Source organism: Enterococcus sp. AMC1157, from assembly GCF_058216555.1.
Genome location: NZ_CM177099.1, coordinates 1,178,185 through 1,293,527 on the forward strand (window position 1 = coordinate 1,178,185; position 115,343 = coordinate 1,293,527).

96 protein-coding genes, 2 pseudogenes and 1 riboswitch (1 of these 99 running past the window's edge) are annotated in these 115,343 nt (G+C 35.6%); of the genes and pseudogenes, 31 read left to right on the forward strand and 67 right to left on the reverse strand.

The genetic code is table 11. The annotated features are described in order from the left end of the window. Window positions 1–600: 600 nt before the first annotated feature. The 3 genes from AC4BBX_RS05805 to AC4BBX_RS05815 form a co-directional block, all read right to left on the reverse strand. Window positions 601–1,401 (reverse strand): DUF1828 domain-containing protein, encoded by an 801-nt coding sequence (locus tag AC4BBX_RS05805; RefSeq protein ID WP_490455497.1) that lies wholly within the window; start codon window positions 1,399–1,401, stop codon window positions 601–603. Window positions 1,402–1,415: 14 nt separating this feature from the next. Continuing rightward, entirely contained in the window at window positions 1,416–1,865 is a 450-nt protein-coding gene (locus tag AC4BBX_RS05810; RefSeq protein WP_490455498.1) for a DUF6978 family protein, read from the reverse strand. Between the two features lie 195 nt (window positions 1,866–2,060). Continuing rightward, window positions 2,061–2,372, reverse strand: coding sequence for a hypothetical protein (locus AC4BBX_RS05815; protein WP_490455499.1), 312 nt, complete (start codon window positions 2,370–2,372; stop codon window positions 2,061–2,063). Between AC4BBX_RS05815 and AC4BBX_RS05820 the strand changes: the two genes are divergently transcribed. The 12 genes and pseudogenes from AC4BBX_RS05820 to tnpC (AC4BBX_RS05875) all read left to right on the forward strand — a co-directional run bounded on the left by AC4BBX_RS05820 (window position 2,362) and on the right by tnpC (AC4BBX_RS05875) (window position 12,570). Next, window positions 2,362–2,649, forward strand: coding sequence for a hypothetical protein (locus AC4BBX_RS05820; protein WP_490455500.1), 288 nt, complete (start codon window positions 2,362–2,364; stop codon window positions 2,647–2,649). The genes AC4BBX_RS05815 and AC4BBX_RS05820 overlap by 11 nt on opposite strands. Next, window positions 2,646–3,392 carry an IS21-like element helper ATPase IstB gene (gene istB, locus AC4BBX_RS05825; protein ID WP_490455501.1) on the forward strand — a complete coding sequence of 249 codons (747 nt, stop codon included), beginning with the start codon at window positions 2,646–2,648 and terminating at the stop codon, window positions 3,390–3,392. The genes AC4BBX_RS05820 and istB overlap by 4 nt, the downstream gene beginning before the upstream one ends. 28 nt (window positions 3,393–3,420) lie before the next feature. After that, a complete protein-coding gene (locus AC4BBX_RS05830; RefSeq protein ID WP_490455502.1) occupies window positions 3,421–3,606 on the forward strand; it encodes a hypothetical protein in 186 nt (61 codons plus the stop codon). A 766-nt stretch (window positions 3,607–4,372) separates the two neighbouring features. After that, on the forward strand, window positions 4,373–4,789 hold the full coding sequence (locus AC4BBX_RS05835; protein WP_490455503.1) for an HTH domain-containing protein: 417 nt from the start codon (window positions 4,373–4,375) through the stop codon (window positions 4,787–4,789). A gap of 154 nt (window positions 4,790–4,943) precedes the next feature. Continuing rightward, window positions 4,944–5,168: a helix-turn-helix domain-containing protein gene (locus AC4BBX_RS05840; RefSeq protein ID WP_490455504.1), complete on the forward strand. Its 225-nt coding sequence runs from the start codon at window positions 4,944–4,946 to the stop codon at window positions 5,166–5,168. A 268-nt stretch (window positions 5,169–5,436) separates the two neighbouring features. After that, window positions 5,437–6,543, forward strand: a complete 1,107-nt coding sequence (locus AC4BBX_RS05845; RefSeq protein ID WP_490454590.1) for an IS4 family transposase — start codon at window positions 5,437–5,439, stop codon at window positions 6,541–6,543. A 171-nt stretch (window positions 6,544–6,714) separates the two neighbouring features. Continuing rightward, window positions 6,715–7,533 (forward strand): annotated as a pseudogene (gene tnpC, locus AC4BBX_RS05850) (IS66 family transposase); the annotation flags it as partial. Window positions 7,534–8,014: 481 nt separating this feature from the next. Then, window positions 8,015–9,556, forward strand: coding sequence for an IS21 family transposase (istA, locus tag AC4BBX_RS05855; RefSeq protein ID WP_490455505.1), 1,542 nt, complete (start codon window positions 8,015–8,017; stop codon window positions 9,554–9,556). Next, window positions 9,553–10,251, forward strand: coding sequence for an ATP-binding protein (locus AC4BBX_RS05860; protein ID WP_490455506.1), 699 nt, complete (start codon window positions 9,553–9,555; stop codon window positions 10,249–10,251). Before istA ends, AC4BBX_RS05860 begins: the two co-directional genes overlap by 4 nt. Window positions 10,252–10,334: 83 nt before the next feature. Continuing rightward, window positions 10,335–10,517 carry a hypothetical protein gene (locus tag AC4BBX_RS05865; RefSeq protein WP_490454436.1) on the forward strand — a complete coding sequence of 61 codons (183 nt, stop codon included), beginning with the start codon at window positions 10,335–10,337 and terminating at the stop codon, window positions 10,515–10,517. After that, the gene (gene tnpB / locus AC4BBX_RS05870) at window positions 10,507–10,860 is read left to right on the forward strand and encodes an IS66 family insertion sequence element accessory protein TnpB (protein ID WP_490454437.1); all 354 of its coding nucleotides are present in this window, start codon (window positions 10,507–10,509) and stop codon (window positions 10,858–10,860) included. The genes AC4BBX_RS05865 and tnpB overlap by 11 nt, the downstream gene beginning before the upstream one ends. Before the next feature lie 120 nt (window positions 10,861–10,980). Beyond that, window positions 10,981–12,570, forward strand: coding sequence for an IS66 family transposase (gene tnpC / locus AC4BBX_RS05875; protein ID WP_490454438.1), 1,590 nt, complete (start codon window positions 10,981–10,983; stop codon window positions 12,568–12,570). Window positions 12,571–13,620: 1,050 nt separating this feature from the next. On the opposite strand, the gene AC4BBX_RS05880 is transcribed toward tnpC (AC4BBX_RS05875), so the two are convergent. The 13 genes from AC4BBX_RS05880 to AC4BBX_RS05940 all read right to left on the reverse strand — a co-directional run bounded on the left by AC4BBX_RS05880 (window position 13,621) and on the right by AC4BBX_RS05940 (window position 29,869). Next, entirely contained in the window at window positions 13,621–14,817 is a 1,197-nt protein-coding gene (locus AC4BBX_RS05880) for a glycosyltransferase family 4 protein (RefSeq protein WP_490455507.1), read from the reverse strand. A gap of 35 nt (window positions 14,818–14,852) precedes the next feature. After that, the gene (locus AC4BBX_RS05885; RefSeq protein ID WP_490455508.1) at window positions 14,853–16,265 is read right to left on the reverse strand and encodes a lipopolysaccharide biosynthesis protein; all 1,413 of its coding nucleotides are present in this window, start codon (window positions 16,263–16,265) and stop codon (window positions 14,853–14,855) included. After that, window positions 16,246–17,451, reverse strand: coding sequence for an O-antigen ligase family protein (locus AC4BBX_RS05890; RefSeq protein ID WP_490455509.1), 1,206 nt, complete (start codon window positions 17,449–17,451; stop codon window positions 16,246–16,248). Before AC4BBX_RS05890 ends, AC4BBX_RS05885 begins: the two co-directional genes overlap by 20 nt. 92 nt (window positions 17,452–17,543) lie before the next feature. Then, on the reverse strand, window positions 17,544–18,662 hold the full coding sequence (locus tag AC4BBX_RS05895) for a glycosyltransferase family 4 protein (RefSeq protein WP_490455510.1): 1,119 nt from the start codon (window positions 18,660–18,662) through the stop codon (window positions 17,544–17,546). 5 nt (window positions 18,663–18,667) lie between these two features. Further along, the gene (locus AC4BBX_RS05900; protein ID WP_490455511.1) at window positions 18,668–19,594 is read right to left on the reverse strand and encodes an NAD-dependent epimerase/dehydratase family protein; all 927 of its coding nucleotides are present in this window, start codon (window positions 19,592–19,594) and stop codon (window positions 18,668–18,670) included. Then, the gene (locus AC4BBX_RS05905; protein ID WP_490455512.1) at window positions 19,587–21,899 is read right to left on the reverse strand and encodes a GNAT family N-acetyltransferase; all 2,313 of its coding nucleotides are present in this window, start codon (window positions 21,897–21,899) and stop codon (window positions 19,587–19,589) included. The genes AC4BBX_RS05900 and AC4BBX_RS05905 overlap by 8 nt, the downstream gene beginning before the upstream one ends. Continuing rightward, window positions 21,887–23,641, reverse strand: coding sequence for a sugar transferase (locus tag AC4BBX_RS05910; protein ID WP_490455513.1), 1,755 nt, complete (start codon window positions 23,639–23,641; stop codon window positions 21,887–21,889). The genes AC4BBX_RS05905 and AC4BBX_RS05910 overlap by 13 nt, the downstream gene beginning before the upstream one ends. A gap of 14 nt (window positions 23,642–23,655) precedes the next feature. Continuing rightward, window positions 23,656–24,909 (reverse strand): DegT/DnrJ/EryC1/StrS family aminotransferase, encoded by a 1,254-nt coding sequence (locus AC4BBX_RS05915; protein ID WP_490455514.1) that lies wholly within the window; start codon window positions 24,907–24,909, stop codon window positions 23,656–23,658. A 114-nt stretch (window positions 24,910–25,023) separates the two neighbouring features. After that, a complete protein-coding gene (locus tag AC4BBX_RS05920) occupies window positions 25,024–26,844 on the reverse strand; it encodes a polysaccharide biosynthesis protein (RefSeq protein ID WP_490455515.1) in 1,821 nt (606 codons plus the stop codon). A gap of 12 nt (window positions 26,845–26,856) precedes the next feature. Continuing rightward, on the reverse strand, window positions 26,857–27,621 hold the full coding sequence (locus tag AC4BBX_RS05925; RefSeq protein ID WP_490455516.1) for a tyrosine-protein phosphatase: 765 nt from the start codon (window positions 27,619–27,621) through the stop codon (window positions 26,857–26,859). Between the two features lie 16 nt (window positions 27,622–27,637). Further along, window positions 27,638–28,336 (reverse strand): CpsD/CapB family tyrosine-protein kinase, encoded by a 699-nt coding sequence (locus AC4BBX_RS05930; RefSeq protein WP_490455517.1) that lies wholly within the window; start codon window positions 28,334–28,336, stop codon window positions 27,638–27,640. 9 nt (window positions 28,337–28,345) lie between these two features. Next, a complete protein-coding gene (locus AC4BBX_RS05935) occupies window positions 28,346–29,131 on the reverse strand; it encodes a YveK family protein (protein ID WP_490455518.1) in 786 nt (261 codons plus the stop codon). A gap of 33 nt (window positions 29,132–29,164) precedes the next feature. Beyond that, the gene (locus AC4BBX_RS05940) at window positions 29,165–29,869 is read right to left on the reverse strand and encodes a cell division site-positioning protein MapZ family protein (RefSeq protein ID WP_490455519.1); all 705 of its coding nucleotides are present in this window, start codon (window positions 29,867–29,869) and stop codon (window positions 29,165–29,167) included. Window positions 29,870–30,100: 231 nt separating this feature from the next. Here AC4BBX_RS05940 and AC4BBX_RS05945 point away from each other — a divergent pair, with 231 nt between their 5' ends. Both AC4BBX_RS05945 and galU read left to right on the forward strand, forming a co-directional pair. Further along, complete coding sequence (locus AC4BBX_RS05945; RefSeq protein ID WP_490455520.1) at window positions 30,101–30,679, forward strand: VanZ family protein; 579 nt, start codon at window positions 30,101–30,103, stop codon at window positions 30,677–30,679. A 70-nt stretch (window positions 30,680–30,749) separates the two neighbouring features. Further along, window positions 30,750–31,622, forward strand: coding sequence for a UTP--glucose-1-phosphate uridylyltransferase GalU (gene galU / locus AC4BBX_RS05950; RefSeq protein ID WP_490455521.1), 873 nt, complete (start codon window positions 30,750–30,752; stop codon window positions 31,620–31,622). Window positions 31,623–31,766: 144 nt separating this feature from the next. Here the strand turns inward: galU and AC4BBX_RS05955 are convergent, their stop codons facing one another. From AC4BBX_RS05955 to AC4BBX_RS06010, 12 genes are all read right to left on the reverse strand, one after another. Continuing rightward, entirely contained in the window at window positions 31,767–33,146 is a 1,380-nt protein-coding gene (locus tag AC4BBX_RS05955) for a Coenzyme F420 hydrogenase/dehydrogenase, beta subunit C-terminal domain (protein WP_490455522.1), read from the reverse strand. A gap of 27 nt (window positions 33,147–33,173) precedes the next feature. After that, window positions 33,174–34,688 carry a lipopolysaccharide biosynthesis protein gene (locus AC4BBX_RS05960; RefSeq protein ID WP_490455523.1) on the reverse strand — a complete coding sequence of 505 codons (1,515 nt, stop codon included), beginning with the start codon at window positions 34,686–34,688 and terminating at the stop codon, window positions 33,174–33,176. Window positions 34,689–34,706: 18 nt separating this feature from the next. After that, on the reverse strand, window positions 34,707–35,837 hold the full coding sequence (locus tag AC4BBX_RS05965) for a polysaccharide pyruvyl transferase family protein (protein WP_490455524.1): 1,131 nt from the start codon (window positions 35,835–35,837) through the stop codon (window positions 34,707–34,709). Next, complete coding sequence (locus tag AC4BBX_RS05970) at window positions 35,821–36,822, reverse strand: glycosyltransferase family 2 protein (RefSeq protein ID WP_490455525.1); 1,002 nt, start codon at window positions 36,820–36,822, stop codon at window positions 35,821–35,823. The genes AC4BBX_RS05965 and AC4BBX_RS05970 overlap by 17 nt, the downstream gene beginning before the upstream one ends. A 2-nt stretch (window positions 36,823–36,824) precedes the next feature. After that, on the reverse strand, window positions 36,825–38,012 hold the full coding sequence (locus AC4BBX_RS05975; RefSeq protein ID WP_490455526.1) for a hypothetical protein: 1,188 nt from the start codon (window positions 38,010–38,012) through the stop codon (window positions 36,825–36,827). Between the two features lie 31 nt (window positions 38,013–38,043). Next, window positions 38,044–39,147, reverse strand: a complete 1,104-nt coding sequence (gene glf / locus AC4BBX_RS05980) for a UDP-galactopyranose mutase (protein WP_490455771.1) — start codon at window positions 39,145–39,147, stop codon at window positions 38,044–38,046. Beyond that, the gene (locus AC4BBX_RS05985; protein ID WP_490455527.1) at window positions 39,144–40,094 is read right to left on the reverse strand and encodes a glycosyltransferase family 8 protein; all 951 of its coding nucleotides are present in this window, start codon (window positions 40,092–40,094) and stop codon (window positions 39,144–39,146) included. The genes glf and AC4BBX_RS05985 overlap by 4 nt, the downstream gene beginning before the upstream one ends. A 19-nt stretch (window positions 40,095–40,113) precedes the next feature. Further along, complete coding sequence (locus AC4BBX_RS05990; protein ID WP_490455528.1) at window positions 40,114–41,196, reverse strand: glycosyltransferase; 1,083 nt, start codon at window positions 41,194–41,196, stop codon at window positions 40,114–40,116. Between the two features lie 6 nt (window positions 41,197–41,202). Then, complete coding sequence (locus AC4BBX_RS05995) at window positions 41,203–41,961, reverse strand: DUF4422 domain-containing protein (RefSeq protein ID WP_490455529.1); 759 nt, start codon at window positions 41,959–41,961, stop codon at window positions 41,203–41,205. Between the two features lie 2 nt (window positions 41,962–41,963). Continuing rightward, window positions 41,964–42,626: a sugar transferase gene (locus AC4BBX_RS06000; RefSeq protein WP_490455530.1), complete on the reverse strand. Its 663-nt coding sequence runs from the start codon at window positions 42,624–42,626 to the stop codon at window positions 41,964–41,966. A 107-nt stretch (window positions 42,627–42,733) separates the two neighbouring features. Next, a complete protein-coding gene (locus tag AC4BBX_RS06005) occupies window positions 42,734–43,738 on the reverse strand; it encodes an LCP family glycopolymer transferase (RefSeq protein WP_490455772.1) in 1,005 nt (334 codons plus the stop codon). Between the two features lie 237 nt (window positions 43,739–43,975). Continuing rightward, entirely contained in the window at window positions 43,976–45,169 is a 1,194-nt protein-coding gene (locus AC4BBX_RS06010) for a 3D domain-containing protein (protein ID WP_490455531.1), read from the reverse strand. Window positions 45,170–45,517: 348 nt separating this feature from the next. Between AC4BBX_RS06010 and AC4BBX_RS06015 the strand changes: the two genes are divergently transcribed. Then, the gene (locus tag AC4BBX_RS06015) at window positions 45,518–47,233 is read left to right on the forward strand and encodes an ABC transporter ATP-binding protein (RefSeq protein ID WP_490455532.1); all 1,716 of its coding nucleotides are present in this window, start codon (window positions 45,518–45,520) and stop codon (window positions 47,231–47,233) included. Then, window positions 47,233–48,984, forward strand: coding sequence for an ABC transporter ATP-binding protein (locus tag AC4BBX_RS06020; protein WP_490455533.1), 1,752 nt, complete (start codon window positions 47,233–47,235; stop codon window positions 48,982–48,984). The genes AC4BBX_RS06015 and AC4BBX_RS06020 overlap by 1 nt, the downstream gene beginning before the upstream one ends. A 290-nt stretch (window positions 48,985–49,274) precedes the next feature. Here AC4BBX_RS06020 and AC4BBX_RS06025 read toward each other — a convergent pair whose 3' ends face one another. The 5 genes from AC4BBX_RS06025 to AC4BBX_RS06045 form a co-directional block, all read right to left on the reverse strand. Continuing rightward, window positions 49,275–50,483 (reverse strand): carbohydrate-binding domain-containing protein, encoded by a 1,209-nt coding sequence (locus AC4BBX_RS06025; RefSeq protein WP_490455534.1) that lies wholly within the window; start codon window positions 50,481–50,483, stop codon window positions 49,275–49,277. A 174-nt stretch (window positions 50,484–50,657) separates the two neighbouring features. Continuing rightward, window positions 50,658–50,870 carry a helix-turn-helix domain-containing protein gene (locus AC4BBX_RS06030; protein WP_490455535.1) on the reverse strand — a complete coding sequence of 71 codons (213 nt, stop codon included), beginning with the start codon at window positions 50,868–50,870 and terminating at the stop codon, window positions 50,658–50,660. A 9-nt stretch (window positions 50,871–50,879) separates the two neighbouring features. Continuing rightward, on the reverse strand, window positions 50,880–51,173 hold the full coding sequence (locus AC4BBX_RS06035) for a DUF2975 domain-containing protein (RefSeq protein WP_490455536.1): 294 nt from the start codon (window positions 51,171–51,173) through the stop codon (window positions 50,880–50,882). Further along, window positions 51,139–51,357, reverse strand: coding sequence for a hypothetical protein (locus AC4BBX_RS06040; protein WP_490455537.1), 219 nt, complete (start codon window positions 51,355–51,357; stop codon window positions 51,139–51,141). Before AC4BBX_RS06040 ends, AC4BBX_RS06035 begins: the two co-directional genes overlap by 35 nt. Window positions 51,358–52,053: 696 nt before the next feature. Continuing rightward, on the reverse strand, window positions 52,054–53,460 hold the full coding sequence (locus AC4BBX_RS06045; protein ID WP_490455538.1) for an aldehyde dehydrogenase family protein: 1,407 nt from the start codon (window positions 53,458–53,460) through the stop codon (window positions 52,054–52,056). Between the two features lie 181 nt (window positions 53,461–53,641). Between AC4BBX_RS06045 and AC4BBX_RS06050 the strand changes: the two genes are divergently transcribed. Both AC4BBX_RS06050 and AC4BBX_RS06055 read left to right on the forward strand, forming a co-directional pair. Then, entirely contained in the window at window positions 53,642–54,403 is a 762-nt protein-coding gene (locus AC4BBX_RS06050; RefSeq protein WP_490455539.1) for an ABC transporter ATP-binding protein, read from the forward strand. 1 nt (window position 54,404) lies between these two features. Next, window positions 54,405–56,453, forward strand: a complete 2,049-nt coding sequence (locus tag AC4BBX_RS06055) for an FtsX-like permease family protein (RefSeq protein WP_490455540.1) — start codon at window positions 54,405–54,407, stop codon at window positions 56,451–56,453. A 556-nt stretch (window positions 56,454–57,009) separates the two neighbouring features. Here AC4BBX_RS06055 and AC4BBX_RS06060 read toward each other — a convergent pair. Genes AC4BBX_RS06060 through AC4BBX_RS06070 form a run of 3 tightly spaced genes read right to left on the reverse strand, consistent with a single transcriptional unit; the run spans window position 57,010 to window position 60,188 of the window. Continuing rightward, window positions 57,010–58,197 (reverse strand): glycoside hydrolase family 3 N-terminal domain-containing protein, encoded by a 1,188-nt coding sequence (locus tag AC4BBX_RS06060; protein ID WP_490455541.1) that lies wholly within the window; start codon window positions 58,195–58,197, stop codon window positions 57,010–57,012. A 16-nt stretch (window positions 58,198–58,213) separates the two neighbouring features. Beyond that, window positions 58,214–59,515 (reverse strand): sensor histidine kinase, encoded by a 1,302-nt coding sequence (locus AC4BBX_RS06065; protein WP_490455542.1) that lies wholly within the window; start codon window positions 59,513–59,515, stop codon window positions 58,214–58,216. Continuing rightward, window positions 59,508–60,188, reverse strand: a complete 681-nt coding sequence (locus AC4BBX_RS06070; RefSeq protein ID WP_490455543.1) for a response regulator transcription factor — start codon at window positions 60,186–60,188, stop codon at window positions 59,508–59,510. Before AC4BBX_RS06070 ends, AC4BBX_RS06065 begins: the two co-directional genes overlap by 8 nt. A 186-nt stretch (window positions 60,189–60,374) precedes the next feature. On the opposite strand from AC4BBX_RS06070, the gene AC4BBX_RS06075 reads away from it, so the two are divergent. Beyond that, window positions 60,375–61,085: a polyphosphate polymerase domain-containing protein gene (locus tag AC4BBX_RS06075; RefSeq protein ID WP_490455544.1), complete on the forward strand. Its 711-nt coding sequence runs from the start codon at window positions 60,375–60,377 to the stop codon at window positions 61,083–61,085. Further along, window positions 61,075–61,749: a DUF4956 domain-containing protein gene (locus AC4BBX_RS06080; RefSeq protein WP_490455545.1), complete on the forward strand. Its 675-nt coding sequence runs from the start codon at window positions 61,075–61,077 to the stop codon at window positions 61,747–61,749. Before AC4BBX_RS06075 ends, AC4BBX_RS06080 begins: the two co-directional genes overlap by 11 nt. A 748-nt stretch (window positions 61,750–62,497) precedes the next feature. Here the strand turns inward: AC4BBX_RS06080 and AC4BBX_RS06085 are convergent. The 11 genes from AC4BBX_RS06085 to AC4BBX_RS06135 all read right to left on the reverse strand — a co-directional run bounded on the left by AC4BBX_RS06085 (window position 62,498) and on the right by AC4BBX_RS06135 (window position 72,863). Beyond that, window positions 62,498–63,037 carry a folate family ECF transporter S component gene (locus AC4BBX_RS06085; protein WP_490455546.1) on the reverse strand — a complete coding sequence of 180 codons (540 nt, stop codon included), beginning with the start codon at window positions 63,035–63,037 and terminating at the stop codon, window positions 62,498–62,500. A 30-nt stretch (window positions 63,038–63,067) separates the two neighbouring features. Then, a riboswitch (THF riboswitch) is annotated at window positions 63,068–63,165 on the reverse strand. A gap of 76 nt (window positions 63,166–63,241) precedes the next feature. Next, entirely contained in the window at window positions 63,242–63,811 is a 570-nt protein-coding gene (locus AC4BBX_RS06090) for a hypothetical protein (RefSeq protein WP_490455547.1), read from the reverse strand. A 257-nt stretch (window positions 63,812–64,068) separates the two neighbouring features. After that, complete coding sequence (locus AC4BBX_RS06095; protein WP_490455548.1) at window positions 64,069–65,001, reverse strand: DUF1177 domain-containing protein; 933 nt, start codon at window positions 64,999–65,001, stop codon at window positions 64,069–64,071. A 20-nt stretch (window positions 65,002–65,021) separates the two neighbouring features. Beyond that, on the reverse strand, window positions 65,022–65,702 hold the full coding sequence (locus AC4BBX_RS06100) for an AroM family protein (protein WP_490455549.1): 681 nt from the start codon (window positions 65,700–65,702) through the stop codon (window positions 65,022–65,024). Between the two features lie 9 nt (window positions 65,703–65,711). Further along, window positions 65,712–66,806, reverse strand: a complete 1,095-nt coding sequence (locus AC4BBX_RS06105; RefSeq protein ID WP_490455550.1) for an S-methyl thiohydantoin desulfurase family protein — start codon at window positions 66,804–66,806, stop codon at window positions 65,712–65,714. A gap of 50 nt (window positions 66,807–66,856) precedes the next feature. Beyond that, the gene (locus tag AC4BBX_RS06110) at window positions 66,857–67,687 is read right to left on the reverse strand and encodes an ATP-binding cassette domain-containing protein (protein WP_490455551.1); all 831 of its coding nucleotides are present in this window, start codon (window positions 67,685–67,687) and stop codon (window positions 66,857–66,859) included. 15 nt (window positions 67,688–67,702) lie between these two features. Continuing rightward, a complete protein-coding gene (locus tag AC4BBX_RS06115) occupies window positions 67,703–68,539 on the reverse strand; it encodes an ABC transporter ATP-binding protein (RefSeq protein ID WP_490455552.1) in 837 nt (278 codons plus the stop codon). A gap of 13 nt (window positions 68,540–68,552) precedes the next feature. Continuing rightward, entirely contained in the window at window positions 68,553–69,416 is an 864-nt protein-coding gene (locus AC4BBX_RS06120) for an ABC transporter permease (protein WP_490455553.1), read from the reverse strand. Window positions 69,417–69,433: 17 nt separating this feature from the next. Then, window positions 69,434–70,435, reverse strand: a complete 1,002-nt coding sequence (locus tag AC4BBX_RS06125; protein ID WP_490455554.1) for an ABC transporter permease — start codon at window positions 70,433–70,435, stop codon at window positions 69,434–69,436. Between the two features lie 90 nt (window positions 70,436–70,525). After that, complete coding sequence (locus AC4BBX_RS06130) at window positions 70,526–72,124, reverse strand: ABC transporter substrate-binding protein (RefSeq protein ID WP_490455555.1); 1,599 nt, start codon at window positions 72,122–72,124, stop codon at window positions 70,526–70,528. Between the two features lie 13 nt (window positions 72,125–72,137). Beyond that, entirely contained in the window at window positions 72,138–72,863 is a 726-nt protein-coding gene (locus tag AC4BBX_RS06135) for an IclR family transcriptional regulator (protein ID WP_490455773.1), read from the reverse strand. 372 nt (window positions 72,864–73,235) lie between these two features. Here AC4BBX_RS06135 and AC4BBX_RS06140 point away from each other — a divergent pair, with 372 nt between their 5' ends. Continuing rightward, complete coding sequence (locus tag AC4BBX_RS06140; protein WP_490455556.1) at window positions 73,236–73,898, forward strand: SDR family oxidoreductase; 663 nt, start codon at window positions 73,236–73,238, stop codon at window positions 73,896–73,898. 46 nt (window positions 73,899–73,944) lie between these two features. On the opposite strand, the gene AC4BBX_RS06145 is transcribed toward AC4BBX_RS06140, so the two are convergent. Both AC4BBX_RS06145 and AC4BBX_RS06150 read right to left on the reverse strand, forming a co-directional pair. Continuing rightward, on the reverse strand, window positions 73,945–75,504 hold the full coding sequence (locus tag AC4BBX_RS06145; protein WP_490455557.1) for a chitinase: 1,560 nt from the start codon (window positions 75,502–75,504) through the stop codon (window positions 73,945–73,947). Then, window positions 75,467–77,794 (reverse strand): glycosyltransferase family 2 protein, encoded by a 2,328-nt coding sequence (locus AC4BBX_RS06150; RefSeq protein WP_490455558.1) that lies wholly within the window; start codon window positions 77,792–77,794, stop codon window positions 75,467–75,469. The genes AC4BBX_RS06145 and AC4BBX_RS06150 overlap by 38 nt, the downstream gene beginning before the upstream one ends. Before the next feature lie 422 nt (window positions 77,795–78,216). Between AC4BBX_RS06150 and AC4BBX_RS06155 the strand changes: the two genes are divergently transcribed. Beyond that, window positions 78,217–79,614, forward strand: coding sequence for a helix-turn-helix domain-containing protein (locus tag AC4BBX_RS06155; RefSeq protein WP_490455559.1), 1,398 nt, complete (start codon window positions 78,217–78,219; stop codon window positions 79,612–79,614). Here AC4BBX_RS06155 and AC4BBX_RS06160 read toward each other — a convergent pair. The 4 genes from AC4BBX_RS06160 to AC4BBX_RS06175 form a co-directional block, all read right to left on the reverse strand. After that, a complete protein-coding gene (locus AC4BBX_RS06160; RefSeq protein WP_490455560.1) occupies window positions 79,611–80,384 on the reverse strand; it encodes a hypothetical protein in 774 nt (257 codons plus the stop codon). The genes AC4BBX_RS06155 and AC4BBX_RS06160 overlap by 4 nt on opposite strands. 67 nt (window positions 80,385–80,451) lie before the next feature. After that, complete coding sequence (gene rsmA, locus AC4BBX_RS06165) at window positions 80,452–81,339, reverse strand: 16S rRNA (adenine(1518)-N(6)/adenine(1519)-N(6))-dimethyltransferase RsmA (RefSeq protein ID WP_490455561.1); 888 nt, start codon at window positions 81,337–81,339, stop codon at window positions 80,452–80,454. Then, window positions 81,336–81,902, reverse strand: a complete 567-nt coding sequence (gene rnmV / locus AC4BBX_RS06170; protein WP_490455562.1) for a ribonuclease M5 — start codon at window positions 81,900–81,902, stop codon at window positions 81,336–81,338. The genes rsmA and rnmV overlap by 4 nt, the downstream gene beginning before the upstream one ends. Next, on the reverse strand, window positions 81,895–82,668 hold the full coding sequence (locus AC4BBX_RS06175) for a TatD family hydrolase (protein WP_490455563.1): 774 nt from the start codon (window positions 82,666–82,668) through the stop codon (window positions 81,895–81,897). Before AC4BBX_RS06175 ends, rnmV begins: the two co-directional genes overlap by 8 nt. A gap of 396 nt (window positions 82,669–83,064) precedes the next feature. Between AC4BBX_RS06175 and AC4BBX_RS06180 the strand changes: the two genes are divergently transcribed. Continuing rightward, window positions 83,065–83,694, forward strand: a complete 630-nt coding sequence (locus AC4BBX_RS06180) for a hypothetical protein (protein WP_490455564.1) — start codon at window positions 83,065–83,067, stop codon at window positions 83,692–83,694. Between the two features lie 147 nt (window positions 83,695–83,841). Continuing rightward, on the forward strand, window positions 83,842–84,705 hold the full coding sequence (locus AC4BBX_RS06185; RefSeq protein WP_490455774.1) for a metallophosphoesterase: 864 nt from the start codon (window positions 83,842–83,844) through the stop codon (window positions 84,703–84,705). A 27-nt stretch (window positions 84,706–84,732) separates the two neighbouring features. Here AC4BBX_RS06185 and AC4BBX_RS06190 read toward each other — a convergent pair whose 3' ends face one another. Continuing rightward, window positions 84,733–86,484, reverse strand: coding sequence for a metal ABC transporter permease subunit (locus AC4BBX_RS06190; RefSeq protein ID WP_490455565.1), 1,752 nt, complete (start codon window positions 86,482–86,484; stop codon window positions 84,733–84,735). Next, window positions 86,474–87,205, reverse strand: coding sequence for a metal ABC transporter ATP-binding protein (locus tag AC4BBX_RS06195; RefSeq protein ID WP_490455566.1), 732 nt, complete (start codon window positions 87,203–87,205; stop codon window positions 86,474–86,476). The genes AC4BBX_RS06190 and AC4BBX_RS06195 overlap by 11 nt, the downstream gene beginning before the upstream one ends. Before the next feature lie 328 nt (window positions 87,206–87,533). On the opposite strand from AC4BBX_RS06195, the gene AC4BBX_RS06200 reads away from it, so the two are divergent. Then, window positions 87,534–89,603 carry a methyl-accepting chemotaxis protein gene (locus AC4BBX_RS06200; RefSeq protein WP_490455567.1) on the forward strand — a complete coding sequence of 690 codons (2,070 nt, stop codon included), beginning with the start codon at window positions 87,534–87,536 and terminating at the stop codon, window positions 89,601–89,603. 119 nt (window positions 89,604–89,722) lie between these two features. Here AC4BBX_RS06200 and AC4BBX_RS06205 read toward each other — a convergent pair whose 3' ends face one another. Beyond that, complete coding sequence (locus tag AC4BBX_RS06205) at window positions 89,723–91,033, reverse strand: APC family permease (RefSeq protein ID WP_490455568.1); 1,311 nt, start codon at window positions 91,031–91,033, stop codon at window positions 89,723–89,725. Between the two features lie 545 nt (window positions 91,034–91,578). Next, window positions 91,579–92,412 carry an aldo/keto reductase gene (locus tag AC4BBX_RS06210; protein ID WP_490455569.1) on the reverse strand — a complete coding sequence of 278 codons (834 nt, stop codon included), beginning with the start codon at window positions 92,410–92,412 and terminating at the stop codon, window positions 91,579–91,581. Window positions 92,413–92,524: 112 nt separating this feature from the next. On the opposite strand from AC4BBX_RS06210, the gene AC4BBX_RS06215 reads away from it, so the two are divergent. Beyond that, a complete protein-coding gene (locus AC4BBX_RS06215) occupies window positions 92,525–93,307 on the forward strand; it encodes a PHP domain-containing protein (protein ID WP_490455570.1) in 783 nt (260 codons plus the stop codon). A 518-nt stretch (window positions 93,308–93,825) separates the two neighbouring features. Here the strand turns inward: AC4BBX_RS06215 and AC4BBX_RS06220 are convergent. After that, on the reverse strand, window positions 93,826–93,966 hold the full coding sequence (locus AC4BBX_RS06220; protein WP_490455571.1) for a hypothetical protein: 141 nt from the start codon (window positions 93,964–93,966) through the stop codon (window positions 93,826–93,828). A gap of 477 nt (window positions 93,967–94,443) precedes the next feature. Between AC4BBX_RS06220 and AC4BBX_RS06225 the strand changes: the two genes are divergently transcribed. Together AC4BBX_RS06225 and AC4BBX_RS06230 are read left to right on the forward strand one after the other, a co-directional pair. Beyond that, the gene (locus AC4BBX_RS06225) at window positions 94,444–95,622 is read left to right on the forward strand and encodes an ATP-grasp domain-containing protein (RefSeq protein ID WP_490455572.1); all 1,179 of its coding nucleotides are present in this window, start codon (window positions 94,444–94,446) and stop codon (window positions 95,620–95,622) included. A 57-nt stretch (window positions 95,623–95,679) separates the two neighbouring features. Further along, a complete protein-coding gene (locus tag AC4BBX_RS06230) occupies window positions 95,680–96,432 on the forward strand; it encodes an esterase family protein (RefSeq protein ID WP_490455573.1) in 753 nt (250 codons plus the stop codon). 113 nt (window positions 96,433–96,545) lie between these two features. Here the strand turns inward: AC4BBX_RS06230 and AC4BBX_RS06235 are convergent, their stop codons facing one another. Then, entirely contained in the window at window positions 96,546–97,376 is an 831-nt protein-coding gene (locus tag AC4BBX_RS06235) for an alpha/beta hydrolase (RefSeq protein WP_490455574.1), read from the reverse strand. A 189-nt stretch (window positions 97,377–97,565) separates the two neighbouring features. Between AC4BBX_RS06235 and AC4BBX_RS06240 the strand changes: the two genes are divergently transcribed. Beyond that, window positions 97,566–98,039: a YehS family protein gene (locus AC4BBX_RS06240; protein ID WP_490455575.1), complete on the forward strand. Its 474-nt coding sequence runs from the start codon at window positions 97,566–97,568 to the stop codon at window positions 98,037–98,039. 79 nt (window positions 98,040–98,118) lie between these two features. Here AC4BBX_RS06240 and AC4BBX_RS06245 read toward each other — a convergent pair whose 3' ends face one another. Continuing rightward, complete coding sequence (locus AC4BBX_RS06245) at window positions 98,119–98,751, reverse strand: YczE/YyaS/YitT family protein (protein WP_490455576.1); 633 nt, start codon at window positions 98,749–98,751, stop codon at window positions 98,119–98,121. A 39-nt stretch (window positions 98,752–98,790) separates the two neighbouring features. Further along, window positions 98,791–100,245, reverse strand: coding sequence for a glucose-6-phosphate dehydrogenase (gene zwf / locus AC4BBX_RS06250; protein ID WP_490455577.1), 1,455 nt, complete (start codon window positions 100,243–100,245; stop codon window positions 98,791–98,793). Between the two features lie 318 nt (window positions 100,246–100,563). Between zwf and AC4BBX_RS06255 the strand changes: the two genes are divergently transcribed. Continuing rightward, complete coding sequence (locus AC4BBX_RS06255) at window positions 100,564–101,658, forward strand: IS4 family transposase (protein WP_490455578.1); 1,095 nt, start codon at window positions 100,564–100,566, stop codon at window positions 101,656–101,658. Between the two features lie 451 nt (window positions 101,659–102,109). Here the strand turns inward: AC4BBX_RS06255 and AC4BBX_RS06260 are convergent, their stop codons facing one another. The 3 genes from AC4BBX_RS06260 to AC4BBX_RS06270 all read right to left on the reverse strand — a co-directional run bounded on the left by AC4BBX_RS06260 (window position 102,110) and on the right by AC4BBX_RS06270 (window position 112,512). Further along, complete coding sequence (locus AC4BBX_RS06260; RefSeq protein WP_490455579.1) at window positions 102,110–109,825, reverse strand: pullulanase; 7,716 nt, start codon at window positions 109,823–109,825, stop codon at window positions 102,110–102,112. A gap of 225 nt (window positions 109,826–110,050) precedes the next feature. After that, entirely contained in the window at window positions 110,051–111,001 is a 951-nt protein-coding gene (locus AC4BBX_RS06265; protein WP_490455580.1) for an IS30 family transposase, read from the reverse strand. 317 nt (window positions 111,002–111,318) lie between these two features. Continuing rightward, complete coding sequence (locus tag AC4BBX_RS06270; protein WP_490455581.1) at window positions 111,319–112,512, reverse strand: ATP-binding protein; 1,194 nt, start codon at window positions 112,510–112,512, stop codon at window positions 111,319–111,321. A 441-nt stretch (window positions 112,513–112,953) separates the two neighbouring features. Here AC4BBX_RS06270 and AC4BBX_RS06275 point away from each other — a divergent pair. Then, a pseudogene (locus tag AC4BBX_RS06275) lies at window positions 112,954–113,177 on the forward strand (site-specific integrase); the annotation flags it as partial. A 96-nt stretch (window positions 113,178–113,273) separates the two neighbouring features. On the opposite strand, the gene sufB reads toward AC4BBX_RS06275, so the two are convergent. The 3 genes in view from sufB to AC4BBX_RS06290 are tightly spaced (at most 13 nt apart) and all read right to left on the reverse strand, a layout consistent with a single transcriptional unit that may run on beyond the window. Continuing rightward, a complete protein-coding gene (gene sufB, locus AC4BBX_RS06280) occupies window positions 113,274–114,665 on the reverse strand; it encodes a Fe-S cluster assembly protein SufB (RefSeq protein WP_490455582.1) in 1,392 nt (463 codons plus the stop codon). Between the two features lie 13 nt (window positions 114,666–114,678). Then, window positions 114,679–115,152, reverse strand: a complete 474-nt coding sequence (gene sufU, locus AC4BBX_RS06285; RefSeq protein WP_490455583.1) for a Fe-S cluster assembly sulfur transfer protein SufU — start codon at window positions 115,150–115,152, stop codon at window positions 114,679–114,681. Continuing rightward, window positions 115,139–115,343: the final stretch of a cysteine desulfurase gene (locus AC4BBX_RS06290; protein ID WP_490455584.1), read on the reverse strand. It continues 1,031 nt past the right edge of the window; only the last 205 of its 1,236 coding nucleotides appear in the window; its start codon lies off the right edge, out of view; the stop codon is at window positions 115,139–115,141. The genes sufU and AC4BBX_RS06290 overlap by 14 nt, the downstream gene beginning before the upstream one ends.

Here is a 115,343-nt window from a genome sequence, read left to right on the forward strand (position 1 = left end):
TTCAGATTGTTCTGTTTCAATCGCTGCTGAGTATTTGCTAAAATCTATTTCTACATTGCCGGAATCCCCATCATTACACTTGTTCTCATGACTTAATTCCCTGAGCTAAGTATAAGCAAAAGCAAGACTCTATCATAAAATTTGGATGTACTATCGAAAATCATAATAAGAGACTTAAGCATGAATCTTTAAATGTGAACTATCGATCATCAAACTATTCGAAAGGTCAACAAAACCACCACCGCTATTTCACAGTAGAGTCTCTCACTAATTCAATCAATCATACACTTCCTTCGACAGTTCTGAAATCGTGAGTTAATCCACTGATTCTTTCAAGTCGGCAATAATATAAGGATGTTTGGCACATACAATCGCCACATCATAAAAATAATCCTCTAATTCACCAATCTTTTTATTTTTTACTTTCAAAAATAGTGAAAATTCAAAAAAACCGTTAAACCTCTTTGATACCAAGAAGTCTAGCGGTTTTCACACTTATTTAACTGTCAAACTCAAGATAAATAAAATAGACATACACAATACATCAATTTACCCTACTATAATTCACTTCTGTCTCTATTATCTAGCAGTAATCTAGTTTTAATTACTCAACAAATGTATCTTTTCTTCAAGCTCTGAAATCAGGATTGGAGAAATATTGACATGATAGCGTTCATTTACTTCACTATAAATAGACTCAATTTCAGAATAATTTTTTAAATCATAATTGACATCATCTAATATAGCAAAATAATCTGCTTTTTTTGTAGTGGATAGTAAACTTGCATCCATTCCCAATACCTTAGAATAATTTAAATCATTGGGTGAATTAATCACTCGGATCAATTTATCCTTCTTTTTTCTAGTTGGAATTGAAAAATCAAATATAAATGTAATTCCACTTTTGCCAATAGCAGGATATTTTGTCGAGTACAATATCTTATTTGTATCAAGAATTTTAGAAACCGTTTCATAAGATGCATTCGGTTCATAGTTAGGTCTTAACAAAAACATGTCATTTATCTTAAGAATCGCTTGTAATAGTCTATGTTTTGAAACAGCATAGTTTTCAAAACTTGTTTTTATAAATAGTTCTTTTGAATCCTCGTGAAAATCAATCCCGTAATCATTTGTAATATCCTCTAAAATTATTTTTCTTTTCCAAGTTTTATTATTAATTGAGTAACCTAAACTTTGAAGATTTGCCAAAGTAAATCCATCATCAGTAATAAGTAATTGATTTTTTTCTCGAAGTTCGACATACAAAACAATTTCGTCAAAGTCATTGTCGATGAATGGCGTATCAATTCTCAATATACCATCTTCTAGCTTAGAATAAATCGTATTATCAGAAATCCAATCAATATATTGTTTTTTTAAATCTTGAGTCGATAAATCCATTCTAGACGCCTCCTTCAACTATTTTGTATATTAGTATACTTGCTAAACTTGGAAAATGCATCCATTATATTCTCTACATTTGGAAAATCACTCTTATTTAGTGGATATGCAATACGATCTCTTTTTGGAAACTCTTTACTATAAAAATGAATGTGATCGCCTTTAATTCTCGTTCCATCTGGATTAATATGTCCACTTCCAATATCTAGTCTAACTAATTGATGATGTTTATTAGCAAATCTTAAATTAAGAGTATAACGGTTTATTTCTCTTTGACCTCTATAAATATAAAGTATGTACTCAATACCATCAATACTTCCAATGATTGATTCAGAAATACTTAAAGTACCAAACATAGCAGATATTTTTTCATTTATTTCATCTAATGCAAACAATCTCGATGGATGCTTTAAAGAGTTTATTAATTCTCTGACTTCAATATCTTCTAAATTATCAATATCCATAGCTGCTCCTCTCTCACTGGTGTTGCGTTATCTTATTTTTTCTTTGAAAAAAAAATAACAACTTGGGCCTTGTGCATCGTTATCCACCTTCCTCAAATCACTCTTATTATAGCAATTAGAGAGAAAAAAAGCATTGAAATTACTGCAACACCTCAAACATTCAAGAACATTCGAAATCACATCTACTTAAAGCACCTATCCATCCCAACCTCCGACAATACCCACATACCACTCAACTGTCTGCTTCAATCCCTCATCAAATGATACTTGCGGTCGCCATCCCAACCTCCGAATCTTCTCGCTATCCACACTATACCGAAAATCATGCCCTTTCCGATCTTCGACATAATCAATATTTATCAATGGATAATCCATCAAGTCACACAATGTTTCTACCACATAATTATTCGAATACTCCTCGTCCCCACCGATATTGTATATCGAGCAAACACCGGAAAATGCCTTACAATGGGCAGAAACGATCGGAGAGAACACTTTGCGCCTCATTCAATATCTATTAGACACCTATCAGGTTGAGCGCAAGGCACTCTCGTCTATTTTTTCTTTAAAAAATAGTTCCCGCCGTTATACCAAGTACGAAATCGAAAGAGCGTGCAAGGAAATCTTGAATGTCACTCAGCGACCGACGGTCAAATTAGTTCAAAATCAACTGAAAGCAAATAAGAAAAAAGATGCCGAGAAAGCACTGGAAAAACCATCCAAGTCTCAGGATGATTTCGGATTTACACGCGGCGCAGATTATTGGGGAGGAAAAGGACAATGAACGAACAAACAATAAGCAAAATGATTTCAATGAAATTATCAGGGATGGTAGAAGGATATCAGCACCAAGAGAGTTCGCCGGAGTTCAAAAAAATGAGTTTTGAAGAAAGATTCCAGCTGTTGATCGATCATGAGTACGACAGACGCAAATCGAACACGTTGAAAAGATTGATCAAGAGCGCTAACTTTCAAGATTCACAGGCTTGCATTGAAGACATCGAATACTACGAAGACCGGAAATTAGAGAAGATGCGTATCTTGGAACTGTCCAGCTGCAATTACATTCGCCAAACAAACAACATTATCGTCAAAGGTCCAACTGGAGCTGGAAAAAGCTATATCGCACAAGCTTTCGGCATATCAGCTTGCCGTCAACACCATACTGTGAAGTATGTGCGCCTTCCGGAGTTACTGGATGAACTGATGGTGGAGCAATATCGAAATGACGATTCTTACCGCAAAAGTATTAAAAAACTTTCCAAAGTAGACCTACTGATTCTTGATGAATGGCTTTTAATCGATATTTCGCCAGAGCAGGCAGCGCTCGTTCTTGAAATTGTGGAAATGAGATACAAGCTCAAATCGACTATTTTCTGTTCCCAGATAGATCCGCAAGGATGGCCTCAAAAGCTTGGGAATGGCACTGTAGCTGAAGCAATTATGGATCGAATCGTGCATAACTCGATCCAATTATTGATAGATGGAGAAATATCTATGCGTGAACGACATGGCATCCGCAACTAAATTTCAATGTAAGGAGGTTGAAACGAATATGTGTTATGAAGATGAAACCGAAGATTATTATAAAATGTTAGATAAGCAATCTGAGGAGGACGCTCTTGTTTCTTTTATCGTGGCCCTGATTGAATATTCTACTGAATTGGAAGAACAAGTTGTCGACCTAAGCGCACTGTCAATCAATTATCAGATGAGGAACGTCTTGCGTTCCCTGATTTAGAGGGAGATATTTATCAAGTGTTTGATAATTATTCCGCGTACAGAAAGTACCAAAGTCTCATTGAGGAGCGTATCGAATGGAATAAAAATCACCCTGTTTCCGAGATAATGAAAGGGCTATAGCAGCATCAACCAATACTAACTTTAAATTTTACAGGTAGAAAACATACTTGAAATCACCTAAGAGCCGTTCCTGGATTATATGGAATGGCTCTTAGGTGACCTTAAGGTCAGTATAGTTGGTGTTAAACTCTCTGCACACTTACTGGTAAAGTATATTCACCGATGGTGCATTTTGACCTTATTCACGAAAAGCTGTCCACTTCCTTTATTTAAAGGATTAGGGCAGCTTTTCTCGATTGTTTTTCTCACTGGTAACTTGTCTGGCACTCACTGGTAATATCGGTGTCACTAGGTGGTAATAACTATGTCACTGCTGGTAATTTCCTGTGGCGGATATCATTTGAAGAATTGCCCAATCTACCGGTGTTAACAGCAGATCACTTAGACGACTATCTCCCTTGGTCGAAAACGGTCCAAGAAAAATGTAAATAATAAAAAAGACGACTTCGACTGATTGTATAATAACAATCGGGCTAAAAGTCGTCTAGGTACTCCGCTATTCGGCGCTTACTATTGAAACATAATAAAAAACCTCCATATAATTAAAATGGACCCATAGATAAGGACAGTTTGAAAAAAACACCTTACCTATAGGTCTGTTTTTGTGTACACTTAAAATAATAAATGACAGGAGGAATGACTAGATGACTGTAAAGTATTTTACACCAGAACAACTTGAAATCTTACTTGCCAATCCAAATGTAGTCACTGCGAGTTCAAAAGCAATTACCTATTCTGTTGATTTTAAAATGAAATTTATTGAAGAATATGAATTGGGAAAATCACCTTCACGTATTTTTGAAGAAGCAGGATTTGATGTTCAAGTACTCGGTACAGAGCGTATCAAAACAGCCACTTTTCGTTGGAAGAAAGCTGTAAAAAATGATGGGACTTTAGGATTACGAGATACTAGAAAAGTAAAGAGCGGACGTCCATTAAAACGAACATTAACTACTGAAGAACAAATTGCAAAATTAGAAGCAGAAAATCTTTGTTTTAAAGGGAGAATTAGATTTCATAAAAAAGTTAGAGCTGAGCGAAAAAGGAAATCGAACCAATAAGTTAACAGCAGAACTTACCTTTTCGCTCATCGAAGAACTTTCTAAGAAATCTAGTCGCTCCATCAGTTTATTTTGTCGCTTAGCAGGTGTCTCTCGTAGTGGTTACTATGCCTATAAGAAGCGTAGTCTTAACGTACAGAAACAGCATCGAGAATTGGTACTCAAAAAAACAATTGAACAAGCACTTGCCTTTCGTTCGAAAGACAAAGGCACGCGATCCATTGTGATGACACTCAAAAACACATTTGGAATTATCATGAATCGAAAGTGTGTTCAACGAATCTGTCGTAAGTTTGGGCTACTTTCATCTGTTAGAAAAGCAAATCCTTATCGAAGACTAGCCAAAGCTACGAAAGAGCACAGTATTGTAGAAAATTAACTTAAACGAGCTTTCAAACCTGGTATAGCAGGAAAAGTTTTACTGACAGATATCACCTACCTTCCCTATGGAAATCAAGCTATGGCTTATTTGTCGACCGTTAAAGATGCACAAACAAATGAAATCTTGGCTTACCAACTTTCAAATAACTTAAAAATAGATTTTGTCACTAGTGTTGCATAAAAAATTGTACTGTTCCATGAAACAAAAAAATCCTTTATACTAGTACTCGGATGACTTATCCAAGACCAATAAAAAGGACTAACTCATGGATAAGTATAAAACAAATTCGGCATTTAATAAATGGTTTTCTGCCATAAATGTAGAAAATCTTTCTGTTTCTGCTAAACAATTCATTGTCAATTACAATTCATATCGGAAAAAACTCTCTTTTGAAGCGGTGTTGAAGCTTTTTCTCTACGCAATTAATGAAGAAAAAGAGAGTTTGCGTGACTTGAGTACGTCTCTCATCAACGAATCACTTCAACTAGAAACCGACGTGACCACCATCAGTCATACGCAATTATCACGTGCGTTCAATGCACTTGATTCCAGCGTGTTAGAAGAAATCTTCCAACAGCTTTTAGAAAAAATCCACTCTCAGACAAGACCAACTAAGCGAAATAGTCTGTATCTGATTGATTCCAGTACGTTTTCTCTGAGTCTCAATCGCCACAAATGGGCGACTTTTCGCCAAACAAAATCAGGCGTTAAGTTACACTTAAACTACTGTTATATGAACGATGCCACGATGTATCCCACTGATTTTACCTTAACCAATGCCCGTGAACATGATGTCAATCAACTGCCCTTGCTGGTGAATAAACCTGAAGCGACCTACGTGTTTGATCGTGGCTACTTGGACTTTGAAAAGATGGATCAGATGCATGGGGACGGCTACTTCTTCGTTACACGTATCAAAAAGAACACCCATGTTCACTTGATAGAAACACTGGAAACATCACCAGAAAAAGAAATTCTACGAGATGAACTGGTTCGTTTGGGTTCTAAGACTTATCTGACTGCCAATTTCCGACTCGTTACTGTTCAAGATAAAAGTAGACGTGAATTTCAATTTATTACCAATCGAATGGACGTCTCTTCAAAAGAAATCTCTGATATGTATCACGCGCGTTGGCAAATTGAATTGTTTTTCAAACATATCAAACAACACATGACCAGTAAAACGTTTTTTTCTCAAAGTGAACAGGGCGTGCATAATCAGTTGATTTTAACCATGATTTCCGCACTGTTAACCTTTCTTATTAAAGTAGAAACCAACACAAAACAATCTGTGTTTCAAATCAAACGATTCTTTCGTTATTTACTGTTTCTTCCGTTTGAGTGTTGGTTAGAGAAGTTGATTCCAACATGAGAACAAGAAAATGGCGTGTCACTTTTGGTTTTCAGCTAAATAACAGGTAAAAAATTTTCTGGAAAAAGTCATCCTCTGCGTCAGCACAGTTTTTTTGGCTTATTTCCAGAGAAAGTAGTTTTCAGAATATTCTAAAATACTTTTATGCAACACTAGTGGCAACAATTACGTCTAGATATTTCTCGAGACAATATCACTAACTGGCATATACGCGTAGGACAAGATTTTCTGTCAGTACTAGTGGAACGTTTGCATCAAGAACTGGTGAAGCGAACCATCGCTTACGCAGATGAAACGACCTACCGAGTGCTAGAGAGTCAAAAACAGAACAATTATTACTGGGTGTTCAGTACCTCGAAACAAGAGGAAGATCCAATCGTTCTGTATCATCATAGTGAATCACGAGGAAATGATGTTCCAAAAAAATTTTTGAAGAACTTTCAGGGATATCTCCACTGTGATGGCTATTCTGTTTACGATGGTTTAGCAAATGTCCTCCCTGTTCGCTGCTTGGCGCATGTCCGTAGGAAATTCCACGAAGCATTACCAAAAGAACTTGGAGAAACCATCCATCCAGCTGCCTATGTTTTAGATGCATTCAAAGAATGCTTTAAAAAAGAGAAAGCTTGGAAAGATCTTTTACCAGCGGAGCGATTGGAAAAACGACAGAAAGAATTACGGCCGTTATTCGATCAACTCTATGCTTATGTGGAGACGATTCCTGCCGTTCCTAAATCAAAGTTGGAAAAAGCAATTGAATACATGTGCAAACATCGAGAATCGGTGGAACACGTCTTTGAGGATGGGCGCTTAGAATTAACAAACAACCAAAGTGAACGTTTCGTCAAAGAACTGGTCATCGGTCGAAAAAATTACCTATTTTCATCGAGTTTAGCCGGTGCTCAAACTTCAGGTTATATTCTAAGTGTGATGAAAACAGCAGAATGGAACAAGTTAAATCCAACCCGATACCTTCAATACTTAATTTGAAGAATTGCCCAATCTGCCGTTGTTAACAGCGGATCACTTAGACGACTATTTGCCTTGGTCAAAAACGGTCCAAGAAAAATGTAAATAATAAAAAAGACGACTTAGCCTGATTGTATGATAACAATCGGGCTAAAAGTCGTCTAGGTACTCCGCTATTCGGCGCTTACATTACTATAATAATGATCGTGGACAATGGAATTTGAAAAAGCTGGCACCGATTGATTACCGGTACCAGCTAATAGCTGCCTAAAAATTATTGGTTTCTTTTTGAAGTGTCCTTGACTTAGGGTCCACTTTATAATAAAGTCACGAATTAGGCATGATTATTTCGTCATGGCGAAGCCAGTCTTTTTGGAATGTAGTGAGCCAGTGATTCGCTTAAATAGAGCCACTATTTCGGAACAAGAGAGCCACTCTTCTTTTGTATAATTGAGAGGTAGGATTTCCTACAAAATCAATTATATGGAAGGAGTTTTTTTGTATGGATAAATGCAAAGAGATTTTGCGTTATCAACAGGTGAAATTGTCGCAGAGGCAAACGGCAGAAATTTTAGGTATTTCAAGAAACACGGTCGCTAAAGTTTTGAACGCCTCAAAAGCAGCTGGGTTAGAGTGGGAAAACATTCGATCACTGACAGAACGTGAGCTGGAGGAAAAGCTGTTCCCAAAAAGCAAACAAGAAGGCTTTCAAGTCATGCCAAACTATGAAGACTTAGTCGCAGAATTAGCTAAGCCGGGCGTTACAAGAAAGTTACTTTGGGAAGAATATTTAAAGGATTGTCAGCTAACCGGAGGCATTCCCTTCGGTTATACACAATTTTGTCACTACTTTAACCAGTTCATCGAGACGAACAAAGCCACAATGTATTTTAAACACCAACCTGGCCAAAAAATAGAAGTCGATTGGGCCGGACAAACGTTAGTTATCATGGACACTGATTCAAGCGCACTCAAAAAAGGCTATCTATTTGTTGGGACATTACCCTATAGCCAATATAGTTATGTCGAAGTTACTTCAGATATGAAACAAGAGAACTGGATTACCGCTCATGTGAATATGTTTGAATTTTTTGGTGGAGTCACTCCGATGATTATCTGTGATAACTTAAAAACAGGTGTCGTGAAACATCCTCGTCATGGAGAAGTCATTCTAAACACACAGTATCGAGAGTTGTCTGACTACTATAATATAGCTATTCTTCCGGCTAAGCCTCGAAAACCTAAGATGAAAGCAAGTGTAGAAGGCACAGTGGGGAAAGTTTCGACAACTATTTTAGCAAAGTTACGTCATCAAACGTTTAACAGTGTCTATGAAGCAAATCAAGCCGTTCAAGAGTTACTGATTGTCTTTAATGCGTCTCCTTTTCAAAAGAGAGAAGGCTCACGAGAAGAGGTCTTTTTCTCAGAAGAGAAGCCTCACTTGCGGGAATTACCTAGGATTAAATATGAATACGGCAACTGGAAAATAGCTACGGTACAGTACAATTATCATATCGCTGTGGACAAAATGTATTACTCTGTTCCTTACGAATATATCAAACACAAAGTAAATGTTCGCATCACGCATCATCTAATTGAAATCTTTTACAAACAAACACGTATTTGTTCTCATCGTCGTTTGTTAGGACATCCAGGACAGTATGCCACAAATGACGATCATATGCCTAGCAATCACAGACAGGTAACGGAATGGAATGCCCAGCGTTTCATCGACTGGGGTCAAAAAATAGGCGAGAATACGCAGACAGTGATTGAACGTCTTTTAGAAAGCTATCGTGTCGAACAACAAGCCTACAACGGTTGTCGTTCTATCCTAAAACTCTCCGACCAGTACTCTCCTCAGCAGCTGGAAGACGCTTGCCAAACCGCATTATCCCTTATCCACGCACCTCGTTATAAAAATATTAAGCGAATTATTCAAGTAAATCAATCAAAAACTGATGCGGAACAACCTCTACAAACCCATTCGACCCATACGATTTTAAGAGGCAGTAGCTACTATGGAAAGGATGAAGAAAAATGAATCAACACACCTATGAAAAAATGATCGCTATGCGTATGTCAGGAATGGCTAAAGCGTACAAAGACCAATATGAGCAAGAAGAGCTTCTTCAGTGGAGTTTTGATGAACGTTTTTCTCTTTTAATCGATACTGAGTTTGATTATCGTCACAGAAACAAGATTGAACGTCTCACAAAACAAGCACAGTTTTCAGATACACAGGCACGATTGGAAGACATTAAATATTTCAACGATCGTGGGTTAAACCGAGAAGTGTTTCTCCAATTAGCCACAAATAAATATATTCAAGAACCACGAAATATTTTATTGACGGGTGCCACAGGCTCTGGGAAAAGCTATATTGCTTGTGCGTTAGGAAATAATGCCTGTCAGTCAAGCTTTAAAGTTCGCTATATTCGCATGCCAGATCTTTTAACGGAGTTCGCGTTAGCCAAAGTGCAAGGAACTTATAAGAAAGTATTAAAGCAGTATCAAAACTGTGAGTTGCTTATTATTGATGAGTGGCTACTTATTCCGGCAGATACGATTGCCCAACAAGATATTTTAGAGGTCTTAGAAAGACGATATCGGCTACATGCGACGATTTTTTGTTCACAATTCACCAAAGAAGGATGGCATGATCGACTTGGTGGTGGTGCGTTAGCCGATGCGATAATGGATCGTGCATTAGCACGTTCTCAATCAATTACAATGTAAGCGCCGAATACTGGAGTACCTAAAAATAGAAACCATCTTCGATTATACTTTGAGTACAAAGAAAAATCGGAGGTGGTTTCTTTATGAAGGAAAACCGAGAAGTGGTTCAAATCGCTTTAGAAAAACAAGCGTCCAACAAACGAACGACACCTGCAAAAATTGCGGTGAGAATTAAGTCTGACTCACAAGATATTTTTGTGTACAATGGTGCAAGTCAATATCTTGTACAAACCGTCTTGAAAGAGTTGATGTCTCATGTTTCTTGATTACAAACAAGTCAACCATCTGTTCATCGTTTGTGGAAAGACAGACTTACGTAAAGGAATTGATGGACTCGCGTCCATTGTTCAATATGAATACAATTTGGATGTATATGATAATGCCCTTTTTCTTTTTTGTGGTGGTCGACAAGATCGTTTCAAAATGTTGTATTACGACAAAGATGGTTTTCTTCTTTTGTACAAGCGTTTGGATCAAGGAAAATTACGATGGCCAAGGACAAAAAAAGAAGTCCGCTGTCTCACACACCAACAGATTCGCTGGCTATTAGAGGGATTGAGTATTGATCAGCCACGAGCGATTCGTGCAGGAAAACAAGGTGTATTCTAGTCTAAAAAAGAAGATGGGAATTGCAAGAAACGTTGATTTCATGCGATTTACATCTTCTTTTTTTAGTATATTCATGGTATAATAATAACATGAAAAACAAACAGAAAGTGGTGTGTATCGTTGTCAAAACAATCAAATGGAACTGATAAAAATAACGAAACAACCACACAATTAGTCATAATGCTTCAAGAACAAATGACCATCAATCAAGCACAAATTTTAGCCCATCAAAAGCAACTTCAAGTAAACGAAGCACTCACACAAGAAGTGAAATTACTTCGAGAACAAATTGCTTACTTAACCAATAAACTGTATGGAAAATCCAAAGAATCGTTGCCGGAATCATTGCCAGGGCAATTAAGTTTGGAGTTGTTTGGCGAGCCTGTAGTTCCACCTGCCATTCAAGAAGAGGAAATTTCTGTCCAACCACATAAACGGAAAAAAGGAACAAAGGCAAAAAAGTTGAATGACTTCCCAACAAGGGAAGTCCATTGCGAACTAACTGAAGAAGAACGACACTGTCAACAATGCGGAACAACCATGAGCGACATGGGTATAAAAAAAGCCCGCGAAGAAATTGCTTTTCATCAAGCCCGCATTGAGACACTACAATATGTGCAACATAGTTATTGTTGTAAAGTATGTGAACGTGTCGGAGACACTTCCTTGAAAAAAGCACCTGTTCCAAAACCGCTTCTTTCCAATAGTCTAGCCTCTCCGAGTCTTGTCGCAGAAACCATGTTTTTGAAATTTATTCAAAAAGTACCTGCTTATCGCCAAGAAAAGTATTGGCAACAATTACGTCTAGATATTTCTCGAGACAATATCACTAACTGGCATATACGCGTAGGACAAGATTTTCTGTCAGTACTAGTGGAACGTTTGCATCAAGAACTGGTGAAGCGAACCATCGCTTACGCCGATGAAACGACCTACCGAGTGCTAGAGAGTCAAAAACAGAACAATTATTACTGGGTGTTCAGTACCTCGAAACAAGAGGAAGATCCGATCGTTCTGTATCATCATAGTGAATCACGAGGAAATGATGTTCCCAAAAAATTTTTAAAGAACTTTCAGGGGTATCTCCACTGTGATGGTTATTCTGTTTATGATGGTTTAGCAAACGTCCTCCCTGTTCGCTGCTTAGCGCATGTCCGTAGGAAATTTCACGAAGCATTACCAAAAGAACTTGGAGAAACCATCCATCCAGCTGCCTATGTTTTAGATACATTCAAAGAATGCTTTAAAAAAGAGAAAGCTTGGAAAGATCTTTTACCAACGGAGCGATTGGAAAAACGCAGGAAAGAATTACGGCCGTTACTCGATCAACTCTATGCTTATGTGGAGACGATTCCTGCCGTTCCTAAATCGAAGTTGGAAAAAGCGATTGAATATATGTGTAACCATCGAGAATCGGTGGAATATGTCTTTGAGGATGGACGCTTAGAGTTAACAAACAACCAAAGTGAACGTTTCGTCAAAGAACTGGTCATCGGTCGAAAAAATTACCTATTTTCATCGAGTTTAGCGGGTGCCCAAACTTCAGGTTATATTCTAAGTGTGATGAAAACAGCAGAATGGAACGAGTTAAATCCGACTAGATATCTTCAATACTTATTTGAAGAATTACCCAATCTCCCTGTTTTAACACCGGATCACTTAGACGACTATCTTCCCTGGTCGAAAACGGTCCAAGAAAAATGTAAATAATTGAAAAAGACGACTCCGCCTGATTGTATAATAACAATCGGGCTAAAAGTCGTCTAGGTACTCCGCTATTCGGCGCTTACGGATCACTTAGACGACTATTTGCCTTGGTCAAAAACGGTCCAAGAAAAATGTAAATAATAAAAAAGACGACTTAGCCTGATTGTATGATAACAATCGGGCTAAAAGTCGTCTAGGTACTCCGCTATTCGGCGCTTACATTACAATAGACGGGAACCGTTCTATGAGAAGTCGTTAACAACATAAGGTCGGTTCCTTTCTGGGAATCGACCTTATGTTATGTATAAATGGCTCTCTGTTCCGAAACAGTGGCTCTGACCTCCGAAATATGGACGAACCTCCAACTGGCTCACACCTTCCGAACGGGCGGCTCCCATTATCCGAAACGATGGCTCAGTTTCGTCCGAAATAATCAAGGCAATCAAAGCCTTCATCGTGCGCCTTTTATTATACAGAAGTTCATTAGTGGTAAACAGGTTGGCAAACGGTGGTACATTTGGTGGCAATCACTGGTACAAAACTTGGCAAGCTTGGTACGTTTCATTGGCAGTAGCCAAATGTTTCTTCTTCATACTGTATAGAATAGTATTTATTCTTTATGAGTTTAAAACGACTATCGTCTATCATCTTATCATACACATGATTTAAAGTACTTGTCTTGCCAATGTTGCTTCTGCCAGCTAAAGTTATTACATTCATCATTTACCTCCCGAATTATTGGTATAAACAAAAAGGTTCTACCCGTCCACTCTTTATTATTCCGATTTTAATTCGTTTCAAAAATATCTCTCGTACAAAATTTCTCCGCTAAAACTTTCAAGACCTCTTCTAATCGGTTAGGCAGGATTGCATCAGAAATATCTTTAAATTCATCAAAATATGGATATTTATTTTTTTGATTATTCAAATAGACAAGAAAGTGGCTCTCCAACTTCAAACTATATTGGCTCAATAAAACGCAATTTGACTGGCTCAGTAAATCTCGTTTTTTTTCTTTCTATAAACGCCATATGCACAAATATTATAGAACCATCATTTAGAGATATTGTATATATAATCTAAAATTTTCTGATAAGTAACTTCTCTATCAAAAAAAGTTTCTGCTAAAATTCTGTGATTTCTACCAAATTTTTCCCTTAATTTAGGGTTTTCAACAAAGAATGAAATTGCTTTAGCAAAATCCTCTACATTATCATTTTCGACATTAATTCCCACTTCAAAATTTTCGACTAAATTACGATATTCTGAATTTTCTTGAGAGTTTATCACAGGTAAACCTGAAGCAGCATAATCACTATGTTTATTAATAATGCTTTGAGCAGCTCCTTTAGATATTGCATTTATTGCTATATCACATTTTGTCAGTGTTGAAACCATTTCTTCATATGGTAATTTCCCAGTGAAAACTACATCAATATTCTCTTTTTCACTTTCAGAAATAAATTTCTCTTTTAATGGTCCATCCCCCATGATAACAAAACAAAGGTTATATTTATCCTTTAACAATCCTATCGCTTTTATAACAGTTATTAGATCATAACTATGTCCTAGCGTTCCAACATACGCTAAATATACTTTATCTTTGACGAACGATATTGGCGGATTTAATAGTTTTCCTTTATCAAATCTCTTTAAGTTAGTTCCCAAATAAACTGTTAGGCCTTTATTTATCTTATGATTAACTGACATACCTCTATTTTTATACGTATCTGAAACACCAATTATACCATCAGCTTTTTTATAAATCGAGTTTGCTTGAATATCCATTGGTTTAAACAATATATTTCCCAACAGTTTATTTGGAAAAACCATTTTAAATGCCTCTGGCCAAAGGTCTTGTATATCAACAACACACTTAATACCATTTTCATTGGCGTATTCAACACCGGCTTTTGCAACACTAAGAGAAGGAGATGCAATATACATAAAGTCAGGTTTCATAATATTTCTCAAATGCTTTTTTAAATTCTTACCAAGCACGTAGTGACTGTATAGTCGTCTGATAGACACATTTTTTTTATATCCTGGTTCATTTAATAAAGTGACTTTATAGGATAGAGCATGTGTATTAACAGGATCTTTTAGCATTTTTTTTCCATGAGAAAAATTTGAAGTAATCAGAGTTACGTCCATTCCGTGTTGAGTAAAGAGATTGGCGAGATAGTTAAATCTATTGTTTCCACTCTGATCAAAGTTTCCAGCAAAATTTGCAAGTATTAATATATTCATATGCTCACCTCTAAATAATTATCTTTCATTAAATATTAATCAAAATTCCAATTATCAGGGTTTTTGATTGTATCTAACAGTAGTTTGATTGTCTTTTCTTGAATAAAAATAACCACTAAGAACATTATAAAATTGAATACTTGTATTCCTTTAAAAGTAAAAGCATTAACGATAGAAATAATATAAATCAATATTATTACAATACTTTGCATCTTAAATTCAATCATAAAATTACACTTTCTCGAGTAATAAGTACGCAAAAAGCAAAAAAACATATATGACGTAGCAGTTGCAATGCTTGCTCCTATAGTTCCAAAATTTGGTACAAGAATAATGTTAAGTACTATTGCTGGAATGATTGATATAAAACTAACCATTAAATTATAAAAACTTTTACCTGAAAATACTATTCCAAGAGTAGTTGTTTCACTTAACGTATATAATATTGGGGTTAAAGATAATAAAGACGCCACATACTCTGCTTGTTTATAATCGGATGACAAGATTAATACAATATACTTTTTAAAAAAAACTACAAAGAAAAATACGATAGTCATCAATAGCAAAGTAAATCTACTTATAAAGTTAAAATATTTCATTTCTTTTTTTTCCTGGTTCCATCTATATGCTACTGGAACCCAAAAACTTGTAAATGTTGCCTGAATAATAGAAAGGATAGCTGCAATCTTTAATGCTGCTGTATAGATTCCTAATTCATGAAATGTACTATATCCTCTTAAAAAAAAACGTCCCATAGTATTCAAAAGGTTATTTAATGATGCAGCGATTATTATTGGAAACCCAAAATAAAACATCTTTTTTATTAATTGAAAATCAAAATCCGATTTTTTAAAATAAAGTAGCTTCCTATATTTAATAAAAAGGATTAAATCACCTAAAAATTGACCAAATATAGTTGAATATATTACTACTAAAAAGTCTCTTCTACCTATATATAATAAAAATACCGTAAAAACGAATACTGAAAGTTTTATTAAGACCGAGTAGGCAGAATACTCTAGAGCTCTTTCTCCCATTCTTATCGATAAAAGAATAAACCTTTCAAGTACTGTACTGATTATAATACATCCAAATAATACCGATACATTAAAATATCCTTTATCTTCAAATAACAAATATGAAAAATCTTTATGGAAAATTATAAAAAAAACAGTCATTATCAACGAAAGTAATAAGGGTACCACACTCGCATTTTGAAATAATTTTTTCTTATCTTCATGTTTATTGTATTCTCTGGTATAAGCCTGATCCATACCTAAGTAAACGAAGGTAACTACAAAAGATTGAAGCACGGTAAACATACTGGCTCTCCCAAATTCTTCAGGAATGATAAAGTAAGTTGTTACCGGTACCGTAATAAATGAAATTAGTGCCGCTACTAATGGACCTATTGAAAAGCCTAAAAGTTTACTTATTAATTTCTTCACTATTATCCCTCTTTTCCAATAATGAAATACAACTAATGGTTAAACCAGTATAAATTGGCAACCACTTCATCAATAAAATACTACTTGGACTTGAACTCGCTAGTGCGAATATTAATATTCCGACCCCTACGGTTTGACTCACTTTTTTATTCATGGAATTTTTACTTATTGATGTTAGAAATAAATTTATCCAAGAGCAAACATACCCACCAAATATAATAACCCCATAGTTTACTAAAGTTTCTACCCACCAATTATGGATATATAGAAAATTGAATGTTTTATAATATTGGAAATTCGGCAACCAATATTCTAAGTTCCCTGCACCAACTCCCAAATAATTACTATTTTTTAAATAGATCATACCGTTTCTAATTAAATTCATTCTTAATTGATCGGAAGATTTATCGCTTTCTATAAATCTAATTAGGATTCTATCTCCAAGACTTGAAGAAAATACTCCAATAATAACAAGGGATAGGAAAAATGCAGAAAAAATCAAAATTACTAATTTTTCTAACTTACCATCTAGATTTCTTAGTAACCATAGAAATGCTACCCCAAAAATAATTGCTAAAATATTAGCTCGAGAACCTGCTTGAACCATTAATAACAGCGAAGAAAATAACGTTAATATAATTATGCTTTTATACCATATATTCTTTTTATAAATCAAATAAGCAAAAACAAAAGGTAAGGAGATTGATAGGTAGGTACAGAAATCATTTGTGTTTAAAAATGAAGCTACTGGCCATCTATTTATCTTATACATTCCAACATATTCAGTAATAGTAAATAAATAATTTTTAGTAAATACTTCAAACCAACCAATTAAGTTGTTTGCTACAACAGTATAAAAAATTATTTTCAAATAAAACTTAATATCATCTTCATTATTAATTAGCTGCAGGAAAATGAAAACGGAAGAACAATTGATTAACAATATAACACACGATCTGAACCAAAGTAATTTATCAACAGACCAAACAAACGAAAACAAACCAAATATTAACCATATTAAGTATAAAAATACATATCTATTGAGCTTAAATCTATTTTTATTTTTGAAAAAAACACAAAGAAGAACTATCAGATAGATAGCGGCATATATCACTATACTACTAATAAAAAATGGGGTACTTTGTAATGAAGTAAGTATTATTAACAAACACCCTAGTAATCTCATAAAACTATCCACCTTATTTTATTCGTTATCAAGTGAATAAACAGCCAAATTATTCACTTGATAGCTTCATGATTAAAAGTATTAATTAAAATTTATTTTAAATAAATAGAATTCAATTCATTAATTATTGACTCTTTGGAAAAATATTGCTTAGCTTTTTTACTAATTTTTTTTGCATCGTATTCCTTATCCATACATTCCAACATTTTTAGTGATAATTCGTTCTGCTCAGAAAATATCATCCCATTCTCATCATTAATAAAACTTCTTAATGGATGATTATTCCTAATAATTGTTGGACGACCCGAAAACCATGATTCAACAACAGGAACACCAAAAGTCTCTATCTCACTTGCAGATATATACACATCAACTTTTTTAAAAAGTGTACTAATTTGCTTTGAATTTAAAAATCCTGTAAATACAACGTTTTTTTCCAGTTTCTCAGATTCGACAAACTCAATTAGATTTCCTTTTTCTTCTCCTTCCCCAACTATATACAACATAGTATTAGCATTTATTTTATGCACTTTGGAGAAAGCTTGGAGTACTTCGATATTTCTTTTAACCTTAGCAAGTCTTCCTATTGTTATAAATGAAAAAAATTGATTATTGGGCTCTTGAATTGTATATTCACTATCAATTATATTCGGTAAAATTATTAATTTCCTAGAAAAACTAGGAAAATACGATAATATACTTTCTCGTAAATCTTGACTAACAACGATAAATTTACTTGAAACTTTATAAGAATCCTTAAGAATAGATATTTCGCGTAATGTTAATTTTTTATTTTGAACTTTTGTCCAATGCTCCGTACAGATTAATTTAATTCCAGTTTCTTGTAAATACGTTAAAATTTCTCTATTTAAGAGCATCGTTGGATAGTGCATATGGATGGCATCTACTGGACCATGATATTTTCCAATTTTTTTTAATATTTTTTTGAATAGAATAAATCTTACTTTATCATAAAATTTTTTATACAATCCACCAATTGGTAAAAAAACACCATACACCGGTATTTCATTAATGTTTTTTTTATACATCCCAACTTTACGCAATACTTTAATTGATCTGCTATCTAAGAAACCATAAATTATCTCATGATTTCTTTGTTCATGCAAAGCTACTGCTTGGCCAAACTCAAATAAACCAATCAATCCGGTTTTTTCATCAGGAATAGATCTTCCAATTACTAGAATACGCACTTAATTTACCTCTCATTTTCACAAAATTTACTAACCCAAATTTCATCAATCATCATCTTCATAGTATACTTTGGTTTCCAATCTATTAGTGCATATAATGCATCACTACAAATAACATTATTGTAATTTGATTCTCTCTGAGTTACTTCTATCGTACTAGACGATATTTGAGTTTTCGAAGAAATCCTCAGCACCTCCTTTGCAATTTCATGAACAGTCATATAATCATTATTTCCTAAGTTTAAAGTCAAATGTGATCTATCGACAAATATCTCTGGATAAACAAGAATTTTATTAATCAACGTTTTTAAAGCCACTGCTGCATCATGAATATGCAAATAAGAAACCTTAGGGTGCCCAATATCTATTGTAATTGATTTATTATCTAAAACATTCTCAATAAATCTATTAATCATTCTTTGATCGAACTTTTCGCTGACAAGACTTCCTAAACGAATATTAATCAATTTCATATTTTTTTCTTGACATTTTAATTCACATATTTTTTCTAAAGCATATTTAGTCATTCCGTAAAGATTTTCAGGACATACAAAAGTCTCTTCGGTCGGAAAAACATCTCCTTTTTGACTATATACACTTTGAGACGAAATATTAATCATGTAATGGCAATTAGCTTCTTTCATAAAATTAATCATATCTATTGTAAAATCAAAAGCTTTCGCTAATTCTTCTCCGTTGGAAGATCTAGGAAAAGAACAGTTAATCCAAATCCCATTTTCAACTTTAATATTTTTAATCTCTGAATTATCTAGCACTAGTATATTATTAAAACCTAAATACCTCTGACTAACTTGACTTTTTTTTGATGTTAAAGCAATAATCTCAAAATCACTGTAAGAAAATACTTTTAATAATTCATTTCCAAGCATACCATTACTTCCGGTGATAATAATAGTATTTTTTTTAGTCATCGAGATTAACCAGCTTTCCATCAATATCTTGTACATTGAGTCCATCTAAAATAATATTTTCATTATTTATAGACTCTACTGTTAACAATTGATAAATATTATTCATGCTATCTTTTAGCTCTTCAATGGAATCTGCATATCCAAATACTCTTAGACAAATCTGTTTTAACGTTCCTTTTGACGCCAAATGGACAGTTTCACCTTCCTCATGCGCTAAAACAGCGTCGATTACTTTTGGATAATTAAGAATTTCATTTACTCCTTTAATACTTTTAATTTCTTCCTCAGTTTTAATCAGAAATGAAATATTATATCCATATTTATTCCATATCGGACTAATATTCCCCCTATTTTCATTTTGATTTAACATATGTCCTGTAAACGAGTAATCAATTAGCATATCCAATGGATTATAGCCACAAATTTTTTCTTGCAAAATATACTCTAGAGAACCCGTTAATCGATATCCCATATCATATATGATGCACTCATTTTCTTCTACCATACATTGAACGAACATAATACCATCTTTAATTCCTACATGTTCGAACATTTTTTCAATTTTTGGCATAATCTTATTTATATATTCAGGTATGACATAAGAAGAGAAGGTATAACCTACTGGTAATGCAATCGTATCTTCCCCTTGATTCTTTTTAATATGTCTATTTCCAATACCCGTTAAATACACCTGCCCTTTATCAAATAAGAAAAAGACTGTAGCTTCTTCTCCTTCCAAAAATCGTTCAACAAGAACAGTTCTTGAGTCTGAAAATTTCAAAGCTTTACCATATGCATGATTTAACTCTTTTAAGTTTCTACAAATTGAAACCCCTCTTCCACCGCTACTATCAGAAGGTTTTACAAGTAATGGGAATTTGATATTATCAGGCAAATTATTTTTTTCAATTTGTTCGTAAGTCACATTGTACTCTTCAATAACCGGTACATCAAATTTTCTACAGAGTTCTTTATATTTATCCTTATTTATAAACATGTTGAATAATTCTTCCGTTCCATAACAAGGCAACCCTGCAGCTTCACAAATTTTGGCATATGGGATTAAAGCAGAATCTGTATATCCTGTTATAATCCCATTAATTTTTTCACTACGGATTATATCTAAAAGTCCATTTATGTCCGTGGTGCTTACATTATAATGTGTATCCGCAATTTGCTTGGCTGGGGATTGTTCATAAGGATACCAATCAGTAACAACTGTATATATATTCTTTTTCTTTGCTGCTTTAACGATTTGTGTTGATATTTTAGATCCACCCAATATAAGCAATTTTTTCTTCGTTTCCGAATTATTAGTTCTATATTGTGGGAAAAACTTACTATTGCTACAATCCTTTTTTTCAACTAATGATTTATACACAGATTCATCCCACACTTTCTTCCCTATATAAAATTCTAAATCTTCCTCTTTTGAAAATCTTTTCTTAAATAGATATAATGAATTATCTTTGGAGTTCGAAGTACCACCTCCATGATGAATAAATCTCACATGATTCTTTTCCGCCCACAGAGTCCCTGCATATCTTATTAGATAGGCTGGAGATAACCATAAATATTCTGTTAAAGTACCTGATAAATGAGTCTGTAAAATGCCATTATATACAAAATAAAGACCTGCCGCTATAATCGTATTATCATAAAAGATTTCAATTAATAATAAATTATCTTTATAGAGATTTATAAGTTTTTCGAAGTAATTGTCATTAAAGTAATAATAATTATCGGCGGTATTTCTTCCCATAGTTGAAAAGTATACTTTTTTGAATGATTCTAAATTCTCAGGTGACTCAGTCACTTTAAATTCAGCACCTTTCTTTAAAGCTTGTTTTATATTTTTTTTTGCTGATTTTGAAAATTGTTTAGCAAAAGTATCATAATCACTTACTGGCGTACAAATTGTACTTCCACTATGTTCAATAGAATAAACTTTTTCAAAATCTTTATGGTTGGAGATAATTGGATGAAATCTGACAAATTCACTTACAATCTTATTATCTTTTACGAATTTATTCATATAATTAACATAATCTTGTAATAATACTTCTTTACTACCTATAAGTTTAGTTATTAATGGTCCACCATAACCATATGGAGTTGTCATATCAAAATACTTTTCATTTTCTACTGTTTCATTTATTTCACGTAGAATAACGTTGTTTTCAATAGTTCCATTATCAGTATCTACAACAATGTGAACACTCTTTCCATTTTCTACTTCTTCATAAACCTCACCAAATTTTGGATCAAAATAGATATCAGGATACATTGGTTTCACTTCTTCCATTCATTTATTAAATCAATTATTTTACTTAAACTATTTGGTGTATATCTTTGATCACAGACTATTGATAACTCTTTTCTTTTGATACTAGAATTAGCTCCAAATTCCTCTGGCCAATGTATCGGTAAATAAATCTGATTATTGATTAAATATTTTCTAACGTCATCTCTATCTGTATTAGTGAAAATTATTGGAACAAATAATGGAATGACAGTTTTCAGATTATCTGTGTCAAAAGGAAAGAAAAATAATTTGCAAGTTTTCAATTGGTTACAAATATAGACTGCATTTTCTTTTCTAGGATAAGTTATACTTGAAACACTTGTTTTCTTAAGGTAGTTCAAACTATACTCATCTATTTTTAAATTCTTATCTAATCTAATAAGGCTATTACTGAAATCCGCATTTAATTTTAAAAATTCATTTTTATCTTTTAAATTACCATCTAAATACTCTTTTTTTAATTCCATAGCAAAAATTTTACTTTTTACGGCTAAATCACTTTTTTTATGAGTTTTAAATTTAAATTTTCCACTTCCTTTATAAGCAATCCCTCCTGAAGGTATTGCACACCATTTTCTTATTGATGCAACTTGATAATCCCAAAATATAGTAGGTTGATTATCGTTAAATAGAGAGTGCGTTACATCTTGAATTAGGATAGTTCCTTTATTTTTCATCAATTCTAAAAAATTGATAACATTTTTATCAATAGTATGGAAACCAAAATATTCCATATACAAAACTAAATCACATTCTATTGTATTATCAAATTTATATTCAAATTTTTCATTTTCAATAACAACATCATAAAATTCCACTTTAATGTTTTTATCTAAAAACGGTTGTATCATTGAAATACAGCAATATGACGGTACATACGCCACCTTAATTTCTTTTTCAACTGCAATATCTTCAAGTACCTGTGCAATTGCACTTCGACCAGAAAATGTATATTGGTAGTCATCAAAATCCTTATTTAATAGGTATTCATGTATTGATTCTGATTTATCTATTGTGGGATTAGCCATTTCAAAATCACTACCTATTTCATTACTATTTTTAGCCAAAACAGTCATATTTGATTCTTCCTTTACTTTTTTCCAAACATTAAAATTCTTCAATGAATCATCAGTTCTAACTGTAATGTTACTCTGCTTCAATACTTTAGTGAATGTTTTTAATAAAATTTTCATATCATTAAAAAAGGTAACATTATTAACATACTCTAAATCATGTTTTAACTTTTCATTCCAGCTACTCATATTTCTTCCATTAATTTGTGCTAATCCTGTCAATCCAGGTCGTACTAGATGTCTCTTCCGTTCCTCAGTTGAGTAGTATGGTAAATAGAATATGGACAGTGGACGTGGACCAATAAAACTCATTTCTCCTTTTAAAATATTAATTAATTCTGGTAGTTCATCTATGGAACTTTTCCTTAAAAATTTACCGAATTTTGTTAATCTTAAATTGTCAGGTAATAAATCCCCATTTTCATTTCTAAAATCATTCATACTCCTATATTTTATTAAGTAAAATATTTTTTCATTTTTCCCTGGTCTAGGTTGTCTAAAAAATATTGGCGATCCAAGTTTCCATTTTACTAATAAAGAAGTAATTACCAAAAATGGTAATAAAAAAGTTATAGCAATTAATGCAAGAGTAATATCGAATAGTCGCTTACAATACTTTTCGTAAAGTCCCTTATTATATTGTGATTTCATTCTGTTATTATTTTCCATCAACACTCACCATTTTATTCAAAACATTTTTTTATGATTTCAATAACCATATCTTGTTGTTCGACAGTCATTTTATTATCACTTGGTAAACACAACCCTCTATCGAATATATCCATTCCGATATCCAAAGGAAAGTTATCCACACCACTTGTTCCACCACTTAAATATGCATTAGTCTTCGCTCTTCCATCACCTTCACGGTTAATAAATGAGTTCATTCTAAATATAGGTTGCATATGCATTGGTTTCCAAATCGGGCGTCCCTCTATATTGTACTTCAGTAACTCAGCTAATATTTCCTCAGGGCAACTTTTACCTGTTTCCGAAATATATAACGAATCATGTTCAGATCTAACTTGATTAGCCATATATTTCGAGTCTATAATCATACAGGATAACCAATAATTGGGTTCTGAATTATCACCATCGTATGGATTCATTTTAATTGGCAGATCTTTCATACCTTCTTTGTATCGATTATAAATAGCTTTCTTTTGTTGAATATGTTCATCCAAATGTGGTATTTGACCTCTAACAACCCCAGCAATTAAATTACTCATTCTATAATTATAACCAATTTCTTCATGTTGATACCACGAAGCATTCTCACGGGATTGTGTGGACCATTTTTTAACTTTATTTGCTGCATTTTCATCATCAGTTAAAAACATACCTCCTGAAGATCCAGTAATAATTTTATTCCCATTAAAAGAAATTGCATTGAATTCACCAAATGTTCCTGTTTGCTTTCCTTTATATGAAGCTCCTAACGATTCCGCAGCATCTTCAATAATTATTGCATTATTTTTTTTACAAATATTTCGTAATTCATCAATTTTTGCAGGAACACCATATAAGTGTGCTACTATTACCACTCTTACTTCTGGATATATTTCAAAAGCTTTTTCTAAAGCGATCGGGTCCATATTCCATGTATCGTACTCCGTATCAATAAAAACTGGAATTCCACCTTCGTAGACAATCGGATTTACTGTAGCACTAAAAGTCAAATCTGAACAAAATACCATTTCACCTGTTTTAATTTCGGCAAGTTTAACAGCAAGATGAATTGCTGAAGTGCCCGATGAAAGAGCTACACCATGCTTAACACCAGTTTTTTGACAAATTAATTTTTCAACTTCAGTAATATTCTTACCTACTGTCGACATCCAATTTGTATCATAAGCTTCTTTAATATATTTAAATTCCTCTCCATGCATTGTTGGAGAGCTAAGATATAACTTATTTTCTAATTTTCTTAAATCCATATTTTTCTCCTCTTTCACTTAAGATTAAATATAAGGTACAAAAAATCACAGCAGATTATTCTTCATTTTTCGACTATTTTCCAGAGAAATAGTATAAAATATTCAAACATTCGTTTACTTATTAGATCTATTTGCAAATTCAACAATTTCTCTAGCCAAGAAACTCTCATTATCAGGTAAATTATTTACGAATTCCATAATTATATCTAATGAATAACCTTTAATATTCCCTATAAAAATCTTATCATGAACTTGTTCCTCACTACGTTCTTTCTCTAATAGTAACTCTTCATAAAGTTTTTCACCTGGTCTAATCCCTGTTTCAATAATTTGAATATCATCTTCAGAGTAGCCACTTAAACGAATCATATTTTTTGCTAAATCTACAATCCGAACAGGTTCACCCATATCAAGAACAAAAATTTCTCCACCATTGGCTAGAGCACCCGCTTGAATAACTAAACGACTTGCTTCAGGAATTGTCATAAAGAAACGAGTCATTCTAAAATCCGTAACAGTAACTGGTCCACCTTTAGCAATTTGATCTCTAAAGACAGGAATGACACTTCCTCGTGAACCTAAGACGTTTCCAAATCTGACAGCAGAAAAATTAGTACAATTTTCTTCATTTAATGCTGTGACAATCATTTCTGCTATACGTTTCGTTGCGCCCATAACGTTTGGTGGATTATTTGCCTTGTCTGTCGAAACCATTACGAAATGTCCGACATTACTAGCTTTGGCTGCTTCAGCGACATTTTTTGTTCCATAAACATTATTCTTAATTGCCTCTCTAGGGTTGTATTCCATTAAAGGAACATGTTTATGGGCTGCCGCATGATACACAATATCTGGTCGGTATTCTGCCATAATTTCAAATATTCTGCTTCGATCTTGAATATCTGCAATAATTGGAATTATCTCAGTTGCATGTTCTCTATACTTTTCAACTAATTCGCGATTGATTAAATAAATCGAGTTTTCTCCATGTCCCAGTAGCAGTAGTCTCTTAGGATTAAACTTCATTATCTGACGACAGATTTCAGAGCCAATAGAACCTCCTGCTCCTGTAACTAGAATCGTTTTATTCGTTATTTGGTCTTGAATTGCTTCAATATCTAATTTAACTTCATCTCTACCTAACAAATCAACCACATCAATTTGTTTTAACTTTTCAACACTCAATCTACCTGAAGCTAACTCCTCTAACGAAGGCATACTCGTTACCTTGACTTCAATATCTTCTAATAAGCTGAATATTTCACGTAAACGTTTATTAGGTAAAGAAGGAATAGCTATGGTTACCATGTCAATATTATGTGTTTTAATTATATCTGGTAAATCTTGAATTGTTCCCAAAACTTTAACATTAGACAGGTAAATATTTTTTTTATTAGGATCATCATCTACAAAACCTATGACTTGGATTTCTCCATTATTTTTGATGGAATTAAAGGAGTTTAAAATAATTCTTCCTCCTGCTCCCGCTCCAATCAGAATAGTTCTTTTAGCTTCTCTATCTTTAGGTGCTGTATGTTTAATCTTCTGTTCAATTAACAATCTCCACGCTAATCGACTCAAAATAATTAAAAAGCTGGACAGAATATACACGAAAAATACTAACCGTTTACTAAAATGGCCTGTGATGAGTAAAATCATAAGGATACTAGTGATTGCTGTCATTGTAGTTGCTGTTAAAATGGCGATAATTTCATTTAAATTTGTATAGCGATTAATCCGAGTGAATACTTTGAATAGTACACCGAATATAATATATAATCCTAATTCGATTCCCACCAAAACAAACATATAGGAACGATTAATAAAGAGAAATGGATTGATAAACAAATACGCTAGGATACAAGATACAACAATCATCGAAATATCAGTGACTAGTATGATTCCTATTTTCTTTTTTCTTGTTAATTCAAACATTCTGAACATCCCCTAAAACAAACCAAATTTTTTCTTTTTCATTTCTATATAACTCGGATAACTAACTGGATCTCCATTAATCATATCTCTCGTCACTTGTTTCATTAAAGAAGTTTTTTCTGTACCAAATTCTTTTTCAATCAGTTCATACGCTTCTTTTAAATAAAAAGTACGTTTTTTAACTCCATGGGCATCAGAAGCAATCATTTGCACATAATTATGTTTAACCATTTCTTTAGCTGTTTTTTGAATCGCTTTACCAAATACACCAACGATGCTAGGAGCTGTTAGTTGAGCTAAACAATCCATATCCAAAAAAGTTGTCAATAAACTAGGATTTTCTCTGAATTTGGCATTTCTTTCTGGATGAGCAATTACAGGAATCTTGCCCATACTCCTTAGCTCAAACAAAACTTTTTCAGTGTATGCTGGAATGTCCATTGTTGGTAGTTCAATTAAAATATATGTATCATCTAAATCAGTAAATAGAATTTGATCCTGTTTTATCTCTGTTATCAATTCACCGGTTATTCTGACTTCTTGTCCTTCTAAAAGAGTCAAAGCTAGATTTCTTTGATCTAGTTCTTCTTGTAATTGAGAAACCGAATGAATCACAGATTCTTTCGGATTCTCATAGCGACCATTGTTATGATGAGGCGTACATAAGATATGAGTGATTCCTTGACTAATTGCTTTTTCTACCATATCTATACTTTCTTGTAAGGTTTCAGGACCATCATCAAGCCCTGGGAGAATATGACAATGTAAATCAATCATTTATAGACACCCCTTTTTAATTAGAGTAATAGTAATATCCACTATCTTTACTTTGCTCAGCACCGTTGTAAACTACACCTAAAACCTTCGCTTTAACCATTTGTAATAAGTCCTTCGCTTTGGTTACAGCTTCTTTTTTGGTGACATTTTCTCGAACAACCAGTAAAGTTCCATCGGCTTTTGAAGCCATGATTTGTGCATCGGTTACCGCAACTACTGGTGGCATATCAAAAATAATGATATCAAAAAACTTACGGGCTTCCTCAATCACCTTATCCATTCTTGCTGACCCTAATAATTCAGATGGATTCGGTGGTTTTGGACCACTCGTTAAAACTGAAAGATTCGTAATGGTTGTTTCTTGAGCTGCACTTTCAATGCTTAAGCCAGTACTTAAGACAGAGCTTAGTCCCGTTGCGTTTCCTAATTGGAATGTTTGATAGACGGTTGGTTTTCTCATATCTGCATCCACTAATAAGACACGTTGACCTGAAGTTGCAAAAACAACCGCTAAATTAGCAGAAGTTGTCGATTTCCCTTCTCCTGGACCAGATGAAGTAACAACAAATGTTTGCATACGATTATCTACAGATGACGCAAATTGAATATTAGTACGAATTGTTCGATACTGCTCAGATATAGGTGACGAAGGATTAACCAAAGTAATCAAACTTACTGGATGTGTTTTATTGTCTTTCTGTTCTCTTTTAGCCATAATATCCTCCTAAACCTTACTCCGGCTTCGTCTTGATACTACCGGTCTTTCTTCCTTTTTAGTCTTTACTTGTTTTGGTAACTTTTGTGTGGTTGCACTAATTTCTTTTGGTGTCATTTGCGGAACAGTCCCCAAAACGATATAGTCTAAATTATCCGCTACAAAACGACTGTCCTTGACTGTTCGATCCAATAATTGCATTAGAAATGCTAATCCTACACCAACCATTGTTCCTAAAACTAGCCCAATCGCTAGATTCAATTTATTATTCGGTGAAATTGGTCTAGCACTTGGTGTTGCTTCTGATACAATCGTTACTTGATCAACGTTGGTTAAAATTGTTTTCACTGTCTCTTGAAATACTTGTGCTGCTGTATTTGCAATATGAGCAGCATCTGTACCATTATCACTTGTCGCCGAGATAGAAAACATTTGTGAGTTTTGAGACTGTGTTACATTTAAGATACTTTTTATTTCTGAAGGGGTTAAGTCAATGCTATAGTTCTCCTCCAAGCGTTCGTTAACCGCCAATGCTAAAGCATCACCTTCTTTGATAATGTCTTTATAAGTGTTCAGCATTTGTAAATTATAATTAATATCACTTACATTGCCCGGAGTTCCATCTCCACTCGGTAAGGCAACAATTAACTGTGCACGAGCACTATATTGAGGGGTTATCACAAAGAATGTGATCGCTCCAGCAATTCCTAAACCAACAAACATACTAATTAAAATTGTCGTGATATGATTTCTCAAAATATCAAATATTTCTTTTAAACTAATCGTTTCTTCCATTTTTTCTCCACTTTCCATTAAAATTTTCTGTTATTAATTAGATACTTGATTAGCTAACTCCAATAACTCTGCTCTCATTTCTTCGTTACGGACATACGAGATATCATTCACAGCGCTTTGATAGTTGTCGTAGCTAACCTCTGATGATCCATTTGCATATTGCTCGATAGTTTCTCTTAGGCTTTCTATTAACAATATTTGCTCACGTCCATGTCCCACAAATTCTAATACAGAATCTTTCCATTCACCATCTGGAAGATTCTCTATGCGATTTTCTATATCTGTAAAATCAGATTCTTCCACACCTGTTCTGATAGGCTGCCTTTCTTCCTTATCTTGCCAATCATTTTTCGGTTGCTCATAAAGAGCATTTGCCTCTTCTTGGATAGTGATTTTGGTAGCTAAATTGTTAAAGCTTTCTGAAAGAGTCGTTTGTTCTTCTTCTAGCTCTGCTCCGACATTCATCTCATCAATTTCAGTGGCTATTTGATGGACTTCTTCATAAGTCGTTCCTTCTACAATAAATTGCTCATTACCATCTGTGTAGAATTCTTCTAGCGCATCTTTTAGCTCTTCTAATCTCGGTTGCATATCTTGTACAGATACTTCTTCAGTACTCATTATAGTTTGTTGCTCTTGTTGACTTTGTCTACTACGTTGAAAGCCAACAACGCAAACACCTATAGACACTACTGCAATAATTATAACTCCTACTCCTTTTAAAAAGGGGGTCTTCATTTGTTCTCTAACACTCCTTGCTTAATAGTCAAAATTTAACTTATAATAAGTCGTATTCTAATATTACCTTAAAATAGCATTTTTTGGAATACAATTCCACTAATTTACCAAAGGAATCAAGCTATTTTTGAGATTTACCTAATTTGTTATATTTTTTCTTCTATTTATCAAAAAATATTTTTAAAAGGATATTTTTGATATAATTAATCAACTATATTTGGAGGTGTTCTTATGTTTCGTTTTATTCGATTGATAGTAGCTTTATTTGTTTCAGTTATTCTTAGTGTAGGTATTATTCAATTTATCGCCTACCCAGTTTTATTAAACTATCCACGATTTGAAAGTGTTATTGAGCGTTTCGCCTACACAAAAGAAACGTTGATTCTATTTTTATTTCTTAGTTTATGGTTGTTTTATCTTCAACTAGAGTTTAGATATTTCTCGGCCGTTTATCTCTACTTGTTTTATAGCGTCTATATGTTTCTTCTTTTCGTCGTTTTATTTACTAAAGCAGAAGAATATCGTTCCTTTGATTCTAATTTGTGGGGATTTTTAGTCCGTGATAAAGAGATTTTATTGCAAGCAATTTTAAACGTTTTATACTTTATTCCACTAGGTGCACTTTTTTCTATAAAAGCCAACTGGATTGAATTTCCAATTGTCAGTCTTTTAATTATTTTAGGTATTGAGACGATTCAATATGTATTTTATGTAGGAACTTTTTCTTATAGTGATATTATGTTGAATTTTATTGGTTGTAGTATCGGATATTTGACTGCACTAGGGTTAAAGAAATACGTTTTAGATTAAAGCTATCATAGATATTTAGCTATATTTATAGTAATATTAGTTGGTATAAAACTTTTATGGAGGGTTACATATGTCTAAAGTAAGAAAAGCTGTCATACCGGCAGCTGGATTAGGAACACGTTTTTTACCGGCAACAAAAGCAATCGCAAAGGAGATGTTGCCGATTGTAGATAAACCAAGTATCCAATTTATCGTAGAAGAAGCCATTGCATCTGGGATTGAAGATATCTTAGTGATTACTGGTAAGGCTAAACGTCCAATTGAAGATCACTTCGATTCAAATTTTGAGTTAGAATACAATTTGGAAAAATCTGGCAAACATGAACTGTTGGCATTGGTTGAAGAGACCACTGGTATTCGTCTACACTTTATCCGTCAAAAAAGACCAAAAGGCTTAGGTGATGCAGTACTTCAAGCAAAAGCCTTCGTTGGAGACGAACCATTTGTTGTGATGTTAGGCGATGATATCATGGTGGATGAAGTACCATTGACTAAACAATTAATCAATGACTACGAAGCGACAAAAGCATCTACATTAGCAGTAATGCCTATTCCGCATGAAGATACATCTAAATATGGTGTGATTGATCCAATTTCAGAAGTTTCTAAAGGTTTATATGATGTAAAAGCATTTGTAGAAAAACCAAAACCAGAAGTTGCACCAAGTGATTTAGCTATCATTGGTCGTTATCTACTGACACCAGAAATATTTGGTATTTTAGAAAATCAAAAACCTGGTTTAGGTGGAGAAGTTCAATTAACAGATGCAATTGACACTCTTAATAAAACACAAAGAGTTTTCGCCCATGAATTTGTTGGCAAACGTTATGATGTAGGTAATAAACTTGGAATGTTAGAAGCCAATATTGAATATGGGTTGAAGCATCCTGAAATTAAAGATGGATTGAAAGAATATTTGAAAGAGTTAGTTGAAACATTGTAATCAAAAGAAGTCACATGAATTTCTCTGTTCGCAGAAATTCATGTGACTTCTTTAATGTCTCTATAATATATGGGTCTGATGAATCAGAAATGTGTAAGTTTATAAATAAATAGTTGAGCAATTTTTTTCTTCAGAGAAAACGTATCATTTGAAAAACAATTTTTTTATTTTCTTATTTAAACCTATAAATTTATAAACTACTTTATAGGACAACGTAATAGGTTTCATTTTTTTAAAAAAGTAGTCTATATCATCTCTTTTAACAGCTTCTACATAATAGACTGGAGCTTTTTTTGCAATTATCTCTCGCAAATCTTGAACTCTTTTTCTATAAAATGAGTAATTTTTACTTGCTTCGATACGTGTTTTAGGTTTCCATTCTTTCTTTGAATTCTTTTTATATAGTCTATATCCTAATTCTTCTGAGGTATGTGTAAAATGTGACGATTGAGAACGAATCATCATTTCTTCATTTAAGATATCAAGTTTAATCATATCATTTTTTATCCCTTTATTAATTATATCTTGAATTACAGGATTTCTAACTATTAATATATTATTTCCTTTATTATCCGTAGTGTACTCTGGTAACCAAGCATCTCCCAGTGTAACATCTGCTGCTTCATTCATTACATCGTCAGTAAAGTCAGATGCACGAATCTTAAATAACCCTTGTCCCCAATCAGAACCAAATAGATCCTTCATTTCTTTAACAATGGTTACTTCTTGTCCCTCTATTTCTCCAGTAACTTCTATTGCATATGAACTAGCTAAACCATGATCTAATTTTTTTCTGAAATCTATTTTTTTTAATTTCCCAGGTTTAATACCACATTGCCATGCTAAAAAGTCACCAAAAAAAGTGGACTTTTGATGTCCGCAAACTAATCCTAATATAAACACAATTCTCTCATTTATTACAGGATCAATTTTTGACAACAATCGTATACTCATGACAAAACTAGGTAATCCGATAACTGCATATCTACCCGGATTTTTTTTTACTAATTGAAGAACTTCAGAGAGCTCAACAGGATAATACTTTGTTTTTGCTCCGTTTTCAATTTCTTTAATACTTTTTGAAATACTATATTCAAATAATTTTGAGCTATCTTTTGATTCAGTAACATGAATTATCCCATCAACCAATTTTTTTTCGAAAAGTTCCTTTAGTAGCCATGTTCCAAATCCACCTGAACTGGCGTTAGCTCGATAGTCACCTTCCACAACATATCCTGCATAAAGATTTAGATAATATCCTAGTTGGGAATTAAATTTCATTTCTGGAATTTTAGAGAATAACTCCTTAGAAATCAAATCTACATTATTTGTATCAAGAATGTTTTTTAATTCTAATATTTTTTCACTTTCTTCTTTCGAAAATTGTGAGTATTCTTTAGTAGAATAATATTCATATTCACCGTACTTATTTAATCTTATTTTTAAGTTTTCATTTAATACTGGCCAGACACCTGTTCCAAAATTATATTCTCTATCGGAAATCCCTCTTAATAAATCTTCCAAATAAATCACTCATTCCTTTGTTTAAATTTACTTAAATTTATTGAACATTTTTCCTAAAAATACTTTCTTTTCATAATTATTTGCAGAAAAAAGTATATAAACTATTACATATAATAATACATAAATAAAACCAAAGATTACAAATGATTTTATAGAGTTAATTACAATATATTTTTGAATAAACATCAAAAGTGATGTCACTAAAATAAACGGATATGTAACACTAATTGTATTTTTCCAATAGCTTCCCATCTTAAGACCTATCTTATTATGATAATACCAATTCATCAATAAACCATTCGCTAAAAGAATAGAAACTATATATCCGATTGTAGCCCCTATGATTCCAAAATAATTAATTCCCAACACAGTAATTAATATATTAATTACTGCAAATAAGCTATAAACTATCGATCTAAATATATGCTTATTCATAGCACGCTGAATTTCAATACCAATATTCTGAGACAAAGGAATAATGGAAGGCATTACCATTAGAATGACTAGCATATATGCATCAATATTCTCACTTCCAACCCATATGCTTATAAAGTATTGACCGATTACAATAAACCCTCCCAAAATAAAAAGAAGAATTGTCATTTGTATTCTTCCTACTCTAGTCATAAGATTGGTTAAAATATTACTAGTATCTTCTTTTTCGCTGCTAACAATTTCATTAACCTGTGGTACAAAAATTCCAGATAGAGACGTAGAAAGCATGAAGAACATATTTTTAATTTGAATTGATATCGCGAACGTAGCTACAGATTTTGCGCCCATCATTATTCCTAAAATAAAATTAGGCATATTATTGTTAACTAAATCCACAACTTGGTTTAAAAAAATAAAGAACGAAAAAGCACTCAATTGTTTAAGTAAATTAAATGGAAGTTCTTTAAATTCGAATTTCATATTTAATTTTTTAGTACAATATCGTATGTTTAGTATAAGAAAAATTAATGTAACTGCAGTTTGAGTTATACCTATTGATAGCACTCCTGCACCTAATAAAATCATAGGAATAGAGATTACAGGTACTAAGAAAGTTTGTAATATCTGTCTTACTTGTTGAAAAACAAATTTTTCGTTGACTAATATATTTGAATCAAATACAGAAGAAGGAAATGTTAATGCTATATTTATTATCATTATGATCATCAAAAATCTAGTTAAATTTATTTCTCTAGTTGACAGACTTTCGCTAAAAATACCATTAATATTATTAACTAATGCTCCACCAATAATTAGGGCTATAACTCCCATTGAAATAAAAAGCAATAAATACATACCATTTAGTTTCTTTATATCTTTTTTTTGTCCTTTAGACTTAAAATCGAAATAAAACTTAATATAAGCGCTCGAAAATCCCATAGACAACAATGACAAATTCATTATGACCGAATTTGTCATTTGAAATAGACCATAATCTCCTTGACCAATAAACCTTAATAGGAACGGGGTATAAATAAAATTTATTAGGTTTTTACTTATAATATTAAAGTATGACAATATTGCGCCAATTCTTCTTTCAGAATTCATAAGATTTTTCTATCCTTTTCATTTGTTGTTTATAGCCATAAGCGAATTTCTTAAGTATTTAAGTGATTCAGACTTTCTTATTTCAACTAATTTATTCACTTTTTCATAGTTTATACTATTAAATACTACTTCTGAGTCTCTATGCCATCTGTTCTTCAAATCAAAATCCCCTAGTAAAGTGTCTATTCTTGAATTCATTGTAGGTAACTCAGTATTTCTATCGAAAACTTCAAATTCTTTTTCAAAAATAATTGAAAAGACGCATGCATGGAACGAATCAGTAAAGACAGCTTGAGCTTGCGAAAATAAATTAACAAATCCAGATGGATCTTCACACCATAATTCTCTATCAGTTCTATCTGCTAAATTTTTTATTAGACAATTATTTTTTTTAGCATATTCTTCTATATAAAGCTTAGTTTTTTCTGAAGGTTTATCTAAAAAGTATGTTAAAACAAACTTTTTATCAATCTTTAAATTATCTGTGGTGATTTCTAACCAATCTTCTTTACTTAACAATAATGTTGGATCCAAAACAACATCAACATCTTTATTAGTAAGTCTTTTTATTATGTCTTTGCCAGCTTCTTCTCTGACTGAAATGTAATCCAAACTATTCAATCCTTGTTTAAATAGTTCTTGAAAATCTTGATTTACTTCTGAAACTCCAAATGAAGCAGCGTAAGATATTTTAGGCTTATCAGTATATGAAACAAAATCATATGTTGAAAAACGATTAAAGTTATAGTTCCAAACTTGGTCACTTCCAATTACAAATAAATCATATTGATTAAAAAAAGAAAAATCTTTAGTATTTTGATCTATTGAATACTCAGTTTCAACAATATATTTTTTGGTGAAATTCAAGAAGTTCTCTTCTCTTTTTGAATTCAAAAAATTTTCTTCCTGACTTTCTTTTCTTGAACTAGCCGAAAATTTATTCAATATTTTCTTGTAAACTTTTTCAGTTAAAGTCCCCTCAGAAATTGCATTTTGGAATTTTTTCAAAAAACTTAGCTCTTGTTTATAATAGTTTTTAACTGTCACAATTTCATGACCTTCTTTTTTCAAAACCTCTTGGAGAGCATAGTTCTGCAACCTATTACCATAATTGTCATAATCCACGATTGTACTAATTGCTATTTTCATTATTTACTCCTTTAAATCTCGTATATATATAATTGTATAATAATGGGGAAAATCTACTTACTAAAACTTTAAATTTTGTTAATAAACTCTTAATTCTATAGTCTTTGTCAAAGATATAATTGAATATAGCTGGGTCTATTTCATTTTTTAATTTTTTTCTATCACTTTTAGACCAACCAAAACTATATGACAACTGATAATAATGCGCTCCACTTTTTGCAATCTCAGAATTTATAATCTTTTGTTCATACTGATAATTATTAGATAATAAAAGTAAGCTTTTTTTCATTGCATCAATATAAGTCAATCGAACTAAAAACTTTCTTTTTGTAGTTATCTTACTTGTAGCACTATCTTGATGATTAAAATAGAAATAGTCTGAAGTGTCCATTACATACCCACATTCAATTTTTGATATGTAACTTAATGCAAATAATAAATCTTCTGCAAAAAATATTGATTCATCAAAAAAAATCTCATTTTCAATTAGGATCGATTTCAAAAAAACTTTATTCCAAGGAAAACCTGAGACAGCTTCGTCTGTAAATAACAATCTAATTATTTCATCTCGCTGAATAACACCTGTTTTCGATGGTAACATTGTTTTTTCATGTTCTCCAAATGTGCTGTAACCAGTAACTAATAAATCAAATTTATTACTCTGATCATTAAAGTTCTCCAAGTATGTTGGTAGCACATAATCATCGCTATCGATAAATAAAATGTATTTACCGTTCGCCTTCTTAATTCCTGTATTTCTTGCTACTGAGACTCCTGAATTATTTTGATTGATCAATTTAATTCTTTTATCTTTTATAACAAACCCTTTAATAATATCATTAGTTGAATCTTTAGATCCGTCATCAACAACTAAAACTTCAAAATTTTTAAATGTTTGACTAAGTATCGAGGTTAAACATTTAGCTATATAGAGTTCTCCATTATAAACAGGAACAATTATTGAGAACAAACAATTATCAATCATAATTACAAAATCTTCCTTTTAGAAATATTTTTTATTCTGCTATAAATTTCTTTAAAAGAGTTTGCCCCTGCCATACAAAATATCGAAAACTCTGCTCGTAACAACGTATTTTCAAAAAAACCATATATAAGGAAAGCTAGTAACAATATCATCAAATACTTGTTACGATCTTTAATAAAACTTGCTTGTAAGGTTGTGAAATAACTAATATACAGTGCTAGCATAATTACTCCATAAACAATCATAAGTGATAAGTAAGCATTATCTAGAAATTCTAGACTGATGTCATTTGATTGAGATATATTTTTATCCAATTCAGGAATAACTCTTCCCCACAAAGAAAACCCGTAATTATTAAATAAATTTGAAAAATAATACATCCTTCCTGATGTAAGGTTGTTCAAACTACTTGAAATAAAACGGGAGTACGTTCCAAATCTAGCAACTAAAAATGAAACTACACTCATCAAAATAGGAGATAATAGAATAACAGTAGAAACTATTTTATTTGAGAATACGTTGAAATATTTATTTACTATTAACAAAAAGAAAATAATTATCAATGTATATGTTGCTGTTCTGGAACCTGTAACATAAAACATTAGCAATCCCGAAATGGCACTAAATGCTATATGCTTATAGTTTAAAAATTTACTTTTAATTAATAAATACTCTAATATCATTACAAACACATAAGTAGCTAAAGTATTAGGATGACCCATCCCTAATGCATATCTTGTTGACTCGCCTCTCCACATGCTAACATCATTTGTTATTCCAAGCAGAAATAATGCAATGACTATGACTAAATAAAAACTTCTTACACGGAAATCCTTTTTTATAAATTCAAAAAAGTCTAAATGCTGACTAGCCAATACAAAAAGAAAAAAAATCATAAACATAATTTCTTTTGTATAAAAGAAATTAACCACCGTCAATGCAAATAGAAAAAAACTGACAATCCTACGTTTTAAAGATTTATCTAGAAAAATTATCAAAGAAATTAAAAGCAATGCTACCAGTGCTTTTGAACCTTTACTAAATAAAGATATCATTCCGATTCTATTCAATCCCGTACTATCCAAACATATTACCAAAAATAAAAAAAAGAAATAGATAGAAGAAATTATTTCTCCTTTTTTTTTGTCCATATGCTCAAGAGTAACAAAGTCTACACCATATCTCTTCATATTTGGTAACCTCCAATGACTTATATTAGAATTACAAGTTTTGTTGAACTGCTTTCAAGGCTTCATGAATAATCATATGCATATCAAGATATCTATACATACCTAATCTTCCACCGAAAATAACTTTTTTATTTTCTCTAGATAATGCTTGGTATTCCCTAAATATTTGGCTATTACTATTATCATTGACAGGATAATAAGGTTCTTCTCCTTTAGACCACTCAGAAGGATATTCATAGGTTATCACTGTTTTTTCCTGGGTTCCAAATTCAAAATGTTTATGCTCAATAATTCTAGTGTACTTATTTTCTGAATCAGTGTAATTAACTACAGCAACACCTTGATGATTCTCTTTATCTAATATTTCAGTTTCAAATTTTAAGGATCTATACTCTAATTCTCCATATTTATATTCGTAATATTGGTCGATCATCCCTGTATAAACTATTTTATCAAATTCCTTTTCATACATTTCTTTTTTTTTAAAAAAATCTGTTTCTAATTCAACCTCAATATTAGGATGATCAAGCATCTTTTCAACAATTTGAGTATACCCCCCAATTGGGATTCCTTGATAAGTATCATTAAAATAGTTATTATCGAATATAAACCTTACTGGTAATCTTTTAATTATAAATGGTGGGAGTTCTGTACAAGGTCTTCCCCATTGTTTTTCAGTATAACTTTTAATCAATTTTTCATAGATATCCGTTCCTACTAAAGAGATAGCTTGTTCTTCTAAATTGGTTGGTTTTTTACCATTTAAAACAGCTTTTTGTTCATTAATTATTCTCTGAGCTTCTTCAGGCGTTTCAACTCCCCAAAGCTTATTAAAAGTGTTCATGTTAAAAGGTAAATTATATAGCTCACCTTTATAATTCGCTATCGGTGAATTAGTGAAGCGATTAAACTCAGCAAAATTATTTACATAATCCCAAACCTCTTTATTGGATGTATGAAAAATATGTGCACCATACTTATGGACATTGATTCCTTCTATTTCCTCCGTGTAAATATTACCTGCGATATGATTTCTTTTTTCTATAACTTTTATTGTATGTCCTAATTTTGAGGCTTCATGGGCAAAAACAGCTCCGTAAAGACCTGCTCCAACAACTAATATTTTCAATTTTATTTAGCTCCCTTATATTTGAGTTTGTCCTTGATTTTTACTAATTTAGTATAAACTGAAAATGGTAAAACTTTTTGTAGAAGACCAATTAATTTTACAGAGGTATCAACTTTAGAGCCAACCTCTGTATCTTCCAGTCCACTTCCTTTAATATTAGAAAAATACAAAGATTTATATGGATGATTTGACTTTGATTGCCAAGGTCGCCCAAATACTCCCTCAGTAAAATGAACAATAATGGGATTATTAACAGCATCCTGAAATTGTGGTTCATTGTAAAAATTTTGAAGACTGTAGTGCTGGATAATTTCTTTCCAGTTCAAACTGAGCATCCCTGTAGTTATATTATAATGAGGTTTCAATGTCAGTATTTCGCCTTTACATACGGCGTTAATAACACCTTGATCATTGTGTGGTACACTCCCCTTAAATGATATAATAAAATCGGAAAATTGTTTTGAAATATTTTCTTTACGCCATTTTTTCAAGTTAATCAATAGCAGACCTGAATTATAGTATAAGGCATCCATTGGTAGTCCAATTTGACTTCGGAAATACGGTTTCACCATATCCAGTACTGCTGCTAGATAAAACTCAGAAATATCTTTGTTCCATAAATCATCTATATTATCGTTAAAAGCAGTATCACAATCTACATAAAGTACCTTATCAAGTTCTTCGGGTAAATTTTCTAAATACAATCTAGCAAATGCACTCTCGGGGAAGCCTTCAACTTCAGGCATCCCTTTTGTTAGTACGCTGTATTCAATCCAAGTACATTTAGAATTGTTAGTTTTAATAAGTGTATCTATTTTTTCTTTATTAGTTTCATTTATATTGTTATAAATGATGCTAATACTATGATTTTCACCATTATGCCTAAAAAAAGAATTTAATGAAGCATATAATGGTACACAATAATTATTATCCGTTGAAAAAACTAAGTTCATTTCCTACCTCCAAAACATTTCAATTCAATACTTTACGATATACTTCAAGAAGTCTTTGCCCACTATTTTCAAACTTATAATCTTCAGCTTTCTCTGTCAAATTAACATTTATTCTGGTGCTTACTGTATGTATATTTTGAAGAATTAATCTCGCCCAGTCATCAGGATTATCCTTTAAGCTTAATAAATATAAGTTTTCAGAAATTGATACACTGTTTGAAACTACATCGCTGGAAAATGTTGGTAATCCACTGATTTGTGCCTCAATTAAAACTAAACCTAACGCTTCGTGAATAGATGTCAGCAAAAAAGCATCTGCTGCTGAATAATATTCTGATGGATAATCTACATTATCCAAAAGAATTATATTGTTCTCTAAATGCAATTCTTTTATCTTTTGTTTAATAAGTTTTGATTCTGATCCATTACCAATTATTAATAATTTTGATGATGGCGAAAGAGAATACAACTCTTTAAAAACATCTATTTCAAAAAGGTAATTTTTTTGTGGCTCAATTCTTCCAATCGATAAAAATAACTTCTCATTTTCTATATTCAATTGATTTCTAATTGATTCTCTTAATTTCTCATCGAACTTAAATTCACCAAATTTAACCGGATTCTTTAATTCAATGAAATTTCTATAAAATACTAACTTCGCCACTCTATCACTTACAGCAATTCTTTCGTTAGAAAAAATATTGAAGAACGGCTTCATTAGGGAATGAATTATTGGATGATCTGTGTTGTCCTGATGCGCATGTACAATAACTTTATTTTTATATCTCTTTAATATAGTTAAGTCCATGAAGGAGAGTGCATTGTTGCAGTGCATATGAATAAGATCAAAATCATTATTTTTCATTACTTTTTTTAGATTTTTAAAATAAAGACGAGTATCTTTTTTTCTGTCTGCTACTGCAATTAATTTCAAATTTTGTTTATTAGCTTTCAGCAGGTATTTTTCATCTGCCTCTCCACTATATATCAAAGTTACATCAAACTCACTAGAAGACAGAAGATACTCTATACTATTGAAAATAACTTCTGAAACGCCATTTTTTTTTAACTCTACTGTTGTTAACAAAGCAATTTTTTTCACTAATTATCATCCCTTGAGTTTATTAAAAACAAATTTTGTTCCTTTTTTAATCCAACTCTGCTTCTCCATAAACCTAACAGGCAACTCACTATAATTAATACTATTAGAAGCAATCCATACGTCTAACAAGCGTTCACTAATGAACCCAAATATTCTAGATTGATACGCATCATACGAAGAAATATCTACACGATTTTCTAATTCAAACAAAATAGTAAATAGCCACTCAGCATAGGCATCAAATTTTTCTTTTTTCATTATCATCATATTAAAACGATGTGATTTAGTTTCTTTCATTACTGAATCAAAAAAAGGAATATCATTTGGAAATCTATCTTCAATTATTTGCCTTGTTTCCAATAAATCATCATAGTTATGATTATGTTTATAATGTGATGCTGTAGTTTCTATATAATAATTTCTTTTTCTCGGTAAAATCACATCATTTTCCTTCAATAAGGTGCTGATAGTTTCTAGCGATGCAATTTCTTTAGTGCCATTAGACTCAACGAAAAGTCTTCTATAGTGTACTAATCCAATATAATCTGCATTCAAATTTTTCCACGCCCAATATAGAGCTGTCAGTTCACAGTAATTAGGATTTTTTTCTGAGATATTAATTCCTGTGTCATCTTTAAAGCAATTAGAAAAAGATATATTCTCTTTATTATTCCCTACCAAGGTTGGAATATAGAGAGTATCATTTTCTGGCATAGGTGCCTCTTTATGTGTTACAACCATAATCTTGATATTCTGTTCAGACAATTTCAATAAGCTCCTTCTTTTTTTACAACTTTTACGAAAGTTTTAGCTATTATTTTAATATCAAAAACTATGCTTGTATTGTGTGCATACTCAATTTCTAAATATACTCTTTCTGGGTATCCAATATTACTTCTTCCTGAAGTTTGCCATATACCTGTAATACCAGGCTTCATACTAAGAAATTCTTGTTCTTTATTTAATTTTTTATATTCTTCCAATTCAACTTCCACAATTGGCCTTGGGCCTACTATACTCATGTCACCTTTTAAAACATTTAAAAATTGAGGAATCTCATCTATACTTAATTTTCTAATAATTCTACCTAATTTAGTAATTCTAGGATCTTCATTCTGTTCTAATTTATATCCGTTTTGAACATATTTTTCATATAATACAACATCTGATTTTAAAATTATGTCGGCATCTCTTTTCATAGACCGAAATTTATAAATATCAAACATTTCTCCATTTTTCCCGATTCTTTTCTGCTTAAACATTATTTGTCCTTTGTTTCCCCCAAAACTATAAGGTATTGCAAGAATTAATGTTGCTAAAGCAACTATTGGTAGTCCTAATACCCCTGCAAAAACATCTAAGGCTCGCTTATAAGATAAATATCTCTTCTCCTTATAAATAACTGATCTTTCACTTTTTTCGTACTCCAAAAAAGTCTCCTCCTTATACGATTATCAATACACTATGTAAAGAAATCAACAAAAAAAAATATTCTATCAAGCGGTATTTTTTACCGCTTGATAGCTATTCAGTTTTCTTAATTACTTAGATTTAATTCTGATCTCAAAGCTTGTTGTACTGAACTCAATTCTCCATCACTAACAATTTGATAGGATACACCGTTAATCATCGTGCCTTCACCTTGCATCTGAAGCTGACCGAAGCTACCAAAAGCACTTCTATATTTCAAACCAATATCTTGCATATCGGCAAAGGTCAAGTCTGTTTGCATGTTACCTTCTACAGTATTTAAGATATTTTGGTATTGAGTTACTCCATCTAAACTTAAAGCTTTTTTCGCTACACCTTCAACAACTAATCGCTGGCGTAATTGACGACCGTAATCTCCACGTGGATCTTCATAACGCATTCTAGAAAAGGCCAGTGCCTGAGCACCATCCAAATTAATTTGACCAAATGGGAAATAATTACCTTCATAGTTAAATTCCAAATCATTATTTACACTAATTCCACCCACAGCATCAACTAACTCTTTTACACCAGCCATATTAATCGATACATAATGATCGATTGGAATTTGCAAGAAATTTTCTACGGTATCCATTGACATCGCTGCACCACCAAAAGCATAAGCATGGTTGATTTTATCGGTAGTTCCATAACCAACAATATCCACATAACTATCACGAGGGATACTTACTAAGGTTGTTTTATTGGTTTCCGGATTGACTGTTGCTACCATCAAAGTATCAGAACGGCCTTGATCGACACGACCTAAGTCACCTGTATCAATCCCCATTAATAGGACACTGAAAGGTTCTTTTTTATCTAGATCGACTTCTTTTTCACGAGCGTGCTCAGTTCTTTGACGTTGCTCAACAACAGGTGTGTAGGTTTCTTTAACTGAACCAGAAACATCAAAATAGACTTTTGCTGCAAACGCGGCAGCGGCACCAATTAGGACTAAGATAATAATAAATAGGGTTAAAAAAATACGTATGGCTAAGGATTTCTTTTTCTTAGGGCGTTTGCCTTTACTTTGCTTTCCTTTAGAATTGTTATTTTGATTTCTTCTGGACATTCTTGACTCTTCCATGTTCATTCTCCTTTGGAAACAACATTTTTGATATTCGTATTTATTTTTTCTAAAAACAATATTTGATATTTAAACAAAAAACTCATTCTAATTATACTTGTTGTACTGGGGAAATGAAAGAAATTTCTTCACAAAACCCTCAATGTAAGCGTTTCTTTGCAAATTCTTTCTCATTTTACAGCAAAACAATCATCCTTTTTGACAAAGAATGATTGTTACTGACTAACTTAATATAGTTACTTTTACATTGAATTTTCGGCCCCACACTTTACATTCAGCAACAGAATTAAAATGAACATCAAGAATGTTACCTTTAATTGCTCCGCCAGTATCGGCTGCTAGAGCTATACCGTATCCTTCTACTTCAACCAGTGTTCCTAGTGGAATGACGCTTGGATCAACGGCAACGACGTTAGGATTTTGTCGTAAATCTACACCCATCGCTGTATAGAAGCTTGCTCCAGCTTCTGTATAAGAATACGCAGTTGATTCCATATACATTACCTTGCCACTACTTCCTTGATTGTCACTAGGTGGCGTAGGCGTCGTGGTTGGTGGTGGTGTCGGATTACTTGGTGTCGTTGTTGTCCCGCCACCGTTGCTACTACCGCTGTTGTTATTTGGAGTATTGTTTGAATTATTGGTTGGTTGACTTTCTGATGCTTGGTTATTTGCATTCGCCTGTGCTTGGGCTTCTGCTTCGGCAGCCGCTCTTGCTCGTTCAGCAGCTTCTGCTTCTTCGGCTGCACGTTTAGCGCGTTCCTCTTCGGCTTGTAGTCGTTGTTCTTCGACAGCTTTACTTTCAGCTACTGCTAACAAAGCGCTTTGGTTATTTGCTAGTTCTGATTGTAGTGCTGCGATTCGACTGTCTAGCTCGTCCGCTTCACTGACTAAAACTTCTTCGGTTGCTTGTAATTTTTCTTGGGTTTCTTTCATTGTTTCTTCTAAGCTGATTAATTTTTCGTTCTCAGCTTCTAAACCAGCCACTTCTTCATTGGCTGCCGATTGAATCATGGTAATGGCATACAAGGTATTCACAAAGTCTTGGATGCTGGCTGAGTCTAACAAAACCGCCAGTTTGTTTTCATTGCTTCGATTTAATTGCAATGATTTTAAACGTTCAGCCATTAGTTCTTTACGCGCTTCTAAAGTTTTTTCAGTCGCTTGTAAATCTTCTTGCGTTTTTTCAAGAGAAATTTCGTTAACTCTGATCTCTTCTTTTAAATCCGCAACTTCTTGGTATTTTTGGTTAATATCTTCTAAAGCTAACTGAACATCTGCACTAATCACTTTACTTTGTTCAAAGAGTGCATTCTCTTGTTCTTCTAACGATTTAATTGTATCCGCACTGGCTGCAATCGGACTTGCAACTAGTAACGTTAATAAACAAGATACCCACAGTTTTTTCGCTCTCAATCGAAAACACACCTTCCCTAATTTGAGTTTAACTTTGTTTATTATACAAGAATCGAAAAGGTGATTTATTTCAGTTTATTTACATATTGTTACATTTTGGTTCGAAGTGGGGATTTGTACCTTAAATAGCGGGTGATTTTTTGTCAAAGTGGTGATAAGTCGCTTTTGAGAGTCGCTTCCCTTTTGTAATATTTTCGTAACATTCGGGTGTTTTATCGTGATTTTGGGTATGTATGTCTCCATTTTAATAACTTTCCATCATTAGTTGTTTACGTTACAATGTTATTATCAGACTTTTCAGGAATTTTTCTGTTCGTAGTCAAATAATTTTATTTATTGGAGGAGCTTATGTTTGGATTATTACGATACGCAAAAAAATATCGCAAACAGATGATTTTAGGACCTGTTTTCAAATTTTTGGAAGCTGTCTTTGAACTTATTTTACCTTTATTAATGGCAGTCTTAGTGGATGAAGGGATTCAAAAAAATAATTGGTCCACCGTCTTATCAATGACTTTTTGGATGGTGGTGATGTCTGTTGTGGGACTGGCTTGTGCGATGATTTGCCAGTACTATGCTTCTTTTGCTTCTCAAGGATTTGGGACGGAATTACGTAACCAATTAATGAAAAAAATCAATCAACTTTCCCATCAAGAGTTAAATCGATTTGGGACAGATACTTTGATTACCAGAACAACCAATGACATTAATCAGATGCAATTAGCTTTAGCGATGTTAATTCGTTTAGTGGTTCGAGCACCTTTCTTAAGTGTCGGTGCGGTCATTATGTCCTTTTATATTGATTGGCAAATTGGCTTGATTTTTTTATTGGTTTTACCGTTGTTTTGTATCGTATTATTTTTTATCATCGGAAAATCAGTCCCATTATATAGAAGCGTTCAAAATCAATTGGACCATGTCAATGAATTGGTGTCGCAAAATTTGAGCGGGGTTCGTGTAATTCGTGCTTTTGCTCGTCGTAAAACTGAAATTCGTCGTTTTGATGATTCCACAGATGAGTTATCTAAGGTTTATTTGCGAGTAACCAATCTTTCGGCATTATTAACACCTGCGACAACTTTGATTATGAATATCGGTGTGATTGCAATTTTTTACATTGGCGGTTTTAAAGTGAATGTTGGCAATTTGCAACAAGGACAAATTTTGGCATTAGTAAATTACATGAATCAAATGTTGTTGGCATTGATTGTTGTTTCTAACTTGGTAATTATTTTTACCCGTGCCACGGCTTCTGCTGGACGAATTAACGAAGTCTTAGATGTGGAACCCGTGATTACCCAAACTTCTGGGGTAACTACTTCGGCTGAAGCGGTTGGTGGCATTCAATTTGAAAACGTAGATTTCCGTTTTGCGCCTGAATTTGGTTTGGCTTTGGAAGACATTAACTTCTCTATTCCAAGTAATGCAACGATCGGGATTACTGGAGCTACTGGTAGTGGGAAATCTGCTTTGACTCAGCTGATTCCACGATTTTATGATGTGGATCAAGGGAAGGTCAAAGTGGAAGGCATTGATGTTCGTGAGTGGGAGTTAAATACTTTGCGAAAAAAAGTGGCGATGGTTCCCCAAACGGCGGTGCTTTTTACAGGAACGATTCGTGAAAACTTACGTTGGGGTAAAAAAGATGCCACCGATGAAGAATGTTGGGAAGCTTTGGAAATTGCTCAATCACGTGATTTTGTGGAAGCTTTACCAGAAGGTTTGGACACACCGATTTTTGAAGGTGGAAAAAACTTTTCCGGTGGACAAAAACAACGACTAACTATTGCCCGTGCGTTGATTGCTAAACCAAGTATTTTAATTTTAGATGATTCTCTAAGTGCTTTGGATTATCAAACGGATTTAAATCTGCGAAAGTCATTAAAACGTTTGTCGGGTACAGTGATTATTATTTCTCAACGGATTCGTTCGATTCAAGATTCTCAACAAATATTTGTGATGGCTTCTGGTAAACTAGCCGCCAAAGGAACCCACGCGGAATTACTAGCAAGCTCCAAAGAATACCAAGAAATTGTCGCATCGCAAGAGGAGGGCATTGAATAATGAATAAAAAATCTTTTGATTTAACCAGTCTTAAACGCTTCTTCCCTTACTTGCTGAAGTATAAAAAAGAAAATTTTGCTGCCGTGATTTTAGGAATTGCAGCCGGTCTGACTTCTGTCTATATGACTTATTTAATTGGACAAGGGGTGGATCAATTAATTGGTGCCGATCAAGTCCGATTTACTGAATTGTATCGAATTTTAGCTTTGTTTATTGGTATCGTCTTGGTAACAGTTATTAGTCAGTGGTTGATTCAACGCTTAGGAAATCGCGTGGCTTATCTAGCCGTCGCTGATTTGCGCAAAGATGCCTATGAACATTTGAATCAATTGCCTCTGCGTTATTACGATCAAAACTCTCACGGGAATATTGTCAGTCGTTTTACCAATGATATGGATAACGTCTCAGTTGCCGTATCCGCGATTTTTAACCAATTATTTTCAGGTGTTTCAGTCGTCTTATTGGCATTAATTATGATGTTGCAAATGAGTGTTGTTTTAACGATTGTTGTTTTGGTTTCCACACCGATTATTTTCCTAGTTAGTTGGCTGGTGGCAAATGCTTCTCAGAATGACTTCCGTCAGCAACAAGAAATTGTCGGCGAAGTTTCTGGTTTTATTACTGAGATGGTCGGCAATCAAAAAATCGTCAAAGCTTTCCAACAAGAAGAAGTTAACCAAGCCCGTTTTGAAAAAATCAATCAAGAACTTTACGTCCGAGGACAAAAAGCCCAGTTTTCTTCTTCTTTAACCAATCCATTGTCACGTTTTGTCGATCACTTAGCCTATGTAGCGGTTGGTTTTGCGGGAGCTTACTTGATTTTTTCTGGTAGTGAATTGGTAACAATCGGTGTCGTTTCAAGTTTTACCATTTACTCTACCCAATTTTCGAAACCCTTTATCGAAATCTCAGGAATCACCACACAAATCCAAACAGCTTTAGCCGGTTTGACACGGACCTTTGATTTAATCGATCAAGAATCAGAATCTTCGGATGCTGATAGTTTGGAATTAACAGAAATTGTCGGTGAAGTTCGTTTTGAAAATGTCGACTTCTCTTATGTACCTGATCGCTCTTTGATTGAAGACTTTAACTTTGTGGCAGCCCCAGGAGAGTCCATTGCGATTGTCGGAAAAACTGGTGCTGGTAAATCAACTTTAGTTAACTTACTGATGCGCTTTTACGATGTTAACCGAGGAACGATCAGCATTGACGGTGTGGATATTCGTAAACTAAAACGAGATAATTTGCGCCAACAATTCGGTATGGTTCTACAAGATACTTGGTTGTTTGACGCTTCCTTGCGAGAAAACTTAACTTACGGCAATGCCGATGCCAGTGACGAAGAAATTTATACCGCTTTGAAAAAAGCCTACATGTATGAGTACGTCATGCGCTTGCCTCATAAGTTAGACACCCAAATTGGTCAGCAAGGAATTAAGATTTCCGATGGCCAACGCCAATTATTAACCATCGCTCGAACCATGATTAGTAACCCATCCATGCTGATTTTGGATGAAGCAACCAGCTCTGTTGATACCCTGACGGAAAAAAATATTCAATCTGCTTTCCTTGAAATGATGAAAGGTCGTACTAGCTTTGTCATCGCCCATCGTTTATCAACGATTCAGTCCGCTGACAAAATTTTAGTGATGGAAGCTGGACACATCATCGAACAAGGAACCCACGAAGAACTCCTCACTCAAAAAGGAGCGTATTACCAATTGCACCACGCACAGTTTGAGGAATAAAGGAATTTGATTAGAGGACCCGCTCAATTTGAGTGGGTTCTTTTTTGTTGGAGGGGGGGTTGGGTTTGGGTGGGAGGTTCTGCGATTTTTGGTGGAGTTTCGAAGAACAGGCGGGTGTATTCTTTCGTTTTGGGCGGAGTTTCGAAGAACGGGCGGGTGTATTCTTTCGTTTTGAGCGCAATTTCGAAGAAGGATCATCTACCTCCCCTTGCCTTTCCCAAAAAGAAAAAACTTGACCAACAACCTTCACTCTATCAAGCAAAGTCATCATTCAAGTTTTCTATACTATATTATCCGCCGAAGTTTCCACCGGGTTGTCCGCCACCGGGTTGACCCATTGGATCGCCACCCATCATGCCTCCGCCAGGTCCGCCCATTTGTTGAGGAAGTTCAGTCAGAGTTTCTCCATTTACAATCAGTGTGCCGCCAGTAAAGCTTCCAGTTCCGTCAAAATCGACAGCCGATTGAGCGGTCAGAGTGACTGTCCCACCAGCAATGGTTAAATCGCCATTACTATCAAGAGCATCCGTATCCCCTTGGCCGACTTCAACGGTCACGTTTCCACCATTGATTGTTAAATTAATTCCAGTGGTAATAATTTCAGATGCGGAAGCGTTGATCCCATCATCGGTTGCATAAACATTGATATCGCCATCGTCAATTACAATCACAGGAGCTTCAATTCCTTCAACACTGTTTTCAACGTTCAAAGTTCCGCCAGTAATCCAAATCGCTTGCTCCGCTTTCACGGCATCATCGCCAGAGTTAATCGTAATGTCTCCGCCAGAAATGTTCAATTGACCTTTTTCCAAATCGGTATCATTGCTTGATTTTATCCCATCTCCTTGGGCATCAACCACTAGCGTTCCTCCAGAAATATTTAGTGAATCTTTTCCACGAATCCCGTCATCAACACTGGTTACGTTGATATTTCCGCCTTCAATCCATAGGTCATCTTTGCCCACAATCCCGTCCTCAAAATTGGCAGTCACATTCAAGGTTCCTTCACCAGTGAGTACTAAGTCATCGGAAGAAAAGATCGCGCCATTAATTTCTTCGTCGCTACGAGTACTCGCATCCTCCACCGTGTTGGTCGTTCCTTCAGCCATTTCAATCACAGTTTGTTCGGCATTTGCAATATAAATCGCTGCTCCTTCACTGCTTTTAATTTCAGCATTGTTCAAAATAATTCGCACATCGCCTTCAGTATCCACAACAATTTGACCGGTCGTGCTTCCTGTTAACACGTAAGTTCCTGTTTCGGTGATTGTCAGTCCTTCATCGGTCAAAGTGATTTCATTGCTTGATAAATCAGTCCAGCTGACGTCTTCACTTTCGGAAGTTGTCGCTAGTTGAACTGTTTCGGTTGTGGAAGTAGTTGAGCCGATTGAAGCAGTTTGATTTTCAGTAGCCGAAGTATTTGTCGTTCCACATGCACTAATTACCGACAGTCCAAAAAGTAAAGAAGTAGCAATCGCTAATGTTTGTTTTTTATTCATAATATCCTCCATCTAGATTGGATGCTCGCCAATCTATTTTTTTCGTTAATAAAAAGAAGCTCTTCTTTTCTAACTGAACTCAGTATAGTCCGCCTTCCTTAAAGTAAACTTAAAGCTACTAAAAAAATATTTTTCCCAAAATTTGCTAGGAATCACATTTCTTTAGTAGCTTGCTTAATTTGAATCTTCCACGTATTCTAACAAATCCCCCGGCTGACAATCGAGGGTCTTACAAATAGCCTCCAAAGTGGAAAAACGAATGGCTTTGGCTTTCCCATTTTTTAAAATCGAGATATTTGCCATCGTGATGCCCACACTCTCTGCCAGCTCCGTCACCGTCATTTGTTTGTCCAACAGCAGGCGATCAATATTTACTTTTATAGCCATAATTTCCTCCTATACTGTCAAATCGTTTTCCAGCTTCATATGAATCACTCGCTCCAATAATTTTTCCACTGTCGCTACAAAAGTCACGCCAGCCAACGGAATCGCAGCCAATCCCAAGCCAATGAGTACCACGCCCGGGGCATCCTCCACATCGGCAATATGATAAAACATCGGTAGCGTAATTGATAGCGCCAGAAAAATTCCCAACATCATATTTTTGATCCCCATCACTAGTTTTAAAGCTTGCTGAGAAAAGGGATTGTCTTGATCAATCAGTCGCAGAATTCGATAGACCCAGGCCACAACCAAAATCCCTAAAATCCCCGCAGAATAAAGCCCCAAATAAGTCAAAATCTTTTTGCCAGTACAATTCCTGCTTGAAAAAAGTACTTAATAGATTAAAAGTCACCAGCAATTCCAGAAAAAGAATAATAAGCAAAATAGCTCCCAGTGCAATCTTTAAATAATTCGTTTTAATTTTCTTCATAGTTGTCTCCTTCTAGCTTTTGATGAGTTTATTCTAGTTTTAGATGTGTCGTTTTTCGATAAATTTTAGTGAAATTTAAAAAGTAGCGGTGATGGGAGATTAGATTTGGATGGAATTTTTCTTTTTCGAAGAGGAGAGCAAGGTTGTGTTTGATTTTTTTAGATTTTCGAACAAAAGAGCTGACTTATGTGCGAGTTTTTCTGTTTTTCGAACAAAAGCGCTGACTTGTGTGCGAGTTTTTCTACTTTTCGAACAAAAGAGCTGACTTATGTGCGATTTTTTGTGATTTTCGAACAAAAGAGTATTGTTGTGTGCGAATTTTTGTGATTTTCGAACAAAAGAGTTAGGTTGTGTGCGATTTTTTGTGATTTTCGAACAAAAGAGCTGACTTGTGTGCGAATTTTTCTGATTTTCGAACAAAAGGGTAGGCATGTGTGCGAGTTTTTCTATTTTTCAAACAGTGGAGCTTCCCACCGTTTGATTTTTTCTATTTTTCGAACAGTGGAGCTGGCCACCGTTTGATTTTTCTATTTTTTCGAACAGTGGAGCTGGCTACCGTTTGATTTTTCTATTTTTTCGAACAGTGGAGCTGGCCACCGTTTGATTTTCCAAACAGAACCTCCCTCGTTTCCACAAACTAATAAAAAAAACACCCAAAAATTCTCCTAACGAATTCTTGGGTGGCTCTGGTTGATTTTATTTAAATATAGCTTTGATTTCTACGTAGTCTTCTAAGCCGTAGCGGCCGTTTTCGCGACCGATTCCTGATTGTTTGTAACCTCCGAATGGTGCTCGGGGGCTGCGGGCGGCGCCGTTGACGGTGATGTTTCCTGTTCGTAATTGGCGGGCGACTTTTTCAGCTTCTGCTTGAGGTCCAAAGACTGCTCCTGATAATCCGTAAACAGAATCGTTGGCTAGTTCGATGGCTTCTTCGACTGAATCATAGGTTAGGACGGTGAGGACTGGGCCGAATATTTCTTCTTGGGCGATAGTCATGTCGTTGGTCACATTGACAAAGACGGTTGGTTCCACAAAGTATCCTGTGCCTTCAATTTTGTTGCCACCTATCAATACTTCGGCGCCTTCTGCCTTGCCTTTTTCGATATATTCTAAGACGGTTTCTAACTGGCTTTCGGAAACCATTGGACCGACTTTAGTTTTTTCATCGCTTGGGTCACCGACAACCACGTCTTGATAGAGTTCTTTTAAGGCTGCTTTCGTGTTCTCCAATTCATCTGCGGGAACAAATAAGCGGGTCAAAGCGGAACAGGTTTGGCCTTGGTTATCTAAAACGGTATTGGCAGCGCCTTTGACTGCGGTAGTTAAATCGCCATCCTTCAAATAAATCATGGCTGATTTTCCACCTAATTCTAAAACTAATTTTTTAACGGTAGTTGCGGCTTTTTCATAAAGTCCTTTACCGACATCGGTTGAACCTGTGAAGGAAACCACAGCTACATCTTCGTGTTCTGCTAAATAATTTCCTGTGTCTCCTCCGCTTCCGGTAATTAGGTTAAAGACGCCTTTAGGTAAGCCAGCTTCTTCCATTATTTCTGCATAAATCAAGGCAGTTAACGGTGTGTTGCTAGCGGGTTTGACCACAACGGTATTCCCTGTCAGCAAGGCTGGTGTGATTTTTCTTTGAATTTGGTTGAATGGATAGTTCCAAGGGGTGATGCACGCGACCACGCCGAAACCTTCTTTGATAATGGTAGCATTGTCAATTTCGCCTTCAAAATCAAAGTTTTTCACTTCATCCAAGGTTGCTTCCATTTCTTTAATTGATAAAGGAACCTGTCCTTCTGAGCAGAAAGTTGTGGTAGAGCCTAATTCAGCGACAATCGTATCAGCGATTTCCTCTCCTCGGTCTTTCACTAGTTCCAAGACTTTCTCAATATACTTCACTCGTTCTTCTAACGGTGTTTGATTCCAGCTTGGAAAGGCTTGTTTGGCAGCTTCCACAGCAGAATCGACATCTTCGTGATTGGCTTGAATGACTTCTGCAATCACTTCTTCAGTCGCAGGATTTATAACTTTTGAAAATTCAGTACCATGCGCTGATTGCCATTGACCATCATAGAATAGTTTCTCAAATTTTTTCATTTAGTTCTCCTCCTAATGTCTGTCTAGTTTAACCGTAACATCATTCAAAAATCAGGTCAATTGATGTGATGTTTCGTCCTCAAATGAATCTTACCAATCTGTAAGCTTAAATTTCATCTTGTAAGTAGTTCTTTGGAAAAATTCTAGGTATGATAGGAATATAAAGAAGGGAATGTTTGTTATGTCACGATTATTAACTGTTAAAAATGTCAAAAAAGTCTATCAAAGTCGTTTCAACGGGCAACCAGTTGAGGCGTTGCGCCAAATTGATTTCACGATTGAAGAGGGCGAATATGTAGCAATCATGGGAGAATCGGGTTCTGGAAAAAGTACCTTACTGAATTTGATTGCGACTTTGGATAAGCCGACTTCTGGTTTAATTCAATTACGAGACCAAGATTTTAATCGCATTGAAGAAAAAGAAGCGGCAAATTTCCGCCGGGATCATTTAGGGTTTGTTTTTCAAGATTTTAATTTATTAGATACTTTTTCGGTGAAAGACAATATTTTATTACCACTCGTTTTATCTCGGATGCCTTATCCAAAAATGGAAGCTCGTTTGTTGCCGTTAGTAAAAACCTTGGGAATTGATGAAATATTGGAGAAATTCCCTTACGAATTATCTGGTGGGCAACAACAGCGAGTTGCAATTGCCCGAGCGATTATTACTCAACCAGAAATATTGTTGGCAGATGAGCCGACTGGTGCTTTGGATTCAAAAACTTCTAATCAACTTTTACAAGTTTTCGAACGTTTGAATGAAAATGGTCAAACGATTTTGATGGTAACGCATAGCTCAATTGCCGCAAGCCACGCCCAAAGAGTCTTATTTATCAAAGACGGTCAAGTTTTCCATCAACTTTATCGAGGAGAAAAAAATAACCAACAATTCCTAGAAACCATCGCTGACACTATGACAGCTTTGTTATCAAAGGAGGGGTAAGATGTTTTTCGCAAAATTAGCTTTCCAAAATATTCGCAAAAATCAACGGATTTATTTGCCCTTTATGATTTCGATGATTTTTATCATCGCGATTAACATGATGACTCTGACGATTGTTAATAACCCAGGCATGCATAGCTTACCTGATGCTCACATCGCTTTGGTGATGTTTCGATTCGGACTAATGGTTGTTCTGATTTTCTCCGTGATTTTTGCTATTTATACCAATAACTTCCTATTAAAACAACGTAAAAAAGAATTTGGTTTGTATAATATTTTAGGTTTAGGTAAACGGGAATTGTATCTACTGGCTTTGTGGGAAAATCTATTCAGTCTATTGATTGTATTAGTTGCTGGAACCTTGTCTGGATTGGTTTTTGCCAAGCTCGGTTTTCTGACTTTAAAAAGAATTCTCAAAGTCGGCAATGATTTTGTCTTTCAATTAAGTGGAGATAGTTTTATCGTCATTTTGATGCTGACGATTGCTTTGTTCTTATTGCTTTATGGAATTACTTGTGGAAACATCGCTCGGACCAACCCACTTGAACTGTTGCAATCAACTACCAAAGGAGAAAAGAAACCTAAAGACAATATTTTCATTACAATATTAGGACTACTTTCTTTAGGCGCTGGTTACACAATTGCACTTTTACTGAAAAATCCTGATCAACTGCTTCAATTATTTTTCTTGGCAATTGTTTTAGTTATCCTTGGTACTTTCGCCCTGTTTACTTCAGGCAGTGTTACTCTTTTGAACCTTTTACAAAAAAATAAGAAGTATTATTATCATCCGAATCATTTTATTTCAGTTTCAAATATGTCCTATCGCATGCGCCAACACGCCCTTGGATTAGCCAGCATTTGTATTTTGTCAACGATGGCTTTGGTCACGGTGACGACCACTGCTAGTTTGTATTTTGGGCGGACGGATCGATATTATGCTGGAGCGCCACTAGATGTTAATATGAGTTTCCAAACGCTGGATCAACCCGATGATCAAGTGAATACGAAGCTCGCTGACTTGGCTGAGAAAGAAGGCGTTGAAATTACCGAAATTCGTGAATGGGTGATGACGCATTTTTATGAATTTAGCTTAAAAGATGGCACCTATGTGGTTGATCCAGATAGTTATAATTATGGAGATGTTGAAGGAACCTCTTTCGCCTTTATGCCCTTGGAAGACTACAATCATAACTTTGAGACTGAAGAGTTGGCGGACAATGAGATTCTGGTTTCAGAAATGTACATGGCCGATTTCAACGAATCAGAAATTCAATTGGATGTCTGGGACGAACCTTTAAAAGTGAAGAAAAAAGTGACTGCTCAAACCGATACCATCTCTGGTGCTTATTATAATTCCGTTTTAATTGTTGTGAAAAATCGAGAAATGTTTGACGAAATTTTAGCAAATATTGTTGAAAAATTGAAATCCACCAGCGAGTTTGATCCCGTTTATATCCGTTCACTCAGCTATATTTTCCAAGTCAATTTTTCCGGCGACGATCAAATTGAGCGAGTGGCTTTTGCCAACAAAATTATGGAGGATGTCTGGAGAAGGACACAAGATGAAGAAAATCATTTTTATGCTGCTGGCTTTTATGGAAGAGATCAAAGTAAAGCTGCAGACGATGCCTTTATGGGAGGATTTTTCTTCCTAGGAATTCTGTTTAGTATTATTTTCAGTCTAGCAACCGTTCTGATTATTTACTACAAACAAGTTTCTGAAGGAATGGATGATAAAAAACGTTTTGATATTCTTCAAAAAATTGGAATGAGTCATCAATCCGTCAAAAAAGTGATTCGCAGTCAAGTTCTGATGGTCTTCTCATTCCCATTAGTAATGGCCTTAAGCCATCTGCTGTTCGCTTATCCCGTGATTAATCAATTATTGCAGACCTTTAACCAAACCGACCGTGGTCAAAAACTGAATGAAAACTTATTCCTAACCATTACTCTATTTGCCGCTGTTTTATTCGCTCTACTGTATGGTGTGGTCTATCAGTTAACCGCCCGAGTTTACTATCAATTGGTGGAACGAAAAAGTCTGTAACACAATAAATGAAGACCTTATGGATTCCGAATTTTATGGAATTCAAAAGGTCTTTTTGATGGTAGGATTTAGGTGGAATTCGGCCACTGTTCGAAAATTTCTAAATATCAAACGCGGGATTGCTCCACCGTTCGAAATTCCCTAAATATCAAACGCGGGATTGAGCCACTGTTCGAAAATCTTAAAAAATCAAACGCGGGACTGAGCCACCGTTCGAAAATTCCTAAAAATCAAACGCGGGATTGCTCCACCGTTCGAAAATTCCTAAATATCAAACGCGGGACTGAGCCACCGTTCGAAATTCGCTAAATATCGAACGCGGGACTACTCCACCGTTCGAAATTCGCTAAATATCAAACGCGGGACTACTCCACCGTTCGAAATTCTCCAAAAATCAAACGCGGGATCGAGCCACTGTTCGAAAATCCCTAAATATCAAACGCGGGATTGAGCCACCGTTCGAAATTCTCAAAAAATCAAACGCGGAATCCACCCACCATCCCAAAAAAGAAAGATCAAAGAACTTTATTACTTGTTCTCTGGTCTTAATCACTCTCTATTCAATCAATCCTAGATTTTGTTTCCATTTTAACACGCGGTAAACGGAGGTATCTAATTGCTCTTGGCTGTAATCTCCGTTTTCGATGGCTTGTAAAACATACGGAATTTGTGTTTGATAACTAGACGACATGACTAGATCGTTGCCTGCTTGCAAGGCGCTTAAGCCGGCTTCTTCTTGGGAAATAAAATCTGCCAATCCTGCCATATCCATATCATCGGTCATAACGACGCCATCGAAAGCTAGCTCTTCTCGCAATAGTTGATGAACTTCCGTGGAAATTGAAGCTGCGGCATTTGGGTCAACGCTACTAATTATATTATGAGAAACTAAGACGCTATCCGCACCTGCTTGAATTCCGGCGGTAAAAGGTAGAAAATCATTGGCTTGCAGTTCTTCTAGTGGTCGATGGTCGGTCACGATTTCTACATGAGAATCACGGTTGTTGCCGTATCCTGGAAAATGCTTCAAAGTTGAGCCGCTTTGGGATTCTTTCAAAGCGGTGACTACGGTTTCTACAAATTCACTGGTTCCTTCTGCATCTAAGCCCACTGTTCGGTCGTAAATAAAGGCATAGGGGTCGGTTGACACATCGGCTACTGGAAATAGGCCGGCATTAATCCCTAATTCATTTAAAATACTCGCTTTTCTTTTGGTATCTTCGGCAATTCCTTCGAAGCCACTGCTGTTGTAAACTTCTTGGGGTGATGCAAAAGGTGTTTCCACCAAATTGGTATTGTGACTGATTCTGGTCACCGTTCCACCCTCTTCATCGGCACCAATCAGTAAAGGAATCTCACTGGCATCCTGATAACTGGAAATCTTCTGAGTCAGGCTCTCCCAAGTTTCATTTTCCACATCTCGGCCAAACAAAACGTAACCACCTAAATGATAATTTTGAATGTCTTCAAGTTGATTGCTTTCTGGTACTCGCACAAAAAAGAGCTGGCCAACTTTTTCTTCTGTCGTCATTTCGTTGATGCGTTCTGCGATTGGATCTGTTTCCTCTTGGGTTGTGGTCGTTGTTTCCGTCATGCTGCTAGTTGTTGAGCTGCTATTTTCCACCGAAGATTCACTAGTATCCCGAGATTCCTCGGTTGAATTTAAGCTGTTAAAGACAAAATAGCCTGTTGCGACCATTACTATGGCTAAAATACCGACTAATAAAATTGCTAATTTTTTCATTACGTTCACCCTCATCTTATTGAATTGGTAATTGTAGACAAAAATCTGCTCCTTGTGGCAAAACATCTGTCACAAAAATTTTTCCTTGGTGTTCTTCGACAATTTGCTTGGCAATCGCCAAACCTAAACCGTAACCCCCTGTTTCCTTGGAACGGGATTTATCCTCTCGATAAAAACGATCGAACAAATGAGCCTTGCCGGTTTCAGAAATCGTCGGTCCAGTATTGATGACATGAATCTCCCAAAGTTTTTTCTTTTTGACGGATTGAATCTTGATTGCTTCTTGCGCTTGGGTGTATTTTAACGCATTATCCAGTAAAATCACCATCACTTGGTGGATTTTTTTTGTATCAAAATTGGCTTCCAACTCGGTTTCCAACTCGATAGTAAACTCTTTTTCTTCTAATTCCGCAATTTCTTGAAAGGGTGTGATGACTTCTCTCAAAAAATCGGCGGTGTCTTGTTTACTTTTATCCAAGGTCAATTGGTTGGCATCGCTTCTGGCAATCGTCAACAAATCACTGGTCAGTCCCGTCAGACGTCTGGTTTCATTAAGAGCTTGAGCAATATTTTCCGAACCTTCAATAATTGTCTGATTGGGTTTTCGAAAAAGTCCTTCCAAACGATTCTGAATAATCGTCAATGGTGTTCGCAACTCGTGAGAAGCATTTTCGACAAATTCCTGTTGCTTTTGCCAAGCTTTTAAAATAGGTTTCATTGATAATGCTGACAGCCAATAACTGACACCAATCGAAATTAACCAAAAAATCACCATACAAATGATCACGATCCAACGAAAGTTTCGCAAGGAATGCTGGATTTGATTTACATTGGAAACAATCTGGACATACGCCACTTCCCCCTCATTATACGCTTGAGTGATGGAGTGGAAAAGTAATTCCTCTTCCCCTCCAACCGTGAGGCTTTGGATAGTGTCCAAGTTATCTGTCATTAGATGTAGATTTTCCAATTCTGAAAACCGTCCTCCTAGAGCTTCACGATTCAAAATTTCACCACTTGCTGACCACAAAATAATTTGAGTATTAAACCGATTGCTTGAAGGACTTCGAGGAGGTTCCATCGGCGTTTTTAATTCCCCTTCAACATTCCACAAACCGTTTTGATAACGAGAAACTTCCTGCTCAATCATTTCTGTTTGTTGACTCATTTCTCTTAAAGTTTGGTCGGTTTCTTGAAAGGCAGTTTGATTTAATAATTGTAAAATAATTGCTCCTAATAGCACAAAAATCACTGCAAAAGCACTTAAATTCATGATAAAAAAACTACTGCGTTGTCGATTGGAAAGTTTCTTATTCATCTTTTGCTCCTTCAAATAAATAGCCGACATTTCTTAAGGTTCGAAAATCCTTATCAATCCCTGTAGGACGGAGGTGTTTTCGCAAATTACTCATGTAAACCTCTACCACAGTCAAAGTCGTTTCCGATTCGAAACCCCAAATCCGGTCAAAAATTTGTTCCTTGGTTAAAATCATCCCTTGATTTTGTAAAAAATATACCAATAAATCAAATTCCCGTCCTTGAATTGGTAGTAATTTATCCTCAAAAAGCACTTCTTTGGTGGTTAGTCGACAAGTTATATTTTTATATGGTAGCGTTTGTTCATCAAATACACCTAATGATCGCTTCAAAAGTGCTTTAATTCGCATGACTAATTCTTCTCGGTAAAAAGGTTTGGTTAAATAATCATCGGCTCCTTTTTCAAAGCCTTCAATCTTATCTTCCAAGCCATCTTTGGCAGTTAAAATCAGCACAGGTGTCTGATCTTGTGCGCGTAATTTTTTCAAGACTTGATAGCCATTCATTTCTGGCAACATCAAATCCAGAATAATTAAATCATAAATACCAGATTCTGCTTCATATAAGCCTTCACTGCCATCATATACTTGTGTGACTTCTCCCAATTCTTGGACAATTTCTTTAATTGTATCAGATAGTACCTGGTCGTCTTCTATCAATAAAAATTTAATCATGGGTTACTCCTTCAATTTATCTCAGTGAAATTCCTGTTCTTCTTGCAATTATCATATCATTTCTAACTTAAATTAACCTTAAGTTTGAATTTGCAATGGCGACTTCAAAAAATTTCATTTGCTTAAGCTTACTTTAAGTTTCAGGTTTTAAGATTAGCTCAGCAAATCGTTAAGGAGGTTTTATTTATGAAATTACAAAAAGTTTTTGAACGAAAGGAAAGTAAGTATTTATTAAATCAGAAACAATTTAATGCTTTTTTTGAGGAATTACAGACGCATATGGCAGTGGATCAATATGGGTTACATACGATTTATTCTCTTTATTATGATACGGATAACGATCAATTTATCCGTCACTCGATGGAAAAGCCCGATTACAAAGAGAAATTTCGGGTTCGTTGTTACGGCCAACCAGCTTTCGATAGTCAGGTATTTTTAGAAATCAAAAAGAAAATCAAAGGTGTGGTGTACAAACGCCGCGTTCCGATGAGTTATCAAGATTATCTTAATTGGGAAAAAAATCCTCATGAGGGCGCGCTTTTGGATTCGCAAATTGGACAAGAAATTTCATGGTTATTTTACACACACCCTGATTTACGTCCAAAAGTACTGATTTCTTATGATCGTCTGTCTTTATTTGATGAAAACGATGAAAATTTTCGCATTACCTTTGACCAAAATATCCGCTATCAACCCAAGGCAAGTTTTACTGCCGATCGAGGAGATTTAGTAGCACCAGAGCTTGGGATCTTAATGGAAGTTAAAGCCATGGGCAGTTATCCTTTGTGGTTCACCGAATTATTGAGCAAGTACCACATTCAAAAAGGTAGTTTTTCAAAATATGCTCAAACCTATCAACGTCATTTATTTAAGGAGGAATTATTCTATGTTGTCTAGTTTATTTTCAGAAAGTACCGCTACCATTCAAATTTCGTCATTACTGTTGTGTATCACTGCATCCTTTGGGTTAGGATTATTGGTGGCGGTGGTCCATATGTATCGCAATGTTTACACAAAAAATTTCGTCATCACTTTAGCCATTTTACCCGTCCTCGTGCAATCCGTTATTATGCTGGTTAATGGAAACTTGGGAACTGGGGTTGCCGTTTTGGGTGCCTTTAGCTTGATTCGTTTTCGTTCCGTTGCCGGTGGAGCCAGAGAAATCACCAGTATTTTTTGGTCAATGGGTATTGGTTTAGCTACTGGAATGGGTTATGTTTCTTATACCATCGTCTTCTCGATAGCAGTCGCCCTCTTCTTGTTTGTTATTTATAGTAGTAGCTTTGGTAATCAAAAAACGGCCGAACGAGAATTAAAAATCACCATTCCAGAAGATTTAGATTATCCAAACTTATTCGATGATATTTTTGAAAATTTTGCTTATTCCAAACGCCTAGATTCCGTTCGAACAACCACTATGGGCAGCCTATACGAACTACGTTATATTTTGTTGTTAAAAAATCAAGAGCAAGAAAAAGCATTAATTGACGCCATCCGCGTACGTAACGGCAATCTACCAATTGTCTTAGGAAAAGTCGCTACCAATCGCGATGAATTATAATGGAGAAAAACGCACAGAAATTTTTGATTCTGATGCGTTTTTTGATTTGAAAACAGCAGATGTGACTTTTGTTTAATTTTCGCCATTTTTCGAACAAAAGTTGCGGTCTCTGTTTCATTTTTGCCAATTTTCGAACAAAAGACCAGACTTGTGTTTCATTTTTGCCGTTTTTCGAACAAAAGACCAGACTTGTGTTTCAATTTTGCCGTTTTTCGAACAAAAGACCAGGCTTGTGTTTCATTTTTGCCAATTTTCGAACAAAAGACCAGACTTGTGTTTCATTTTTGCCGTTTTTCGAACAAAAGACCAGACTTGTGTTTCATTTTTGCCGTTTTTCGAACAAAAGACCAGACTTTTGTTTCATTTTTGCCATTTTTCGAACAAAAGGCCAGGCTTCTGTTCGATTTTTTCCGTTTTTCGAACAAAAGATCAGACTTATGTTTCATTTTCGCCATTTTTCGAACAAAAGGCCAGACTTATGTTTCATTTTTGCCAATTTTCGAACAAAAGTTGCGGTTTATGTTTCATTTTTGCCAATTTTCGAACAAAAGACCAGACTTGTGTTTCATTTTTGCCAATTTTCGAACAAAAGACCAGACTTGTGTTTCATTTTTGCCAATTTTCGAACAAAAGTTGCGGTTTATGTTTCATTTTTGCCGTTTTTCGAACAGAAGCTGATTTCCCCTTTTTTCCAAACAAAAAAAGACTGCCGCAAGACAGTCTTCCTGGATGTTCAATTTATCTGATTTTACGCTGAGAATTTCATGTTTTTGGTTAATTGTTTTAGTGGAATTGCATTTCCAATGACATACATGATGATGGATTGGATTGGTAGCATTAGTGCGGATTTGACTAAGCGGACGCTCCAAATTTCCCACGAATTTAATGGAATGTTATACATAATCGACAACCAAATTGGTGTTAAGCAAAGTTGAATGATTAACGTAATCAGCAAGGTGCTTAAGATTGTATTTTTCCAAGTGACTTTTTTGTTAAAGAAAAAGTAACCGTAGATCATGCCCTCAATCGCTTTATTTAAAGTAAAGCCGATGAAAAATGGGGCTTTGGCAAACATGGTATTCCCGATTAAATCGGCCAGCACTGCTCCAATGGCTGTCCAAAACGGGCCGAATAGCATGCCCATCACCATTTTGGGAATAAACTCAAAAGTGACTTTCAACAATTGTGTTTCGATTGCTAAAATATTGGATAAAACCACGATTAAAGCAATCAAAAGTCCCATGACCGTAATCATGTGAGTATTGATTTTTTTCTTCATTTCTAGCATCTCCTAATAGAGTTGCTACACAACTAACTATGCAGCGAATGCGAAAATAAAACCGCGGACTTTCATCCTTCGTCCAAAAGGCAACATCCCATCCTTTCGGCACTTAACGCTTTATTCTCTACTCTGTTTTATTATAAGCTCTCGCCTACGTCTTGAATATAGCACAGGACTTTCATTAACACAATCAAATCATTTCACAATTTGTTATTTTTCTAAGTCTTTCGCTTTGGTAAATACGGGAATTGAGAAGCTTTTACTTAATGGTTTCATTACTAACATGGCTAAGTTGTAATCGATAATACTATGAACCCAACCGCCAATTCCCATAAAGACAAATAGGAATACTAAAATGTTCCCGTCATAATTTGTGCCAACTTCATTTCCTGCCAAAATAAAACCAACGACAACTAACATTTCTACAACTGAATGGATCAAGCCTAACCAAATATTATAGATTTGGAATTTCTTCTGACTTAAAACAATCTCCGGATTTTTTTGTAAATAACTGGCTCCAATAATAGCAAAAATTAAGTGAGACAATGCCCGTAAAGCGATGATGAATGGTGAAGTCATCACAAATCCAAAAGCGGTCCCTAATGCCACCGCAATCGCTACTTTTGGTGAAAAAAACATCGCCGCAAAAAGTGGCACGTGACTGGCTAGTGTAAATGATGCTGGTCCAATAACAATTCGGGGCATAACCATTGGAATCACAACGCCCATTGCTATTAAAAGTGCGGTAATTGTTAAAATACGTACTGAATTTTTTCTCATAATATCCTCCTAGATAATGTGTCATGACACTTGAAACTGCTCTTATTCTACCGATAAAAATGTCATGTGTCAAGACACATTATTTGATAAAAGGAATGATTGTCTTATTTTAAAATAATGTCATCTTAAGAATAAAACCGTGAATTATGTGATTGTTGCAAATCTGCACTATTTTTCAAAATTGATTTAATAAAAAAACGATTGAAAATACCGGGGGAATTGGTCTTTTCAATCGATGTTTTTTAACTAATTTAAAATTATTCTTTACCCATTGTTTGTAGAATCGTCATTTTTCCATAAAGTTCTTCTAAATGAGCAAATTCTTTTGAGTCATAGAAATGGCATTTTTCTTGTACAAATTCTTTAGCTACTTCAACAACAAAGCGAACGGCACTAGCGATGTCTACATCATGATTAGCACCTGTACCACAGCCAGGAACTGCCGATTCAGCAGTTAATGCTACACCTACAACAGGCGCACTCGTTGCGGTCGCTGGTTGTAAAATACTGTTAATATGATACACATCATTACCATATGGTGTGATGTCTTGCATGGTAATTGGGAAGGTCACTGGTAATTGACCGGTTGTCATGCTCATCAAGCGAACCAAATCATCTGAAATTCGTAAGATGTAGCCTTCTTTAACTGTCGGAGAAATAGCAAATCCTCGATGATTGATAATGTTGTTTCCTTTGGTTGCATCAATAGACAGAATCGCATCCATTTCGGGAACAATTTCATATTCATTCATATCCGTCATTTCAACGGGAGATCCCATGAAGTCCACTGGTTCATGGGGTTGTGTTGGTGCATTAGGGCAAATGTGGGTAGTTACGATAATGTCCCCTTCCAATTGATTGCCTTTCTTGAACATGTCTGTCAATTTCAACGCAGAAGCTAATGCACCAATCGCGCCATCTGCATCGGATACTAAGCCTTTACGACTTGGATGAGCAGCAATCCCGCCTAAACGACCGATAATTCCTAAGGTTGGAGCTTTACCACCTTTAGATTTTCCGTCGCTTCCTTCGATGACTACTTTGACAAAATCCGTAGAGCCCTCCGCTCCTTCAAGAGTAGTACTAGTTGCAGTAATCCCTTCGATTCCTTGAAAAGCAGCAATTGCTTGCTCTCCAGTAATTTTAGGATCATCTAATAAATCAATTATTTCGATTACTTGTTTTAACATGTTCTTCCTCCTTCAATTTTTTACTTAACAAAAGTATCTTTTACATATTCAAATAAAAGTTCATTACTTTGAAAAACTGGTAATTGCGTTACTTTGTTGATAAATTCTCGCATATATTGGCTATAACCCATACAGTCCAAAATGATGGCATTTACCTTAGCTTCTTTCAACAATTCTCCGGCTTTGGTAAATTGTTCTTCAGAAAAATCATAGGGCGAGGCGTCTGTAAAGACTGGATTCAACTGATTTGTTTGCCATTTTTGTTTGGCAGGTACTAATTGATCTGGTAAGGGTAAAATCACGCCTAATTTTTGATCAGCAAACTTTTGTTGGATATATGGCAATAAAATCCGCTCTGGTTCCACCAAAACTGCTTTTTTTGTTTTCAAGTTGTGAAATTCAGCCGTACAGAAAATGACGATTACTTCTACACCTTGATTTTCCAGTTGTTCAATTTTTTGCTGTAGCTTTGTTTCAACTTTTCTTTTGGACATTTGTATTCCTTGCCCGTTACAAAAAGTACTGACAACGATTTCTTCACTGCCTTCAGGAGTAAGTTGTTCCCCTGCTTCCACAACACTTAAGCCATTCAGTACACCATCTTGACTGACTTGTGGATTGTCTTTAAAGAAAAAATCAAAAGAATCTGCAATATCATTTCTTGGTGCTTCACCAATCGTTATAAAGACTGTTTTTTTCATTGCGATCACCTAGCCTCTTTTTAGAATTTCTTGAACGTAAGGTAAAATCTCAATGTTTAAAACTTGTTCGATTCGTTCGTATCCAGAAGCTTCGTACATACCTGCACCTAAATTTAATTTTTGGTGAGGAACTTGTAGAACAAAAATTTCTTGTCCTTCTTGCAATTCTGCGGTAGTAATCGGTAAGCCTGTTTCTTGATCAAAAGACATTAATAAATCAGGGAATGTATTTTGACGTTCGCCATTTTTATCTAGCGCCATGTATTCATTCCAAATATAAAGTGTGTATTCATCTTGATCTTGGATAGTGAATTTACCTTCGTCCAATCCACCGGCCATTGTTAAGTCAAAATCCTCAACTTTCCCTTGGCAAATGATTGTTCCACCTAAATAGTTCGCAACGTTTTCTACTTTTTCTTTGGGTGTTTCACCTGCTAAATGAGCTGCTCCCACTTCAAAAGATTGACTCAAGGTTCCTAAGGCTGCATTTTCCAAAATAAATTCTTTGCTTACTGGATTTCTTGCAACTACTACTAAACCTCCTGCTTCAACAGCAGCTTGTCGAACCAACGTAGATGTCGCATTCACTGATCCTTGAGTGACAATTTCGACATTTTTATTGGTTTCTGGATTGCCTCCGACAGCAGATTGTTGTGTTACATAACCTGTTGTTTCAGCTAAACCCATCGCACCCATTGTTCCTAATGGATGTGCCCGCCCATTACAAGAAGCATCCACCATTGGAATGCCTTTTAAAGCGGCTGGAATGAACGCGTTGAAGCTAGAGCCCCCACCCATTTCATTGGTAATCAAAGCATCCACTTTTAAATCATAATTTTTTTCCAGCAATTCAATAATTTTTACATAGTCTTCTGCTACTACATATTGTTCTGTTGATGAAGGAGCTCCTACAGCTGAAATAGTTAATACCGTAGCTCCTTCAGGTAAATCTTCAACTGCAATTACTTCAGGTTGATGACCGTCAGCTAATGAAAGCATAGCATTTTCGATACCGTGAGCCATGCCGCCTCCACCACCTCCACCTAATACTAAACCGCCAATTGCTAGTGCTTCAATTTTGGATTCGTCTATTTTTAAAGTCATTTTGTCCTCCTCATTCAGACATAAACTAGTCTTTATGTCTCCCCTATTTGTTAAATGACAATACTGTCTAAATAAGCTTGTTCAGCAGGTTCAACTACTGGAATTGATTTTAATAATTTTTTTGTATAGTCTTCTTTTGCATGATAGAAAATATCATCTACACTACCTTGTTCAACTAAATTTCCTAATTGCATCACGATAACATCGTCTGCAAAATTTTTAACTAAGGCTAAATCATGAGTAATAAATAGATACGATAGTTCATATCTTTCCTGTAAATCTTCCAATAAACGAATTATCTTTGCTTGAACCGATACATCCAATGCTGAAGTCGGCTCATCTAGAATAATTAACTCTGAATCCAAAGCAATTGCTCTGGCAATGCCTACTCGTTGTTTTTGTCCGCCACTTAGTGTATGTGGATAACGATCTAGGAAAGACATTGGTAATTCTACTACTTGAATCAATTCTTCCACTTTAGCTAAGCGAGCTTTGGCATCCCCATACTGATGAACAATTAAAGGTTCTTCAATAATTTGACGAATCGTTTTGCTAGGATTTAATGAAGAAGTTGGATCTTGATGTACCATTTGAATTTGTTTACGAAATTGTTTGATACTATTTTTCCCTTTAATTTGACTGATGTCAGTCCCATTAAACTGAATTTCTCCTGCAGTGATATCTTCAAAACGCATAATCATTTTAGCAAGAGTTGTTTTTCCACTTCCTGACTCACCTACAACAGCTAAGGTTTTCCCTCTTTGCATCGAAAACGATATTTCATTAACGGCATGTACAATCTTTTTTTCATTACGACCTTTGCCTTTTACAACAAATTCTTTGGTTAAGCCAAATGCTTCTAAAATTGGTAAGTTCTCCATTGATTTGCCTCCTTTCTACGCAAGTTTTGGTAAAGCAGCCAATAAACTCTTGGTATATTCTTCTTGTGGTCTTAAGAAAACTTCTTCTGTCGTTCCTTCTTCCACTACTTTGCCATATTGCATGACATACGTTCGTTCACCCATCTCCTTGGCTACACCTAAATTATGGGTAATATATAACATAGAAATTCCTTCGTCTTTAACTAAACGTTGCAATTCTTTGTTGATGCTGTTTTGGACCGTCACATCCAAAGCGGTTCCTGGTTCATCAGCAATTAATAACTTGGGCGTATGCACTAAGGCCAAAGCGATAACAATTCGCTGGCGCATCCCACCACTTAGTTCAAAGGGATAACGTTCTAGCAAACCCTCTGGATCCGGCAAGCTCATTTTATCCAATAATTCAATCGCTCTAGCACGAGCAGCGGCTCTTTTTGCCTTTGAAGGTTTATTAAATAGCCCTCCTGCTCGTTTTTTTCCTTGATACAAATAAACATTCATCATTTGTTGACCCACAGTAAAGACTGGATTTAAGGCAGTCATCGGATCTTGGAAAACCATCGAAATTTCGTTTCCTCGAATTTCACGCCAATCTTTTTTCTTATTTTTCAGTAAATCTTTTCCTTTATAAAGAATACTTCCTCCGGTATAAATAGTCGGCGGTGTTTTCAATAGTCCTAGGATTGAACGTACAGTAATTGTTTTACCACTACCCGATTCTCCAACAATCGTTACTAGTTCGCCAGGCTTTAAAGAAATATTGACATTATGCAGAGTGGGTACTTCCTCTGGTCCATTTTTAAAACTAATGGACAAGTCTTTGATTTCTAATAAATTTTCGGTTGCTTCCATTTCTTCATCCCTCCTAGTCTACTTTCACGTCAAAGAAGTCCCGTAATCCGTCACCCAAAAGGTTAAAGCCAAGTACTGTGACTAAGATTGCTAAACCTGGGAAGGTTGTTTGCCACCACATTGCTGGTAAATACACTCGACCTTCTGCCACCATGGTTCCCCATTCTGGTGCAGGGGGTTGGGCACCTAAACCTAAAAATCCCAAACTAGCTCCAGTCAAAATAACAAAGCCAATATCTGTTGATGCTTTAACGATAATCGTTGATAAACAGTTAGGTAATATTTCGATAAAAGCAATTCGCCACTTACTTGCTCCAATACCTTCTGACGCTAAGATAAATTGTTCATTTTTTATTTTTAAAGTTTCTGCTTGAACTAATCGAGTAAACCACGGCCACCAACCAAAGGAGATAGCTACCATCGAATTAAATAGTGAAGGCTCCATAATCGCAGCTACTGCCATCGCTAAAATAATTGATGGAATGGAAAGAAAAATATCTGTTAAACGCATAATTACTGCATTCACTTTCCCGCCCCAAAAACCAGCAATCAAGCCTAATGGTACACCAATCCCAATCGCAACAACTAATACGACAACACCCATAACTAGTGAATAGCGAGCGCCAAACAATACTCGACTAAAAATATCTCTCCCAACTTCATCGGTTCCAAAAAGAAACTCCCCGCTTGGTGCTTGATTCATTAATGAAAAATCAATCGCCCCAGTTACATCATCAGGATAAGGTGCAATAAAATCAGCAAATACTGCTGCTAATACAACAAGAGTAACGATGATTAATCCTACTAAAGTCAGTTTATTTTTTAGGAGTTTACGGATTTTACCTGGAGCTTTTCTTTCTTTTACACTTGCTTCCATATATGTCCTCCCTTTCTCTACGCGTCTAACTTAATTTTTGGATCAAAGAATCCATACAACAGATCAACAATCACATTAATAAAGACAAAGAATAAACCAATAATTAAGGTGACTCCGATAATCGCATTGTAGTCTTTATACATAATCCCCTGAATAGCGTATTGTGCCATTCCTGGCCAACCAAATACAGCTTCTACTAAAAAGGCATTTCCGATTAATGAACCAAACTGCATTCCAACCGTTGTTAAAACAGAAATGAATGCATTTTTTAACATGTAACGTTGATAAACTAAGTTTTCAGGAAGACCATAGGATTCAGCAGCCAATACGTAATCTTTATTCATTTGATCAATCATATTTGTTCGCGTCATTCGAATAATTTGTGCCCCTGTTGCAATTGATAAGGCAATCGCAGGTAATAAGATATGCACAAAGCTATCAGTAAAGCCGGCAAAATTACCTGTGATTAGACTATCGAATAATCTCAAACCTGTTATATTAGCTACTGGTACATTCCCTCTTCCAATAACAGGAAAAATACGTAGCCAATAAGCAAAAATTAATTGTAATAAAATTGCCAACCAAAATCTTGGTAACGCAATTCCTGATAATGACACCACTCGGATAATATGATCTGAGATTTTGTTGTTTTTAACTGCTGAATAGATCCCTAAAGGAATTCCTACTAAAACAGAAATAATCATAGCCACTAACGATAATTCAAAAGTGGCAGGGAATGTATCTTTGATATCTAGCCAAACATTTCGACCTGAACGTAAAGACAATCCCATGTTTCCAGTAAATAATCCTTTGATATAGTTAAAAAATTGGACAACCAAAGGATCATGTAATCCTAACGCATTTTCCATTTCTAAAATTTGTTCTTGTGTCGCTTCTGGTCCTAATGCCAGACGAACCGAATCTCCCGGCATAATTCTAGATAGTAAAAAGATGAGTAAAATTAATCCCAATAGCGTCGGAATCAATCCTAGTACTCTCTTACCTATAAATCTTCCCATCTATTTTTCCCCCTTCTAACTCTTAAAGAAAGGGAGACAGAGCAATTTCTGTCAATAACTACTGACAAAAACCTTTCTGTCCCATTCTTTCTATTTACTACTTAAATTGTAAAAGGCAATATCATAACCCATTAAACCAACAAAAGTGTAGCCTTCAACATAAGATGCATGGGCAACATTATGTGTTGCATTTGCTACATAGATTGATGGTGCTTTTTCAGTAATGATTGCTTGCGCTTCTTCGTAAAGTTCCAATTGTCTTATTTCGTCAATTTCTCTTCTTGCTTCATCTAAGATATTTGTTGTTTCTTCATCATCGTACCAGCTCATTGTACGGAAGCTTCCTTGTGTAGATGGATGATAGATTCCATACGTATGGCTATCCACGTGAGGATACTTTAATGAATCTGAAATCAACGTCAAGTTTGGTGTTGTTTCTACTGAAGTGGCAGCCTCAGTAATTTGTGGCCAAGTTGCATTCACGATATTTACAGTGATACCAATTTGTGACAGGTTTTCTGCAACTAATTGTCCATATTGACGATGTTCTGGATTTTCACCCATTACCATGAAATCTACGGTTAATTCTTCACCAGCATATTTTGATTGTGCTAGATATTCTTTTGCTTGTTCAATATCTTGACTAAATACAGTAACATCATCATTATGTCCACTTACAACAAGTGGGACTGGTCCTACTGCTTGTGTAGAATCTCCTAAGATATCATTGTTAGCAGAATCATAATTAAAAGCTGATGCGATCGCTTTACGAACATTTTCATCATCTGTTGGTGCTTTTTGCATATTCATTGGAATATGTTGTAATTTTGCACTTGGATCTTTTTGGACAACGATTTGGTCATTACTTTCAAATTCACGATAAGCAGCGATATTTAACCATTGGTGAACCATGTCTGCTTGACCAGAAGCCAATAATGTTTTTACAGTTGCTTCTTCAGTGATAATCTTCATTTGAACTTCTTTGAATTGATTATCCTCCCAGCCTTTCCAATAATCTTCGTAAGCTGAGTAATCTAGTTGTGCTTCACGGTCCCAATTTGTTAATGTGTATGGACCTGAACCTGCTTCAGCATTTTCTAAATAGGCTTGTCCATAATCATCGTTTTGAGTGTTTTCTTGTAACAATTTGCTATCAACAATAAACAATTGAGTCATTGATGAAATGAATGGTGCATAAGCATTGTTTAATGTGAATTCAACTGTGTAATCATCAATTTTCTTCACGTTTTCTGTATTTAATACATTGTTCCATAACCAAGCATTTCCTTGACCAATTGCTAACATTCTTTCCATTGTGTAAACCACGTCATCCGCACTAAATGGATTGCCTGAGTGGAAAGTAACATCGTCTCTCAATTTGACAGTGTAAACCAAACCATCTTCAGAGACATCATATTCAGTAGCCAAATGTGGTACTGGATCCATTTTTTTATTTTCAATATCTGGATAGAATAATGGATCGTATAGATTTACTGCAGCGATAATTTCAGTTTCATCAATAACTTTCGCTGGATCAATCGACCCTACAACTTGTTGAGCTACATATACAAAGGGTCTGTCTGGCGTAGTAGAACCCCCTGCATCACTTGATTCTGTTCCTCCACCACATGCTGCCAACAACATCATTGCTGCAACACCTAGCAGCAATCTTTTTAAACCTTTTTTCATTTTTGTTTTCCTCCTAAAAATAAATACCTGAGCGTCTTAAGATATGAGTAATTTTTTCTTGAGTTACTTTACCAAAATTTAATGCCTCTTGTTGCTTTGTTTCTGAAATACGGTAACTAGGTCCGGAAATTGTTAATGATGCTCTGACTTCACTACTTGCATCTTCGATAGGAAAAGCTATCGCGCAAACATCCTGCGTATATTCACCATAAGAAATTGCATATCCTTGTTGTCTGATTTCAGCTAATTTCTCATAATGAATATTTTTATCCAAGATTGTTTTATCTGTGTAACGAATCATTTTTTCTGATAACACTTCGCTAATGAAATTCTCTTCTTGATAAGCTAAGATAGCTCGATAAGAGGCTCCTGCGTATAAAGGTTCCACACTGCCTTCAAATGCCGTAAATTTTACCCCTTGCTGAGAATCGACCGCAATTAAGGTTCGACCTCGTCGTTGATCAATAACTGTAAAGAAAATTGATTCATCGACTAAATCACGTAATTCCAACATACAAGGACGAAGCTCCTCTTCTATATTGAATTGTTTTTTTGCAACATTTCCTAATTCAATATAAGGTATCCCCAAACTATACTTTTTTGTTTCTGGATTTTGAATCGCAAAACCTTCTTGTTTCATTGTTTCTAATATTCGAAAGATTTTGGTATGACTTTGATCCAGACTTCTGGCCAACTCTCTCACTCCCCATACGGGCTTATCAGATGTAAAAGACTTCATTACCTGTAATGAAAGTTGCACACTACTAAGTATTTTGGTCACCCCCTCTAAGTGGTTCTCATAACGAACCACCGTTCCATTAATTTAATTTTCTGAATATTATCACATTTTTTTAATCAAGTAAACCACTTTTATGTGAGAAAACTTAACACTCTCTCATCATTCACTTAATAAACACTTATATATCAATATTTTTAAGACTAAAATAATTTAGATTTTAATATAATAAAGTTTTTAGTTACCGCTTCCAATATTTATTAGGTTCTTTATCAATAAAAGAAAGTGAATCAATAATTGATAATGTAAGAAAAATATTTTTATATGCTATACTTATAATTAGTAACTACCTATTCAAAAGAAAGAAGGGGCTTTATGAAAGTACTTGTAGTCGGAGCAAATGGTGGCGTGGCAAAACACTTTGCTAATTTTGTTGTGGAGCATCCAAGTATTGAAGAAAAAGCAGTGATTCGTAATGCTGAGCAGGCGAGATTTTTTGAAGCTCGAGGTATTGAAACGGTTCTATTAGATATCGTCTACGATTCGATTGAGGATTTTGCTACAGCCATGAGGGATGTTGATGCCGTCGTTTTTAGTGCTGGAGCAGCTGGTAGTGGCTTAGATAAAACAGTGATGATTGATTTTGATGGCGCGATTAAGATTATGACGGCTGCCGAAATGGCAAACGTTCAACGATTTATTATGGTTAGTACTTTCCAAACGGGACGAGACGTGATTGCTAAACAGATTAAAGAGGACGCTTCTTTAAAAATTTACACTATTGCCAAACACTATGCGGATGATTGGCTAAAAAATCGAACGAATTTAGATTGGACGATTATTCATCCGGGAATTTTGACGAATACAGCTGGTAGCGGAACGATTAAAGTTGGACAACAACAATCAATTGAAGAAATTTCTCGTGAAGATGTCGCTGAAGTGATTTTACGTTGTTTAGAAAATGAGCATTCGATCGGTAAAGAATTTGAAATTTTAGCGGGATCAACTCCTGTTGCGAAAGCAATCGCTTCAATATAAAAAAAACTCAAACGATGCTTGCCTGAGCAAATCATCGTTTGAGTTTTTATTCTTCTTTTAGTAGTTCGCGAATTTCTTCTTGGCTTAAGGTTCGCCATGAGAAACCTGGATCGGCCAAAGAAGCTGATTGAGGGTCTTCTTTTTCTGTCCACCATTTGGCTTCGAAGGCTTGATCACCAATCATTACGCGATCGCCTTGATCATAGACTTCGTCGCTTTTCCATTCTGGATAAGTTCCCTTTGGTAGAGTTTCTAATGGAATTGGTTTTTCTCCTGGCAATACAGGACCAATTAATTCCCAAGGTGAATCATCGACATTTAGAATTGGACTATCTGGCAAGTCCCCTTTGGTCCACCATTTGGCTTGGTAAACGTTTCGACGCCAAACAACTTTCGTACCTTCTAAATACGTTTTCTCCGTATCCCAAATTTCATAAGGACTCGTTGCAGGGTCGTCCTCTTTTTGAATTTCTTCTGCTGTGGTATCAGAGACGGTTTCGATTTTTGCATTTTCAAAAATTTTCCCAGTCATTCCTTGACTTAAAATCGTCGTAAATTCTAATTCATTTTGTTCGATTCCACTGTAATAGTTAGAAACCGTGCTGCTGTTAATATAATCAGGATGAGATTTTCGGTCTCGGTTGGCTGACCAGAGAGATAAACGACCTAGCTGAACATCATTGGCAAATTCGTTTAACGCTACAGCATCTTCCAGTGTAAAGATTTCACCGACTAAATCATTTTGTCCAATCATAGGTGTTGCTCCAAGTTTGCTCCAAAGCACTGCATCGCTTAAAAAAACAGACTGTTGTTCATAAAGAATTCGCAACTGACGATGAGTTTTCTTTAGTGCATGAATCGCATTTTCTGCCATCGTTTTATCCACATCTCGGCTTTGACCAAAGTTCATAGTCATTAAATTAACTCCTGCAAGGTCTACTCCGGCATCTAATAATTCCTTTAATGCATCAGTTCCGTCTGTAGTTAAGCCGTTATAAATGACTGGTAAAGTCACCCAAACTGCTAAATCTTCACCGGATTTTTTGCGTTTAGTCTGTAAATCGTAAATCGCTTTGGCACGCGTCTTTCCAGCTTCTCGGCTAGTTAGTCCTTCATTTTCTAAATCAAGATCAATGGTATTTAATTGATACCGTTCGATAACTTCTTCGTATTGTTTTGCTAATTTTTCAGGCTCTTGTAGATAACGCAAAGCTAATTCATCATTTAATAAGCCGCCAAAGGAAACAATCACTTCCCCACCTTTTTGACGCAAGCGAGCAATTTTTCGATCTAATTCCAAAGTAACACTGGCTTCTTCAAGTGAATAATAACCACCCCAACTAGCTTTTGCTGGATCTTCTTCAGAAGCAACAATGAAAGATAAGACAACGTTATGATCATATTTTTCAAATTCATATAAGGGGGTCAGCGTAGCATCGACATAAGAAGCATACCAAGGCTGATGGTCTGATTTTTGAAACTTAGCCACGACTTCTCGGCGAAAACTAAAGATAGTGACGATTCCGATAAGAATAATTAATAGCAGAGTGGCTCTGGGAATAGAAATTCTACGTTTTGTTTTTTGAGATTTGGTAGTTTTGTCCACTTATTGCCCACTCCTTGTCTATCGTATGTTCATAACTTAGTTCTCGTTGCTGATTGGCACTATTTTGTAATTGCACCCCTAAAGGAATCTTCTCGCTAGCTGTTCCATAATATAAAACTGATTCCCAATCGTTGTCTTCTTCGACTAACTCAGGGATTTGATTTTTGATTTTGACTTCAATAAATAGCCAGTTAACAAAGTTATTCCAACTATCGACAAGGAAATTTCCAACGCCGATATAAGAAACAAACGCCCAAATAGTGGTAATTGTATTTAAAGTGGCGAATAAAACATTCCCCCAGCTATCGTTTAAGTAAGAATGATAGCCTGTGAAAATTGAAAAGACGACAATCACAATCGGTGCGACTAGATATAAGGTAGGTGCCCCTGTCCGATCATTCACTTTTGGTGTTCTTGCAAAAGGAATTTTGTGACCAGATAGTGCTTGTTGCATTGATTTTAATACTCCTGCTAAGTTAACAACCAATAAGATCAAATTGAAACCATAAATTCGAAAAACATCCGTGCGTTTGTATCTTGAATATTTCAAATCACTCGCCATCGCTGTAAAATACGGCAGGGCTGAAATGAACAAGAGCACGCTTGATAATTTTTTATCGAAAGGATAAGCAAGTAAAAATAGTAGTCCAAAACTCGCCCAAGTGATTGATGCCATATAGTTTAATCGTAAGAAAAATTCCATCCATTTAATTGGTTTTCCGGCTTTTTTACGCTGACGCATGGTGGCAAACATTTTTGGTAAAATGAGTAATCCGCCATTTGCCCAACGACGACGTTGAATAATCAATGAACCGAAATCTGGCGGTGTAGCACTATAGCTCAATCTTTCAGGATAATTTTCTAATTCCCAGCCGTGTTTTTCCAAATCGATACTTGATTCTGTATCTTCAATAACTGTTCTATCTTGAATATAACGATAGACATCAAAACCATTAACCAACTCTTTTTCGACAATATCTTCTAGGGCTTTTTTACGAATGACTGCATTTGCCCCTACCCAAAAAGTTGCCCCAAAATGAGTCGTCCCTTGATGCAGAATATGTTGGATGTCTGTCGTTGCACCTGCAATTCGTTCAATCCGTGTCGGTGTTCCTCTAAACGAAGAATAAGGTGTCTGTGTTACGGCAATTTTTTCATTGCCCTGTTGTTGCAATAAATAAACCAAGCGTAGGCAATATTCTCTTAATAAAATAGAATCGGCATCCAGCGTCAATAAAAACTCACTATCCGGAACGATTAAATCCGCTTCAGCTGGATCGTCTACTGGCAATAACACCTCTCCAGCGGGAATCCGACTAATTTTGTATTGCCCTCCCATCAAGCCAATATATGAATTTAAGTTCATCGCTTTGTTGGCTTCGTGAGAAAGAGAAACATATTCTTTGCGTTGGAAAAATTCCACTTCGCAAGTAAAAATCCAAGTTAATCGTTGATATAATTGATGGACTTTTTCGTAAGGTAATTCAATATCTTGAGCCACTGCCTTATGCAGGGCAGTTGAAACCAACTTCAATTCTTTCGCCAATTCTCGATAGACTTGATTGATAAAGAAATCATCCACATGATCCTCATCTACTTCTTGATTGGCTACTTGTTCTAACCAAGAAACAGCCCATTCATATTCTGAAGCTAAGATACCGATTCCTAAACGATTGACAGTGTGCATCTCAGCATGTTGCTCTTCAAAACTTTTTATTGCTTTATTAAAGTGTTTTTTTGGTTCAGACAATAAAATCATAATTTCATGTGTTAAAGCTTTTGATGCCGCTAGCTTTTGACGACCTTCTGCTGTCTTTTGAATCGGTTGATCATCTAACAGTAAAACTACTCGCATATCTGGATATTCTTGTAAAGCAGCTGAAAGCAAGGTTTTGCGAATCACTGAAACCTCTTCATCATAGGACGGAACCAACACAGTAATCGACGGTTGTTCTTTCGTAAAATAAGTTTCTAAAATTTCTCTAGGAACACGTGCATGATGTTTAAACCGGTGAAAAGCACCACCTCTAGAAATCAAGTAGACTAATGCTGAAAAATTAAGGGACGTAACAATAATTAAATAAAGAGTAACCTCAAGTATTCGTCGTAAGCTATAATCATTTGTCATATAGTTATAGACAGTAAATAAGACATATACCAACCAAAAAGAAATGGTAATCAATATGAATAAACGATTCAAAATTAATTTACTGTCTGCCGGCTTTTCATGAATAGAAGGAAGTGGCTGTCTATTTTCCTCTGTTCCTATTTCTTTTTTCATCAAACTCATCGAATTCAGCTCCTGTTCTGACTAAAAAATTTGTTTCTTTCGATCCCTTATTATGAAGATACTCTCATTTTTTAATTATGGAAATCTCATTTTTTATGATATAATTTTTAAAATTGTGACATTTGTCCGAATATTTCCCTCAAGATAATGGTAAAATCAATATCGATTGATACAAATTGCACAATTGTATTTTTTTAGGTTTGAATAGTTATTTTATTAACAAAAAATACTTGTTAAACTATGAAAGGAGGGAAGATGAGGATTATTAAAAAAAGAGAAGATTTTGACTATTCGTCTTTTAACACTTGGATAATTGCCAACATTTGTGATTTTATTATTATGATTGTCCATAAACTTTCGAAGGGCAGCACTTTTTTTAAAATATCCTTCATCTACTTATTATGAAGAATGAAACTCCCACTATGTTTATAAAAATGCAACTCATTGAACTGTTAAATAACCAAGTAGACTTCATCTCTATGCGACAAATTTGCGATGAATTGCAAAACAGTAACGGCAATTTAATTCGATCTCTTTGTTTAGAACTCCAAAAAGAAATTGAAGAATTGTATAAAACCGAAGAAATGGCTTTATTGATTACTAAACGAGAAGGAGTTAGACTGCAAAGAAATGGCGTTAATATGCAACGATTAACGTCTGCGATTTTTTCCAATAGCTCCTCCTACAACATTTTATATGCCTTATTTTTAAACAAATCGGTAACTACTGCTGATTTTTGTGAAGAGTACTTTATTTCTCGATCGACTCTCTCACGAAAATTAAAACGGCTTAATCAAATCTTGAATACTTTTGATTTGCACATATCTCTCTCTGAACATATGTCCCTTCGCGGAGAAGAAAGTAAGATTCGTTTGTTCTATCACTTTTATTTTCATATTGTTCATCAGGGAATTGACAATCTTCCCTGGCATTCCGATATATTTCCTAGTCTCGAAGTTATCTGTCAGTTGCTTACATACTTAGATTTAGTCCCACAAAAAAATACTTTGTCTGACGCCCGTTCTTTTATTTATATCTCCATGCAACGAATCGAAAATCATTTCTCAATTTCCGAGGAAGACCCTGCAACTGAATTTTTATCTGCTTATGAATTTGTTGAAAAACCAGCTTTTTTAACCGATTGGAATCAACGAGATTGGCAGTTATTTTTATTAGCAATTTATGTGAATGATATTTTCAGTGCCGAAAAATTAGTCAAGAAAAAAACAAGCCCTATTTTCAAAAAAGAAGTGGCTCTTTGGTTAACTACCTTTGAAAAAAATGTTCCTTTACTAGGTGTCTCTGAAAAAGAAAATTTAAGCTCCTACCTTGATGCGCAATTACAACTGCAGTTTCTTTTTCCAATGACCAAGCTTCTGATGGATTTGATTGGCGTAAAAGAATACCGACATTTCGAATTGGATTTTCCAGAATATCTGAATCACTTTAATCAATTCTGGAAACAGCTTTCTGCTAAATCGCCTCTCTTTCGAAATTCGGTATATATGCACTTTTCTTCCTTAATGAATTCGATTAAAGTGCTTGATTTAACTGTTTTTAATCCAAAAATTCAATTGTTCGTCCAATCAGACGTTACCAAATTGCATCAATCCTTTATGGAAAAAAGAATCAATTACCATTTAGCTAAATATACCGTTGAATTTGTGCCTTCTCCCGAAAAGGCAGATTTAGTTATCAGTACTTTATCATTTCGAACAGAACAACCACTTCCAAAAAATGTTATTCAAATTTGTACCTATTTATCGATTAGTGATTTAGAAAATATCACACAACGAGTCGATGCCTTTTTAGAAAATTAGAATAAACGACCGTCGATTGCGAATATTCGACGGTCGTTTTTGGTTTTTCGAACAGTGGAGCTTGCCACTGTTTGATTTTCTCCTTTTTTCGAACGGTGGAGCTTGCCACTGTTTGATTTTTTCCTTTTTTCGAACGGTGGAGCTTGCCACTGTTTGATTTTCTCCGTTTTTCGAACAGTGGAGCTTGCCACTGTTTGATTTTCTCTCTTTTTCGAACGGTGGAGCTTGCCACTGTTTGATTTTCTCCGTTTTTCGAGCGGTGGAGCTTGCCACTGTTTGATTTTCTCCGTTTTTCGAACGGTGGAGCTTGCCACTGTTTGATTTTCTCTCTTTTTCGAACGGTGGGACTCGCCACCGTTTGATTTTCCTGCTTTTTCGAACGGTGGAGCTTGCCACTGTTTGATTTTTCCTGTTTTTCGAACGGTGGAGCTTGCCACTGTTTGATTTTTCCCGTTTTTCGAACGGTGGAACTTGCCACTGTTTGATTTTCTCCGTTTTTCGAACGGTGGGACTCGCCACCGTTTGATTTTCCTGCTTTTTCGAACGGTGGAGCTTGCCACTGTTTGATTTTTCCTGTTTTTCGAACGGTGGAGCTTGCCACTGTTTGATTTTTCCCGTTTTTCGAACGGTGGAACTTGCCACTGTTTGATTTTCTCCGTTTTTCGAACAGTGGGACTCGCCACCGTTTGATTTTCTCCGTTTTTCGAACGGTGGAACTGTAGAATTACTTTTTTGGGGCAAAAATTACCGGAATCAAGTTTTTTAGACAAACTAAAAAACCTTACAAAATACAGCTACATTGGCTGATTTCATAAGGTTTTACTAACGTAAAAATATTTAGTTACTTTTTCTGGCTTGCATTTCATTACTTAATGCTGCAAATTCTGCTAAGGATAAGGTCTCCCCTCTTCTTGAAGGTTCGATAGCGGCAGCTTCTAAGCTAGATTTTAGCCATTGTTTTGTTGCATCGTCTTTGCCGTAAGTATTTTGGAGGTTATTCCAAAGGGTTTTTCTTCTTAATTGGAAAGCTGATTTGGTTAATTTAAAGAATTCTTTTTCATCTGTTACGCTGACGGCTGGTGTTGCTCGGCGAGTCAGTTTTAAAATGGCTGAATCCACATTGGGTTGCGGAACAAAAACAGTTTTAGGAACGATGAAAGCTAATTTGGCTTCCATATAATATTGAACAGCAATGGATAATGAGCCATAAGCTTTGGTTCCGGGCTTCGCTGAAATTCGGTCAGCCACTTCTTTTTGCATCATGACAACCATTTCCGCTACAGGTAAATCTGATTCTAAAAAGTGCATCATAATTGGTGTCGTAATGTAGTAAGGTAAATTTGCTACTACTTTGATAGGTAATTCTTTTCTAAAATTATCTGAAGTCACTTGATTTAAATTGGCTTGTAAAACATCTTGATGAACCACCGTAACGTTGGGATAATCTTGCAAGGTATCTTCTAAAACAGGAATTAAACGATCGTCAATTTCAAAAGCTAAGACTTGTTTAGCACTTCTTGCTAAGTGCTCGGTTAATGCACCGATTCCTGGTCCCACTTCAATAACATTCGTTTCTTCTGTAATTTCTGCCGTCTCTACAATTTTTCGTAAAATATTTGGCTCTGTTAAGAAGTTTTGTCCCAAGCTTTTTTTAAAGGTAAATCCATGCTTGGCTAGGATTTCTCTAGTTCTTGATGGGACAGCTATATCGCGATTGTCTTTCAAATTTCTTCCTCCATTTTTTTCATTGCTTCTAGTAACTCTGCTTCTGTGATGCGAAACATTTTTAAGCGTTTCGCCAGTTGTTTGCCGTTGGTGTAGCCAATTCTTAATTCATCCCCAAGTTTTTCTCGGCGTTCTTTGGCTAAAGATCCGGCTACAAGTCCCAATTCAATCAATAATTGACGGGAAATTTCTGTTGCCGCCTCACCTGTAATAGGGGTGACCACTTTTTTTAAAGCTTCCATAATTGCTTCATCGCTAGCATGTTCTACACCCAAACTTGCTCCTTTGCGCTTGCCTTGAGCTTGACTTCTTGGTAAAAAAGCATGCTTGGCATCCGGTACTACTTCCATAATTGTTTTGCGAATTTTTTCTCCAGAAAAATCTGGATCTGTAAAAATAATGACTCCTCGTGTTTCTTGGGCGTGTTCAATCTGATCTAAAATCGTCTCATTAATAGCCGAGCCAATGGTTTCGATGGTATCTGCGTTCACCACTTCTTGAATACGACGAGTGTCGTCTTTTCCTTCAACGACGATAATTTCTTCGATAGTTGGTTTATTCATAGCTTAAACCAAATAATTTATGGGCATTTTGAGTGGTTTGTTTCGCAAGTTCTTCCACAGACATTTCTCGTAATTCGGCAATTTTTTCTACGACATAACGAGTATAACCTGGTTCATTTCGTTTACCTCGATAGGGAACTGGTGCTAAATAAGGGGCATCGGTTTCTACTAATAAACGATCTAGCGGGACAATTCCAGCAGCTTCTTGTACTTCTAAAGCTTTCTTAAAGGTCACGACCCCACTAAATGAAATGTGCATGCCTAAATCTAAGAATTTTTTCGCCCATTCGGCATCGCCACTAAAACTATGCATGATGCCTCCAATTTCTCGGACATCTTCCTCTTTTAAAATGCGGTAAGTATCTTCAATAGCATCTCGCATGTGAATGCTAATCGGCAAGTGATGTTCTTTAGCGATCGCGATTTGACGGCGGAAAACTTTTTCTTGCACATCTTTGGGATCTTCCATCCAATAATAATCCAAACCGATTTCACCAAGAGCAACCACTTTTGGCAAAGTTAAACGTTCAAGTAAAAATTCTTCCGCTGCTTGGTCAAAACTACCTGCTTCAGTCGGATGCCAACCAATAATACTATAAATAAAGTCATGGGCTTCACTTAGTTCCAAAGATTTTTTGATTGTTGGGTAATCAAAACCCACAACCGCCATTTCAGAAACTCCTAGTTCTTTGGCACGGGCAATTGTTTCGGGAATATCTTCATTAAATTGTTCTGCATTCAAATGTGTGTGTGAATCAAAAATCATAGCTGTCTCCTCGATTTATTCTTAAATTCTTTCCTCTTGCTCTAGTATGATAGCTAATCCTTGGTTAGCTTGCTCACACTTTTCCATTGTCTACAATAGCACATTTTTGATAAATCATAAACGAGGAAAACTTTTTTCTTTCAAACAAATAAGAAAATTAAATACTGCCAGAACAAAACTCCGAAAGTTTCACTGGTCGTGCGAGACCGTCGCGAGCCTCTTAGCAGATTCTCTTCGGCTACTGACGTTCAAACTCTGATTAAGATAAAAAATTAGAGTAATTCATAGTTTCTCAGCTTACTCCTCAACCAAAGTCTGATAGAAACATCGGACTTTGGTTGGATACATTTCAACGCATTCTTACTTATACTATAAAGAAAGAACGGAGTGTTGCAGATGAATCGATTGCGTTTACAATATCAATTTTATACAAAAACAAAAAAGCAAAATAACTTCAAAAACGACTTTCCCGAGATGGCTGAATGGATTCGTCACAAACAACGACAATCTAATAAAAATCAAACAAACACGTTTAGTCATTGGTTTTTATTAGCATTATTTGGTGGATTAACCATCGCTAGTTTTTCTCAGCAATTATTACTGATCGTCGCTTTCATTTTAGTAGCAGCTTTAGTTAAAGGACCGGCAATGATTTTATACGGTGTTCTCTATACCTTTTTAGTGGGGCTCTTTCCTCCATTAGGAATCGTATTATCTGCCTTGTTTTTCTTTATTCACCTCTATCAAATAACTCGAAATTGGCGTTTTGGCTTAGCCGCTGGTTTCTTTTATCTATATCCAGTAACATTGGTTGCTTTACGACAGTTTGCATTCTTTGACCGAGGCTGGTTAATGATTTTACTAACAGGGATCGGTTTACTTGTCCTACACTTTCTTTTTCAAAAAGTTTATTGGGAGCAACCTTCAAGTAAAGGTCTGGCTTGGTCGATTTTAAGTCTACCTTATGACTGTTTATTAGCATTGATCCCTGTGAAAAGAAAGCCAAAAAAGTTTAGAAAAAAATAAATTCTTCCCCACTGTTTAAAGTTGTTTAATAGACTTTAAACTGTTTTTTTTCGAAAAATTAACAATATGTTCGATTGCTTTTTTAGCTACAATAATCTATTCTAGAGATAGGCATTTTTAAGTAGAATAAAGGAGGCTGTTTCATTGATTTATATACTTTTAGGAACGGTATTCCTAGGTATCGCCTTACTTGTCTACATGCTTTGGATTGAACCTTACCGATTAAAAAAACGACATTATCTGATTCAAAAAAATAAACAAAGTGTCCTAGACATCTCAAAGGCTTATGACCTTTATGAAAAACAGACCAACATTACCATCGCCCATATCAGTGATACTCATTTTTCACGCTTCTATAAACCAAGACGTTTTAATAATGTGATTCGCTCCATTTTGCGTAACTCCCCTGATATTATTGTTTTTACTGGAGATTTGATTGATGATTACAAGAATTGGCCCACACGTCAAACAAAAGCCCTGATTGATAAATTAAAACGATTGCCAGCACCCATGGGGAAAATCGCTATTTTAGGCAATCATGATTATCGTTCTGACGGCGAATTTTTTGTGGCAGCAGTCTTAAAAGAAGCTGGCTTTACTTTGTTGAAAAATGAACAAGTTTTTGGTGCCAACGAAAACATTTCGGTGACTATTTCAGGTGTGGATGATTGTTTAAAAGGAAAACCTGAGTTTACTTTTGAGAGAACTTTAGCAGAGTGGCATATAATGTTGATTCACGAACCAGACAGTGTCCAAAATGTGGAGCATGTAGTCGATTATGATTTAATTTTAGCTGGTCACAGTCATGGAAGACAAGTTCGCTTGCCTTTTGTTCGTTACAAACATCCTGGAGCGATTAAATTCCAAAGAGGATTGTATCTTTTAACGAAAAAAACGTTACTTTCAGTTAGCAGTGGGATTGGAACAACCGTCATTCCAATGAGATTTAGAGTTCCCCCAGAAATTACTTATTATCATTTAGCAAAAGAAGACGAAGAAACTGTCGAGTAATCACTCAGCAATTTCTTCGTCTATTTTTTATTGCGTTAACCCTTCATAAATCTTATCTAAATTCCATTTCATCATGGCGTAATAGCTATCACCGTCATTACCTGATTCAGCCACAGAATCAGTAAAGATTTCGGCATAAATCGGAATGCCTGAGTCTCTAGCTACACTTTGCATAGGACGAGGATTGATGCTGCTTTCGACAAACAACGCTTTAACTTCAGAAGCTTTTAGTTGATCCACTAATAAACGAATTTGTAGAGGTGTTCCCTCTTCTTCGGTATTAATTTCCCAAATGTAAGCAGAAGGAATATCATAGGCTTTGGAGAAATACTTAAAGCTTCCTTCACTTGTTACAATTAGTTTTTGAGCTTCTGGGATCGAAGCAAATTTTTCTTTTGCTTCTTGATCCAATTCGTTTAGTAAGTCCAAATATTCCTCTAAGTTTTCTTGATAGATTTGTGCATGATCAGGATCTTTAGCAATTAGTTGTTGAGCAATATTTTGGGCATAAATCATGCCATTTTCTAGATTTAACCAAGCATGTGGGTCTTCTTTTCCTGCTTCTTCGCCTTCAAGATAAAGAATTTCCACCCCGTCACTGACTGCAAAATAATCTTGATTATCTACTTTATTGGCATTACTCATTAATTTAGTAAACCAAGCATTGCCACCGGTTTCCAAATTTAAGCCATTGTAAAAAAGTACATCTGCATCTGTCGCTTTTTGGATATCTTCTGGTAAGGGATCATACTCATGAGGATCTCGTCCAACTGGCACAATGCTGTGAAGATTGATTTCATCTCCGGCAATATTTTCAGTGATATCTTTTAAAATAGAGTTCGTGACGACTACATTTAGTTTTTCGTCTGTCTGTTCTTGATGACTGCTAGAATAAAAGAAAATTCCTCCTGTCACTAAGGCTAATAAACCTGCCGCAATTCCCCAGTTTTTATTACCAAATTTTGCTCGTTGTTTAGGAGAAAGCAAAAAGCCTAAAACAAACATTAACGCAGCGGTTAAAACAATACTTGAGCCGGCAGCGATATTAAAGCTATACCCCACAAACAAACCAATCACTGAAGATAATCCGCCTAAAATAGAAGATAAAATCATCATATGACTTAAACGTTTTGTAAATAAATAAGCAGTGGCTGCTGGTGTGACTAACATGGCTACAATTAAAATCGTTCCCACACTTTGCATCGCTGTCACAGCAACTAAGGTTAACAGTCCCATTAATAAATAATGATAGACTTCAACTTTCATGCCATACGCTTTGGCCATCATGGGATCAAAGGAAGTAATCAACAACGGACGGAAAAAAATGACAATCGTTACTAATACTACTGCGGTGATGATAAGGGTAATCCACTTGTCAATATCTTGAACCGCTAACACATTCCCAAATAGAATATGAAACAAATCCGTAGAACTATTTGCAACCCCGATTAAAATAACTCCCAAAGCTAGGAAGGAACTGAAGGTAATACCAATCGCTGTATCACTTTTAATGACACTATTTTGAGAAATATAAGTGATTAATACTGATGCCAGTAAACCAAAAATAATCGCTCCGATAAAAAAGTTAATGCCTAAAATATAAGAAAGTGCGACTCCTGGAAGAACCGCATGGGAAATTGCATCCCCCATCAAAGACATTCCTCTTAGAATAATAAAACAACCAATCACTCCGGCAACCATCCCAATCGCCACTGAGGTAATTAAAGCATTCTGCAAAAAGTGATAATTCACTAAACCGTCAATAAAGTTACTTAGCATTTGAATGTCCTCCCTTCACAAAGATACTTTCACCAAAGGCTTCCACTACATTTTGTTCATTAAAAACATCTGCCGTTTTTCCTTGTACAATTAAATGGTGATTTAAAATAACTAGTTCATCAAAATATTCTCGAACTTTGCTTAAATCGTGATGCACGATAAAAATCATTTTGCCTTCGTCGCGCATATTTTCTAATAATTCCATGATGATACTTTCACTGGTTGTATCAATTCCAACAAAAGGTTCATCTAAGAAAATGTATTGGGCTTCTTGAACTAAGGTTCGAGCAATTAATACTCGTTGGAATTGTCCTCCAGATAATTCGCCAATTTGTCGTTCTTTAAACCCTAACATCTGAACCACATCTAAAGCTTGATCGACTTTTGCCCAATCCCCTTTGGTTAGTCGTTGAAAGATTTTTTTCTTAGGATAAAGTCCTAATGACACACATTCTCTCACTGTAATTGGAAAAGTATGGTCAATCGCTGATTTTTGTTCGACATAGGCAATATTTTTTTGATGACTTGCTAAAGGTTGCTGATTAATCTTCACCTCTCCTGTCGATGGAATTAAATTTAAGGCTGCTTTGATTAAGGTTGACTTACCTGCCCCATTCGGCCCGATAATACCAACAATCGCTGGGTTTTCAATAGTAAAAGAAACTTCTGAAATCGCCGTTACGCCATTATAACTGGCTGAAATATTTTCAAAGGTTAACATGTACACTCCTCCTTGTCCGTCTTTATTTTTAGGCTCACCTAATTTTATATTTAATTGCATTATACTCGCTTTACTTTTTTTAGGCAACCCTAAACTTTTCCTCAAATCGAATCCTGCGAAAAAGACTGCTCAAATAGGTTGAAGCTTACTTATGGTGTTGAGATAATTTATGGAAGCATATATTGAAAATTTCTCTATTTTTTGACTCAAAAGTGTGACTCAAAAAATAAAAATTCTCAGAACTTCCTTTAGTTTTGTAAAAGAACAGCCGATAGTTTATCTTGTCGTCTATTCATGGCGCGTATTATTTTATGAAACGAGGAGCTATATGAAACAGAAAACAAAAAATAAAAAAATAAAAAATCAACAAAAAAGTATTGCTACCATTATCGTTAGTGTGCTAGTCATTCTTTCTTTGTTGCCTGTTCTTATTATGCTGCTGAGTTCTTTCAGTATCATTACTAATCTGATGTCAGAAAGAAATTTAGTCAGTCAAGAAAGTGGTACCCAAGCAGTAATTACTGAAAAAGAGAATCTGCTCCATAACGCCGAGTCCAGAATTGAAGCGATTAGCGACTTTACACCTTTAAAGAGAGACTTTGATATGCTAGAAATTCAAACGATGTTAAAACAAGCGACTGCTGGTGATACAAACTTACTGTCGATCACTTTCTCAACAGAGCATGATCATTATGTATCTACTCATGTATTGCCACCCGACTTTAAGCCAAGTACTCGTCCGTGGTATAAAGCAGCCATTGAAGCAGGCGGTGAATTAGTCTGGTCTGTTCCTTATCAAGACTTTGAAACCAAAGAAATTGTTAACACGTTATCAAAAGCAGTACGTAATGACAAAGGTGAAATGGGTGTACTAACTGCTGATATTTCCTATCAAAATATCACCAATGTGTTAGAAAATTTAAAAGTTGGGCGAACTGGTTATGTTTCTTTGATTACCAATGAAGGGATGATTATTGCCGATGTCGATCCTGAACGAGTAGGAGTTAGCGTTGCAGAAAATCCTCTTTTCTTAGAAATGAAAAATAGTTCAGAAGTCAAAGCTAGTTTGGAAGCTTCTGGTGAAGATGATATTGCTAGTATCTATTTCAATAAAGGCTCTGAGGATAGCCAAAGTTGGGCTTTTGCTTCAATTCCTAATAATGAGTTTGCCGTAGAAATTAGAACAACACTTATCTCTACAGCAATCGTTGCGGTTTTATTACTACTATTTTCAATTGTCTTTTCATTTGTCATCAAAAACTTTATCCGAGACATGTTATCTGTTTTCAGTCAGTCTTTTGATAATATCCGTTACGGAACATTTGAAAAAATTGCTGGTAAAAAACCGAAAAGTGCTTTTTGGAAAGTGAATGCTGTTGCTAAAAATTCTGTTTACCCAGATGAACATGGTAATGAAATTCAACGTTTAGCTGCAAACTACAATGCGATGATTGAAACAACTGGTGAATTAGTAACTGCCATCCAATCTGAAAGTAGTCATGTTGCAACCATGTCTGAATCTTTGTTGGAATTATCTAACCAAACAAGCTCAGCAACAGGTGAAGTAACTGAAACCATTACTGGTATTGCTGAAGTGACGGGTACACAGGCACAAGAAACAGAGCGTAGTGTTTCTCAATTACATGAATTATCCGATGTCGTTCAAGAACTGACAAACAATGTATCCGATATGAATGAACAATCCAAAGAATCAACTGCGATTAATCAACAAAGTACAGAAATTATGGGTGCAGTAAATACCACTTGGCAAGCAGAAATTTCGCAAATGAATAGCTTAGTGAATAATATGAATGCGATGAACCGTAGCATTCAAGATATCAACCAAATCATTAATGTTATCAATGATATTTCTTATCAAACCAATCTATTAGCCTTAAATGCTTCAATTGAAGCGGCACGTGCTGGCGAATCGGGAAAAGGTTTTGCTGTTGTTGCTTCTGAAATTCGTCAGTTAGCGGAACAAAGTAAAGCTTCTACCAAAGAAATCGAAGGAATTATTGCAACGATTCAAGGTCAATCAACAGACATGGTTGACTTAGCTTCTCGTTCACTTGAAGGTGGCGAAAAACAAACACAATTAATCAATCAAGCGATTATTTCTTCTCAAGAAGTACTAGAACGTAGCAATGCGATGATTAATGGCATTCAAGAAGTTGAAAGATCTTCTCAACGGATTGTTGGTATTCAAAATACTGTATTAGAAAATCTAGAAAGTATCTCTGCTTCAACAGAAGAGAATGCAGCAGGAACCCAAGAAGTTTCTGCCAATGCCGAAGAAGTACTAGCTACAATGGAAGAATTTGTGGGTCATGTAAGTGACTTAAAAAATGTTTCTGAAAAACTACAACGTCTAACGAGTGGTTTTACGATTATTTAGTTGCTTAAAAAAATTTCAGTGAATTTTTAATCTGTGAACAAAAAAACATCCGAACAATAAAGAATTTTGTTTTGAAGCCTAATTGGACTTCGCTGCACATTCTATTTGTTCGGATGTTTTTACTTTCTTTGTAGATAATAAAACACAGGAATTCCGATTGCTGTGATTCCAATCCCTGTTACTACTAGTAATGGCGTAGTAATTGTTGTCATCACCAAAATAAAGCCTCCACCAACCATGGCGAATATTGGAATAATTGGATAGAGCGGTACTTTATACGGTCGATTTAACTCAGGCTGACGTTTTCTTAATAAAATAACTGCCGCAAAAATTAATAGACTAAAGAACCACATAACAAAAATTAACATATCTGTCAGTAAATCAAAGGTTCCCACACTCATCATAATACAAGCAATACTTAGTTGTACCAAAGCAGCGACATAAGGAACTGTAGTCTGTTTAGATAATTTTTTCATCTGCTTACTAAAAGGCAATTCATCTTTGACGGCCATCGCATAGGGTACGCGAATTCCAGTCATCGTGTATCCATTTAATGCACCGTAAACGGAAATTAGAATACCGACTGTTACAATTCTACCACCGATATTTCCAAATAAAATACCTGCTACATCAGAAGCAGCATTCAAATTTCCGGCGATTTGATTGACAGGTAATGTTTTAAGATACGCAAAATTGATAATCCAATAAATCAAAGTCACAAAACTTAAACCGATAATAATTGCTTTAGGCAAATCTTTGGCTGGATTTTTCATTTCTCCTGCCACATTTCCTACATTTAACCAACCATCGTAAGCAAAGAGCGTCGCTAACAAAGCACCACTAAAACCTGCCGCCCAAGATTGATCCCCACCAATGGATAAATCTAAAATAGACACTTCTACCGTTCCTGGAGTGAATAAACCCGCTACACTAATTACCAATATTGGAATCAATTTAACAACCAAAGCAACCGTTTGAACATTGGCTGCAATCTTAGTCCCCAATAAATTAATTCCTGTCACACTAAATGCTGTGATCATCGATATTGGTAATAGCCATTGCGCTTCAATATGAAATAAATGAATAAATTGCGTGGCAAAAATAATACTCAAAGCAGCAATGTTAGCCGGAAAATAAATCACACTTTGCGCCCAACCAAGTAAAAATGAAGGCAATTTGCCATATGCAACTTCAATATACTTAATTGGTCCCCCAGTTTCTGGAATAGCAGTCGCTAACTCAGCAACCGTCAGTCCACCACAAATAGTAAGAATCCCTGCCAGCAACCAAGCAAACAACATCAAACCCGCTGATTGCGTTTGAGACGCCACCGCTGCTGCTTTAAAGAAGACCCCCGCTCCAATTACCGTTCCCATAACCGTGGATAAAGCACCACTCAACGATATTTCTTTTTTTAACTCTTTTGACAAAACAACACCTCCCTTTCAAAGGTAAAGTTTAGGAAGAGTATACTCAACTTCAGAAGAAATTACCATTAAAACTTTGAAAAGATGTCTTTTGGTATAGAATGATTGGGATTTAGTATTGGTTTTATGTTTTTTCGAACGGTGGTGTAATCCCGCGTTCGAGTTCTCCACTTTTTCGAACGGTGGCGCTTTCTTGCGTTCGAGTTTTTCACTTTTTCGAACAGTGGCACTTTCCCGCGTTCGAGTTTTTCACTTTTTCGAACGGTGGAACTTTCCCGCGTTCGATTTTTTCACTTTTTCGAACGGTGGCGCCTTCTCGCGTTCGAGTTTTTCACTTTTTCGAACGGTGGCGCCTTCTCGCGTTCGAGTTTTTCACTTTTTCGAACAGTGGCGCCTTCTCGCGTTCGAGTTTTTCACTTTTTCGAACAGTGGCGCCTTCTCGCGTTCGATTTTTTGAAATTTTCGAACACTGGAACCGAATCCCGATGGATCTCCTTTTACAGACAAAAATAACAAGCTCTGTTTTAGGCTTGCTATTTTCTTCATATTTAAAACTCTTCGTATTTGGCAGGATCTTGGTTTTGCAAACGACCTTCTACCTTCGTTAATTGATTGATAATCCCCATGTCTTCGTCTGTTAGATAAAATGAAAAGACGTCTAGATTATTTTTTTGTCGGATAATATTGGATGCTTTAGGAATTGGAACAACCCCTTGTTGAATTTGCCAACGCAAAATAACTTGAGGAATTGTCTTATTGTAACGGTCGGCAATACCACCGATAATCGGATGATTCAAAATTTCTGATGCACGGCCTAAAGGACTCCACGCTTCTGTGATAATATTTTTTGAAGCATCAAAAGCAATCTGATCTTTTTGATTGAAATTAGGATGCATCTCAATTTGGTTAATCACTGGTAAAATTCCAGTTTCTTTCTCCAATCGTTCAATGTGTTCAGGAAGAAAATTACTTACTCCTATTGAACGAATCAGACCAAATTTTTGAGCATCAATTAATGCATTCCAAGCCTCTACGTACTTGTCTTGAATAGGGTTGGGCCAATGAATCAAGTATAAATCGATATAGTCTAATCCCGTACGCAAAACCGATTCTTCAATCGTTAAAATTGCTTCTTTATAGTTATGATGTCTACCGGGTAATTTTGAAGTCACCGTAATTTGATCTCTCGGTACACTACTATTTCTAATCGCCTGTCCGACAGCACCTTCGTTTTCATAATTAAAAGCTGAATCAATTAAACGATAACCTGTAGATAAGGCCTGTTCAATAATTCTTATGCCATGAGAACCATTTAATTTGTACGTGCCAAAACCAATTTTAGGAATTTCAAAACCATCTGCTAATACATAATTTTCTGTCATTGTTTTTTCCCTCCTCAATAAAATCATAGCATAGACTTAACCAATGCTTCTAGCGATTTCCCCTGAACTGTGGTAATTTAAATAAAAAGCGTTTTAACTAGGAGGCTCTTTGATGAAATATTACGATCAACATCTGCATACTTTTTTGTCATTTGATTCTGATGAACAATTTGAAAATTATTTGCTTAATCAACCTGAGTATTTTGTTGCGACAGATCATTTAGATTTGCAAAATGCTGGGACTGGATTTGGTGATGATATTCCAGACTATAAAGTCTATTCGAAAAAACTTGCTGAGCTAGAAGAAAATTATTCGACGAAATTTTTACGTGGAATTGAGTTGGGGGTAGTTCCTGGACAAGAGCAAGCGATTCAAGATTATTTATCCACTCGAGAATATGACCTAAAATTATTAAGCATTCATCAAAATGGCGCGTTTGATTATATGGATGACGCCGTTTTACAAAAAAATAAATTAGATGTGGTCAAAGGATATTTTGATCAAATGTCTACAGTTTTGGATACTTTTCCTGATGGACACATTCTTACCCATTTCGAATATGGCTTACGCCGTTTTGATTTCACTGCAAAGGAATTAGAAGAAAATTTTGAAAAAGAGTTAACTACTATTTTCAAAAAAGTCATTCAAAGAGAATTAGCTTTTGAAGTCAACGCTAAAAGTTTTGGTCGCTATAAAAATGCCCATCTTTATCGTTATGCGATTCCTTTGTATCAAAGCCTTGGTGGAAAATTGTTTACTCTAGGCTCAGATGCCCATGTCGCTGAAGACTATCGCCTATTATTTCCAGAGATGAGTGAGTTGCTTCAAGAGTTTCAAGTAGAAAATTTAGTTGTTTTCCAAGGAAAAGACCGCTATTTCACTGAATTACCCTAATCACTAAATAGTTTAGAGAGGCGCATATGGTCGTGTATGCCTCTTTTCTTATTGTTCGAGATGATTTTTTTGCAGTTTTGAATTTTTTCGTGAATTTTAGGGCATATTTTGTGGGTTTGCACCTTTTTTATGATTTTTGGTGCATAATTCAATGGTTTGCACTTTTTTTGTTGTTTTTTGGTGCATAGTTTAACGGTTTGCACCTTTTTTGTTAGTTTTTGGTGCATAGTTTAACGGTTTGCACCTTTTTTGTTAGTTTTTGGTGCATAATTCAATGGTTTGCACCTTTTTTGTTGGTTTTTGGTGCATAATTCAATGGTTTGCACCTTTTTTGTTGGTTTTTGGTGCATAATTCAATGGTTTGCACCTTTTTTGTTGGTTTTTGGTGCATATTTTGGATTTTGCACTCTTAGCTCTTCTTCCAACCTTATTCCAACTTCTCCTCTTTTTTGAACGCAAATTATAAAAAAATTGACACCGACTGTAGGCAAGTATCTCCTCAGTCGGTGTCATTTTAACTATTCTTTTTCTTCTTTTTTCTTATCTACAATTTGTTTCTTGGCAGCTTCCTTGTGCGCTTCTTCAAAAATCTTTTCTTTCTCTGACTTATACGATTGTTGTCGTTTCGCGTATACTTTTTCCTTCGATTTATCAGCCATGAAAATCCCCTCCAAGAATTTTTTGTTACCAACTCATAATAAGTGGTAACTTTATATTATACCTCTATTATAAGTAAGAAGGAATGTTTTGTAAAATTTTTTTTCTTTTTAAGATAAAACCTATTATTTTATCTACTTTTGTCCATAGTAGGCATTTGCCCCATGTTTTCTATAATAATGCTTATCTAATAACAAATGCTCCTCAGTATCATTTAATAATCTCTTTTTAACCAGAAAACTCTAGTTACGAGAAGTCACCAATCATCTAATATTGATTGAAAACAGAAAACATTTATTGCAATTCAACTAGAAAGATTAAAAAATAATTAGATTATACTTTCAATTTGTGCTATTATAAGAAAACAAAAAGATGATTACATCGGGAATTTGCATCCTTGATTTAATTCATCGCACATTTCGTTTCTCAGAAATTTTTAGTACATTATTTTAATATTTTAATAGAAATAAGGTGAACTTATGCAAAACAAATTAAATTTCGTAATGATTTCACCCCATTTTCCAGATAATTTTGCACCTTTTGCTGAACGCTTAAAAAATGCAGGTTTCAATACTTTGGGAATTGCGGACACACCTTACGAACATCTTTCGCAAACACTAAAAGATTCTTTGACTGAATACTATCGTGTGGACAACATGGATGACTACGATCAAGTGTATCGTGCAGTCGCTTTTTTTGCTCACAAGTATGGCCGAATTCATCGAATCGAATCACACAATGAACATTGGTTAGAAACAGATGCACGCTTGCGCAGTGATTTCAATGTTTTTGGATACAAAGAAACTGATTTAGATGCGATTAAACACAAATCAAGTATGAAAGAAGTTTTTCGTAGTATTGATCTGCCAGTTGCCAATGGTCGTGTATTCTCTGATCGTCAAGATGGCTTGGAATTGGCAGAAGAATTAGGTTTCCCAGTAATCATTAAACCTGACAGTGGTGTGGGTGCCGGAGATACTTATAAAATAAAAAATGAAGATGAACTTCATTACTTTTTCGATACAAAAAATGAAGCTGTTACTTTCATTATGGAAGAATATATTCCTGGCGATATTGTTACCTTCGATGGTTTAACCGACAGAGACGGAAATATCGTTTACTGTTCTAGCCTACTTTACAATGTAGCTGTTTTAGAGACGGTTGAAAGTAACAATGATATGTATTTTTATGTTTCTCGAGAAATTGAAGATGATTTGTTAGAGATGGGGCAAAAAATGGTGGAGGCATTTAATGTGAAGGAACGTTTCTTCCACTTTGAGTTCTTCCGTTTGGCAGATGGGACTGCTCTACCGTTGGAAGTAAATATGCGTCCTCCGGGTGGTGCAACGATTGATATGTTTAACTATGCCAATGAATTGGATATTTTCCAAGAATATGCCAATGTGGTCCGAGACAATCAATTTTATACGTATGTTACACGACCTTATTATTGTGGTTATGTTTCTAGAAAATACAGCAACCATAATTATGCTCATTCAAACGATGATATTCGCCAACATTTAGGTGAAGATTTAATCAATATCCTGACTATTCCAGGAATTTTCGCTGCAATTATGGGCGATGAAGGTTACTTGGTTCGTACCCCTTCAGAAGAACAACTATTTGAGTATTTTGAATATATCCGCCAAAAATCATAGGTCGAGTATTTAAAACAAGGATGAACCAGAATTTTAGCGAATTAGGAGAATTAATTTATGCATTTTGAAAGAAGAAGTCACTATAGCGGTCATTTGAATCGCGAGATGTATTTTAATGTTTATGGTCATGCTGGAAAACCAATTATTGTCTTTCCCTCTTCTGGTGGAAGTCAAAATGAGTATGCGGATTTTGGTATGATTGAAGCTTGCCAATCATTTATTAACCGTGGATTGGTGCGTTTTTATACACCTGATTCAGTAGATAATGAATCTTGGTTAGCAACTGATCGCAGTGCTCATGATATGGCAGAAACACACAACCGATATGATGAATACATTGTCAATGAGTTAGTTCCTTTGATTCGTTATGAAGCAAATTGGGAAGGTCCGATGATTGCGACTGGTTGTAGTATGGGTGGTTTCCATACTGTGAACTTTGCTTTACGTCATCCTGATTTATTTGATATCAGTATTGCTTTAAGTGGTGTTGCTGATGCGCGTTTCTTCACGGGTGATTTTGGTGGTGATCAAGCAGTTTACTTTAACTCTCCTGTGGATTATTTACCTAACTTAAATGAATCTTGGTTTATCGATCAATATCGCAACAACACCTTTATCGTGGCAGTTGGACAAGGAAATTGGGAAGGTCCGCATATTGAAGCCACTCGTAAGCTACAAGCTATTTTTGCTGACAAAGGGATTCCGGGTTGGTTTGACTATTGGGGTCATGATGTTCCTCACGATTGGGAATCTTGGCGTGATCAAATGCCTTATTTCTTAGGAGTTTTAGAGGGGCAAGGGAAAATTTAATAGCATACAAAAAAGGCAGCTAGAACATTTACTACAGTTCTAGCTGCCTTTTTTTGTTTGAGAGTACAATAACCTCAATACTCAAATTATATTGACTGAGTATTGAGGTTATTTTATTTACTAAAATGAAACTCTAAATATTCTCCAAAATGATCTGCCCAATATTTTTCAAAATGATGTTCATCAGCCAGAATGCGCAACCAAATCTGATCCATTGAATGCCCTTGGCTTAACATTGTTTGGTAGTACCACAAAGAGCTGTCAATATAAGCTTGATTGATATTTTTGTTAACAAATGCTTCATCGACTTCGTTACCTTCTGCTGTTCCAACTTGAATGTACACATTTGTTTCGGGGTTCAAAGGATGTTTTGAAATATAATCCAAAAAGGCATTTTCACTTAACCATGAAGCTAAGGAGAATACTCCCAGTGAACCAAAGACCTCTGGATAAGCTGCTCCCATATAAGCTGTAATTAATCCACCTAATGAGCTTCCTGCTAATAAGGTGTTTTCACGCTCTGGTTTAGTACGATAGAATTTATCAATGAAGGGTTTAACCGTATTGACAACCCATTCCCCGTATTCCATACCCATACCACCAAGATGTCCATGACTGGCTACTTCTTCCTCTAATTCATAAGGAAAGGGTGTGTATTCATCTAAACGATCTTCTCCAGCATTATCAATACCAACAATAATCATTTTAGGTAAGTTGTGATTATTTTTAATTAATGGAATCAACTTCCATGAATAACCAGAATAAGATTCTTTACTGTAAAACACATTTTGTCCATCATGCATATACACCACTGGATAGGTTTCATCACTGTTTATTTCATAGTCTCTCGGTAACAACACTCGTACTCGACGTGGTTTATCATCATAGGGAACGTCTATGTAATGAGACATAATTGGCAAATAATAATTCATTGGTTTCTTCATCTAATACTCCGCACCTCCTTGTTGATTTCTATATTTTATCATGTTTTAGCTTTGATTCATAGAAGTTGAGAATATCGTTAGATTCAATCGTTTTCCACAATATGCTTGTCGCCTCTTTTTCATGATTCATTATTTGGCATTCACTAAAAATTTGATATAATCAAGACAAGAATGAAAGGTGTGAAAAAAATGAATCACAATGATCGCTTGACGCGCTTACGTTACGCATTAGATATTAAAGATACAGATATGGTGAAAATTTTTGAACTAGGTGGCGTAACTTTTACTAAAGAAGAAGTTCGTAAGTTACTGAAGAAAAAAGATGCAGAAGAATATGAACTTGAACTAACGAATGAAAATTTTGAACGATTTTTAAATGGAATGATTACTTCCCAACGAGGAGCTCGTGAGGGTGCAGATGAACCAAAATTAGAATTACACAACGGAAATGCCAATAATTTACTTCTAAAAAAATTAAAAATTGCTTTAACTTTGACTAGTGAGGATATGTTGAATATTTTAGATCAAGCAGGAGTAAAAGTTTCAAAAGGTGAATTAGGTGCTATTCTTCGTAAAGAAGGTCATCGTAACTACAAACCTTGCGGAGATAAATATGCTCGAAACTTTTTAAAAGGTTTGATGCTTGAGTATCGCGGTGAATGATTTCATAGAAAAAAGCATACCAGACAAAACTGTCTATGGTATGCTTTTTTTCTTAGTTAGAGTTAGTATAAACTCACATCTACCCCATAAATTTATCCACAATCGGCTTAGAAACTTTCTTCGAGAAGAAGGAAATTAAGGGACCGCAGAAAAATCCTGTAATGACTGTCGAAACTCCCACTGGACCACTTAGTAAATAGGCGCCAATAACGACTAAAATATCTTGGGCAACCCGGACAGGAGTATAATTCCAGCCTGTTCGATCAACAATTAGCGGTGCAATCGCATCATAAGGTGCGACACCTAAATCTGTTTCTGTGTAAGTGGCGACACCTAGTGTAAAGAAGATAATCGCAATGACCGTAATCAATAAACGAAGAACTAAGCTCATCGCCTCTGCATCAATGAATAAATCAAAGAACCATTCAAAAAAGTCAATGAGATATCCTACCAACACCATATTATATATCGTACCCCAACCAATCAAGGAACGTTGCATTAGAAATATCACGATTAAAATAAGGATATTAATTCCTAGTTGATAGCTTCCTAAATCAAAGCCTAACAATGAAGAAGCTCCCCTATTTAAGGCGGTATATGGGTCTAGTCCCATACTCATTTTTTCGCTAAGTGCTGCACCAAAACCAATCAGCACAATCCCCGTTAAGGAAATTAATGAACCAATAAAAAACTCTTTCCGTTTAGATGACATTCTCTCTTTCCTTTCGTTTTCATGAGTTTATTCCATCCCTTACGTTCGTTTAATCCACTCATGGTTATTTTTAACCAGTAAGGTTTCAGCTTCAATCGGGCCAAAAGTATGCGCTCGATAGTTAGGAAACTTAGGTTCAGGTAATTCTTTCCATGCATCTACAATACTATCAGTAATACGCCATTGTTCTAATATTTGCTCGAAAGATGGGAAATATTTTCTATCTCCTGCCAAAGCATCATAAATCATATTTTCGTAAGGATCTGCGACATATTCATCGCCAAACGTTTCTTCATCTGGGCCTAAAAATGTGATGACAGGTTCGTATTCATTTCTTGGCTCTTTTTGATTGAGCACAATCGACATCCCTTTAGTCGGTAATGCCATAAAAGTAATTCGAGTCGGTACATCTGAATGCATACCTTCACGTTGCTTCAAAATAATATCCACAGCAATATAATCTTCAATCAATGATTTTCCTGTTCTTAAATAGAAAGGAACCCCTTCCCAGCGTGGCGTATCGATGTTTATTTCTACCGCAACATAAGTCTCCGTCATACTATCACTAGGAACATTGTCCTCATTTCGATAGCTCTTAAAATGTCCGGCACTATCTGCTTTATACTGACCACGAACAACCTTTTGTTCAGCAGTTTCTTGATCAAATCTTGGAATATTTTTTAGCAAAGTCAGTTTGCTTTTATGAATCGCATCATTTGATAATTCATCTGGTAATTCTGTTGCCACAATAGATAGAACTTGTAATAAATGATTTTGGAACATATCTAATAATGCTCCTGTTTCATCATAGAACGCGCCTCGATCTTCAATCGTCAAATTTTCTGGAACGGATATTTGAACATTTTCAACAAAATTCTTATTCCAAATCCCTTCAATAAAAGGATTGTAATAACGAGTAGCCAAAATATTTTGGATAAAGTCTATTCCAGCAAAATGATCCATATAATAGATACTTTCTTTATCAAAAACCCGTTCAAAGATTTCGCCATATTCCTTCGCCAATTGCAAAGAATCTCCGACTGGTTTTTCTACAATTACTCGGTGATTGCCACCTAGATCAAAGAATTTTCCAGCTTTAATATTTGTAGTTGTTTCATCATACAAGCTAGGAGCAATCGAATAGTAATACATATACTCCTCGGGTATTTCAAATTCTTTCGTCAGTGAACCCATTTTTTTAGCAACATCTTTCATCTCTTTTTGATCAGAAACATCTGCGGATTGATAACGACAGTGATCGAAAAAGCCTTCTTCAAAGCGCTCAAAGTTCACGCCATTTTCTACAGCTCCACGAACATGATTCTGAAACTCATCATCTGTTATATTCTCAGGTGCTACGCCTAAGATAGCAAAGTTCTCAGATAGTAATTTTCGTTGATACAATTGATGTAGTGCAGGAAGTAACATGCGTGTAGCCAAATCACCTGTCCCGCCAAATAAAACAACTAAACCACCAATTTTTTCCTTAACCATTTGTATCGCCCTCTCATCTTGAAGTTCGTTTTCTCTACTATTCCAATATAGCATACTTGTTGGGAATGAGTGTGGGATATGGTTGAGGGGGATGGAGAGGCATTGGCTGAGTTAGCAAATACCTGTTTGATGGTAATTTATTTGGGGAAGAGAATTCATTTACCAGAAAAATGTAACAAGTACATATATATTAAGCCACTAGTGTTGCAAAGATCGCTCAACCTGCCTGAGCTTTGATATAAAGCTGTCCAGAAACAAAAAAAATCCTTTATACTACTCTTAGATGACTTATCCAAGACCAATAAAAAGGACTAACGCATGGATAAGTATAACTCAAAAACGTCATTTCAGAAATGGTTTTCCTCAATAAATTTGACTAATTTATCAGAAGAAGCCAAACGATTCATCAAAAACTTTGATTCTTACAGTAAAAAATTAGATTTTCGAACGACCCTAAAAGAACTGCTTCACGCGGTTTATGAAGAATTGCCAAGCTATCGTGAGATGGATCGTGCCTTTTTAGATCCACGTCTCTGTAAAGAAATTGGGATTGATTCTCTTTGCCATAGCTCGTTGTCCCGCAAAAACGCGGAATTGAGCCAAGAAGTCTTGATGGAACTCTTTACGCAGTTAGCCACAAAAATTTCTAGGCAACGGCCGAGTTCAAAAACAACCAGTCTTCAACTTATTGATTCAACTACGATTCCACTGAATAAGACCTTATTTCCTTGGGCGAGGTTTCGAAAAACAAAATCCGGCATCAAGCTACCTTTGAAACTCTGTTATCTTGATAAGGACAATCAGTATCCGGAAAGCTTCACCATCACCAATGTCAAAGAACACGATCGTACTCACTTTGAATGTCTCGTCGATAAAACAGAAGCTACTTATGTCGTTGATCGTGGTTACTTTGATTACAAAGTACTTGATCGATTACACAACGATGGGTATTTCTTTGTGACAAGAACCAAGAGCAATACAAAGCTCACCGTTCTGAGCCAAATCGAGGCCGCCGATCCAAAAAGCAAAGATGGCACGATTATTAGCAATCAACGGGTGATTCTCGGTGGCGGCAACCATGTGACCGAACGCTTTCGACTCGTAACCGTTCTTACAAAAGGGCAGAAGCTACTTAGAATCGTTACCAATCGAATGGACGTTTCGCCAAATGAAGTGGCGGATATGTATCAAGCACGCTGGCAAATCGAATTGTTCTTTAAGCATTTGAAACAGAATCTGACAATCAAACGTCTATACTCACAAAGCGAGCAAGGAGCAATTAATCAAGTCATACTTACCTTGATTGTGACCCTTTTGACTTATCTGGTGAAGATTGAACTGAACACGATAGCGACCTTGTTTCAAATGAAAAGAGCGTTCCATTATTTGATGTTTGAACCTGTAGAAACCTAGTTCAAACATCATAGACCTGGTTGATGACGCTCAACTCCTTGTCATTTTGCATGTCAACATTCGAATAACTGTTGAAATTTCTGGAAAAATAGTCATCCGCTGCGTCAGCATTCAACTTTTTGGAAATTTTTAGCGAAAGATAGTTTTCAGAGTATTCAGATAATATTTGCGCAACACTAGTGAAACTCCTTATATTTATTTTTTTAAACCACTATAACTATTAATTTTAACGTCTTTTTCATAATAATTTTTTACATCATCACACAATGATTTTAATTGTTCCTTTGGCTCTTCAAATATTACTTCTCTTGTATATATTACTGACGCTGCTATAATGATTTATTTCGAAATAGATTAGGATATTACCTAGTCCAACTTCTCTCTAACAAAAAAAATCCCCTCATCCGCATTTCTGCTTCAAAGGGGAGTCATTCATTTAATTAATAGTATTCTATTCTTTTCTTTCGTCTTTCTTAAACGTAAATGCTAACGCAACTCCACTTCCGATGAAGACTAATCCAATGATTGAAACCATTAGAGAGTTTGTTTCTCCTGTAAGAGGTAAATTGTCTTCTTCACTGTCTGTAGCTGCGTCTTCTTCAGTTGAATCATCTGTGTCCGATCCGTCTGCTTCTTCTCCGCCAACTCCTGGTGTATCAGTTCCTGTACCAAGGCTTTCTGATCCAATGTCAGCAACAATTGCTTCTAGCGCTGCAATTCGAGCGAGTAAGTCTGCAATTTCGGCATCCGTTACGGAGTCTAATCCACGTAATCGTTCATATTCTGCACGGATTACGTTCAACTCTTCAACGAGTGCCGGGTTGTTTGTGGTGATTTCATCAATTGCTGTTTCTAAATCTTCTAAGCGATTTGCAATTTTATCTAAGCGCTCGTCGCCTGGTGTTTCAGGCTCAACTGGCTCTTCTGGATCAACTGGCTCTTCTGGATCAACTGGCTCTTCTGGATCAACTGGTTCTTCTGGATCAACTGGTTCTTCAACCGTGACACCTGCAACTAAGATAACTGTACCGCCATCCGCGTTCCCAGGGATGTCGATCGTTACTGTACCATCTGCTGCGACTACGTAAGTTACGTCATTATATACATCAATAACTTCTGAACCAGCCGCTAATCCTAGTGCAAACGTTGAAACTCTTGCGTTACTTGTCGAGTTTACTGCAAATGTTGATTCTACTGCATCTTCATTCGTGTTTAACCCAACAAATATTTGTTCATTACCGTACGTACGAGCAAACACTGAGTAGCCTGTTTCGTTTGTTCCAGCTATATGTTGACGTGTTCCTTTTGAGAAGACATCTGAGTAGTCGGTACGAATATTTAATAGTTTCTTGTAGTGCATTAACATGTCGTTCTCGTCGTTTGCAATACTCCAGTCAAGGTTGTAACGGTTAGCATATTCATAAATGCCATTATCTTCGTCTGCTTTTAGACCTGACTGCCCAAGTTCTTCACCGTAGTAAATAACAGGTTGTCCTTTAGCGGTCATTTGCAAGGCAGCAGCAACTTTGAATAGTCCTTCGTTGCCGGCAGCACGCGTAACTAAGAATCCGTCCTCGTCATGACTACTTAAAAATTGTCCCATCATCGCTGTGTTATCGATCAGACCGTTTCTAGTAGCTAACTCTGCTTCAATCTCAGCAATATTTCCGTTGATGAACCGCTCTGCTTGCCCTTTAAAGTTAAAGTCTAGTAGAGAGTCCATACGACCTGAACGTAGCTGGTCTCCAGTGTTATTCACACTTGCGCCATACCATTCACCAATCATCTTGAAGTCTGGTTTGATTTTTGTTAATTCATTTTTGAATGCATTCCAAGTTGTGTTATCCACATGTTTAACCGTATCAACTCGGAAGTAATCAATTGTATTGTCGTTGTCTGTTGTAAACTCTTGTAACTCCGTAATCCAATCAATTTGCCATTGAATCACTTGTTCGCGAACCGCTGGATCTTCTGTTCTGAAATCAGGTAATCCTGATAATTCACCAATAATATCGTCTCCAGCAACTGGATTATCACGAATCATACCGTCAAATTGTTCCGCATCATTCATGCCATATCCCGCATGGTTCAACACCACATCAACCATAATCTTCATGCCACGTTCGTGTGCTGAGTCAACTAAATTTTTCAGTGTTTCAACATCACCTAAGTGTTCGTCAATCTTTGTGAAATCTCCTGCCCAGTAACCATGGTATCCGTAGCGTTTGTCGCCATTCGCCATGTCCATACCTTCATCAATATTATCGACAATTGGTGTAATCCAGATTGTGTTAATACCTAATTCATCTAGATAATCCAAGTTGTTAATAATACCTTGGAAGTCTCCTCCGTGGTAGCTTTCAGAAAGTTCTGAAGTCATACCATCTGGATTGTCGCCATCACTAAATCGGTCTGTCAGCATAAAGTAAATTCGTGCTTCATCCCAGTCAAAGTCTGCATCGTCTGTGATTTGACGCGGTTGTACTTCAACATCTACAGACGTGTTGTGTTTGTTTCCAAACTCATCAACCAATACGATGTCTAATGTTTTCACACCTGTAGTTATTGATTGCTCAACCGCAATAGTATGTTCCATTAATTCCGTATCGATTGCCACTTGTGCTGGTCCGCCTACTGGTGTTAAGTCGATGTAAGCTGCTCTTAACTCATAGTCATCTGATACTTCTGAAGCAATCGTTACCACTGCATTTTCATTGTATGAAATAGCTTTTGGATTGATCGATGTTTCAGCTGTAACAGTCGGCTGCGCAAATAATAATGTTGAGTGACCATCTTCGTTTGTGTTGTATGGATCTACAACTTCTTCTGTTTCGCCATCGATCGTAACAAGGTACGTATAGTCGTAGTTCCCTGCTTCAATGTCTTCAATCGTGTGAACATAGTATTCGTTTACTGCGTCATACGTCATATCATACACTTCTGTATTCGCATTTGTTCGGAATAGTTCAACGATGTTGCGCGTAAATGTTGCAAACGCACCGGCATCCGCTGTTTCTTCTTTTGTAATGCTTAATTGTACTTGTTCAATTTTATCCATTTCACTTGCCAAGAATAGTTCCGGATCACGGTAGAAGAATGTAGCGTCTCCGTTTTCTAAAACAGGTCCATCGATTGTAGGAACTGTAAAGAAATCAGCTTCCCCTTCATTGATTGTTACTTTTGAAATCATTTCCCCTAAAGGAATTTCAATATAACGGTCTTCGTTAAATGGATCTTCTTCTACCCAGTCACCCTTACGAATCTTGAGACCTACTTCAGTTGTTAAATAACCAACTGGGATTCGAACAACGGCACCTTTGTCTGTAATTTCATCGAAGAGAATCTCGTCATCTTTAACGCCTGTTCCCCACACCCATAAATTCCAGTCTTCGTAGTCATTATTCTTACGAACATACGTTAACTCGATGTAGCGTTGATCTAATAATTCAACATCATCTAGTGAGTAGTAAACTTCTGGGTTTCCACCGACAATCCAAACCTCAACAGACTTTTCACCTTCTGGAATCGTAATCACTCGATCTGCTTCTTGAGAGTCCCAGTTTCCTAAACGAGTAATTAAATTCAATTTATCTGAAGCAAAGCTCACAGTTGATTGTACATAACCACCTGTTGATTCTTCGCCAAATGCATAAGCACTTCCGTCGACATCTGCCGTCCACAACCATAAGCCCCAATCCGCTTGTTGCCCATCTGGACGCATGTAGTTGATTGTATATTCATACATTTCACCTACGACAAAGATTGTGTGCGTTGCTTTATCTCCATCAAAAGTAGCATCAATTATAATTTCAGATGCTGGTGAAATATCTTCTGAAATCGTTACCTTGTTGCCAGCGATTGTAACACCAGCGATTTCAGTTGCTAATGCAAAGTCTGCATCTACTACTTCTTTTTCACCTTCGTCATTCACATAAGTGGCTGTTAATGTAACAGTAGCACCTGGTTCAACATCCTTGTCTCCTTCGATAATTAAACCTGGAAGGATTAATTGGTTATTTCCATCGTTACCAGCGATGATATCGTTAGCTGGATCGTTTATCCAGTTATCACCATTCACAACGAGTTTATATTCATAAACACCTGGTGTTACGTCAACCGTAACGGACCAAACATCGTCCTCGCCTTTTTCCATTGAGAAGGCAGTTGCTTCCCAACCGTTAAAGCTCCCAGCAACATTGACAGTCTCTGTTGTTTCGTCACCTTCATAGCTAAATGTCACGGTGCCATCTTCATTAATTACTGGTGATTCAACACTTGATGGGGACTCTACTTCAACTGGAACTAACTCGTCTACACGAATAATAGCTGCAGATAAAGCATCTAGTACGACTTCATTTCCATCAACTGAAATGCCTTCTGGGTTAGCAATCGTAGTTGTTCCTGCTGTTTCAGCATCCACTATAATTTCACCATCTGATAAATCAAATGGAATCGTTAAATGTCTTTCTTTGTCATCAGAGTTGATTAAAATAAAGTAAGTATCACCTGCTGAATCTGTTGCGCGGTAGACAATTGCTAAGTCTGTTTTCTTGATTTCAGGTACTCTAACAAACGAAACCATGTCATCAATTTCCGCCATTGTCCCTTTGCTGAATGCATCCGTACTTCTTCTTAACTCGATTAACCCTTTTGTATAAGCACGAGTTGTTGTATGGATCGGGAAGTCTGCTGTGTTTGTAGCCATGTTCCAATCAAACTTGTTTACCGCATCCGTCGAGTCATACGAGTCATGCACAAAGTATGGATATTCAAACGGGTTTCCGTCTGTATCCTCCATGTAAGTAATTTTATCTGGAATTTGATCTGCTGGTACAGTCGTTTTAAAGTCTGGATGTCTAAATTGTTTTGTTCGTCCAAATTCTTGTCCGGCATGAATAAATGGTGTTCCTTGGGCCGTTAGAACCATCAAGTTTCCTAAACGAATTCGTTCGTGAATTTCTTGTTGGTGATCTTTTGGATCTTTCTTAATCGATTGTGCAATAACATCATGTAAGGTTAAGTTATCATGCGCCGCAATATATGAAACAACGTCGCCTGGATCGTCCGCTTCAAAGTTTCCAGGGTTGGCTGTTAAGTTGTTATAAATACTTTCAACTGAACGAGCTCCGCCGGTTAAGAAACGTGGCTCACCTTCACTACCAAATCCTGATTTTAATTCATTACGCATTTCGTCAGAGAATGATCCAACTGCTTTTGTATCTTTCATCCATTGTTGGTCAGCAGGTTGTACATTATCGCCGTCATCTCCAGCGTATGTTACCCACCCCTCACCAATCATTAGAATATTCGGGTTAATCGCTGCTGCTTCGTCATAAGCTTTTTGAATCGACTCCGCATCGTGGTCACCCATCATGTCAAAACGGAATCCATCTACTTTGTATTCTTCAACCCAGTAAGTAATTGAGTCGACTAATACACGACGAGCCATTTCATGAGTTGTTCCTAAACGGCCACCACCAAAGTTCGTTTTCGGCGTACCGTCAGCTTCCATAAAGTGGTAGTAGTTTGGTTCTAAGTCTTCAAAGATGTAGTCACGAGCTGTATGGTTATAAACAACATCTAAAATAACACCCATACCACGCTTGTGGATTTCATTAATTAGGTTCTTGAATTCTTCAATACGTTTCGCTGGGTCCGCTGCATCTTCTGAATACATACCCGTTAACGCAAAGTAACTTTGCGGGTCGTAACCCCAGTTATAATTGGTTCCACCTGCCGCATACTCCGGCATACGTTCATGGCGGTTAAACTCATCCGCGAAGAAGTAGCTCATCACTGGTAATAATTGAACGTGAGTCGCTCCTAAATCTTCGATATAATCTAGTTTTTCAACAAACGCCGCAAATGTACCAAATTGACTTGTTAAGTCATCTGCGATAGTAGGATCTGACGTAAAGTCACGAACGTGCACTTCATAAATAATACCATCCTCACGCTTTTCAAATCCTTCAATATTTGCAAAGTCTAGATCAGGACCAATGTCTCTTGGGTTTACAATTGCTGCTTTCCCAATATAGTTCTGACCTTCTCTTTCATTATCCCACTGCGCCATTGAACGAGCGTAAGGATCAAGAGCTAAAACTTTTTCTCCGCCTCGATCAATTTCAAAGTGGTAGAAGTAACCTGTGACATCTGATAAACCAGTTGTTGAATCGTCTAATTCGACTGCCCAAACACCACGGTCTCCTTTTGTCATTTCAACATTTTTAACAATTTCATCTTGGTCATTTTTATCGTATAAAATAACGTTTACGTTATTCGCACTTGGCGACCAGAATTTCAGTGTTGGCGTACCGTCTTCACCGAAAACTAAGCCTAATTCGCCATCATAGGCATAAAGAGAATCTTTCAAGCGCCATCCAACGTTTACTAAAATCTCGCGTTGGTTATAAATAACTTTATAGGCACCCTGTTCAAAATCAAATGCGCCTTCTAAAATGATAACATTACGTTCTGTATCCATTGTGATGGTGTAATTAGTTAGATCAACGTCTTCATCTGAATTCATTAACGTTAGTTCTTCTCGAATCATTTCTTCTGTAACGCCTTCTAATGAGTGAAAACCAATTTCTAATTGGTCAGCCGCTACAATTTCAGCACTTACAATACCAACTTCACTCGCAAAGTAAGGGTTTGTATAAATTGTATCGTCTCCTGCGCGTAAGAAGATTTGCGTGTGGTCGAATTGATCAAACGAATAATTAGCTGTTTCAGCATCACCTGCTTTATCTAAAAATTTGAACTGAACTAATGACGCGTCTGCCTTGATTGGTAAGTCATAGTAAGCACCATAACGACCACCTGAGGCCATATCATGCGCTCCACTTGGCCAACCATCTGTTGCTGCCTCTACGTCCCCCCAAGTCCATAAACCTAATTGTTCATAGTCACTACCTAAATAGTTCACTCGGATGGTGTTTTCTATTTTTAATGGTTCATAAGGGAATATTTCATAATCGGCAGTAACCCAAGCTTCCTTCATTTCAGGTGTGAGGATATCAACGAACATATTATCTACTTGACCTGATGCGCCTTGAAGTGAATTGATTAAGAACCCAATTTGTTCTGGATTTTCAGCTAACGGAATATCGATAGCATATCCGTACTCTGTTTTCGTTGCTTCACCAAATGACATTGCATCAGTTGGCCAGCTAGATGACGGTGTTTCAACATCTTCCCATAACCAAAGACCATTTTGGGAGGGTGTTTCGTGCAATAATTTTTCGAAGTGTAGACGGAAATGTCCTTCTTCAATTGCCGGTAAATCGCTAATTTCTGATTCGTCTTCTTTTGACTCCTCTGTTTCTCCGGGTTCTTCTGGAGTCTCAGGTTCCTCCGGTACTTCAGGTTCTTCAGGAACTACTGGAGTTTCTGGAACCTCAACCCCTTCTGAAATGACAACCGTATAAGGTGCCGTATAAGTAGACTGTATATCTGAATTTTCTTTACCATCTGTAGTAGGATCGATGTGATTTTCGTCAACTTTCGGAATAACATCAAAAGCACCATGTCCATCGTTATTACCTGTTAAGACAGCATGTACACTGACAGCATCATCGTTTTTTAAGTCCAGGTGCTCTAAAGGTATTTTCCCTTCAAAACCGACTTCACGATTAACGCTAAATTCAGCACCTTCGAGATCTTCAGAATCTAGTACTTTTTCAAAGCCTTCTTTATTCGCTTTACTAAACTGTACCCAATTAACTTCTGTATCATTCTTGATTCTGAAAGATAGTTGATATTGTGGTTTATTATCCATTCCTGAATAATTAAACTTCGACGCCCAAGGATTCCCACTATTTTCTGAATCCTCATCATTTACCTGCAATGCGAAATTCAAGTAGTGACCATCGTCACCCCAGTTTGGAATATTATTTGCATCTACCCAAAAATATAGAAACTCATCATCATTGTGTAAATGTAAGTTTCCAATAAGAGACTCATCAAATTCCTCAACTGACGGTTCAATTGGATCGATTCCTTCCCAATCGTCTTTTTTCGCATCTATCGAAATCGTTTGCGCGACATTCTCCGTAGCTTCTTGGGCCATAACCTGAATGGGTATAATGGCTGGAACAATAACATTCAGCAGCATAATCATTGAAGCTAGATAAGAGAACACTTTGTACCTAATCTTATTCGACAATATTTCTTCCTCCTAATTAATTTGATGTGTATAATTACGAAATAAAAAACGCAACAAAATGAAACCGGTTGCACTTAAAATGTATCAGAAACCGCTTGCACTTTCAAGGGCTTTTATATTTTTTTAATTCTAAAGCTTTGCTTACAATTGCTATAAACCATTACCAACCATTACCATTTCCATTACTACTCCAAAAATGGTAATGGTTTTAAATTAATTTATTTGTCAAATTAAGCGAGACAACTGCTCTTCATTTACATAACTCAAAAAGACTTCCAATGGTGTCTGGTAGTTCAGTGATTTTCTGGGTATATGATTTCTTTTTGAAGCCACAGAGGAGATGAATCCTTGATTGAAATCCATTTTTTTCGGTAGGCCATCTTTTCGAAGGAGACCATTTGAGTGTTCGTTTAAACCTCGTTGTGATGGTGTTCCTGGGTCTGCGAAATAAATAGCTATATCATTCGTATCACTGATATTTTTCAAATTTGAGAACTCTTTACCACAATCGAAAGTAATCGATTTAAAGAGATTTTTAGGAACCGATTGAAACCAAGTATTCGTTGCTTTTTCAATATCGATTGCTTTACGACCTTCAGGTTTCAAAGCAATAATGACTTTTGAAAAGCGTTCAACGAGGGTGATGACGGCACTTTTATGATTGACACCGACAATCGTGTCGCCTTCTAGATGCCCGAACTCTGTTTCAAAAGAAGCATAATCCGTTTCTCGCTCAGCGATATTTCGTTTGAATGCTTGTTTTCCACGACGTTCTTGATGAGCGTTTGGTTTTCGTTTCCCTTGCATGGGTAACTTACTTTGATCAAACTCACCATTTTTAAAACGACGATATAAGGTACGGACAGAACATGAAATTGAAAACTCACCTCGTCCAACAATCACATCCGGGGTCCAGCCTTGAGTTGTCTTGTCTTCGATGTATTCTTTTTCTGCTTTGGGAATTTCAATCGGCTTTCTTCCACAACGTTTTTTATTTTTCTTATACTGTTCGAGGTATTCGAGAGCTGTTTTTCCTTGTTTAAGAAAATGATAAACATTGTAAATGGCCTGTCTACCACGCTTAAGTTTCTTGGCAACGAAAGCAACGGGTGTTTCTTGATGAAAATATGCCTCTATAATTACGAGTTCATTTGGTGTAAGATGGGTATAGGTCATTTATGTTCACTCTCCCTGTATTCTTTCGACGGAATTACAATTTGAGTGTAACATAAATGATATTTTTATTTGTCTCGCTTAATTTTACAATCGGCGTTATTAGATCTTGGATAAGTCATCGAAGCCTCTTATAAAGGATTTTTTTGTTTTAAAGAAGAAAAACTAGTGCTGTGAAACAATAAAGGTTTCATGTAATACTAGTAAAAAAAACTAATACAAAAGAAAGACGTTTTCATGCATAACAACCTTCAAATGTTAGATTTTTAATCTATATTTGAAGATTACTATGACAATGAACGTCTTCTTTGATTACAACTCTACTTTTCTAATAACCAATCAGCGATATAAACAATCGGTATACCATCAATTTGTTCAATATCATGATATTTTCCAGTGACAACTATTTTTTTATAGTTATCTTTTATGTGCAATAGGTTATCTGTTTCATGAGAATTATTTGGTAGCTCATATGTTACTTGAACATAGAGAGTTTCATCTAGTCTTCTTGCAACAAAGTCTATTTCTTTAGTATCAAGTTTCCCGACATCAACAGTATAACCTCTTCTAAGTAATTCTATATAGACAATATTTTCTAGTCGGTTGCTGTAATTACCATCTTTTCTGCCGACTGCATTTCGTCGTAACCCTGTATCTACAATGAAATATTTTCCATTTGTTCTCAAATATTCTCGTCCACGAATATCATATTGTTTTGTTCGATAAAACAAATAGCCGCTTTCAAGTAAATCTAGATATCGATTAACCGTGTGATTAGTGGTTTCAATTCCTTCATTTTTTAAAGTATTTACAATTTTTGATGTATTGACTAATTGACCAACATTATCTGCTAGAAAGCTAATAATTGATTTTAAAGCTGTCGGATCTTTTATGCCAGATCTCAAGGCGACATCATTTAAAACAATTGTATCAAAAATACCTGACAGTATTGTGTCTTTAATTGATTCTTCTGCAATCGTGACACTTGGGAAACCACCATACTTTTCATATTCATCATAAGCTATATCTACTTTTCGTGAATTTAATTCAATTCCTTTAACATATAAAAATTCTTGAAAGGAAAATGGATAGATTGGAATCTCTATATAACGCCCGCTTAATAGAGTTGCCAATTCTCCTGAGAGCATATTCGCATTAGAACCTGTAATAACAATATCACTATCAAAACTAACTCTAATTCCATTGATAACACGTTGCCAACCTTCAACTACTTGGATTTCATCAAATAACAAATAGATCTTTTTTGTGTCTTTAGGAAGTAATTCATTTAACTTTTCACGAAATTTTTCTTCTGTTGTAATCGCCTGATATTCAAAACTTTCAAAGTTCATATAAATAATATGATCGTCTGGTACACCTTCTTTTATTAAATGTTCTTGAAAGAGCATTAGAAGAACTGACTTACCTGAACGCCGAACGCCTGTAATAACTTTAATAAAGTCAGTATCTTTAAATTTTATTAATTGATTGAGATATACTGGTCTTTCAAACATATTATTACCTCCTATGATCAAACTTCAATTTATGTTATATTCTACCATTTTTTGAAGTTAACTTCAAAAAATAATCAAAACATACTAAATATGTAGTCATCTAAATTTAAAAATAAATAGATTACTAAAAACATATGCTTTTACCTTATAAAATTCCTTTTTAAATCCCCATCACTCACCTTTCAAACCACCGTGCATCAGCAGAACTGTAATTGTATATAGTAGTTTTGGCTGATATAATTTAATGCTAAATTGCAATATCAAGTGCATAAAAATAATCAAAAATCTTTGTAGAATAGGAAATACTCAAAAATGTACTATTATCAAGAGATACAAGCCCTTAAACGTATTTACATGGCTTTTTTTCTTTTTTTCGTACGCACTTCATTTTACAACTTATCCTCAGTTTTCAATTGATAAGTGGCTCACTTTTGAATTAACAAATACATGATAATGTATGGGTACCATACCAATTCATCTGAACAGTTTGATTTTACCACTAAGGATTATAATTTATATTACCCTCAGGCTGTAAATGACTGGCTAAATTGGATTTACAAATTACCCCTCATAGATTTAGACATACCCATTGTAGTTTGCTATTTGAAATTGGTGCTTCTATCAAAGAAACTGGGGATCGATTTGCTAAATTCATGGGAATGTAACTCAAACGTACCCAAAAGCGTATCCAAAACAATTTTAGACAAAAAGAAAAAGCTCAAAACGCTGATTTAACAACGTTTTGAGCTTAAATATTATTACTAGCCCACTGACCCTTCCATCTCATACGAAATCAAACGGTTCAACTCAACCGCATATTCCATTGGAAGTTCTTTTGTAAATGGTTCGACAAATCCCATAACGATCATTTCCGTTGCTTCGCCTTCTGAAAGTCCACGACTCATTAGGTAATACAACTGTTCTTCTGAGATTTTTGATACTTTGGCCTCGTGCTCTAAAGCTACTTGGCTGTTGTGGATTTCATTGAATGGAATGGTGTCTGATTTAGACTGATCATCCATAATGATGGTGTCACATTCGATATGAGAGATAGAGCCTTGGCTCTTCTTGCCGAATGTTACTTGTCCACGATAGTTCACTTCACCGCCGTCTTTGGCGATAGATTTTGAAACGATTGAACTTGAAGTGTTTGGTGCGTTGTGAATCATTTTTGCACCGGTATCTTGAATTTGATTGGCACCAGCAAAGGCAATTGAAAGCATTGTTCCACGAGCACCTTGTCCATCAAGATAGACACTTGGGTATTTCATCGTTGTTTTGGCACCTAAGTTCCCATCAATCCATTCAACGGTTGCACCTTCTAATGCTTTGGCACGTTTTGTTACTAAGTTATACACGTTATCTGACCAGTTTTGAATAGTTGTGTAACGGCAATACGCGTCTTTTAGTGTAAAGATCTCAACAATCGCCGCATGTAAACTGTTACTTGTATACGTTGGGGCAGTACAGCCTTCTACGTAATGAACACTTGCGCCTTCGTCTACTACGATTAAAGTACGTTCAAATTGTCCTGTATTTTCTGCATTGATACGGAAGTATGTTTGCAAGGGAACGTCTACACGAACCCCTTTTGGTACATAGATAAAGGTTCCACCTGACCATACGGCTGAGTTTAAAGCAGCTAATTTGTTGTCAGTTGGTGGGACTAATTTAGAGAAGTATTGTTTGAAAATTTCTGGATATTCTTTTAACGCAGAATCTGTGTCAGTAAAGATGATTCCTAGTTTTTCAAATTCTTCTTTCATGTTGTGATAAACCACTTCTGATTCATATTGGGCAGAAGCGCCGGCTAGATAAGCACGTTCGGCTTCTGGAATTCCGATACGTTCAAAAGTTTCTTTGATTTTTTCAGGTACGTCATCCCAATCACGAGCTGGGCGATCACTAGGTTTTTGATAATATTTAATAGCATCAAAATCAATATCCGATAAATCAGGTCCCCATTTTTGCATGGGCATTTTATGGAAAGCTTCTAATGATTTCAAACGGAATTCTAGCATCCATTCTGGTTCTTCTTTCACTCGTGAGATTTCACGGACGATTTCTTCAGTTAGACCTTCTCCGGTACTAAAGACTGGCTCCACATCATCATGGAAACCATATTTATATTCTTCTAATTCAGGTACTCCCATGTTTTCTCGCTCCTTATTCTTCATGTTTTATAAAGCCACTTTCGCCAACACCTGTTTCAGGGTTGTCGACGGCTTTTTCTAATGCTTTCCAAGCTAAGGTTGCACATTTGATTCGAGCTGGAAATTTGGCTACACCACCAAGCATGGCAGCATCACCAAGTTTATCTAATTCTGCTACGTCGTTTCCTTGGACTAATTGTGAGAAGCTTTCGGATAATTCTAAAGCTTCTTCAAGGGTTTTGCCTAGCACAGCTTCAGTCATCATTGACGCGCTAGCTGTACTGATGGAACAACCGTGTCCAGAAAAAGCGATATCTTGAATCACACCGTTTTCAGTGTCTAATTCTAAATGAATCACATCGCCACAGGTTGGATTGTTTAATTCAATCCGTTGATTGGATTTCTCCAATGTTCCATGGTGATGAGGATGACTGGAGTGATCCAAAATTACTTGACGGTATAAATTATCTAATCTAGATAGTGCCATAATTGAAAAACTCCTTTGTCGCTTTGATGGCTTCGACTAATCGGTCGGCATCTTCTTTGGTATTGTAAAAATAGAAACTAGCTCTGGCAGTTGCAGGAACGTCTAAATAAGTTAATAGTGGTTGAGCACAATGATGACCTGCTCGGACAGCAACGCCTTCCATGTCTAAGGCTGTCGCCACGTCATGGGGA

Coding starts and splice junctions, on each gene's coding strand:
- AC4BBX_RS05805 (WP_490455497.1), bottom strand. CDS start 1,401: ATGGATTTATCGACTCAAGATTTAAAAAAACAATATATTGATTGGATT.
- AC4BBX_RS05810 (WP_490455498.1), bottom strand. CDS start 1,865: ATGGATATTGATAATTTAGAAGATATTGAAGTCAGAGAATTAATAAAC.
- AC4BBX_RS05815 (WP_490455499.1), bottom strand. CDS start 2,372: ATGAGGCGCAAAGTGTTCTCTCCGATCGTTTCTGCCCATTGTAAGGCA.
- istB (WP_490455501.1), top strand. CDS start 2,646: ATGAACGAACAAACAATAAGCAAAATGATTTCAATGAAATTATCAGGG.
- AC4BBX_RS05830 (WP_490455502.1), top strand. CDS start 3,421: ATGTGTTATGAAGATGAAACCGAAGATTATTATAAAATGTTAGATAAG.
- AC4BBX_RS05835 (WP_490455503.1), top strand. CDS start 4,373: ATGACTGTAAAGTATTTTACACCAGAACAACTTGAAATCTTACTTGCC.
- AC4BBX_RS05845 (WP_490454590.1), top strand. CDS start 5,437: ATGGATAAGTATAAAACAAATTCGGCATTTAATAAATGGTTTTCTGCC.
- istA (WP_490455505.1), top strand. CDS start 8,015: ATGGATAAATGCAAAGAGATTTTGCGTTATCAACAGGTGAAATTGTCG.
- AC4BBX_RS05860 (WP_490455506.1), top strand. CDS start 9,553: ATGAATCAACACACCTATGAAAAAATGATCGCTATGCGTATGTCAGGA.
- AC4BBX_RS05865 (WP_490454436.1), top strand. CDS start 10,335: ATGAAGGAAAACCGAGAAGTGGTTCAAATCGCTTTAGAAAAACAAGCG.
- tnpB (WP_490454437.1), top strand. CDS start 10,507: ATGTTTCTTGATTACAAACAAGTCAACCATCTGTTCATCGTTTGTGGA.
- AC4BBX_RS05880 (WP_490455507.1), bottom strand. CDS start 14,817: ATGAATATATTAATACTTGCAAATTTTGCTGGAAACTTTGATCAGAGT.
- AC4BBX_RS05890 (WP_490455509.1), bottom strand. CDS start 17,451: ATGAGATTACTAGGGTGTTTGTTAATAATACTTACTTCATTACAAAGT.
- AC4BBX_RS05900 (WP_490455511.1), bottom strand. CDS start 19,594: ATGACTAAAAAAAATACTATTATTATCACCGGAAGTAATGGTATGCTT.
- AC4BBX_RS05905 (WP_490455512.1), bottom strand. CDS start 21,899: ATGGAAGAAGTGAAACCAATGTATCCTGATATCTATTTTGATCCAAAA.
- AC4BBX_RS05910 (WP_490455513.1), bottom strand. CDS start 23,641: ATGGAAAATAATAACAGAATGAAATCACAATATAATAAGGGACTTTAC.
- AC4BBX_RS05915 (WP_490455514.1), bottom strand. CDS start 24,909: ATGGATTTAAGAAAATTAGAAAATAAGTTATATCTTAGCTCTCCAACA.
- AC4BBX_RS05920 (WP_490455515.1), bottom strand. CDS start 26,844: ATGTTTGAATTAACAAGAAAAAAGAAAATAGGAATCATACTAGTCACT.
- AC4BBX_RS05925 (WP_490455516.1), bottom strand. CDS start 27,621: ATGATTGATTTACATTGTCATATTCTCCCAGGGCTTGATGATGGTCCT.
- AC4BBX_RS05930 (WP_490455517.1), bottom strand. CDS start 28,336: ATGGCTAAAAGAGAACAGAAAGACAATAAAACACATCCAGTAAGTTTG.
- AC4BBX_RS05935 (WP_490455518.1), bottom strand. CDS start 29,131: ATGGAAGAAACGATTAGTTTAAAAGAAATATTTGATATTTTGAGAAAT.
- AC4BBX_RS05940 (WP_490455519.1), bottom strand. CDS start 29,869: ATGAAGACCCCCTTTTTAAAAGGAGTAGGAGTTATAATTATTGCAGTA.
- AC4BBX_RS05945 (WP_490455520.1), top strand. CDS start 30,101: ATGTTTCGTTTTATTCGATTGATAGTAGCTTTATTTGTTTCAGTTATT.
- galU (WP_490455521.1), top strand. CDS start 30,750: ATGTCTAAAGTAAGAAAAGCTGTCATACCGGCAGCTGGATTAGGAACA.
- AC4BBX_RS05960 (WP_490455523.1), bottom strand. CDS start 34,688: ATGAATTCTGAAAGAAGAATTGGCGCAATATTGTCATACTTTAATATT.
- AC4BBX_RS05965 (WP_490455524.1), bottom strand. CDS start 35,837: ATGAAAATAGCAATTAGTACAATCGTGGATTATGACAATTATGGTAAT.
- AC4BBX_RS05970 (WP_490455525.1), bottom strand. CDS start 36,822: ATGATTGATAATTGTTTGTTCTCAATAATTGTTCCTGTTTATAATGGA.
- AC4BBX_RS05975 (WP_490455526.1), bottom strand. CDS start 38,012: ATGAAGAGATATGGTGTAGACTTTGTTACTCTTGAGCATATGGACAAA.
- AC4BBX_RS05985 (WP_490455527.1), bottom strand. CDS start 40,094: ATGAACTTAGTTTTTTCAACGGATAATAATTATTGTGTACCATTATAT.
- AC4BBX_RS06005 (WP_490455772.1), bottom strand. CDS start 43,738: ATGTCCAGAAGAAATCAAAATAACAATTCTAAAGGAAAGCAAAGTAAA.
- AC4BBX_RS06015 (WP_490455532.1), top strand. CDS start 45,518: ATGTTTGGATTATTACGATACGCAAAAAAATATCGCAAACAGATGATT.
- AC4BBX_RS06020 (WP_490455533.1), top strand. CDS start 47,233: ATGAATAAAAAATCTTTTGATTTAACCAGTCTTAAACGCTTCTTCCCT.
- AC4BBX_RS06025 (WP_490455534.1), bottom strand. CDS start 50,483: ATGAATAAAAAACAAACATTAGCGATTGCTACTTCTTTACTTTTTGGA.
- AC4BBX_RS06030 (WP_490455535.1), bottom strand. CDS start 50,870: ATGGCTATAAAAGTAAATATTGATCGCCTGCTGTTGGACAAACAAATG.
- AC4BBX_RS06040 (WP_490455537.1), bottom strand. CDS start 51,357: ATGAAGAAAATTAAAACGAATTATTTAAAGATTGCACTGGGAGCTATT.
- AC4BBX_RS06045 (WP_490455538.1), bottom strand. CDS start 53,460: ATGAAAAAATTTGAGAAACTATTCTATGATGGTCAATGGCAATCAGCG.
- AC4BBX_RS06050 (WP_490455539.1), top strand. CDS start 53,642: ATGTCACGATTATTAACTGTTAAAAATGTCAAAAAAGTCTATCAAAGT.
- AC4BBX_RS06055 (WP_490455540.1), top strand. CDS start 54,405: ATGTTTTTCGCAAAATTAGCTTTCCAAAATATTCGCAAAAATCAACGG.
- AC4BBX_RS06060 (WP_490455541.1), bottom strand. CDS start 58,197: ATGAAAAAATTAGCAATTTTATTAGTCGGTATTTTAGCCATAGTAATG.
- AC4BBX_RS06065 (WP_490455542.1), bottom strand. CDS start 59,515: ATGAATAAGAAACTTTCCAATCGACAACGCAGTAGTTTTTTTATCATG.
- AC4BBX_RS06070 (WP_490455543.1), bottom strand. CDS start 60,188: ATGATTAAATTTTTATTGATAGAAGACGACCAGGTACTATCTGATACA.
- AC4BBX_RS06075 (WP_490455544.1), top strand. CDS start 60,375: ATGAAATTACAAAAAGTTTTTGAACGAAAGGAAAGTAAGTATTTATTA.
- AC4BBX_RS06080 (WP_490455545.1), top strand. CDS start 61,075: ATGTTGTCTAGTTTATTTTCAGAAAGTACCGCTACCATTCAAATTTCG.
- AC4BBX_RS06085 (WP_490455546.1), bottom strand. CDS start 63,037: ATGCTAGAAATGAAGAAAAAAATCAATACTCACATGATTACGGTCATG.
- AC4BBX_RS06090 (WP_490455547.1), bottom strand. CDS start 63,811: ATGAGAAAAAATTCAGTACGTATTTTAACAATTACCGCACTTTTAATA.
- AC4BBX_RS06095 (WP_490455548.1), bottom strand. CDS start 65,001: ATGTTAAAACAAGTAATCGAAATAATTGATTTATTAGATGATCCTAAA.
- AC4BBX_RS06100 (WP_490455549.1), bottom strand. CDS start 65,702: ATGAAAAAAACAGTCTTTATAACGATTGGTGAAGCACCAAGAAATGAT.
- AC4BBX_RS06105 (WP_490455550.1), bottom strand. CDS start 66,806: ATGACTTTAAAAATAGACGAATCCAAAATTGAAGCACTAGCAATTGGC.
- AC4BBX_RS06110 (WP_490455551.1), bottom strand. CDS start 67,687: ATGGAGAACTTACCAATTTTAGAAGCATTTGGCTTAACCAAAGAATTT.
- AC4BBX_RS06115 (WP_490455552.1), bottom strand. CDS start 68,539: ATGGAAGCAACCGAAAATTTATTAGAAATCAAAGACTTGTCCATTAGT.
- AC4BBX_RS06120 (WP_490455553.1), bottom strand. CDS start 69,416: ATGGAAGCAAGTGTAAAAGAAAGAAAAGCTCCAGGTAAAATCCGTAAA.
- AC4BBX_RS06125 (WP_490455554.1), bottom strand. CDS start 70,435: ATGGGAAGATTTATAGGTAAGAGAGTACTAGGATTGATTCCGACGCTA.
- AC4BBX_RS06130 (WP_490455555.1), bottom strand. CDS start 72,124: ATGAAAAAAGGTTTAAAAAGATTGCTGCTAGGTGTTGCAGCAATGATG.
- AC4BBX_RS06135 (WP_490455773.1), bottom strand. CDS start 72,863: ATGAAGTCTTTTACATCTGATAAGCCCGTATGGGGAGTGAGAGAGTTG.
- AC4BBX_RS06140 (WP_490455556.1), top strand. CDS start 73,236: ATGAAAGTACTTGTAGTCGGAGCAAATGGTGGCGTGGCAAAACACTTT.
- AC4BBX_RS06150 (WP_490455558.1), bottom strand. CDS start 77,794: ATGAGTTTGATGAAAAAAGAAATAGGAACAGAGGAAAATAGACAGCCA.
- AC4BBX_RS06155 (WP_490455559.1), top strand. CDS start 78,217: ATGTTTATAAAAATGCAACTCATTGAACTGTTAAATAACCAAGTAGAC.
- rnmV (WP_490455562.1), bottom strand. CDS start 81,902: ATGAATAAACCAACTATCGAAGAAATTATCGTCGTTGAAGGAAAAGAC.
- AC4BBX_RS06175 (WP_490455563.1), bottom strand. CDS start 82,668: ATGATTTTTGATTCACACACACATTTGAATGCAGAACAATTTAATGAA.
- AC4BBX_RS06180 (WP_490455564.1), top strand. CDS start 83,065: ATGAATCGATTGCGTTTACAATATCAATTTTATACAAAAACAAAAAAG.
- AC4BBX_RS06190 (WP_490455565.1), bottom strand. CDS start 86,484: ATGCTAAGTAACTTTATTGACGGTTTAGTGAATTATCACTTTTTGCAG.
- AC4BBX_RS06195 (WP_490455566.1), bottom strand. CDS start 87,205: ATGTTAACCTTTGAAAATATTTCAGCCAGTTATAATGGCGTAACGGCG.
- AC4BBX_RS06200 (WP_490455567.1), top strand. CDS start 87,534: ATGAAACAGAAAACAAAAAATAAAAAAATAAAAAATCAACAAAAAAGT.
- AC4BBX_RS06210 (WP_490455569.1), bottom strand. CDS start 92,412: ATGACAGAAAATTATGTATTAGCAGATGGTTTTGAAATTCCTAAAATT.
- AC4BBX_RS06215 (WP_490455570.1), top strand. CDS start 92,525: ATGAAATATTACGATCAACATCTGCATACTTTTTTGTCATTTGATTCT.
- AC4BBX_RS06220 (WP_490455571.1), bottom strand. CDS start 93,966: ATGGCTGATAAATCGAAGGAAAAAGTATACGCGAAACGACAACAATCG.
- AC4BBX_RS06225 (WP_490455572.1), top strand. CDS start 94,444: ATGCAAAACAAATTAAATTTCGTAATGATTTCACCCCATTTTCCAGAT.
- AC4BBX_RS06230 (WP_490455573.1), top strand. CDS start 95,680: ATGCATTTTGAAAGAAGAAGTCACTATAGCGGTCATTTGAATCGCGAG.
- AC4BBX_RS06235 (WP_490455574.1), bottom strand. CDS start 97,376: ATGAAGAAACCAATGAATTATTATTTGCCAATTATGTCTCATTACATA.
- AC4BBX_RS06240 (WP_490455575.1), top strand. CDS start 97,566: ATGAATCACAATGATCGCTTGACGCGCTTACGTTACGCATTAGATATT.
- AC4BBX_RS06245 (WP_490455576.1), bottom strand. CDS start 98,751: ATGTCATCTAAACGGAAAGAGTTTTTTATTGGTTCATTAATTTCCTTA.
- zwf (WP_490455577.1), bottom strand. CDS start 100,245: ATGGTTAAGGAAAAAATTGGTGGTTTAGTTGTTTTATTTGGCGGGACA.
- AC4BBX_RS06255 (WP_490455578.1), top strand. CDS start 100,564: ATGGATAAGTATAACTCAAAAACGTCATTTCAGAAATGGTTTTCCTCA.
- AC4BBX_RS06265 (WP_490455580.1), bottom strand. CDS start 111,001: ATGACCTATACCCATCTTACACCAAATGAACTCGTAATTATAGAGGCA.
- AC4BBX_RS06270 (WP_490455581.1), bottom strand. CDS start 112,512: ATGTTTGAAAGACCAGTATATCTCAATCAATTAATAAAATTTAAAGAT.
- sufB (WP_490455582.1), bottom strand. CDS start 114,665: ATGGGAGTACCTGAATTAGAAGAATATAAATATGGTTTCCATGATGAT.
- sufU (WP_490455583.1), bottom strand. CDS start 115,152: ATGGCACTATCTAGATTAGATAATTTATACCGTCAAGTAATTTTGGAT.